The organism is Stenotrophomonas sp. YJH_SMC_79 (assembly GCF_059367995.1).
In genome coordinates this window covers 114839-229649 of the sequence record NZ_JCAFRK010000006.1, presented here as the reverse complement: position 1 = coordinate 229649, position 114811 = coordinate 114839, and the positions used below count along the sequence as shown (strand labels likewise).

Here is a 114811-nt window from a genome sequence, read left to right as displayed (position 1 = left end):
CCGACCACCACCAGGCGCGGTACACCGGCCTTGCGCGCGGCGACGGCCAGCTGCGCGGCCACTTCGCCGACGCGGCCGATGTCATCGCCCGGACGCGGGCCATAGGCGCTGGCCAGCACGTCGTGGCCGGCGATGGCGGCGACCAGGGCATCCTGGTCATCCAGCGAGGCGATCACCGGATGGGCACCGGCCAGTTCGGCCGGAAGATCCTGCGCGCTGCGCACGATGACGGTGAGTTCGTGGCCGTTGGCCAGCGCGTGGCGGGCGATCTGGCGGCCGATGTTGCCGGTGGAACCAACGAGGGCGATCTTCATGGCAGGACTCCGTGGGGTGGTATGGGGTGGGAATGGGGCCACTCTAGGCCGCTGCAGTCGCTCGAAAAACAGCGTATAACGCGCTTGTTTGTTGCATGGATCGAGCATATGGACCGATTGACCGCCATGACCGTGTTCGTCGAGGTTGCCGAGCGCGGCAGCCTCACCGCCGCCGCCGAGGTGCTGGACATGTCACGGGCGATGGTCACCCGCTACCTGGCCGAGGTCGAGGGTTGGCTGGGCGCGCGCCTGCTGCACCGGACCACGCGCCGGGTCAGCCTGACCGGCCCCGGCGAGGCGGCGCTGGTGCGCTTCCGGCAGATGCTGGCCATCGGCGAGGAACTGCACGGTGAGCTGGCCAGCGACGATCCCGAACCGCACGGCACGTTGCGGGTGACCGCCAGCGTGTCGTTCGGGCAGAGCCACCTGGCGCGGGCGGTGGCCGCTTTCGTCGCACGCCACCCGGCGGCGCGCATCGAACTGCTGCTGGTCGACCGCACCGTGAACCTGGTGGAGGAGCGCGTGGACCTTGCGGTGCGCATCGCCCGCCAGATCGATCCCAGCCTGATTGCACGACGGTTGGCCACCTGCCGCTCGGTGTTATGCGCGACGCCGTCCTACCTGCAGGCACGCGGTACGCCTACCGCACCGGAACACCTGGCCGCGCACAACTGCCTGACCCATCACTACGTGGGCAAGAGCTTGTGGCAGCTGCACCGCGGTGGCCGTTCACTGTCGGTGGCGGTGGGCGGCAACATCAGCGCCAACGAAGCCTCGCTGTTGCTGGAAGCGGTGCGTGCCGGCGCCGGCATCGCCATGCTGCCGACCTACCAGGTGGCGCCGCTGCTGCGCAGTGGCGAGCTGATCGAACTGCTGCCCGAATTCAGTCTGGACGAACTCGGCATTCATGCCGTGTACGCATCACGGCGCCAGCAGCCCGCTATCATGCGGCGATTCCTGGATTTCCTGGGCGAGTGTTTCGCCAGCCCGGCCTTCCAGGATCTGGATTGGCGCCCACCGGGCAAGGAGAACACATGAACCATGGACAGGCCTTGATCGACCACAACCGTGCTGCCTGGGACCGCCAGGCCAGCGAAGTGCGCGAATGGTCGCGCCCGGTGGAAAGCTCAACGATTGCCGCCGCGCGCGATGGCCGCTGGCAGGTGCACCTGACCCCGCGCGCGCTGCCGCTGGACTGGCTGGGTGATGTGCGCGGCCGCCGCATCCTCTGCCTGGCCTCGGGCGGTGGCCAGCAGGCCCCGGTGCTGGCGGCGGCCGGGGCGGAGGTGACCGTGTTCGATCTGTCCGATGGCCAGCTCGAGCAGGATCGTCAGGTGGCGGCGCGTGATGGCCTGCAACTGCGCACGGTGCAGGGCGACATGCGCGATCTGCACGCCTTCGCCAACGACAGCTTCGATGTGGTGTTCCACCCGATCTCCAACCTGTACGTGCCCGACGTCCGGCCGGTGTGGACCGAATGCCGCCGCGTGCTGGCGCGCGATGGCATGCTGATGGCCAGCTTCTACAACCCGGTGCTGTTCGTCGGTGCGCGCGATCCGCAGCTGGATGCACAGGGCCTGATCCGGCCGCAGTACGCCATTCCCTATTCGGATCTGGAAGACCTGCCACCGGCCGAGCGCGAGGCGAAACTGGCACGGGGCGACGCACTGACCTTCGGCCACAGCCTGACCGAACTGATCGGTGGCCAGCTCGATGCCGGCTTCATCATCGATCGCTTCATGGAAGACTGGCAGCCGCAGCCGCGTTTCCTGATCGACCGTTACCTGCCCACCTTCCTGGCTACCCGCGCGCGCCGGATCGGCTGAGGCGGATCGGCGCAAAAAACAGCGGCGTACAATGGACGGCCCCACGTCATGCAGGTGCCGTCCCTTGTCGTATCCGTATCCGCTGGTCGTGTTCGACCTCGATGGCACGCTGGTCGACAGCGCTGCCGATATTGCCGAAGCGCTGAACCGCACGCTGGAGGACATCGGCGTGGCGCGTGTGCCGGAAGCCACCGTGCTGGGCTGGATCGGTGACGGTGTGGGCCGTCTGGTCGAACAGGCGGTGCAGGCCGCCGGCCGCGAGGTGGACTTGGCCGAGGTGATGCCGGTGTTCATGGTGCACTACCGTGAGTGCCTGCTGCGCAGCCCGCGGCTGTTCGATGGCGTGGGCGAAGCGCTGGCGCAACTGCGTGCGCGCAACGTGCCACTGGCGATCTGCACCAACAAGCCTGAAGCACTGGTGCCGCCGCTGCTGCAGCACCTGGGTATCGGTGATGTATTCGCGCTGGTACTGGGGGGAGATTCGCTGCCGCAGCGCAAGCCCAGCGGTGAGCCATTGCGGTACATCGCCGCGCACTTCGGGCTGCCGGTGGAGTCCTGCCTGATGGTGGGTGATTCGTTGACCGACTACCGCGCCGCCGAAGATGCCGGCATGCCGATCGCACTGGTGCGCTACGGCTATCCGCGCGGCCTGGACCTGGCCACCGCGCATGCGGTGGCGGTGATCGACGACCTGCGTGAACTGCCGGGGTTGCAGGACTGCTGCAACGGATGACCCCGGGTCGATGCAAGGGGTAGTGCCGGCCGCTGGCCGGCAACCTGGAATGCGTTGCCGAAGATCACGATGTTGCCGGCCAGCGGCCGGCACCACCATGACCATCGCGGTCATTTCGTCTGGCAACGCATGCTCTGCCTGGCGCCGGGCGATGCCCGGCGCGCTCCTTCATTTCGGCTGGTAACGCACGCTCAACTGGTACTCACGGCCGGGCTGGTTGAACCACGCCACGGTCTCATACCTGCGGTCGAACACATTGGCGGCACGTGCCAGCAGCGACCACGACGGCGTCAGCGCGTACTCGGCGCGCAGATCCAGCGTGCCGTAACCTCCCACCTTCACCATGTTGGCGGCATCGTCGTAGCGCTTGCCGGCACCCTGTACGGTCAGGCCGGCGCGGAAGTTGCCGAAGCGACGGTCGATGTCCAGGCGCGCGGTCTGCTGCGCGCGGCGTGGCAGCCAGTTGTCGAACTGGGTGCTGCCGCCGGTGCGGTTGCGCGGGTCGGTGTAGCTGAGCTGTGCGTTGATGTCGAAGCCGGCCAGCAGCACGCCGCCGGTCAGTTCGGCACCGCGGATGCGGGACTTCTCCACCTGCTGCATCTTGAAGGTCGCCGCATCGTAGGTGATCAGATCATCGATGCGGGTTTCATACACATCCAGACCCCAGTGCCAGCCCTGGCCCTGCTGCGAAACGCCCAGGTTGGCACTCTTGGATTTCTCCGGGTTCAACGTAGGCACGCCGCTCCACGGGTCGTACAGATCGCTGAAGGTCGGTGCCTTGAACGCCGTGCCATAGCTGGCGTTGACGCGCAGGCCGTGGCCCAGTTCCACGGCCCAGCCAACGCTGCCGGTAGCGTGGTTGCCGAACTGCTGGTTGTCGTCGTTGCGTGCGCTGGCCTGCAGCTGGTGGCGTCCGAAGCGGCCCTGGTACTGCACGAACACGCCGGTGTTGCGGCGACTGTCGACGAGGTAACCCGCGCTGCTGCCATCCAGGTTGTCTTTGCTCCAGTCCACGCCTGCGCTCAGCAGCTGGCCCTCCGCCACGCCGAAATCGCCCTGCAGCGAGGCGCTGTCGCGATGGGTCTGTGCGCTGCCACGTGCACCGAAGTCGCCGAAGTTGTCCGACTCGTTGTCACTGCGGCCGACGTTGGCGGTGAATGCCAAGCGCTCGGACGGGGTGTAGCGCACCTTGCCGGCCAGCACCTGCTGGCGGGTTTCCGAATAGTTGTAGTAGCCGTCGTAGTGGTTCTTGCCGTCGGCGCGCAATGCGCTGCCTTCCACGTTCCACTGGTCGTTGAAGCTGTAGCCACCGCGCAGACTCTTGGACAGGTTGCGGTAGCCGTCGCGATCGGGCTCGTCGGCGAAACAGCCGGTGAACAGCGTGGCCGAGCCGCGGCAGGCATCGATGCCATCGGAATGCTGGTAGGCGATGTCGGCACCGAACCAGCCGCGTTCGCTGCCACCACCAATGCCGCCGCTGGCTTCGCGCAGCCCGTTGCTGCCGCCGCCGAGCTGGAAGTGCGGGGCGAAATCGCCCTGGTTGCGACGGGTGAAGATCTGGATCACGCCACCGATGGCGTCGGCACCGTACAGGCTCGACTGCGGGCCGCGAACGATTTCGACGCGTTCGATCTGCGCCAGCGGCAGGTCCTGGTACATGGCCAGGCCGAGGTCGGCGCTGTTGATGCGCACGCCATCCACCAGCACCACGGTGTGGCCGGAATTGGTACCGCGCAGGAACAGCGAGCTCTGCTTGCCGAGGCCGCCGGAGTTGGTCAGGTTGATACCGGCGCGGCCACGCAGCAGTTCCTGCAGCGAAGTGGCCTGGCTGGATTCGATCTGCGCGCGGTCGATCACCTGTGCCGGCGCGATGCTGTCCTGCAGGGCGATCGGGGTGCGGGTGGCGGTGACCAGGATCTGGTCGAGCGCGGTGGTGGCCTCGCTGGCCTGGGCCAGCGCGGGCAGGGCGGCCAGCACGGCCAGGGACAGCATTCGGGACTGCAGCTTCATGGGGGGACTCCAGGTGCCACGCACGCCCGCGTGGCGAAGGGGAGGAGCCGCGAAGGCAGGCACGCGCCGACGCCGCAGCGCGCGCCACGGTCATCCAGCGCCATGCCCACCGCATCGCGACCTGAGGCTTCCGGGCCGGTCTCCGGGCTCGCCGCCGGGTGGCGCGAGGCCACCGTCCAGGCGCCTTCCCATGCCTGTGGCACAGTGGCGTTGTTGCCTGGAACTGACGTGCTTACCGTTGCGGGGGCAGCGCCGGCCTGGCGTGGAATCACGCGTCACCGGCTTCCCGTTTCAACCTGCCGGCCGGGGCCGCAGGTCACCTGGAAGTGCGCGCAGTCTACGGCATCGCAGGCAGTGCCGTTGCGTCGCGCCTGCACGACTGCCTTTGCTGTGCCTTTAGAATGGTTGCTCGATCCCGTGGTGCCGTTGCCGATGTCCGCCCGTTTTCCGCTGTACCTGCGTTGCCCGTCCGGGACGCGCGCATGATCCTCGACCTGGTCCGCCATGCCGGCAACGGCCGTGATGAATACCTCGATGGCCGCAGCGACCCACCGCAGCTGGCCGGCCTGCCGAAGGAGCTGGTCGAGGCCTATGCCGGGCAGCGCTGGGAGCGGGTGGTCAGTTCGCCGCGGCTGCGTTCGCTGCATACGGCCATGGCGCTGGCCACCCCGCGCGGGCTGGACGTCGAAGCGGACGAGGAATGGGAAGAGCTGGATTTTGGCGACTGGGACGGGCAATCGCTGTTCGACCTGCCGGAAGATGCGCTGGCCGCCTTCCACGCCGATCCGCATGCGTTCCCACCGCCGAACGGCGAGAGCTGGGGGCATTTCGAGCGGCGCATCGCGCGCGCGCTGGATCGCCTGCTGGATGACGATGACCCGGTGCCGACGCTGGTGGTCAGCCACGGTGGCCCGTTGCGCATGGTGCTGTCGCAGGTCTGCGGCCTGCCGATGTCGCTGTGCTGGGCCCTGCGTATCGACCACGGCACCCGCCTGCGGGTGTGGCTGGAGCGTGGCGAGGTCGGGCTGGTGGGTGAGCTGCTGGAGCTGCAGCAGCCTTGATCGCACTCGCCGGGCATGGCCCGGCGCTACCGATCCCGCATCACAGCGGTAGTGCCGGCCGCTGGCCGGCAGCTTCAGGACCGATGAAAAGACCATGCAGTTGCCGGCCAGCGGCCGGCACTACCGGTGCAGTCAATCCTCGTCCGCGTCCTCGGTCACGCTGTCCTCAGCGTCATCGTCGGCATCGAAGCGCTGCTCATGCACCGGGCCCGAGGCCGGGCCGGCTGCCTTCAGCGGATGCGCAGCGATGCGCGCTTCGTAATCCTGCACCAGTGCTTCACGCTGTGGCTCGCTCAGCTCCTGCCAATGGCAGTCCAGCAACGCGCCTTCCAGCGAGTACAGCAGGTTCAGGCTGGGCTTGAAGCCGGCGCGCTTGACCTTGACGAAGGCGCCGACGGCTCCGATCGCGACCAGGTCGTCGCGGCTGCGCAGGCCGACCTGGCGCAGCCACGCCGCACTTTTCGGGCCGATGTTGCGCAGCTTCGGCGTGCTCATCCCAACGCCTCGACGAACACGCGGGCGATGGCTTCCAGGCCGGCCTGATCTTCTGCGTCGAAGCGGCCGACCTTCGGGCTGTCGATATCGAACACGCCGATCAGTTCATCGCCGCGCAGCAGCGGCACCACCAGTTCCGAGCGCGAGGCCGAATCGCAGGCGATATGGCCGGGGAAGGCGTCGACGTCCTCCACGCGCTGGGTCACGCGCTGGCTGGCGGCGGCTCCGCACACGCCCTTGTCCAGCGGGATGCGCACGCAGGCCGGCAGGCCCTGGAACGGGCCGACCACCAGTTCCTTGCCGTCGTACAGATAGAAGCCCACCCAGTTCAGGTCGGGCAGGGCATGGTAGACCAGCGCAGAGAGGTTGGCCGCGTTGGCGATGCGGTCGGACTCGCCGTAGACCAGGCCACGGGCCTGTTCCAGCAGCTGGGCGTATTGTTCCGGCTTGCTGCCGGTGAGCGAGGCATTGGCGAACATGCCAGCAGTCTAGCAAGCGCGCCGGGCCGGTGATAATGCACGCACTGTTGCCCTGCTGGAGCCCTTGATGCCGTTGCCCACCCCGCTGCCGCCAGCCCTCTTCGTTACCGGCACCGATACCGAGATCGGCAAGACCGCGGCAAGCACCGCGCTGCTGCATGCGCTGCGCCGGCGTGGCCTGCGCGCGGTTGGCATGAAGCCGGTGGCCAGCGGCAGCGAGGATCTGGGACAGGGCCTGCGCAACGAGGACGCGCTGGCGCTGCAGGCAGCCAGCTGGCCGGTGCCGGACTACGCCGATCTGAATCCGTATGCGCTGCGGCAGCCGCTGGCACCGGAGCTGGCCGCTGCCGAGGACGGCGTGCAGGTGGAGCTGGCGCCGATCGTGGCCGCGTTCGAACGCCTGCGCGCGCAGGCCGACATCGTGGTAGTGGAGGGCGTCGGTGGTTGGCTGGCGCCGGTCTCGGCCACGCTGGACCAGCTCGACCTGGTGCGCGCACTGCGGTTGCCGGTGCTGCTGGTGGTGGGCATGCGGCTGGGCTGCGTCAACCATGCGCGGCTGACCGCGCAGTCGCTGCAGGCCAGTGGCGTGGAGTGCCTGGGCTGGATCGGCAACCACATCGACCCGGCCATGCAGCGCCAGGACGAGAACTTCGCCACGCTGCAGCAGCGCCTGCCGATGCCGTGCTGGGGCCGGCTGCCACATCTGCCGGGTGCGGGCGGTGCACAGCTCGCAGTGCACCTTGGCGATGGCTGAGGGTAGTGCCGGGCGCTGGCCGGCAACTGCTTCGATCCGGTGATCCCGATGTTGCCGGCCAGCGGCCGGCACTACCGTGCTGCAGACGCCAGCTCCCGCGCGATCGCGCCCAGCCGCTCCACCGCCCCAATGAAGCGCGCATCCAGCGTCTGGCAGCACGACAGCCGCAGGCAATGGCGATACCGCGCGCCACGTGAATACACCTGGCCGGGCATGAACACGATGTCCTCCTGCAGCGCACGCTCAAACAGTTCGCGCGTATCGATGCCCGGCAGTTCCAGCCACAGCAGGAAGCCGCCCTGCGGTTCAGTGGCGCGGGTGCCCGCCGGGAAATGCTCGGCCACAAGCTGGCGCAGCCGTCCGACCTGTTCGCGATACAGGCGACGCATGCGATGCAGGTGGTGCTCGTAGCTGCCCGCTTCCAGATAGGCCGCTACCGCGTCACCCAGCAGCTGCGGCTCACCACCGGTGGACTGGAACTTCAGCAGTGCGATGCGTTCGGCGAAGCGGCCACCATCGAGCCAGCCGATGCGATAGTCCGGCGCCAGCGTCTTGGAAAAGCCGCCGACCACCATCACCCAACCGTCGCGATCAAACGCCTTCAGCAGCGGCGCCGGCGGCTCGCAGAACTGCAGCTCGGCGTACACCGCATCCTCGATCAACGGCAGTTGGCGTGCATTGACCAGCTCGGCGAGGCGTTGCTTGGCGTCCATCGGCATGGTGCAGCCCAGCGGGTTGTGCACGGTCGGCATCACCACCAGCGCGGCCAGCGATGTGTGCTCCAGCAGCGTGTCCAGCGCATCGACATCTAGGCCCTGCTGCGGATGGGTGGGCAGTTCGATGGCCTGCAGGCCGAGGTTGGCCAGCAACGGGTACAGATTGAAGTAGGACGGTGCCTCGATGCCGACCGCGTCGCCGGGTTGGGTCACCGCACGCAATGCCAGCTGCAGCGCTTCCATTGCACCGTGGGTCAGCAGCAGGCGCCCGGCGTGGGTGTGCAGGCCCATGCGCGGACCGCGGCGCACGATCTGCGCCAGCAGCCGCGGCGAACCATTCGGGCGCGCGTAGGTCTCCACCGTCTGCTGGCCATGGCGTAGTACCTGCGCGGTGTGCTTGGCCAGCTGCGCGCCGGGATAGAACTGGCGACCGCGCGGGCCGGCGAAGGCCAGATCGATCACGCCCGGGCGGCGCTGCGCCTCAAGCACGCGCGCCATCAACACCTGCTGCAGCGGTGCAGTGGGTGCCGAGGGCACATCGCGCAACGAGCGTTCCGGCACCGACAGTCGTGGCGCGACCTCGAAGCCGGCCTTGGGCCGAGGAATCACCAGACCAGCGTCTTCCAGCTGGCGATAGGCGGCAATCACCGTGTTGAGGCTGAGCCTGCGTTGTGAGGCCATCTGCCGCAGCGAGGGCAGGCGGCTGCCAACCGGAAGGCGACCGCCGTGAATGGCCTCGGCCAGTTCGTCGGACAGCCGTTGGTAGCGGGGCGGGATCATCGCGCTCTGGTCATCTGTATCCATCGAATTTCCCGCCATCTGGTGCTGTACCCATGATGATGGCGAGCCTAGCATGTCGTTGTCGGCCGGGCCTGATCGGGGCGTGGCCGGTACTTTCCAAGCGCACGGCTGGATGGCCGTGCGTTTTTTTTTTGCAGGTAGTGCCGGCCGCTGGCCGGCAATCCCTGGATCCCCAGGAGCCGGCCAGCGGCCGGCACTACCCGGGTCGTTACCGCATCGGCACCAGCGCCGCATCGCGCCGGTACAACGCCGGGAACTGCCTGCCCAGCGTGGCCAGCTTCGGTGCGTCGTAGTAGCGGATGTAGGCCGCCTGCGGGTAGTTCGTCATGTAGTTCTGGTGGTAGCTCTCGGCCGGGTAGAAGCGCTGGCCGCTGACCAGCTGGGTGACGATCGGCGCGCGGTAGCTGCCGGCCTGGCCGAGCTGGGCGATGTAGGCGCGGCTGGCCGCCTGCTGGCGGGCGTCGTCAGTGAAGATCGCCGACCGGTACTGGCTGCCGTGGTCCGGCCCCTGGCGGTTGAGCTGGGTCGGGTCGTGTGCCACCGAGAAGAACACCTGCAGCAACTGCCCGTAGCTGACCTGGCGCGGGTCATAGTCGATCTTCACCGCCTCGGCATGGCCGGTCTGGCCGCTGCTGACCCGTTCGTAACGCGCGTTGGCGGCGCTGCCGCCGATATAACCGGAGACGGCATTGCTCACGCCCTTGACGTGCTGGAACACGCCCTGCACCCCCCAGAAGCAGCCACCGGCAAACACCACGCTGGCGTGGGTGGCGTCATCGCGGAACGCGGCATCGCCGCTGGGTGCTGGCAGCGCGCCGGTCTGTGCGCTGGCTTCGACCGGTGCCGCGATGGCGCCGTGGTCAACCAGCAGCACACCGGCGATCAATGCCGTGGCCACCAGGCCTGCAACACCGGCAGCAACGCCCTGTTCAAAGGAGAGTTTCATCATGTCCTCCCGTTTCAACCAAAGGTGAAGGCATAGGCCTGCACGCCCGCATCGAGGAACTCGATCTCGAAGCGGTGCGGGCCGACCGTGCCGCGCTGGCGGATCAGCTGGTACAGGCGGTGCTCGTCGACCACGCCGCTGCCATCGGCTCCGACATCGCTGCCGGCATCGGCGGCGGGCAGCGGCTTGCCGTCCAGCCAGACCCGGAAACGCACCGGCGTGCCGTCGTGGGCCGGTGCCAGCACCAGGTGCAGGTCGCGCGCATGGAACTGGAAGGCGATGCGGCCACCAGCCTGCTGCAGCTGTGCCGCTTCATCGGTGACGGTCCAGTGCCCGGACAGCCCCCACTGGTTCAACGCCAGGGTGGCCGGCAACGTGTAGTCGAACGCAGCGTCGCTGCGCTGCCCGCCGGGCGAGGCGAACTGCTCGGCGCGGGCGTGGCCCAGATAGGTTTCCGGCGAGCGCAGATTGCCCATGTCGGCCTGCGCGGCCACGCCCTTCAGGTCGGCGGCAGCGGGATCGGCCGGTGGCGGCAGATGGGTCTGGCCGGCTTCGGTCAGCAGGCGGCGGATCATCTGTTCCGAGCGCGCATAGTTGCCTTCGCCGAACTGGTGGCCGCGGATGTTGCCCTGTGCATCGACGAAGTACTGCGCCGGCCAGTAGCGGTTGTTGAACGCGCGCCAGATCGTGTACTGGTTGTCGAGCGCCACCGGGTACTCGACCTTCAGCTGCTGCACCGCCTTCATGACGTTGCGCGGGTCACGCTCGAAGGCGAATTCCGGGGTGTGCACGCCGACCACCACCAGGCCGTGGTCGCGGTAGCGGCGTTCCCATTCGTGCACGAACGGCATCGCGCGCAGGCAGTTGATGCACGAGTACGTCCAGAAATCGACCAGTACCACCTTGCCGCGCAGCTGCTGGGCCGTCAGCGGCGGGCTGTTGAGCCAGCCGGTGGCGCCGTCCAGCGCGGGCAGGGTGCCTTCCACCGGCAACGGTGCATCGGCCGCGGCGTTGGCACCGGCCATCATCATCATCGGCGGTGCCGCCGGCTGCGCGCCGGGCACCGCATCCAGCAGGCCCTGCTCGATACGCGCGGTGCTGACCGTTGAAAGACGGGTGAGCAGGCCGGTATCCCAGCCCATGCCGATCGCCACCACCGCCAGCAGCGCGGCCACGCCCAGCACCTTGCGCAGCACATCGCCGAGGCCAAGCCGCGCCTGCAGTGCACGGAACACGCGGCCGCCCACCCACACCGCCAGCGCCAGTGCGGTGATCGCACCCAGTGCATAGGCCAGCAGCAGCGCACTGGTACCGACGCTGGCGCCATGCAGGGCCGCACCGGTCAGCACCAGGCCGAGGATCGGCCCGGCGCATGGTGCCCACAGCAGGCCGGTGGCGATGCCGATCAACAGCGAGGTCCATGCGCCGCCATGCCCAGCAGCATCAGCGGCATCGGCACGCGCGCTCAGGCGTGCACCCACACGCTGGAACGGCGCCAGCAGATGGTCGGCCAGTCGTGGCCATAGCAGTGCCACCGCGAACAGCGCCATCAGCAGCAGGGCGATCCAGCGTCCGACCTGGTTGGCCTGCGCCACCCATTGGCTGCCCACCGCGGCCAGGCTGGCGACCACGGTGAAAGTGAGCGCCATGCCCAGCAGCAGCGGCAGCGTGCTGCGCAGGAACGGACGGTCGGCACGCGCGAACACGAACGGCAGCACCGGCAGGATGCAGGGACTGAGCAGGGTCAGCGCGCCCCCGAGGTAGGCAAGCAGCAACAGCAGCATCGTCAGGCTCCGGAAGCAGGGGAAGAACCGACCGGCACCCGCCAGCCATCGGCAGTGCCGCCCTCGGCGGCACCTGGAACGAACACCATCGCCGCACCATTCATGCAGTAGCGCAGCCCGGTCGGGCGCGGGCCGTCGTTGAACACATGGCCGAGGTGGCCACCGCAGCGGCGGCAGTGCACCTCCACCCGCAGCATCCCGAAGGTGACATCGCGGTCTTCGCCGATGGCGTTGTGCAGCGGCGCCCAGAAGCTGGGCCAGCCGGTGCCGCTCTCGAACTTGGTGGAGGAGGAGAACAGCGGCAGCGCACAGCCTGCGCAGGCGAAGGTGCCCTGCCGGTGTTCCTGGTTGAGCGGGCTGCTGTACGGGCGCTCGGTGGCCTGCTGGCGCAGCACCGCGTACTGCGCCGGGGTCAGCTGCTGGCGCCACTGCGCATCGCTGTGCATGACCTCGAACTGTCGCGACGGGCGCGCTTCGGCGGCCGCCGGCGCGGCGCGGCTGCAGGCCCCCAGGCCGAACAGGCCGGCGGCGGTGGCAACACCGCCCAGGCCCAGCAGATGGCGGCGGGACAGGGACATGGCGGACTCCGGGAAGGGGCGACGGGGCCATGCTGCGCCCGCCCGGGTCAACGAATCCTCACGCAGGATTCAATTTTTCGTGAGGTATCGGCGGCAATCCCGCGCCACAATGCAGCCAGCCTCCCCACTGGCCCCGAGCTGCCGATGTCGACCAAACGCGTGCTGATCGTTGAAGACGATGCCCACATCGCCGACCTGCTGCGCATGCATCTGGGCGATGAGGGTTACGACGTCGCCCATGCCGCCAGTGGCGATGCCGGCCTGCGCCTGCTTGAGCAGGACGGCCCGTGGGATGCGCTGGTGCTGGACGTGATGCTGCCCGGCGTGGACGGCCTGCAGGTCTGCCAGCGTGCACGCGCGATGGCGCGCTATGTGCCGATCATCATCATCAGCGCGCGCGGCAGCGAAACCCAGCGCATCGTCGGCCTGGAACTGGGTGCGGATGACTACCTGGCCAAGCCCTTCTCGATGCCGGAACTGGTGGCACGGGTGCGCGCATTGCTGCGCCGCGCCGAGGCGATGGCGCAGAGCGCACGCATCGATGCCGGCGCGATCGAGCTGGGTGGGCTGCAGCTGGACCCGGTTGCACGCACCGTCTCGGTGGATGGCAACCCATTGGAGCTGACCCCGCGCGAGTTCGACCTGCTGCTGTTCTTCGCCCGCCATCCAGACCAGGTGTTCGCACGCATGGAACTGCTCAACCAGGTCTGGGGCTACCAGCACGACGGTTACGAGCACACAGTCAACACCCACATCAATCGGCTGCGCAGCAAGATCGAGCCGGACCCGGCCAACCCGCGGCGCCTGCTGACGGTGTGGGGACGCGGCTACAAGCTGGTCGATCCGGCCGGGGCGGCGGCATGATCAAGCCGAACCTGTGGCAGAAGCTGGCGGCGGTGATCGCCGCGCTGATGCTGATGTGCTGCATGGCGTTGCTGGCGCTGCAGATGCGTGCCAATACCCGCCACGAGCAGGAAGTGGTGCAGCGGTTGTCGCTGGGCCTGGCCGAGCACATCGCCCAGCGCAGCGAGCTGATGGATACCAGCGGCATGCGTGATGCCGCGGTGCGCGCGCTGTTCGGCCAGCTGATGGCGGTCAACCCCAGCGTCGAGGTCTACCTGCTGGACGACCAGGGTCGCATCCTTGGCCACGATGCACCCAGTGGGCATCTGGTGCGCAACCGGGTGGACGTGGCACCGCTGCGCCGGCTGCTGGCCGGTGCACCGTTGCCGATCCTCGGCGATGACCCGCGCAGCGCGGATGGCCGCAAGGTGTTCAGTGCAGCGCCGCTGATCGTGCAGGGTCGCCAGGCTGGCTATGTGTACGTGGTGCTGGTCGGCGAACACCGCCAGATGTTGTCCGACGACCTTGCCGCCGGCAGCCAGTGGAACACCACGCTGTGGTCGGTGATGCTGGTCGGCAGCCTGGGCCTGCTGGCCGGGCTGGTAGCGTTCTACTGGGTGACCCGTCCGCTGCGGCGGCTGACCCGGCGCATCCAGGCCTTCGACATGGATGCACCCACGCCGTTGCCGGCGCCGGAGCCGCTGCGCCCCGGTGAGCGCGACGAGCTGGTGATCCTGGAACACGCGCACGCGCAGATGGCACAGCGGCTGGGCGAGCAATGGCAGCAGCTGCGCCAGCAGGACCTGCAGCGGCGCGAGCTGGTCGCCAATATTTCGCACGACCTGCGCACGCCGCTGTCGTCGCTGCACGGCTACCTGGAAACGCTGGCGTTGAAGGATGCCACGCTGTCACCGGACGAGCGCCGCCGCTATCTTGGCATCGCCCTGGCGCAGAGTGCCAAGGTCGGTCGGCTGGCACGCGCGCTGTTCGAGCTGGCGCGGCTGGAGCACGGCGAAGTGCGGCTGGAGTGGGAAGTGTTCGCGCTGCCGGAGCTGCTGCAGGACGTGCTGCAGAAGTTCGAGCTGGCGGCGCAGGCGCGCAACCAGCGCCTGCTCGCGGAGTTCCCGCCAGGCCTGCCGCTGGTGCGCGCCGATCTGGGCCTGGTCGAGCGGGTGCTGACCAACCTGCTCGACAACGCGCTGCGGCATGCGCCCGACGATGGCCGGATCGAGGTGCGTCTGCGCGCGACGCCGGACAGCGTGGAAGTGAGCGTGGCCGATGATGGTCCTGGTGTTGCCCCTGCACTGCGCACACAGCTGTTCCAGGCACCGGCCGCGCTGGGCGCGCGACGTGGCGAGAACGGCGGGTTGGGCCTGCTGATCGTGCAGCGCATCGTGCAGCTGCACGGCCGTCGCATCGAACTGCGTGACAGCGAGCGCGGCGCGCTGTTCGTGTTTGCGTTGCCGCGCGCGGAACCGGCAGCCTAGCAGGCCGCCTCGCACTCCACCACGCCGCCGCTTTCCAGCGGCAGGTGCAGGCGGATGCAGGCACCGCCCAGCTCCGAATCGGTCACTTCAACGTGGCCGCCATGCTTGTCGGCCACTACCTGCACCAGCGCCAGGCCGAGGCCGAACCCGGGGCTGCCCGGATCCAGCCGCACATAGGGTTGAAGCACCTGGCCGCGCAGTTCGGGTGCGATGCCGGGGCCGTCGTCCTCCACCTGCAGGCATAGCCAGCCGTCGTTGACGGTGCTGGCGATACGGATCTGCCGCCGTGCGTAGCGCAGGGCATTGCCGAGCAGGTTGCGCAATGCCAGTTCCAGCATGTGCCGGTTGACGTTGACCAGGCCGACCGGCGACAGCGCCTGCTGCACGGGCATCGGCAACGGCGCGAACTGGGCCACTACCCCGCGTACCAGTGCCGCCAGTTGCAGGCGCTGCCGGGTCAGCTGATGGCAGCGACCGAGTGCGGCGTACTCGACGCCGGCATCGGTGAGGTGCTGCAGCCGATCAATGTCGGTGCGCAGGCCGCCCAGGGCATCACGCTGGATCTCGTCCAGCGCGGTGTCCTCCAGGTCAGCCAGGCCGAAGCGCATCCGTGCCAGTGGGGTGCGCACTTCATGTGCCACTGCCTGCGCCAGAACGCGCTGGCTTTCCAGCAGCTGCTGCAGCTGCTCGGCCATATGGTTGAAGGCATTGGCCAGCGGCCGCACCAGCGCGGTGCCCGCGCGTGGCGCACGCGTGTCCAGCTGTCCGTCGCGCATCTGCCGCGCCGCCTGTGCCAACTGCGAGACGTCACGCCACAGGCGGTAGACCATCACGTACATCGGCAGTGCCACGGCCACCATCAGGATCAGCAGCAGGATGGCCACGCCGGACACTTCGCTGTCCTGCCAGCCCTCGTCGGGCAGCGCTTCGTCCAACGGCCCCAGCATCACCGCGTAGTCGCTGTCGCCGATCCGCTGAAGGCTGCGCATGTGCTCCAGGTCGATCTGCACGCGGCCGTTGTTGAAGGGGGGACGCTGGCTGGCCGGCAGCTCCTTCATCGCCTCGGCCAACGGCACCATGCGCAGGGCATAGGCGAAATCAGCGTCCAGTTGGCGCGCCAGCGTCGGCCACTGCTCGCGCGGGGTTTCGGCGAAGCGGTGCTGCAGCAGGGCATGGGTGCCACGCATTTCGGCCTGGAGCCCGGCTTCGGTGCGGTCTTCCAGCAGCGCGTCCCAGGCCCACAGGCCGAGCACGATCAGCAGCAGATGGGCGACCAGGAAGCCGATGCCGTAGCGCAGGAAGTGGAAGGCGTGGCCGCGCATCGCCGAGGGCGTGCGCTTCATCCCCATGCCGAGCGGCTGAACAGGTAGCCGCGTCCACGGACGGTCTTGATCCGCTCCGGTTGTTCAGGGTTGTCGCCCAGCTTGCGGCGCAGGCGTGAGATGCGTGCATCGATCGAACGGTCCAGGCCGTCAAAGGCGATGCCACGCAGGCCGCGCAGCAGCGCGTCGCGGTCGAGGATCTGCCCCGCGTTGCTGGCCAGCAGGAACAGCAGGTCGAACTCGGCGGTGGTCAGTTCCAGCAGGGCGCCCTGCAGGTGCACATTGCGGGTGGACGGGTCGATGTTCAGCTCGCCGAAGCGCAGGCTGCCGTCGCGTGGTTCGACCCGGCGATGGCGGCGCAGGTGCGCACGCAGGCGGGCCAGCAGCACCCGCGGTTCGATGGGTTTGCCGATGTAATCGTCGGCGCCCAGCTCCAGTCCCAGCACCTGGTCGATGTTGTCGGTGCGGGCGGTCAGCACGCAGATGATGCCGTCATAGTGGGGTCGGATCTGCCGACACACTTCGAAACCATCCTGATCGGGCAGGCCGACGTCGAGCAGGACCAGGGCCGGCTTCTCGGTCAGGATCCGGGTCACCGCACGCTCACCGCTGCGCTCGTGGGCCACCTGGTAGCCATGCCGGCGCAGATAGTCGCTGACCATCGTACCCAGGCGGGCATCGTCTTCGACCAGTACGATATCCAGCATTTTCAAGGCCTCCGTGGGCGCAAACGTACCGCCACGGCACGAGCGCGGCGATGCTATCCCAGCCTGCGGGCCGCCCGGGTCCCGGGGGCGGGCGCCATTCAGCCGGGGTTGCTGGCGCTCGGGCCGGGCCTCAGGCCTGGCAACAACTTGGCGTCCAGCATAGCGTGTTGCTGTTACAAAACGTTACCTTCGTGATACGTCTGGTGACCATCGCTGACAGCAAAGCGACTGACGCGGGGCAGGTGGGGCGCCGAGCATGGAGTCTCCTCCGCTCCGCGTGCCGTTCCCATGTCGCCCGCCGCCCTCTGTCTGCTGAACCCGTCCCGCCGCTGCCGCTGCGGAGGTGCCCGATGAGCGGCGTGGTCGGGGCCTGGCTGCCGCCCGCCGCGGACGAGCACCTGCTGCAGCAGCTGGCGCCGATGCTGCGCGCCCTGCAGCAGCGGGGCCGGGGCCGCATCGGCTACTGGACCGACGCCGAGGCCGGCCTGGCGCTGGGCCATTGCCGGGCACCAACCGATACGCCGTTGCAGCCCCTGAGTTCGGACTGTGGTCGCTACGTGCTGTGCCTGGATGGCCGGTTGTACAACCGGGCCGACCTGCAGTCGCAGCTGCGCGATCTGCCGCGCAGCTGCAGCGATGCGCGGCTGCTGCTGCAGGCGATCGTCGAATGGGGCGTGGAGCGGGCGCTGTCGCGTATCGAAGGCGCGTTCGGCTTCAGCGTCTGGGACCGTGAGTCGCGTGCGTTGTGGCTGGCCCGCGACCCGGTCGGCGAGCGGCCGCTGTACTACGGCTGGTACCAGGGCCAGTTCCTGTTTGCCTCGGAAATGAAGGCGCTTCAGGCCTTCGCCGGCTTTGCCCCGAGCATCGACCAGGATGCGCTGAGCCTGCTGCTGCGCCATGACTACGTGCCGGCACCACACACCATCTACCGCGGCATCCACAAGCTGGTGGCAGGCGCGATGCTGCGCATCGATCTGAATGACCATGCGGCTGGCGGTTCCAGCCAGGCCGCACAGGGCGGCTCACGCTACTGGTGCGCACGCGATGCGATGCAGAGTGCACTGCAGGAACCCCTGCAGCCGGCACCCAGCCTGGAGCAGGCCACCGACCAGCTGGAAGCGGTACTGCAGAAGGCCATTGCCGCACGGATGCACTCGCCGCTGGCCTGCGGCGCGTTCCTGTCCGGTGGCACCGATTCTTCATTGGTAACCGCAATGATGCAGGCGCAGTCGACCCTGCCGATCGAGGCGTGGACGGTCGGCTTCGACGATCCCGGCCATGATGAGAGCGACTGGGCCTCGCAGGTCGCGCGCCACCTGGGCGTGCAGCATCACCTGCACCGCATGGACGCGCGCCAGGGGCTGGACCTGCTGCAGCGCCTGCCGCAGGTCTGGTGCGAGCCGTTCGCCGACGCCTCGCAGTTGCCGACCCTGCTGGCCAGTGAACTGCTGGGCGCGCGCAAGCCGGTGGCGCTCACCGGCGACGGTGGCGATGAACTGTTCTTCGGCCACCCCAGCTATGGCCGCGCACTGCGCAATGCGCGCCTGTGCGGTGGCCTGCCGGACTGGGTGCGCGACCTGGCGCGGCGCAGTGGCAACCGCATGAACGTCGAGCGTGGCCGCCTGGGTGGCTGGCGTGCGCTGGTGGCCGAGGTTGCCGCCAACGACGTGGAAGGGCATTACCTGCAGCGTGTGACCCGCTGGCGGCAGCCGGCGCAGGTGGTGCTGGGCGCGCGCGAGCCGATGACGATCTTCCAGCAGCAGGACACCGCGCTGCCGGCCGAGGCGCGCATCCAGCTGCTGGATTTCCGCATGGACCTGGCTGAGGGCATCCTCGCCAAGGTCGATCGTGCGGGCATGGCGGCCGGTGTGGAAACGCGTGCACCGCTGCTGGACATGGAGGTGGTGCGGTTGGCCTGGCGCCTGCCCCAGCACCTGAAGTACCACGATGGCGAGCACAAGCTGATCCTGAAGCACCTGCTGGCGCGCTACCTGCCCGAACCGCTGGTGTATCGCCCCAAGCGCGGCTTCGGGCCGCCGATGGCGCGCTGGTTGGCCGGCCCGCTGCGCGATTGGGCGGAGGCGCTGCTGGACCCGCAGCTGCTGCGCGACCAGGGCTGCTTCGATGCGGCGCGCGTGCGCGGTATCTGGGAGGCGTTCCTGCGCGGTGAGCGCAAGTGGCACACCCACCTGTGGAACGTGTTGATGTTCCAGGCGTGGCACCAGCACTGGCACGTCAATCGCGGGCGTTGAGATTCCTTCGCGGTTTGTTCTGCGTGGCGCAGGGCGGATGCCCTTGCGTACGAATGTCCTCCGGCGCCGGCCGTTGGCCGTCACCTCCCCTTTACTTCGTACGCAAGGGCATCCGCCCTGCGTTCGGAGTTCGTCGGCGCCTCATTGAAGGCAGATTGTTCGCAGCCTTACCCACCGCAAGCCGAGCCTCGTCGGGGCGGGCAGGGGTCTGGGCAAAGTAAAGGAGGAGGTGGCGGCCAACGGCCGGCACCGGGGGACATTTGCCCAGGCCCCTGCCTGTCCCGGCGGGGCCCTTCAGTTCGCGGCGAATCCAGACGAGGGAGCGCTCTTCAATGCAGACGCCAGGCAAAAAAAGACCCGGCAGAGGGAGGGATCTGCCGGGTCCGGATTGCATGGGGGGAGGGACCCATGCAATGAGCGTTGCGTCGCGTCAGTGACTGTTCGCGTCCGCCGTTGATTGGTTGTAGCCCTGCACCAGTTCGGACCAGGCCTTGCTGGCCTGCAGGCCGAGGCCGACCATGTCCTGCTGGGCCTGGCCCAGCCGTTGCAGGTTGTCCTGCCACAGCTGCGTGCCCTTGTTGAGCGTCCCGGCCGCGTCTTCACCGCGGGCCAGTTCACCCAGCCAGCCGCCGGTCGCGGTCAGGTTGCGCTCCATCACCTTCAGCTGCACGCCGAACATGCTTTCCGCGTTCTCCAATGCCAACCGGTTCGCGCGCGTTGCCGCGGCGGCGAGCTGGCGGGTGGCATCACTGAAGCGATCGCTGAAGGCGGCGGCCATGGGCATCAGGAAGTGGCTTGATGCATTGCAGCATACGCCCTTGATGCCGCATTGCAACAAAAATAACAAAGGCGCCCAGGGCGCCTTTGAAACACCTTTCAGATCAATGGGTTGATCAGGCCGCCGGGCCGCGGTAACGGCAGCCCGAGGTGCAGGTTTCATGCACGGTGATCTCGCTCAGCGCCGGCAGGCTGGGCTTGAGTTCGTTCCAGATCCACACCGCCAGGTTCTCGCTGGTCGGGTTCTCCAGGCCGGGGATGTCATTGAGGTAGTGATGGTCCAGGCGGTCGTAGATCGGCTGGAAGGCCGCCTTCACGTCGCCGAAGTCCATGATCCAGCCGGTCTGCGCACCCGGCTCGCCCTCGACCTTCAGTTCCACCCGGAACGAGTGGCCGTGCAGGCGCGCGCACTTGTGCCCCGGCGGCACGTTGGGGAGGCGGTGCGCCGCCTCGAGCATGAAGACTTTGAAGATTTCCATGGCGCAATTGTACGCCGCAGGTGGCCGGCCATCCTGAGCGGATGTTGGGCTTTCGTGAAGTAACTCTTTCCATCCGGATGAAGAGATGATAGTTTCTCTTATATCCGTATGAAGAGATGTTATTGGCCGGACCCCGGCCAGGCATGGACTACTGCGGAACTACGTCGCCCTTTCCACCTTCCCCACATCGTCATGCCCAAGCACACCCTGCTCGTGGCGGCCCTGGCCGTCGCTCTGGCCGCGCCTTTGTCCGCCGCCGCCGAAACCTCCGCCGACGCCAGTGGCGAAGCCAGCACCCTGGCCGCCGTGCGCGTCACCGGTTCCAACATCAAGCGCACCGATACCGAGGCCTCCAACCCGGTGCAGGTGATCGGCCGCCAGCAGCTGGAACAGACCGGCAAGGCCACCGTGGCCGATGTGCTGCGCTCGATCTCGGCCAACACCGGCAACGCCAGCAACGAAACCACCAACAACGGCTGGGCCTCCGGCTCGGCCGGCATCGGCCTGCGTGGCCTGTCGCAGAAAAACACGCTGGTGCTGCTCAACGGCCGCCGCCTGGCCAACTACGGATTCCCGGCCGGTGGCCTGTCCGACACCTTCGTCGACCTCAACGCGCTGCCGCTGGTCGCGGTCGAGCGCATTGAAGTGCTCAAGGACGGCGCCTCGGCGGTGTACGGCTCCGATGCCGTGGCCGGCGTGGTCAACATCATCACCCGGCAGAACTTCGAAGGCGCCGAGATCGGCGGCAGCTTCGGCGGTGCCGACCAGGGTGGCCTGCACGAGCAGAACCTGAAGTTCGTCGGCGGCCTCGGTGATCTCGACACCGATGGCTACAACATCCTCTTCAGCCTGCAGGGCTACAACCGCGAGCGCCTGGACCAGGACGAGCGCAACCTGACCAAGAGCGGCATCTACACCGATGCGCCGGGTGGCCGCTGGAACGGCTGGTCGGCCAAGGGCGCGCGCTACCTGGTCAACGGCGTGTCGGTGCCGATGCTCGATGCCAACGGCAACTGCCCGACCGGTACCACCCGCGTTGCCAGCGCACCGATCGACGGCCTCGCCGGTGACACCTGCGGTTTCAACCAGGCACCGTTCACCACGCTGATTCCTTCGACCAAGCGCTACCAGGCCTACGCCAACGGTACTTTCCGCCTGAACGACAACGTCGAAGCCTTCGGCGAAGTGCTGTACAGCCAGATCAAGAGCGCCGCGTGGTTCGGTAGCAGCCCGTTCTTCACCCTGGAGAGCGGCCGCTTCGCACTGAACGCGAACAGCGGCCTCGCCGAGCCGGTGTCGTCGCTGCTGCCGGCCAACAATCCGTACAACCCGTATGGCCGTGCGATTCCGATCGAATACACCTTCTTCGACCTCGGCGGCACGATCAAGACCAACCGCTCAACCGCCTATCGCGGTGTGTTCGGTCTGCGTGGCACCACCGCCAACTGGGACTGGGAAGTGGCTGCATTCGGTGCGCGCAGCAGCGAGCGCGAGAGCGTGTCCGGCGGCTTCGCCAATCGCTGGGCGCTGGCCGATGCGCTGGCCACCGGCAGCTACAACCTGCTGAACCCGGCGGCCACGCCGCAGTCGGTGCGCGATTCCATCAACATCGCCACGCTGCGCCCGGCCGAGTCCAAGCTACAGGGGATCGACGCCAAGATCTCCGGCAGCCTGGGCCACACCTGGGCCGGCGAGATCGGCTTTGCTGCCGGTGCCGAATGGCGCCGCGAGAAGCTCGACTCCAACAACCCGTGGCAGATCGATGCCGGCCTGCAGGTGCGCCCGGCCATTGCCGAAGTGCATGGCCAGCGCCAGGTCAGTGCCGCCTACGCCGAAGTAAACGTGCCGCTGGCCTCGACGCTGGAGCTGTCCGCCGCTGCGCGCGCCGATCACTACGATGACTTCGGCGATGCGTTCTCGCCGAAGATCGGCCTGCGCTGGCAGCCGCTGGATTTCCTGCTGGTGCGTGCGTCGGCGTCGAAGGGCTTCCGTGCACCATCGCTGTCGGAGAACTCCAACAGCACCAGCATCGCCTACGGCAGCGTGGTCGATCCGCGTGATCCGGACGTGCCGGGCTCGCGCCAGAACCCGACCTTCTTCACCGTCGGCAACAACGAACTGAAGCCCGAGCGTACCAGGAGCGTGAACTTCGGCGTGGTGCTGTCGCCGTGGGCCAACACCAACGTGAGCGTGGACTACTACCGCATCCAGCTGGACAACCTGGTCGGCACCAACAACACCCAGACCCTGGTCAACGACAACGTGGCCGGCGCGGTGCAGCGCGATGAGCGTGGCAAGCTGCAGGCGGTCTACAACCGCTACCAGAACCTGAGCGAGCTGAAGACCTCGGGCATCGATGTCGAGCTGCGCCAGCGCATCCCGACCGCGGCACTGGGTGACTTCACCGTGTCCTCGGCCTACACCCACGTGCGTGACTACCGTCGCCCGACCGTGGTCGGTGGCCCGCTGGTGGACTACGCCGGCAGCAACCTGGGCGCGACCCTGCCCAAGGACAAGGCCACCACCACGCTGGACTGGAAGTACGGCGACTTCAACGCGGCGGTGACCTGGTACTACACGAGCAGCTATCGCCAGGAAGCGAGCACCGCCGCCAAGGCCGTGCAGCAGCAGGTCGGCAGCTACAGCCAGTACGACCTCTACCTGGCCTACACCGGCGTCGACAAGCTGACCGTGTACGCCAAGGTGCAGAACCTGGCCGACAAGACGCCGCCGTATGACGCCTCGTTCCCCGGCATCCGCGCGCCGTACGACTTCAGCCAGTACGACCTGCGCGGCCGCTACTTCACGCTGGGCTTCGATTACCGCTTCTGATCCATCCGCCGCGGCCGGTCACCTGAAGGGCCCGGCCGCGCGACTGTCTGCCGTTGTGTTCCAGGGGAGTCACCGTGTCCTTGCATCGCCGTGCCGTTCTTCCGTTGCTGCTTGCCGTCGCAGCCGTACTGTCCTCGCCGCATCCGGCGCAGGCACAGAGCGCGTACTTCTTCCCGCAGGTCACCGACGCAGCGGCGTTCGATGCAGCGGTGCCCACGCCGGAGCAGTTCCTCGGCTACCCGATCGGCAGCCGTTACACCCGGCACGACCAGCTGGTGGCGTACTTCCAGGAACTGGCCAAGCGCTCGGACAAGATCAGCGTGCGCGAGATCGGCCGCAGTTATGAAGGCCGCCCGCTGTTGATCGCCACCGTCACCGCTGCAGGCAATCATGCGCGGCTGGAACAGATCCGCCAGCAGCACGCGACCCTGGCCGATCCGGCGCAGCCGCGCAGCGCCGCCGGTGACAGCCCGGTGGTGGTGTGGCTGGGCTACAGCGTGCATGGCAACGAGACCTCCAGTGCCGAGGCGGCGATGCTGACGGCGTACTACCTGGTGGCCAACCGCAGTGCCGAAACCCAGCAGTGGCTGCAGCAGGCGGTGGTGCTGTTCGATCCAGCGCAGAATCCGGACGGCCGTGACCGTGCCGCCAACTGGCACAACGCGTGGGCCTCCGATCCGGCCTCGGCCGACCCGGCCGACAAGGAGCACGTCGAGCCGTTCCCGCAGGGCCGCACCAACCACTATTTCACCGACCTCAACCGCGACTGGCTTGCCCTGACCCAGCAGGACTCGCGGCCGAAGGTGGAGGTGTTCCACCAGTGGTACCCGAACGTGCAGATCGACTTCCACGAAATGGGCAAGGACAGCACCTACTACTTCGAGCCCTCGCCGAAGAGCATGCACAGCCCGCTGATTCCGGCGGCGTCGTACGAGTTCAACAAGACCCTGGCCAAGTACCACGCGCAGGCGCTGGATGCGCTGGGGTCGCTGTACTACACCGGCGAGAACTTCGATAACTTCTCGCCGGTGTACGGCTCTACCTACCCGGACTTCCATGGCGCCGTCGGCGTTACCGTCGAGCAGGCCAGCTCTCGCGGCCGCGTGCAGGAATCGGTGAATGGCCTGCTGACCTTCCCGTTCACCATCCGCAACCAGGTCGCCACCGGGCTGGGCACGGTGCGTGGCGCAGTGACCGAGCGCAGCGGCCTGTTCGACCTGCAGAAGCAGTTCTTCCAGAGCGCGCTGAAGCAGGCCGCGCAGCAGCCGGTAGAGAGCTTCGTGTTCGGTGATGCGCATGACCCGGCACTGACCCGTCGCCTGTTGGAACTGTTGCTGCTGCACCGGATCGAGGTGCGCGCGCTGGATCGTGCCGTCACTGTCGATGGGCAGCGCTTCGATGCCGGCAGCGCCTACGTGGTACCGGTGCAGCAGGCGCAGTTCCGCCTGGTGCATTCCATCTTTGCCGAGACGCCGCCGATCAAGGGTGATGTGTTCTACGGCAGCACCAGCTATGCAATCGCACCGGCCTACGGCGTGGCCTTCGCGGGCAGCCGCAGCCGTATCGAAGGCGGCGCACGCGTGGCCGCGCTGCCGGCGGACCAGGGCGCGGTGCTGGGCGGCCAGGCCGGGTTCGCGTACGCGATCGACTGGCGCGACTACAACGCCGGGCGTGCGCTGGCCGCGCTGCAGAGCAAGGGCGTGAGCGCACGTGCGGCGTTCCAGCCGTTCACCACCGCGACCGCGCAGGGTGACGTCAGCTTCGCCGCCGGCAGCCTGGTCATTCCGGTTGCCGGGCAGTCACTGCAGGGGGCGGCGCTGCTCGAGGCAGTGACGTCGGCCGCGGGCGAGGCAGGTGTGCAGGTGCACGCGCTGTCCAGCGGCCGCAGCCGCGAAGGCATCGACCTCGGCAGTGACGGTGTCAAAGCGCTGCGCAAGCCTGCGGTGGCACTGGTGATGGGCGAGGGCGTGGCCGCCACCGAAATCGGATCGGCGTGGTTCCTGCTCGACCAGCAGCTGCAACTGCCGGCCAGCAAACTGGACCCGCAGCAGCTGGGCAAGGTGCCGCTGGACCGCTACACCACGATCGTGTTGTCCGGTGGTACCTATACCGGCGTCGACGCCACGGCGGTGGCTGCACTGAAGCGCTGGGTGCAGACCGGTGGTTCACTGGTGACCTATGGCAGCGCCTCGAAGTGGGCGATCGAACAGAAGCTGGCCGACGGCGAAAAGCTCGGCAAGGAAGAAGACGCTGCTGACGAAAGCCGCCGCGCGTTCGGCGATCAGCGCGACATTGCCGCGATCGAGCGGGTGAGCGGCAACATCCTCAGTGCCGATGTCGATACCAGCCATCCGCTGGCATTCGGTGTGCCGCGCCGGCAGCTGGCGATCAACAAGGAGAACACGGTGACGCTGCAGCCGAGCACGAACCCGTTCTCGACGGTGGTACGCATCGACACCCCGCCGCGGGTGAATGGCTACCTGTCCGAGCGCAACCGCGCGAGGGTGGCAGGCAGCGCGTGGCTGCTGGTGTCGGCGCAGGGGCAGGGCAACGTGGTGCTGTTTGCCGATGATCCGGCGCACCGCAAGTACTGGCACGGGACGGATCGACTGCTGATCAACGCGATCTTCTTCGGGAATCTGGTGAATCCGAGTAAAGCGCGGGGTTGAGGCTGCACGCGCTTCAGTTGATATATGGGTAGGGAGGCGGGGCGGGCTGCGCAGGACACGCTGTAAATACGTCCATGTAAGCTCGATCGGCGCATCCATGCGCCTCACGGTCCTGCGCAGCCCGCCCGGCCTCCCCTCGACAGTTTCCTGCGGGCGCGGATGCATCGAACCCCAAGGCGGGAGCAAGGGCAAAAGCAAAAGCAAAGCCAGGAATTGCGACTTCGGCTTTTGCCTTTGAATTTGAATTTGAATTTGAATTTGATCTTTCTTCTCCCGGCTACCCGGCGGGAGAAGAAGGCGCAGGCAATGCTTGAAGCGGATGGGCATGGGGGCAGCGCAGAACCGTTGGCGCCATGGATGGCGCCATCGAGCTTACATGGACGTATTTACAGCGTGTTCTGCGCTGCCCCCATGCCCATTCGCCCTCGGTACTGCCACCGCGTGCTTTATCACCCGGTAGCCCGCAACAAAAAAGGACGGCGCGCCAGCGCCGTCCCCCGATAGCCCCCGCGCAGCGGGAAGCACCATCCATGTCAGCTGGGATCAGCCGGCGCGACCGCCGCCGTTGCCACCCTGGCCACGACCACGGCCGCCACCATTGCCGCCACCGCCACGACGCTGGCCCTGACCGGCACCCGCACCTGCACGCTGCTGGCCATTGCCACCGCCCTCGCGACGGCCGCCACCGGCCTTCTTCGGGCCGGCATGTGCGTGGCGCGGCGCATCACCGTGCGGACGACGTGCGTGGCTCTTGCGCGGTGCGCGCTCGCCGGTATCGTGCTCGGCCTTGCCCGGTGCACTGTTGCCCCAGCGGATCGGCGTCTGCAGCTCGAAGCCCGGCACGTCGCGGATGTCCATGTCACGGCCAAGCAGGCGGGTGATCGCACGCAGCAGCTTCACTTCGTCCTGCGCCACCAGCGAAATCGCCTGGCCGGTGGCACCGTTGCGGCCGGTACGACCGATGCGGTGCACGTAGTCCTCGGCCACCATCGGCAGGTCGAAGTTGATCACCTTCGGCAGCTCGTTGATGTCGATGCCGCGCGCGGCGATATCGGTGGCCACCAGCACGGTCACGCGGCCGGCCTTGAAGTCACCCAGTGCACGCAGGCGCTGGCCCTGGCTCTTGTTGCCGTGGATCGCCGCGGTCTTGATGCCGGACTTTTCCAGGAACGTGGCCAGCTTGTCGCTGCCGTGCTTGGTGCGGGCGAAGACCAGGGTCTGCTCGCGGCTGTCCTGCGCCAGCAGGTGCAGCAGCAGGTCACGCTTGCGGCTGCCATCGACCGGGTGCACGCGGTGGGTGATGGTCTCGGCCACGGTGTTCTTCGGCGTCACCTGGATCTGTTCCGGGTTGCGCATGAACTCCAGCGCCAGCTGGCGGATGTTGTCCTCGAAGGTGGCCGAGAACAGCAGGGTCTGGCGGTTCTGCTTCGGCAGCTTGGCCAGGATGCGCTTGATCGACGGCAGGAAGCCCATGTCGAGCATGCGGTCGGCTTCGTCCAGGACCAGCAGTTCAATGCCGGACAGGTCGATGCTGCGACGTTCCAGGTGATCGATCAGGCGGCCCGGGCAGGCCACCAGCAGGTCCACGCCACGGCGCAGGATGTCCAGCTGGTTGCCCATGCCGACGCCACCGTAGATGCAGGCGCTGGGGATGCGCAGGTACTTGCTGTAGCCGCGCAGGCTGTCATGCACCTGGGTGGCCAGTTCACGGGTCGGGGCCAGGATCAGCGCACGCGGCTTGCGCGGGCCGCTGCGCACTTCCTGCGAGGCGGTGCCCAGGTGCTGCAGCAGCGGCAGGCCGAAGGCGGCGGTCTTGCCGGTGCCGGTCTGTGCACCGGCCAGCAGGTCGCGACCGGCCAGTGCCAGCGGGATCGCCTGCTGCTGGATCGGGGTCGGGTTTTCGTAGCCCTGCTCGGCAAGCGCACGCAGCAGGAAGGGCGCCAGGCCCAGCGATTCAAAAGACATTGAGTTTGCTCCAAGTACAAGAAACGCCTGTCCGAACGGACAGACGGGGGCAGATCAAACTGATCGGCTGACTCGGAGCGTTCCCGTGAACCGCGCTGCGAGAATTGGGTGCAGCCGGCACGGAGCGCAGGCTGGAATGCGTGACGAACGGCGTCGGAGTGGGGGCGGGCGAAGAGGGCGGACCCTGGTCGCCGGCGATCCCGGAGGGAAACGGACGGCCGCTGCAGACTCCACAAGTCTAAACGATGTTTGAGACTTCACGCAAAAAGGCCTGTTCAGGTAAGGGGTTCTCTCTGCAGGGCTGCGCCCTGCACCCGCAGAGGCCGAAGCAACGGCAAAGGCCGGATTCCTGTGGGTAGGCGGGGTGGGTCCGGTGGCAGGGGACGCTGCAAGTACGTCCATGTAAGCTCGGTCGCCGCATCCATGCGGCTCACGCCCCTGCCACCGGACCCACCCCGCCTTCGACAGTTTTCCGCGATCTGTCAGATCTCATCCGATTTATCTCGATATCTGATGGATTTCGACGATGAATGACGTGGATGTTCGATCCGTCATCGGGAAATTGTCTGGGGGTGGGGCGGTGTGGGTGGGCAGGACCGTTGGCGCCATGGATGGCGCCATCGAGCCCCCATGGATGGGTTCACGGCGTGTCCTGCCCACTCACACCGCCCCGCCCAACCAGCAGAAAACCAGAGCCGTTTTTGACGTTGCCGTTGCATTGAGCAGGTGCAGGGCTGCAAGCCCTGCCGAACCCCCCACTACGGTAGGGTGGGCCGATGCCGCGCTGCAGCTTGGCGTCGCCGCAGATTTGATTACACTTGAAACTTGTTTGCCCACGACTCCGGACACCCACCCATGAAGCTTGGTTCTTTGAAGGAAGGCGGCCGCGACGGCACCCTGATCGTCGTCTCGCGTGACCTGCGCCACGGCGTGCGCGCCACCGGCATTGCCGCCACCCTGCAGCAGGCCCTGGAAGACTGGAGCCATATCGCGCCGCGCCTGAACGCCTTGTACGAATCGCTCAACGCCGGCGACGCCGATGGCGTGTTCGACCTCGACCCGCAGGCACTGGCCGCGCCGATGCCGCGCGCCTATGAATTCGTCGATGGCAGCGCCTACCTGCCGCACGTCGAGCGTGTGCGCCGCGCGCGTGGCGCCGAGGTGCCGGAGAGCTTCTACACCGATCCGCTGATGTACCAGGCCACCAGCGCAGGTTTCTACGGCCCGCGTGATGCGGTCAAGGTGGTCAGCGAGGAGTACGGCATCGACCTGGAAGCCGAGATCGTGGTCATCACCGACGACGTGCCGATGGCCGCCACGCCGGAACAGGCGGCGGGCCACATCCAGCTGGTCGGCCTGGTCAACGATGTCTCGCTGCGCAACCTGATCCCGGGCGAGCTGGCCAAGGGCTTCGGCTTCCTGCAGTCCAAGCCGCGTTCGGCGCTGTCGCCGGTGTTCGTCACCCCCGATGAGCTGGGCGCTGCGTGGCAGGACAGCAAGGTGCACCTGCCGCTGCTGACCCACATCAACGGTCAGTGGCTCGGCGCACCGGAAGCCGGCGTGGACATGCAGTTCAACTTCGCCCAGCTGGTCGCGCATGCGGCCAAGACCCGCCCGCTGGGTGCTGGCACCATCGTCGGCTCCGGCACCATCGCCAACGAAGACACCAGCAAGGGTGCGTCGTGCTTCGCCGAGCAGCGCGTGGTCGAAACCCTGCGTGACGGCAAGCCGAGCACGCCGTTCATGTCCTTCGGCGACGTAGTCCGCATCGAGATGCTCGATGCCGCCGGCAACAGCATCTTCGGTGCGATCGAGCAGCGCATCGAACAGGCGGCCAAGCCCTGAGCATGGAGGCGGCGATGGAGATCCTGGTCGACGACGGTATCGTGCTGTACACCTACTGGCGATCCAGCGCCGCCTACCGCGTGCGCATCGGCCTGGAGCTGAAGGGCCTGGCCTGGGAAGCGCGCCCGGTGCACCTGGTGCGCGAGGGCGGCGAGCAGCATCTGGACGCCTATCGCGCGCTCAATCCGCAGCAGCTGGTGCCCACCCTGCTGCACGACGGGCATACGCTGACCCAGTCATTGGCGATCGTCGAGTACCTGGAAGAGCGCTTCCCGCAGGTACCGCTGCTGCCGGCCGACGCCGCCGGCCGCGCGCGGGTGCGGGCGCTGGCTCAGCTGGTGGCCTGCGATATCCATCCGATCAACAACCTGCGGGTGATGCAGTACCTGGAACGCGACCTGGAGCTGCCGGCGGATGCCCGCACGCAGTGGACCCTGCACTGGATCGCCGAGGGCTTCCAGGCAATGGAAGCACTGCTGGCCAACAGCAGCGCTACGGGCACGTTCTGCCACGGCGACCGCCCCGGGCTGGCTGACCTCTGCCTGCTGCCGCAGCTGTACAACGCACACCGCTTCGGTCTGGACCTGGGGCCGTACCCGACCCTGCGCCGCATCGAGGCCGCCTGCCAGGCACTGGACGCCTTCGACCGCGCGCGCCCGGAAAACCAGGCCGACGCCGCCTGAACGAAAAAGGGGACGGAGGGGATTAAGTCGTTTGTGCACTTACGACTTAATCCCCTCCGTCCCCTTTTTCGTGCGGTCAGAAGCCGTGGGTGATGCTGGGGGCGCCGGCCGAGAAATCGGCGTAGGGGTCGTGCTCGCCGCTGCTGCCTTCGGACAGGCGGAACTTCAGCGCCAAGCCATCGCGTGAATCGGCCGCACGCAAGGCTTCCTCCTGCTCGATGGTGCCGGCCTTGGCCAGCCGGAACAGGCACTGGTCGAAACTCTCCATGCCTTCTTCCAGTGAGCCCTCCATCGCCGCCTTGATCTCGTGCACCTGGCCGCGGCGCAGCAGGTCGCGGATCATCGGCGTGTTGAGCAGCACCTCGGTGGCCGGCAGGCGACGGCCGTCCTTGTTCTTTACCAGGCGCTGGCTGATCACCGCACGCAGGTTCAGCGCCAGGTTCATCAGCACGTTCTTGTGCGCGCTTTCCGGGAAGAAGTTGAGGATGCGCTCGATGGTCTGGTCGGCGTTGTTGGAGTGCAGGGTGGCCAGGCACAGGTGGCCGGTCTCGGCGAAGGCGATCGCCGCCTCCATCGTTTCCGCGTCCAGGATCTCGCCGATCAGGATCACGTCCGGTGCTTCACGCATCGCGTTCTTCAGCGCGTTGTGGAAGGCATGGGTGTCCAGCCCGACCTCGCGCTGGTTGACGATCGACATCTTGTGCTTGTGCAGGTACTCGATCGGGTCCTCGATGGTGAGGATGTGACCGGTGGTGGTGCTGTTGCGGTGATCGATCATCGACGCCAGCGAGGTGGACTTGCCGGAGCCGGTGGACCCCACCACCAGCACCAGCCCGCGCGGGGTCATGATGACGTCCTTCAGCACCTGCGGCAGGTTCAGCTCTTCGATGCTCGGAATCCGGCTGCGGATGGCACGGATGACCATGCCGACTTCGCCGCGCTGCTTGAACACATTGACGCGGAAGCGACCGGCGTCGGGCAGGGCGATGGCCATGTTGAGTTCCAGCTCGCGCTCGAACTGCGGCACCTGGCCTTCGTCCATCAGCGAGTAGGCGATCTTCTTGACCATGCCCGGCGGCAGGCCGGTATTGCCCAGCGGATAGAGCTTCCCCTCGATCTTGATGTAGACCGGTGCCCCGGTGGTCAGAAACATGTCCGAAGCGTTCTTTTCGGTCATCAGCTTCAGGAAGTAGCCGATATCCATTGCGAATTTTCCCCAACGAAACGGCCGACGCCCGTTGCCAGCACGGTGTCGGCTTGACGACAATGGCCGTGAACCGACAACCGGTACGGCCTCCCCAATGAAACGACTTAGCTTCGCACGAATGCGCCACAGCCTGTATGTGATGGCGTTTGCATTCGCACTGTCTGCCCCCGCCTGGGCGCAGGATGGCGCGATGGAACTGGCCCAGGCCCGGCAGGCGGTCGACAAGGCCACCCAGGCCGATGCCGACCAGTACGCCCCGGACCTGATCGGGCTGGCCCGGCAGGGGCTGGAGCAGGCCCAGCGCGCCGCCGGCGACCGCCGTGAGCGCAAGAACGCCCCGGCAATGGCCCTGCGTGCCGCCGCCGACGCCGACCTTGCCCGCGTGCGCAGCGAGGAAGCCACCGTGACCGCCCAGCTGCAGCTGCGCCGCAACGAGGTCAACCAGCTGCAACGCCAGCTGTCGACCGGGGAGGACCGCCGGTGAAGCCGATGACTGCCGCAACCCTGGCCGCGCTGCTGGCGCTGCCGACCCTGGCCGTGGCCGCCGACAACCCGATGGTGGCGCAGCTGAGCCAGCGCCTGATGGCCATCCAGGCCAACCCGGATACCGCTGAGCTGGGCGCCTTCGAGCGCATGCAGGCCCAGCAGGCCATCGCCACCCTGGACAAGGCCAAGCGCCGCGACCAGGAACTGGCCACCTACCTGGCCGAGCGCCGGGTGGAGATCGCCGAGACGGCCGTGCGTACCGCGCTGGCCGCCCGCGAGGTCGACCGCCTGGAGCGGACCCGCAGCGACCTGCTGATCGAGGCCAGCCGCCGCGACGCCGCGCGCGCCCGCCAGGAAGCCGAACAGCTGCGCATGCAGGCACAGATGCAGGCCGAGGAGGCTGAACGCCTGCGCCAGGCTGCCGAGGCCGAGACCCTGGCCCGCCAGGACGCCGAGAACGCCCTGACCAGCGTAGCCGGCAAGCAGCAGCAGCGCCTCAGCGCCGCCCAGCAGAACGCCGCCAAGCTGGCCCGCGAGGAAGCCGAGCTGGTGTCCGGTCAGAAGCTGCCGGGCTCGAAGTTCGATGGCCGCGGCGAGGTCTTCACCTTCCGTGGCGATGCGTTTGCCGCCGGCGCCTCCAGCCTGTCCGGCGGTGCCCGCAACCAGGCCAAGGCGTTGGCCGAATACCTGAACATCGGCAAGAAGGGCCGCCTGCGCATCGAGGCCTACGACAGTGCCAACGGCGTAGGCCAGAAGCGTGCCGAGGCCCTGCGTGACGCGCTGGTTGCTGCGGGTGTCGCGAGCAACCGGATCCAGCTCGCCGGCAAGAAGGCAGCCTCCACCCAGGCACGTTCGGCCGAGGTCATCATCGCCCCGTAATTGCTTGATATCGTTTGTTTTTCGTTGTGATGAGCATTCAGCCTGAACCCCGCCCCGGCGGGGTTCGGTCTTTTTGACGCAGGGGTCTTGTACCCCGCCTTGAGCAGGCGTAGGGTCAATCGTCCGGGACGCAATGCCGCGGACCGGACGATGGGAGGGCCGGGCCGATGCAAGCAGGGCGCGAACCGCAGCAGATCGACGTGCGCAGGCCAGTGCCGCAGGTCGTTGCAGGCGTCCAGGTGGCCATCGACCGGCGCTCCTCCATGAACAACGCCCCGTGCCTTGCGGCCGGGGCGTTCGTGTATCTGTCGAAGGAGGTCCATCATGTTTGAAGATCAGCCCCAGAGCGAGATCGACGCCCGTCGCGCGCGTGATCCGGAGTTCAGGGCACTCCATGACCAGCACCGCAAGTTGAACAAGAAGTGCATGGACGCGGAGTTGGGTGTACTCCCGATCGATGATGTCACCCTGGGTCGCATGAAGCGCGAGAAGCTGCTGGCCAAGCAACGACTTCTGCGAATGTACGAAACACCGCTCCCAACGACGTCCCCCACGCTTTGACGCACCCCGTCACGCCCGGAACGGCGTGACCCGGCCATCGATGGCCCCGCCGGGCGCTCCTGCCCCGGCATCGCGGCACCGCCGATGAGGCGGCCGCGCCAAGGCACCACAGGCGGTGGTGCCTTGGCCTGCAGGCAAAACTCACCGATGCGGGCGGTACCGGTCTCCTCGTCGATCCGGGGCCGTCCGCATCTCTTTTTGCGGGCTTGTGGGCCGTCGCCGCGCCGACCTGACATTCATCGCCATCCGACGGATAATCACCGGTCCGGCCCTCTGCGGCGCGAACCGAAAGTCCTCCGAATGCCCATTCATTCTTCCGTCCTCGAACTCATCGGCCAGACCCCGATCGTCAAGGCCCAGCGCCTGGACACCGGCGTCTGCGAGCTCTACCTGAAGCTCGAAAGCGCCAACCCGGGCGGATCGATCAAGGATCGCATCGGCCTGTCGATGATCGAGGCGGCGGAGCAGCGCGGCGACCTGAAGCCGGGTGCGACCCTGGTGGAAGGTACCGCCGGCAACACCGGCCTGGGCCTGGCCCTGGTCGCGCAGCAGAAGGGCTACAAGCTGATCCTGGTCGTTCCCGACAAGATGAGCCGCGAGAAGATCTTCAACCTGAAGGCGATGGGCGCCGAAGTACGCTTGACCCGCTCGGACGTGGCCAAGGGCCATCCGGAGTACTACCAGGACCTGGCCAAGACCATCGCCGAGCAGACCCCGGGCGCCTACTTCATCAACCAGTTCGGCAACCCGGACAACCCGGCCGCGCATGAATTCGGTACCGGCCCGGAAATCCTGGAGCAGATGGGCGGCGATCTGGACGCCATCGTGTTCGGCTGCGGCAGCTCCGGCACCATGACCGGCCTGTCGCGCGCGTTCGCCAAGCTGTCGCCGAAGACCGAGCTGGTGCTGGCCGATCCGGTCGGCTCGATCCTGGCCGAGTACATCAACGACGGCAATCTGAACGACAAGTCGGGCAGCTGGCTGGTGGAAGGCATCGGCGAGGACTTCCTGCCGTCGATCTCCGATTTCAGCCGCGTCAGGAAGGCTTATGCCATCAGCGACGCCGAGAGCTTCCACACCGCACGCGAGCTGCTCGGTAAGGAAGGCATCCTGGGTGGCTCGTCCACCGGCACCCTGCTGGCCGCCGGCCTGAAGTACTGCAAGGAGCAGACCACGCCAAAGAAGGTGCTGGTGCTGGTGCCGGATACCGGCAACAAGTACCTGTCGAAGATGTACAACGACTACTGGATGCTGGACAACGGTTTCCTGCAGCGCCCGCAGCACGGCGACCTGCGCGACCTGATCCTGCGCCCGTACGGCCAGCGCGACACCGTGGTGATCGGACCGAACGACCTGCTGACCACCGCCTACCAGCGCATGAAGCTGTACGACGTGTCGCAGCTGCCGGTGATGGACGGTGACCAGCTGGTCGGCATCGTCGACGAAAGCGACGTGCTGCTGCACGTCTATGGCGATGAAGCCCGCTTCCGCGACACCGTCGCCACGGCGATGGTCAGCAAGCTGGACCGGCTGGACGTGAAGTCGCCGATCGAGGCGCTGCTGCCGGTGTTCGACCGTGGCCAGGTGGCGATCGTGATGGACGGCGACACGTTCCTGGGCCTGATCACCCGTATCGACCTGCTGAACTATCTGCGCCGTCGCGTGCAGTAAGCCGCTGATCGCAGACGTTCGCTACTGAATCCCGGTTTATCTGCGTCAAAGGTCGTTAAGGCCGCGCTGGTAGACTTCCGCACCTTCGACGGCGCCGAGCTTCGGCGCCCCTCAGGAAAGAACATGTCCAACGCTACTTCCCAGGATCGCGCCCTGGCCCTGGCCACGCTGGCCATCCACGGCGGCCAGTCGCCAGACCCCAGCACCGGCGCGGTGATGCCGCCGATCTACGCCACCTCGACCTATGCGCAGTCCAGCCCGGGCGAGCACCAGGGCTTCGAGTACTCGCGTACCCACAACCCGACCCGCTTCGCCTACGAGCGTTGCGTGGCGTCGCTGGAAGGCGGCACCCGCGGCTTCGCCTTCGCCTCGGGCATGGCGGCCAGCTCGACCGTGATCGAACTGCTGGACGCCGGCAGCCACGTGGTGGCGATGGATGACATCTACGGCGGCAGCTTCCGCCTGTTCGAGCGCGTGCGTCGCCGCACCGCCGGGCTGGATTTCAGCTTCGTCGACCTGACCGATCTGGCGGCCTTTGAAGCGTCCATCACGCCGAAGACGAAGATGGTGTGGATCGAGACCCCGACCAACCCGATGCTGAAGATCGTGGACATCGCCGCGGTCGCCGCCATCGCCAAGCGCCATGGGCTGATCGTGGTGGTCGACAACACCTTCGCCTCGCCGATGCTGCAGCGTCCGCTGGAGATGGGGGCGGACCTGGTGCTGCATTCGGCCACCAAGTACCTCAACGGCCACTCGGACATGGTCGGTGGCATGGTGGTGGTCGGCGACAACGCCGAACTGGCCGAGCAGATGGCCTTCCTGCAGAACTCGGTGGGTGGCGTGCAGGGGCCGTTCGACAGCTTCCTGGCCCTGCGTGGCCTGAAGACCCTGCCGCTGCGCATGAAGGCGCATTGCGCCAACGCGCTGGCCCTGGCCCAGTGGCTGGAAAAGCACCCGGCGGTGGAGAAGGTGATCTACCCGGGCCTGCCGTCGCACCCGCAGCATGAGCTGGCGGGCAGGCAGATGGCCGGCTACGGCGGCATCGTCTCGATCGTGCTGAAGGGCGGTTTCGAGGCGGCCAAGCGCTTCTGCGAGAAGACCGAGCTGTTCACCCTGGCCGAGTCGCTGGGCGGCGTGGAAAGCCTGGTCAACCACCCGGCGGTGATGACGCATGCGTCGATCCCGGTGGCGCGCCGCGAACAGCTGGGCATCAGCGATGCGCTGGTGCGGCTGAGCGTGGGCGTGGAGGATCTGGGGGATCTGCAGGTGGATCTGGAGAGGGCGCTGGGCGCGTGACACAGCGGCCAGCCCCGGAGTACACACATCGATGAAAGACGTTGTCGTCCATACACCGAACTCGATTTCCGAGCGTACCAACCTTTTCAATGCGCCCAGGAAGCTGGCGCGGAGCATCTGGATCCATCGCAGCCTGATCGTGCAGATGACCCGGCGTGAAGTGACCGGGCGTTACAAGGGGTCGTTGCTCGGCCTGGCGTGGTCGTTCTTCAACCCGTTGCTGATGCTGGTCATCTATACGTTCTTCTTCTCGGTGATCTTCAACGCCCGCTGGGGCACTGATGCCCCGGGCGGCAAGGCTGCATTCGCGATCATCCTGTTCTCCGGCCTGATCATGCATACCTTCCTGGCCGAATGCATCAACCGTGCTCCCGGTCTGATCGTGGGCAATGTGAACTATGTCAAGCGCGTCGTGTTTCCATTGGAGATTCTTACGCTGATCTCGATGGGCTCGGCGCTGTTCCACGCGGCGATCAGTCTCCTGGCGTTGTTTGCCGCGCAGCTGGCCTTCATGCAGGAGATGCACTGGACGGTGGTGTTCCTGCCGTTGGTGATGTTGCCCCTGGTCCTTGCGGCCATGGGCCTGTCATGGATCTTGGCCTCACTGGGCGTGTTCGTCCGTGACGTGGGGCAGATGACCGGTACGGTGATGACGATCCTGCTGTTCCTGTCACCGGTGTTCTATCCCATCAGTGCGCTTCCCGAGAAATACCGTGGCTGGCTGATGCTCAATCCGCTGACCTTCATCATCGAGAATGCGCGCAAGGTGATCGTGTTTGGAACCTATCCTGACTTCCGACAGCTGCTGGTGGGTACGGTGATCGCCGGTGTTGTTGCCATATTCGGCTTCTGGTGGTTCCAGAAGACCAGGAAGGGGTTTGCCGATGTCCTCTGATGAAGTAGCAATCAGTGTCCGTGGCGTCAGCAAGCGCTATGAGATGTATGACACTCCGCGTCAGCGGCTCAAGCAGTTCTTCGTGCCGGCACTTAACCGTGTCTCGCCGGGCCTTTGCCGCGACCAGTTCCGTGAGTTCTGGGCGCTGCGCGACATCGATTTCGAGGTCAAGCGCGGTGAGGCGGTTGGCATCGTTGGTCGCAACGGCAGCGGCAAGAGCACGCTGTTGCAGATCATCACAGGTACGTTGTCGCCGACCACTGGTGAAGTTCGCACCAGCGGGCGCATCGCGGCGCTGCTGGAGCTCGGGTCGGGCTTCAATCACGAGTACTCCGGACGTGAGAACGTTTATCTCAACGGCGCACTGCTGGGCCTGACACCGGCCGAGATCGACGAGAAGTTTGATGCCATCGCCGGGTTCGCCGATATCGGCGACCACCTGGAACAACCCGTCAAGACCTACTCCAGCGGCATGCTGGTGCGCCTGGCGTTCGCCGTGCAGGTGCAGCTGCGGCCGGACATCCTGATCGTTGACGAAGCCCTGGCCGTGGGTGACGCGCTGTTCCAGAAGCGCTGCTTCCAGCAGATCGAGCGCCTCGTCAGTGACGGCGTATCGTTGCTGTTCGTTTCCCACGATCAGGAATCGGTGCGCACCTTGACCAATCGGGCGCTGCTGTTGCGCGATGGCCGGCAGATCGGCTGGGGAACGTCTTCGGAAGTGATCGTGAGCTACCGGCGACTGCTGCATGAGGAGGAGTCGCGCTACTTCTCGTCATTGACCGAGAAGATCGCGGCGTCGGCAGCCCTCCACAAGCAGGAATCGGAGCCCTCGCTTCCCGTGCTGCCCCTCGACACGCAGGCCGATGCGGCTTCGTCGCCGCCGGTCAGAGAGGAAGAGGTGGCCCAGGGCGCACGCTCGGGCAACATGTCCTTCGGCGACCAGCAGGCCTTCGTGGTGAAGGTGGAGACGCTGGACGAGGCGGGTGACAACGTATCCGTGTACTACCCCTCGCAGCGCATCACCATTCGTGTCGAATGCGAGAGTCGTGTCGCGATCAGCAATTTGAATGTCGGAATCCGCATTCGAAACAAGGAAGGCTTCAAGATCTATTCGTGGGGCACCCTGAATCAGGACATGAAGCGCCTGGCAGGCCTGGCAGAGGGCGAGGTCTTCTGGAACCGCCAGTTCGCCGCGGGGGAGAGGTTCAGCGTCACGTTCACCTGCGATTGTGATCTCGGTGTCAATCTGTATGAAATCCAGGCCGCCGTGTCGTTTGAAGAGCGGCCGGACTACACCAGCCAGCGCATACTGCACTGGATGGATGAAGCGGCGTTCTTCCAGGTGCTGATGCGCAGGGACGAGCATTTCTTTGGCGGTGTCATCGACCTGAGGATGCAGGCCGATTGGGATCGTTAGCGATGGGTGTGTGGACATGGGTGAGAACGAGAGCGTAGCGGTCTACCAGCTGCGTTGGGACCGGTGCTGGAGTGCCGGAGTGGAGGATGACCATCCGGCAATTGCTGCGTTCGCGCAGACCATCCTGGCCACTGCCGGTGCAGGCAGGGTGCTGGATGTTGGCTGTGGCCGCGGCGGGCTGGTCACCGAGCTGCTCAAGCAGGGCCTGGACGCCCATGGTGTCGACGTATCACAGGTCGCGATCACTGCTGCGCAGCAACGTGCGCCGGATCGCTTCATCTGCGCCGCAGCAACGTCACTGCCCTATCCCGATGGTCATTTCGATTGTGTCGTGGCCAACGGCCTCATCGAGTATCTGGATGAAGTGGATGTGCCGAGCGTGCTCTCCGAGCTGCGGCGGATCTGCCGAGGGCCGCTGCTGGTGCGCGTGCAGGTGTCGGCGGTCGTGGCGGAGGGCGATGGCCGGCAGGTCATTCAGGGGCGCAGCTGGTGGGAGCAGAAGTGCTTCGACGCAGGCTTCCGCAAGCACCCCGGCTACTTCGACCTGATCAACTTCGAGTCGCTGAATTTCGACGATGGTGTGATTCTGCTGGCGCTGGAGGCGATGCCCACCGTGGTGGGCGATGCAATGCACGACTCCTGCTGCAGCACGGGTATCGCGGCAGACGCTGAACTCTACAAGTACCACTGGGCGGCCGGTTATGTACGGCCGGGTGACCGGGTGCTGGACCTGGCGGCAGCGACTGGAGCAGGCAGCTATCTGCTGTCGCGCCGCTCCGAAGCGGACACGCTGTACTGCGTGATCGATCCCGCCGCACGCATGTTCTTTGAAGCGGCCTACGCCGCGGTGGAGCCCCGTCTTCGCCCGACGCTGGCCGGCGCAGCGCCTGAAGTCGATTTTGTCGCGGCGCTTGGTGAACCGGTGACGCGCGGGACGCTGGAGGGCCTGCTGGGCTCCCTGCAGGATGGGGTCTCGCCTGGAGGTCGCGTACTGCTGTCGCTGCTGGCTGACGGAGGCGACGCTGCCGAGTCATGGCCCGAGCTGCAGGATCTGCTCCCGCCCGGCTGGTACCTGGAACAGGCCTTCAGCCTGCTCGGTGGCATTCCCCGGGGCAGGGGCGGTGCGGTCCGTGCATTTTCTCCCTGCGGGCTGGAGTCCGCGGTCACGGTGCCGAAGGATGCCGAGTTGTTGCTGGTCGTGATGCGGGATCCGCTGGCGACAGGGTTCATCTACCGCGAATCAGTGTATGGATCCAGTGACAGGCCGGCTGAAGTACTGGAATTCGCCCGCGACTATCGAAATCCCTGGCTGCTGCGTGCGCTGGTGGAGTTCCCGTTCCGCGCACGCAATCCGCAGGTACTCGCCGATATTGCCCGGCGCGTGCTGGGGGAGCCTGCGAACGAGGGTGCCCCGGACGTGGCGGCTGCATTGGCGGTGCTCGGCTACCAGATGCTTGAGCGTCAGGAGCTGGCAGCCACGGAGGTCAGTGCCCTCGTCACGCGGATGGCGGAGCACCTGGACCGCGCCATCCCGTCGCCACACGCGGTGCGCTGGTCGATCTCGCTGCGCTATCTGTGCGCGTCCCTGCTGCGTCGTATCGGTGACCTGGAGGGGGCGCTGGAAGCGCTTGATGTGGTTGTCGCCGTTGACTGGCGCTCGTTCAGCCCGACCATCGGTACCAAGATTGTCGATGCTGCCTACGAGGCCGGACAGCTGCTGGCCGCGGCCGGTAGGCTGGAGCAGGCCCGGGCCCGTTGGCGCATGGCCAGTGAAGTCGCGTTCGAGATGCTTGCGTGTGGGCATGAGGCCTACCTGGGTGATTCGCAGCAGCCACAGCAGTTCGCGTCGATCGTCGGCGTGGAACTTCTGGACTCGGCAACGCGCAGCATCAAGGCGCTGCGCTGGTCCTCTCCGGCGCGGCAACTGCCCCAGGAGCGGCTGCTCGAGCAGAGCCGGCAATGCTGGAAATGGATGATCCGCGAGCGTACCGACGCGATCGCATCCCAGGCGCGCCTGCTGGACCAGCGTTGGCAGATCCAGCAGTCGCTGGACCAGATGGTGTCCGAACGGGACGTTGCCATTCGGGCGCTGGAGCGGATGGTGTCCGAGCGGGATGAGGCCATCACCTCGCTCGACCGGATGGTTTCCGAACGTGACGAGGTGATTCAATCCCAGGGACACCTGATCGATGTCCGCGATGAATCGATCCGTTCGATGACTGCCTTGATCGACGCGCGCGATGAGGCCCTGCAGGGGCAGACCGACCTCCTGGAAGCGCGCTGGAAGGTGATGACCCATATGGATACCGAAATCGCGGCGCGTGACCAGATCATTGCGAGCCTCAACCAGAAGCTCGGCAAGTAGTCCATCCCAACGGCAAGTACGAAGAAATAAGGAAGAACAAGGATGAAGATCCTGGTAACTGGCGGCACCGGCTACATCGGCTCGCACACGTGCGTGAAGCTGGTCGAGCAGGGTTACGATGTCTGCCTGGTGGACAATCTCTGCAACTCGTCGGCACGTGTGGTAGACCAGCTGGCCAGGATCATCGGCTTCACTCCCGAATTCCATCAGATGGACATCCGCGAGCCGGCGTTCGCCGAGCTGCTGCGCAGCAGCGGTGCCGAGGCGGTGATCCATTTCGCCGCGCTCAAGTCGGTGGCCCAGTCGGTCGCCGATCCGCTTTCCTACTTCGACAACAACATCACCGGCACCCTGTGCCTGCTGCGGGCCATGAAGGACGCAGGTGTCGGCAAACTCGTGTTCAGTTCATCGGCCACGGTCTATGGCGATGGCAACACCTCGCCGATCACCGAGTCGGCTGGCCTTGGTGCGGTCAATCCCTATGGCCGTACCAAGCTGGTGATGGAACAGATGATCGGCGATCTGACCGCCTCCATGCCGGAGTTCGGGGCAGCGCTGCTGCGCTACTTCAACCCGGTCGGTGCCCACGAGAGCGGATTGATCGGCGAGGATCCCAACGGCCCGCCGAACAATCTGATGCCCTACATCTCGCAGGTTGCGATTGGCCGTCGTGCCGCATTGAACGTGTTCGGCAATGACTATCCCACCAGTGACGGTACGGGAGTGCGCGACTACGTGCATGTGGTCGACCTGGCCGAGGCCCATGTACGTGCCATCGATGCCCTGCAGAAACACCCGCGGGGCTTCACCGTGAACCTGGGAACGGGGCGCGGCTATAGCGTGCTTGAGGTGGTGCATGCATTCGAGCGGGCGTCGGGCCAGAGCATCGCGGTGGACTTCGCGCCGCGCCGGGAAGGTGACGTGGCCGAGTGCTTTGCTGATACGGGCCTGGCCGAGCAGTTGCTGGGCTGGAAGGCGCAGTTCGACCTGCAGCGCATGTGTGAGGACAGCTGGCGCTGGCAGACGCAGTATCCGAGAGGCTACCAGGACGCTTGATCAGCGTCCTGGGTGGTGGGCTGGTTCAGAACCAGCCCTCGCCGATGTAGCGGCACCACTGACGGAAGTCGTGGATGGCGCGGATGCGGTACAGGCGCGCGCCCACGCGCTTGCGCAGGCTGACATGTTGCGGGATGTGCTTGAGACGCTCGTTCTCGTCGGCAACATAGCGCGCCCAGAAGTGCTCGTTACGTTCGCGCAGTTCGATGCGGTCGACCGCGGGCATCGTGTGCATCTGGCGAAGCACTGCCTCGAACTGGGTCGAGGAGGTATCCCAATCGGGCCAGGCCTCGGCTGTGGCAATCGCGTTGTGCTTCAGTCGCTGGAGTTCGTCCGGAGAGTCCTTCAGCAGATTCAGCGCATTGACCACGCCGGCCTCGTCGTCACGCTGCAGGACCAGGGCGTTCTCGCCATTGCGGATGTACTCGTCGTGGCCGGTGACGTTGTAGACGATCGCGGTGCCGCCGCAGTGGAACATCTCCAGAGGCGGCCCGAACATGCCCTCGACATAGCTCAGCTTGACGATCACATCGCACGAGCGGTAGATCGCGGGAACCTGGTCAATCGGAACCCTTGAGAACAGGCGGTCGACTCCCGGGTACCAGCGCAACTGGCTGGACGTCAGCAGCCAGGTCTGATCGGCACGGCTGGTCCTGGCCAGTTTCAGGCTGCGGCCGACGTTCTTGAAGAACACGCCGAAGGGTCCTTCGACCAGCACGCGCAGATCGCGACCACGCGGTGCGTGGGTCGGGCCGTCCAGGCGGTAGAGGTCCTTGCGGATGCCATTGCGCACCAGGCGGGCATCGTTGCCGTGGCGTTCCTGCAGGTGCTCCTGGATCCAGGTCGCCTCGGTGACGACCGGCAGCCCCAGATCGTAGGTGCTGTCGACCAGCGACTGCAGCGGTCGTTCCGCGTCCGGGTAGAAGCGCGATTCGATGGACTGCACGAAGTAGGCATACTGGTCGGCATTGATCTTGTGCAGTTCGGTGGCGGTACGCCACCAGGTGGCGATCGCCAGGTCGAAGTGCTCTTCACCCAGGTCCCAGATCTGCACGATCCGCAGGACATCAAGCGCGGGGTGCCATTTGCGCTGGCTCGCGACATAGGGGTACTGCAGGACCAGGGTGACGTCATGCCCTTCCTGGATCGCATGCAGTGCATGCTGGAACACCACGTAAGTACCACCGCTGATGTCGGCAGAGCCGACAAAGAACGCAATTTTCATTCATGCTTCCCGGTGATCAATCTTCAATGCCGCGCAGTCGACCTGATGCGTAGCGCGAGGCAACCCAGCGGCCGCCGCGCTGCAGGCAGGTCAACAGGGGCCAGAAGCCAAGGTTGTCCACGCCATTGCGGCGCAATGACAGGTAGAAACGAAGCTTGTCGATGAACGAAGGTTGATGTGCGCCGACATCGAAGGTGGAATGATTGAACACGCCGAAATTCTCGACGTGGTAAACGTTCTCGAACCACTCGATTGCGGCCTGGTCCGGCTGCAGCAGCATGCGTGCATGCGCGTGCGTAGCCAGGCGTTCCAGCTCGCGGGCAGGGATGTTGTGGTGGCGGAAGACGCGGTCCAGCTCGACGAACAGGTCCCACAACTGGGCTTGCAACGGTGCGACCTTGCTGCGGAACAGCGATTCCTCGCTGAATTCCTGGTGGCTGACCACGGGCAGGCCGCTGGCATCGAAGCCGTAGCGCAATGCGGAGCCATGGTCGGCCGCGAGCACGACTTCAAACAGGGCTCGATTCTCGTTGAAGATGGCGAAGTTGCGGCTGGTGCCGCCGATGCAGGAGAACAGCAGACCATCCTTCCGGTTCCGGTCCGAAGCCGAGCCGCTGGCGACCAGGCCGATGTAGTGGCCCTGTACGGCTGTCAGGCCGGTATCCGCGCCGATCACGATGGCCGAAATGTTGTCCTGGATGGTGCCCTTCCAGCCCACATCGACCAGGTGCAGGGTCGGGGACGCGGGGTCGGCACCGAACGCGTCCAGATAGGCGAGGAACGCAGAGCGGCGCGCAAGGCGTTCCTGCTCATAGGTCTGCTCGAACAGCGCGTCGGTGCGCAGGCGGGCGAAGACTTCGCTGGACGGCAGGTCTTCCTGGATGGCATCGGCATCAACGCCAAGGCGCTCGGCCAGTTCGGCAGACATCGAATGCAGGCCAAGGCTGGACAGGAAGTCGTTGAGCGAGATGCGCCGGTACTGGCGGAACAGCGTCTCGAAGGTCTCCTGTGCCAGTGGCTGTAGTGACGGCAGCAGGGTGGCGCGGCGCGAGACCTCAAGATAATGGCTGCGGATGCGGACTGCGCCCTGAAGCTGCCGGGTGTTCTGGTAATGGTCGAACAGGCGCTTCAGGAACTGGCCTTCACGGGCCAGGAAAAACACATCGCGGGCGCCCTCGCGGACCAGGCGCGCATGCAGGCGGTCGATGAAAAGGTGGAGCGTGAGCGCAAGCTCGCGGAACACGCCGGGACCGCCGTCGAGCAGGCGATTGATGTCGGTACGGGTGCGGGCAAGGTCGGCGGCGCGCTCTGCCAGTACCTGGTAGTGGGCATGGCGTTGGCTGCGATCCAGGTGAATGGCGTGCAGGCCTGCGGCCCTGGCGTTGTTGAAATCTGCGTGTTCGTTGTCGCCGATCATCACCACCTGGCCGGGAGCGATGCCCGTTTCCGCCAGCACGCGGGCATACATTCCACTGCCGCGCTTGGTCGTGAACGAATCGCATGATACGAACATGCGCTTGAACGCCGAATCCAGCCCATGATGGGCAAGGAACTGCCGGAAGACGTCGGTTTCAAGATAGAAGTCGCTGACCAGCCAGCATTCGACGCCCTTCGCCGAAAGCTCCCGCACCAGGCCGACGACCTGCTCGTCCAGTTGCTGGGTAGACAATTCCAGCGACACTTCCAGATCCAGCGCCACCGTAGTGAACGCGGCACGAGGCATCGACCGCAGCCCTGCATTGGCGTCCCAGAGTTCGGCATAGACCTCGCTGGCGCGGAATTCGCTGTCCAGTCCGGGGCCACGATCAATGGCGCAGTGGGCGGCCTCGCGTGCGTTGCGCTGGCGATACAACTCGGGGCCGTCCGGGCCGCCGGGAAACACGCGGGCAATCCCCTCGGCCCACAGCCGCTTTACATCCTCCGGGTGGATGCCCCGGGATACCAGGGTATCGAAGTAGTCGAAGCAGACCACCGAAGGCTGAATGCGTTCAATTTCACTCATGACCCCCTTCGGGTCGATATCGGTGTAATGCTCTTGGGTCATGGACTGTCGTGAATGGCCGGTAACGGGGGGAACGGACTACATTAGAGGGAGCGGGATGGTATCAGCGTCGCTGGGGACCGCGGTAGCGCAAAGGGGACGCACGTCGAATATCATGACCAGTCGAATGCGACAAGGCCTGAACCGCCAATTTGTCGCCCATCCGAAGGATCTGGACGCGGGGCATTGAATGAGCATCAGCTGTTCGAGTGGCAGGTTGTTGTCTATCGTTGTGCCTTGTTACAACGAAGAAGCAGTGCTGGCCGAAACCTTTCGCAGGCTTTCCGGGACAGCACGGGCGCTTGAGGCCCGTGGCCTACAGGTAGAGCTGGTGTTTGTCGACGATGGCAGCCGTGACCGTACCCGCGAGCTGCTGCGGCATTATGCCACCGCCGACCGCCGGGTCCGCATGCTGGGCTTTGCACGCAATTTCGGCCATCAGCTGGCGGTAACCGCTGGCATTGACGCGGCGCGCGGCGATGCAGTGGTGCTGATCGACGCCGACCTGCAGGATCCGCCGGAAGTCATCGCGGAAATGGTCGATCGCTGGGAAGAGGGGTTCGACGTTGTCTATGGAACCCGCACGGACCGCCCGGGTGAATCGCGGTTCAAGCTGGCTACCGCGCGGGTCTTCTATCGCGTGCTCAACCGCCTGTCCGATGTGTCGATCCCGCTGGATACGGGTGACTTTCGCTTGATGAGCCGCAATGTCGTCGAGGTGCTGAAGTCGATGCCGGAGCAGGATCGCTTCGTTCGTGGGATGGTCAGCTGGGTGGGTTTCAACCAGATCGCGTTGCCCTATCGCCGCGACAAGCGCTTTGCCGGCGAAAGCAAATATCCGTTGCGGAAGATGGTGCGCTTCGCGACCGACGGAATCCTGTCTTTCTCGGCCAAACCACTGCAGCTTTCGGTGACGCTGGGCGTGCTGAGCTCGTTGCTCGCGATGCTGGTCATCATCTATTCGTTGGTCATGCGCCTGTTTACTCAGGAATGGGTGCCGGGTTGGACCGCACTGATGATCGCGGTGCTGTTCCTGGGGGGCGTGCAGCTGATCTGCGTTGGCATCCTGGGCGAGTACATCGGCCGCATCTACCGTGAGGTCAAGCGTCGCCCGTTGTACATCGTGCAGGAATCAAGGGATGGCACCACGCTCGTCAGGCAGGCGGAGGCTGGCGAATGAGCGGGACCCGAAAGGTCCTGCGACTGCTGGTCGGGGTGGGGGTGGCAGGCTTGTTCGGCTGGCTGGTGTTGCGCCAGGTCAGCTACGGGCAGCTGAGGAATGCATTTGCCAACGTCGGCTGGGGCTGGCTGGGACTGGCCCTGCTGTGTTTCCTGCTGGGCTATTCGGCACGCATCGAGCGCTGGCGCAGGATGCTGGCGCGCGACAATGCCGCCCTGCGCTGGCGCGACTGTGCGGGACCATTCATGGGCAGTTTCGCCATGAACAACGTATTGCCGATGCGCGCTGGCGACATCCTCCGTGCCTTTGCGTTCAATGACCGTCTTGGCGTTACCTCCGGTGTTGTGGTGGCGACCCTGTTCGTCGAGCGCCTGCTGGATCTGCTGATGGTCGTGCTGCTGCTTGGCATTGCGTTGTGGGTCAGTGGCGCCAGTGATTCGCTGGCCGGCGGTGTCGGGATCTGGACGCTGGCGGCGGCAGGGCTGGTGATTGCCCTGGTGCTGTTGTTCCCAGGCGCGTTCTCGCCGTTGCTGGCCTGGGGCGGTCGCCTGCTCTCGCGCATTTCGCCCCGCATCGGAGCCCGCGTGCAGGGTGAGCTGTTGAAGGGGGTCGATACCCTCGGCCATCTTTCCGGCAAGGGCACCATGGCCGGCCTGATGCTGTGGTCGGTGCTGGCCTGGACCGGTGAGGGGCTGGTGTTCTACCTGTGCGCCAAGGCGCTGGCCAGCCTCGCGGTTGCCGCAGCAGCCTGGCTGGCTTTGCCGCTGGGAACCCTGGCCACGCTGCTCCCCGGTACACCTGGTTACGTGGGTACTTTCGATTACTTCGTGGTCAGGGCGATGAAGGCGATGGGCAACGGTGTTGCCGAATCGACTGTCTATGCCCTGCTGGTCCATTTCATGTTGTGGCTGCCGCCGACAGTGATCGGCGGTCTGTTCCTGATGACCCGCTCGATGCGGGGCAAGCCGTCTTCCGAGGATAGGAAATGAAGAACAAGAGCGTTGCCATCATCGGTGGCGGATTCACCGGTCTTACCGCCGCCTATGAACTAGCGCGCAATGGCGTGCAGGTGACGGTGCTGGAGGCAGAAACCGATGTTGCCGGCCTGGCAGCGGCATTCGACGTCGGTGGGGAGAAACTGGATTGCTTCTATCACCACTGGTTCACCAACGACCTGGAGGTCATGCAGCTCATCGACGAGCTGGGCCTGAACGATCGGGTTGAAGTGAATCCGACGAATACCGGCATGTACTACGCCAACAACTTCTTCCGCCTGTCCACGCCCTGGGACCTGCTCAACTTCACACCGCTTTCGTTCGTCGATCGCATCCGCCTGGGCCTGCTCGCCCTGCGCGCGCGCAGGGTCAAGCATTGGATGGAGCTGGAGGGCCTGACCGCGTCCCAGTGGCTGAAGAGCCTGGGCGGCGAGAAGGTCTATGAGGTGGTGTGGGAGCCGCTGCTGAAGGGCAAGTTCGGCCCTTACGCCGACACGGTTTCCGCCGTATGGTTCTGGAACAAGCTGAAGTTGCGTGGCGGTAGCCGTGGCAAGGGCGGCGAAGAGCGCCTGGCCTATTTCCGCGGTGGCTTTGCGAGCCTTGCCGAGGCGTTGGCGGCCCGCATCGTGGCGTTGGGGGGCAAGGTCATCACCGGTACCCGTGTCGACAGCTTCGCCCCCAAGGGGGACGGCTGGCAGTTGCAGACGAGTGCCGGCCCGATCGATGCCGACAAGGTGCTGGCCACCACCGCGCTGCCGCTGGTGGCCGACATGGTCTCCGGCTGGGCGTCGCCGGAGTATGTGCAGTCGTTGCAGCGCATCCAGTACATCGGCAATGTCTGCCTGGTGCTGGAGATGGACCGCAAGCTGTCTGATACCTATTGGTTGAACGTCAACGATCCCAGTTTCCCGTTCGTCGGCGTCATCGAACACACCAATTTCGAGCGTGCCGAGACCTATGGTGGCAGCCATATCGTCTACCTGTCCAAGTACCTGCCGCATACGGATGCGCTGTACTCGATGGACTGTGATCAGTTCCTCGACTTCGCGTTGCCCTATCTGCAGAAGATGTTCCCTGCACTGCGCCGAGAGTGGATCACCAAGCACCACCTCTGGCGCGCGCGCTGGTCCCAGCCGGTTGTCGAGAAGTTCTACAGTCGCCTGATTCCGGAAGTGCGCGGGCCGGAACGGGGCTTCTACCTGTGTTCGATGGCACAGATCTACCCGGAAGACCGTGGTACCAACTATGCGATCCGCGAGGGGCGCAAGGTGGCCCGCCAGATGCTGGAGGCTTGAATCATGGCCATCGTGGCGCGGATTCTGTTGACGCTGCTGCTGGCATACCTGTGCCTGGTGAGCGCACGTGCGCTTCTGGCCTACCAGCACAATACCTGGGGCAAGAGCTATTACGTCCTGGTGGCCGATGCCGAAAGAAGGGTCGTCGATCAGCGCGCGCGTCATGTTTCCGAAGCGGCCCTGGATAGGCAGGGAGTGCGCTGGGAAGGTGATGTGCTGACCAGGAACGGACAGGCCTTGGCCTCCTACTCCGATGGCGAGGTCCGGGTATTCCGTGCGAGTGATGGTGGCCTGCTGCAGTCGACCACGATCCGCTGGTTCGGCCTTGCTGCGGTGCTGGCGGTGACGGCAATGATATGGCGACGGCGGGTTGCAGAGCGCTGGCTTGCCTGTGCACGAAGCTCTTTCCAATGGCTGCGGCCGCCCGATCTGCTGCTGGTCATTGCCCTGCTGATGTTCTCCGTGCTCAAGATCGGCATCATCGACATGGTGGCCTTGGGGAGTGCTGTCGAGGGTCTGCAGTTCGGCCTGAATTACTACGTTCATGACGTGTTGATCGGCGCCAGCGGAAAGCTGACGATCTATCCGTACAACCCGGCGAGCCTGATCTGGATGCAGGCACTGTCGGGTATGCACGGTGATCTGCAGTTGATCGGAGTGAATCTTCGCCCCTATGGGCTGGTCAGCCTGTCGATCGCAGCCGCTTACATCTGGCTGTGCCTGGAACTGACGGTGCTGCTCAATGAGCGTTGGCGTGGAAGCACGCGCATGCTGTTCTTCGTGTTGCTGCTCAATCCGTTCGGTCTCTACTATTCACTGTTCCTTGGACAAGTGGATGTGATCGTCGTGGCCCTGCTGGTAGCGGGCGCCCGACGGGTTTTCGTGCCGGGAAGGCTGTTCGTCGCTTTGGGCATGATCGTGCTGGGCCTGGTGTTCGCCAAGCCCCAGCATATGCTGGTGCTGCCGGCCCTGGCCATTGCAATGATGGCGGCTCGCACACAGGCGCTGAAGGGACGCGTCATTCTGATCACGATCACAGTGACCTTGATCAGCCTGGTGATCTACTGGCTCTACACGCGGGTTCCGGCGTTTGTTCTTTCCTTGGCGACGAACCCGCAGTCGCAGCGCATAGGTTGGGCGACCTGGTTCCAGTTGCTTGGAGATTCGCTGGTAGTCAACCGACCCTTGGCATTCCTGGCTATCACCTTCCTGGTACTCGCGTATCGGGTCAAGCATGTGGCGGATGGCATTGGCGTCTGGCAGGTCGCTGCCCTAGCAACTGCTGCGTTGACCGCCTGGTTCCAGGCGTCCTACGCACACACCTTCGGCATGGCCATGCTGATGTTCCCGGCCCTGATGCTGCTTGTGTTGGATACCCAAGACCGATGGCGTGCCGCAGGCGTCTGGCTGGCACCCATTCTGCTGCTGCTGGGCTGGGGAACCGGAGAGATGGGGGATGTGGCGGCCATTTTCGGGGGAACACTGTTCAGTCCTGAACGCGTCAATCACATCATGGTGCTGGGCATGAGCTATCCCTCGCTGCTGGCTACGCTTGAAGCTTCTGCCTATATGGCATTCGGGGTCATGCTAGTGATGCGCCTGCTGGGCGGACCTGAGCCGGAGCTCTCTGCCGGAGTCGGACCGGGACGATGAGTACGGCATGAAAAAGGCCGGCCCTGTCCGGGCCGGCCTTAAGTTGCTGCAGGTCAAAGCGCCTTTTCCAGCTCCGGCAGGATCGCGAACAGATCCCCCACCAGGCCGATATCGGCAATCTCGAAGATCGGCGCGTCGCCGTCCTTGTTGATCGCCACGATCGTGCCAGCGTCCTTGATGCCGGTCAGGTGCTGGATGGCACCGCTGATGCCGACGGCCACATACAGTTCCGGCGCGATGATCTTGCCGGTCTGGCCGACCTGCAGGTCGCTGGGCACGTAACCGGCGTCGACCGCGGCGCGCGAAGCACCGACGGCGGCACCGAGCTTGTCGGCCAGCTGGAAGATGACCTTGAAGTTCTCTTCCGAGCCGACGCCACGGCCGCCGGAGACCACGCGCTTGGCGCTCTGCAGATCCGGGCGGTCGCTGGCACCAGCGGCCAGGCCGATGAAGCGGGTGTGGGTCGGCAGCGCCGCATCGGCACTGGCCGCTTCAATGGCCGCATTGCCGCCCTGGGCGGCTTCCGGCCACGAGGCGGCACGCACGGTGGCGACCACGATCTGGTCGGCGGGTGCTTCCACGGTGATGATCGCGTTGCCGGCGTAGATCGGGCGCTTGAAGGTGTGGCTGCCTTCGACGCTCATCAGGTCGGAGACCTGGTTGACGCCGAGCAGGGCGGCCACGCACGGCATCAGGTCCTTGCCGAAGGTGGTCGACGGGCCGAATACGTGGGTGTAGCCCTGGGCCAGCTGTGCGATCTGCGGCGCCAGCACCTGGGCGATGGCCTGCGCATTGGCGGCATTGGCCACGGTCAGGACCTTGGCGACGCCAGCGATCTTCGCGGCCTCGGCGGCGACAGCGGCCGGGTCGGCGGCCAGCACCAGCACGTCGATGCTGGCACCGCTGATGGCGGCGGCGGCGCTGACGGTCTTGGCGGTGGCGGCGTTGAGCTTGCCGTCGTGGTGCTCTGCGATGACGAGAATCTTGCTCATTACAGCAGCCCCTTCTGCTTGAGTGCGGCAACCAGTTCGGCCGCGTCCTTGACCATCACACCCTTGCTGCGCTTGGACGGCGCGGCGTAATGGGTGGTCTTGAAGGTGTCGGCGGCTTCAACGCCGAGGTCGGCCAGCTGCAGGGTATCCAGCGGCTTGGCCTTGGCCTTCATGATGTCCGGCAGCTTGATGAAGCGCGGTTCGTTCAGGCGCAGGTCGGTGGTGACCACCGCCGGCAGGTCCACTTCCAGCGTTTCCAGGCCGGCGTCGACTTCACGGGTCACCGTGGCCTTGCCATCGGCAATTTCGAGCTTGCTGGCGAAGGTCGCCTGCGGGCGGCCCCACAGCGTGGCCAGCATCTGGCCAGTCTGGTTGGCGTCGTCGTCGATGGCCTGCTTGCCGAGGATCACCAGGTCCGGCTGTTCCTTCTCGATCAGCTTGAGCAGGGTGCGCGAAGCGGTCAGCGGCTGGATGGCCTGGTCGGTGACGACGTGAATGGCACGGTTTGCGCCCATGGCCAGTCCGTTGCGCAGGTGCGCCTGAGCATCGGCCGGAGCGATGGTGGCAACCACCACTTCGCTGGCGATGCCCTTGTCGCGCAGGCGCAGGGCCTCTTCCAGAGCGATTTCATCGAAGGGGTTGGGGGACAGCTTGACGCCATCGGTGACCACGCCGGAACCGTCCGGCTTGACCTGAATGCGGACGTTGTAGTCCACCACGCGCTTGTACGCGACGAGGATTTTCATCTGGTACGGGGTCCTTCACTAAACAGGGAGAACATCCGGTCCGGGAACAGCAACCGGTTCGGGGGTGGGACCCCGATTCTAGCTGGCTTGGGGTGACCATGCGAATGCGTATGGTTTTGCTGCGGCGCCGCAAAAATGCGCTTCGACATTGGGTTGTTCAGCTGATGAGGGCATCCTTGAGCGCAGCCCCGATGTATCCTGCAGAGCTGCATTCAGCCCTGCTGTGCGCTGATGCACCATGATCGACAGGAGAAAGGCTGTGCCCACTTGGCTCGTCACCGGCGGCGCCGGATTCATTGGCGGAAACTTCGTTCTCGAAGCCGTCGCCCGCGGCATCAAGGTCGTCAACCTCGATGTGCTCACCTATGCCGGCAACCTGAAGACCTTGTCCAGCGTGGAGGGGGATCCCAACCATCTGTTCGTGCAGGGCGATATCGGCGATCGGGCACTGGTCGCTGGTCTGCTGGCCGAACACCAACCGGACGCGGTGCTGAACTTCGCCGCCGAGAGCCATGTCGACCGCTCCATCGACGGCCCGGGGGCGTTCATCCAGACCAATGTGGTCGGCACCCTGGGCCTGCTGGAAGCCGTGCGCGATTACTGGAAGGCGCTGCCGGCCGAGCAGGGCGCGGCGTTCCGCTTCCTGCACGTGTCCACCGACGAGGTGTACGGCACCCTGGGCGAGACCGGCAAGTTCAGCGAAACCACGCCGTACGCCCCGAATTCGCCGTACTCGGCGTCCAAGGCTGCCTCGGACCACTTGGTGCGCGCGTTCCATCACACGTACGGGTTGCCGGTGCTGACCACCAACTGCTCGAACAATTACGGCCCGTACCACTTCCCCGAGAAGCTGATCCCGCTGGTGATCGCCAAGGCGCTGGCTGGCGAGCCGTTGCCCGTGTACGGCGATGGCAGGCAGGTGCGTGACTGGCTGTTCGTGTCCGACCACTGTGAAGCGATCCGCACCGTGCTGGCCAAGGGCCAGGTCGGCGAGACCTACAACGTGGGCGGCAACTCGGAAAAGCAGAACATCGAAGTGGTACAGGCCATCTGCGCACTGCTGGACCAGCGCCGCCCGCGCGCGGACGGCCAGCCGCGCAGCAGCCAGATCACCTACGTCACCGACCGCCCCGGCCATGACCGCCGCTATGCGATCGATGCCTCCAAGCTGAAGAACGACCTGGGCTGGGAACCGGCCTACACCTTCGAGCAGGGCATCACCTTTACCGTGGACTGGTACCTGGGCAACCAGGAATGGGTCAACGGTGTGCTCGACGGCAGCTACAGGCTGCAGCGCATCGGCACGGCGGCCTGAACCCAGGAGATCTTATGTCCCAGCGCAAGGGCATCATCCTCGCCGGTGGCTCCGGCACCCGGCTGTATCCGATCACCAAGGGCGTCAGCAAGCAGCTGCTGCCGGTATACGACAAGCCGATGATCTATTACCCGCTCAGCGTGCTGATGCTGTCGGGTATCCGTGAAGTGCTCATCATCAATACCCCGCACGAGCAGGCCCTGTTCCAGCAGCTGCTGGGCGACGGTTCGCAGTGGGGGATGGACATCCAGTACGCGGTGCAGCCGAGCCCGGATGGGCTGGCGCAGGCCTACCTGATCGGTCGCGATTTCGTGGCCGGCAAGCCGAGCTGCCTGGTGCTGGGTGACAACATCTTCCACGGTCATGGGCTGAGTGAAATGCTGCGGCGCGCTGATGCCCGGGATCAGGGCGCCACGGTGTTCGGCTATTGGGTCAACGATCCCGAGCGCTATGGCGTGGCCGAGTTCGACGGCGATGGCAAGGTCATTGACCTCGTCGAGAAACCGACCAATCCGCGTTCGAACTATGCGGTGACCGGCCTGTACTTCTATGACGGCAACGCCAGCGATTACGCTGCCGAGCTGAAGCCCTCTGCGCGGGGCGAGCTGGAAATCACCGATCTCAACCGCAGATACCTGCAGCAGGGCAGCCTGCACCTTGAACCCTTGGGGCGCGGCTACGCATGGCTTGATACCGGCACCCACCAATCGTTGCTGGAAGCCTCCAACTTCATCGAGACCATCCAGACCCGCCAGGGCCTGCAGGTCTGCTGTCCGGAAGAAATCGCCTTCGGCAAGGGCTGGATCACTGCCGAGCAGCTGGAAGCCCTGGCTGCACCACTGATCAAGAATGGCTACGGCCAGTACCTGCACAAGCTCGCCCTGCGTGGAGTTGTTCCGTGAAAGTGATTGAAACCAGGTTGCCCGGCTGCGTGGTGATCGAACCGGCCGTGTTCGGCGATGCCCGCGGTTACTTCTTCGAAACCTGGAACGCCGAGCGCTTCGCCGCGCTGGGCCTGCCGGACCGTTTCGTGCAGAGCAACGTGTCGACGTCCGCGCAGGCCGTGCTGCGTGGCCTGCATTACCAGTGGCCGCGTCCGCAGGGCAAGCTGGTGTCGGTGCTGGAGGGCGAGGTCTACGACGTCGCCGTGGACATTCGTCGCGGCTCGCCGACTTTCGGCCAGTGGGAAGCGGTGGTGCTGAGTGCGGAGAACAAGAAGCAGTTCTGGATTCCGGAAGGCTTTGCGCACGGCTTTGCGGTGTTGTCCGAGCGGGCGGTGTTCAGCTACCTGTGCACCGAGGTCTACCTGAAGGACTTCGACGCCGGCGTGCGCTGGAACGATGCCGACATTGCCGTGGACTGGCCGGTCAGTGCACCGACGCTGTCGGCCAAGGACGAGAACGCTCCTTTCCTGAAGGACATTGCCGAAGACCACCTGCCGGTCTACATGCCATGACGGTACTGGTGTTTGGCGGCAACGGCCAGGTCGGTCAGGAACTGCTGCGCGCGTTGACACCGCTGGGTACGGTGGTGGCGACTACGCGAAGTGGCCAGTTGCCTGACGGCAGCGCCTGCGAAGTGGCCGACTTCGGCCAGCCTGACAGCCTGCCGGCGCTGCTGGACCGGCTGCAGCCGTCGGTTGTGGTGAATGCTGCTGCCTACACTGCGGTCGACCGTGCCGAACAGGAGGTCGATGCGGCCTTTGCCGCCAATGCGCAGGCTCCGGGTGTGATCGCGCGCTGGTGCGCGGCACAAGGCGTGCCATTCGTGCATTACTCCACAGACTACGTGTTCGATGGCCAGGGCACCGCGCCCTACCGCGAGGACGAGCCGACCGCACCGCTGGGTGTATATGGCACCAGCAAGCGAGATGGCGAGGAGGCCGTACGCGCGGCCGGTGGTCGCCACCTGATCTTCCGCACGGCCTGGGTCTATGCCTCGCACGGCGCGAATTTCCTGCGCACCATGCTGCGCGTGGGTGCCGAGCGCGATGCGTTGCGGGTGGTGGCCGACCAGATCGGCACACCAACGCCGGCCGCGCTGATCGCGGACGTCACCGCAATGGCGCTGCAGCGATCACCGTCCTTGTCGGGCACTTGGCACCTGACGGCGAACGGCCAGACCAGTTGGTACGGATTCGCGGAAGCGATCTTTGCCGAAGCACTGGCGCTGGGCGTGCTGGAACGGGTGCCGGCTGTCGAGGAGATCACCTCTGCCGATTACCCCACGCCAGCCCGGCGACCGGCGTGGTCGGTGCTCGACAACCGTGGCCTGCAGGACGCGCTGGGGATCCGGCTGCCTGACTGGCGCCAGGGGTTGCACGCGGTGATGCGGCAACTGCGACCACTGCAGCGCTGAATCTCAATACACGCAGTGGTGGCCGCCGGGCTTGATCCGCCGGTACAGCGTGCCGCCAAAGATGCCGTAGTGCTTGGCCGGATCAGCTGGAAGAACGCCGATCCGCTCGTACAACGAAGACATCGCGACGGCCTGCTCGAGCTCCGGAGCCCCAGGCCAGTCTGTGCGCGTGGTGGTCAACACCAGGTCGGGAGAGCAGGTCACGAGCTCCTTCGCGAGCCGTACCGGATCCAGATCGAGCTGGATGATCCGCGCGCTGAGGTTGCTCAGTTCACCCGACGGTGGCAGGCGCCCGGACAGCGGATACACGCTGAACATGAAGCCGCTGATGCTGGCAGAGGCGCCAGGCGGTGCGGCATCACGCAGCATGCGTGCGGCCAGCAGGTAGTTGGACTGCTCGACCTGGTCGGCAGGCCAACTGTGCCGGACCAGTTGACGAACCTCGGCCACCGCTTGGCGGCTTTCCTTTACCTGCGCGATCACCGGTGGTCCCAACAGGATTGCTTCGCCGGCGGCAAGCACGCCGATGGTCAGCCAGGTGCGCTTCGGGCCGGCTGGCAGCAAGGCCCGCCATGCCAGTGCGCAGAGCATCGCCATGGCCGGCAGCATCACTGCAAAGTGATAGGGGAAACCGGCCTTCGTGGCAGGTTCGATCAGCGGCAGCAGCGCGCATGCGAACCAGAACAGTGACCGTGACAACAGCTGGCGATCCCTGCGTGTGACCACCACAGCCAGCAGTACAACCGTAGCCATGACTGACAGTGCACATGGGACAGGCACCGCCGCGACGCTGCGGCGGGCTGCCAGCATGAACAGGTCCAGCGTCTGCGGCTGGGCCGAATAGACCGCGCCGGAGCCCCGATAAGCGTCCAGCAGGCTGGTCGGATCTCCACGTAGTGCGACGTCAAGCGCCAGCAGGGGGAGCGCCAATGCTGCGCCGCCGGCACACATGGCCCAGGCCTGGCGGTGGCCGTGACCGATCCAGGCCGCGGCGACTGCGAGCACGGCGAACGGCGCCAGCGTCTCGCGCAGCAGCACGCCCAGCGCGAGCAGCGTTCCCATCAGCAACCATCTGCGGGAGGACGCGGTGTCCATGCGCTGCCACAGCAATATGGCGGCGAACAGCGGTATGAAGGCGGCCTGATAGCTGTTCTTGAAACCATACTGGATGAACTCGGTATGGTTCATGCCGATCAGGAACGGCATGCCCAGCAGCAACGGTCCCCAGCCGCGGCTTCCGGATTCGCGGGCGATCATGGCCAGCAGCAACAGGCCGGCCACGCAGGCGACCAGCAGATCGGCCAGGCGGAGCATCAGCAATGATTCGCCCGGCAGGGCATTGATCCACGACAGCAGGATGGGATAGAGCATCAGCGGCCCATCTTCGGGAAGCTGCCCTGGGCCCCCCAGCAGCAGGTGCGCCTTCATCGCGAAATAGGCCATGTAGCCTTCGTCGGTGGCCGGTGGTGAACGCAGCAGCAGCAGACGCGGCAGGGCGATGGTCAGCGCCACGATCACCAGCCAGGACAGCCCGACAGGGAGGCGGAAGGAGGGACGTGCGTGTTCCATCAGTGCAGGCTCGCGAGGACGACACCGGCGCAGACCAGACTCGCGCCCAACCAGAAGCGCGGGGTCAAACGTTCGTTGAAGAGGGAGGCACACAGCACGGGAACCGTGAGGTAGGCCAGGGCGGCGAACACCACCAGCATCGATAGCGGCAGTGTACGCAGCAGTACGATCACCAGCAGGACAGAAGCCAGCTGCAATCCGACAGCGAACATCAGAAGCAGGCACTTTCCTCCTCGCCTGTGGGTGCGGGCAGCGGCCTTCATTGCCAGCTGTGACAGGGTGCTGGCGCAGACGGAGGTTAGTCCGAGGGAGAGCTCAGCGGGTGTCATGTTTGCCATTGACCCCGTTGATGATGAACAGGCCGATCACGATCAGTGCAACCCCGAGCAGGAAGCCTGGTGGCAGGACTTCGCCGAAAAGGCCAGCGGCGGCCAGTGGCGTAAGCAGGTAGATCAGCGCCGTCCACGGATAGGCGGCTGAAAGAGGCATCGCACGCAGCGTGATGAACCAGCAGACAAACCCCAGCGCAGAAGCAGCAAGACCAGCGTGCAGCCAGGGATTGAGCAGCGTATGCACGGTGATTCCGCTTTCGCCTGAGGAACGCAGGCCGGCGTACTTGAACGCGACCTGGGCGGCGGTCATGAACAGGATCATGGCCGCCAGGGCAGAGCGATTGCGTGCCGCATGGCTCATCGCTGCGCCAGCATCACGTTCTGGCCGCAGGCGATGTCACGGGCGAAAGGCAGGTGCTCGACCAGAGGCTCCAGGACGCGCAGGCCACGCGCGGCTGCGTCGGGGCAGAAGAAGGGTACGAGGTTGATCGTGGAGGTGCTGATCCTGTTGAAACCAGCGGCACGCAGCCAACCGCGGATCGCCCAGGGGGTGAACGAGCGCTCTTCATGCTCGATGTGATAGCGGGAGAAGCGTTCCAGCAGCTTCAGCACCGGATTGAGCCCGTTCGGCTCCACCACCACGATGCTTCCCTTGAAGCCCGCCAGGCCGGCGATGGCACCGGCGGGATCGGGGAGGTGATGCAGTACGCCCCGCAGCACGATGCAGTCGAAGCGTCCTTCCTCGAGCACTGCACCGATGTCATAGATGTTGCCGACGGCAAATTCGACCCGGGAGGCAAGTCCATGCGTGGCCGCGCGCGCCTGGGCAGCCTCGATCGCGACGGCAGCGGGATCGACTCCCAGTGCATGGGCTGCACCCATGCCCGGGAACTCCAGCGTATAGGAGCCATCGCCACATCCCAGGTCGAGTACACGCTTGCCCTGGAACGGGAAAGCGGCAGCAACCGCGCTGCTGATGCGCGCGTTGGCCAGGTTGGAGGACAGGCGATCGGTGGTATAGCGGTAGGAGCCGGTCGCACGGACGTCGTCATCGAACTGGGCGACGTTTTTCTTCACCCGCGGGTGTTGGGAGGATTTCATGCAGGAGTACTCGCAGGTTTGGTGCCGACAGCCATGATGTTGCCGACTCTGAGCGGAATCATCATCCCGGCCAGGCCGATACGCTCAAGGCACCTGAGCAGAAGTGACTTCACGCCACCGGGTAGCGGCGTCAGGCGGACCCAGTAACGCAGCGGATAGGCATTGCGGATCGAGTCCACGCGCACCAGCTGGAAGCCGTTGGATTCAAGCAGCGCGGCAACCGAGCGGTCGCTGAACAACTGCAGATGCTCGACATCGATGATGGGAGAACGCAGCCCCAGTAGACGGTTCAGCGGCGCGCGCCAGTTGTGGACGACCACCGCCAGTTTGCCGCCCGGTTGCAGGAGGGTGTGCGCCGAGCGAACCAAGTCCCCCGGTTCGGCGACATGCTCCAGGGTCATGAACGAACACACCAGCGAAATGGACTGGTCGGCCAGAAGGTCCGGATCGAACATGGCTTCGACCAGCATGGGCCTTACAGCTGCCGGTGCGGCATCAATTGCTGCACGTGACGGCTCGACGCCGATGACAGGAGAGAAGCCAGCGTGCTGGAGATAGGGCAGCAGCGGGCCGCTGCCGGCACCTACGTCAACCGCGCCGCGCCGGTGCGAAAGCTGTTGCAGGTGCGGCGCCAGGGCGCGCGCGTAACTGGCCGCCGCGGCTGCAGCTTCCGGAGTGGAATCGTAGGCGGCATCCGCATAGGCCTGCGACAGGAAGTCATGGCTGGGCGGGCGCGGAGCGAATACCAGGTCGCAGCGCAGGCAGCGCACCAGCCACAGGCACATGAACTCCGGATCCTTGCGCGATGCGTATGTGAAATCGTTGACCCGCGCCGGATCCAGTTTTTCGTCGGCGAAGGGAACCGCGTCGCGGGCGCCGCAGCCGGGGCACGGGCGGTCCCGTACGTGGTCGAAATCAATGGGTGTGCTCATGATTCATTTCCGGGGGTCAGCACCCTGACTTCACCATGGACGATCAGGTTGCGGCGGATGAAGGCCGGACGTGCCTTGGTTTCCTCGAAGATCTTGCCGATGTACTCGCCGAGCAGGCCGATGCCAAGGATGCTGGCCGAGCCGAAGAACATCACCAGCAATGCCACGAATGTCACCCCGCGCGGAGCCAGCTCCGGGTGCAGTACGCGTACGCCGATACTGAACACGGCAAGCAGTATGGTGAGCACGCAGGCGATGCCGCCGAACGCAGTCAGCAGGTGCAACGGAATGCGCGAGAACGAGAAGATGCCCTTCTTGGCCCAGCCGATATTACGGATCCAGTTGTTGGTGCTGGTGCCGAACATCCGGTCAGGGCGTACGTAGTCAACACCGACCTGGCGGAATCCGACGAAGGCGCGTAGGCCACGCAGGAATGCGTCACGCTCTTTGCACTGCAGCATCCAGTACACCACCGAACGGTCCAGCAGCGAGAAATCGCCGGCATCCTTCGGAATGGGGACCTCGCTCATCGCTGCGAACACGCGGTAGAACGCGCGGTAACAGGCTTCGAGCATCACCGGCATATCACGCTTCACGCGCCTGCCGTAGACAACTTCCGCACCGGCACGCCATTCGCGGACAAAGTCCTCGATCAGCTCCGGTGGGTCCTGCAGGTCGCCATCCAGCAGGACACATGATTCCTTGCTGGCATACTCCATGCCGCTGCGGAATGCAGCCTGCGAGCCGAAGTTGCGCGAATGGGTAATGCCGATGACATGGGGGTCCTCGGCACTGATGCGCCGGATGACGTCAGCCGAATCGTCCGGCGAGCAGTCATTGACGAAGATGATCTCGTAGTCGACGGCCAGGCGCTGGAAAACCTCGGTCAGTCGCTGGTGCATCACCGGAATGGCCTGGGCATCCCGGTAGCAGGCGATCACCGCCGATACCGAATTGCGTTCGGCCTGCCGGGGGGCCTTCTTGGTCAGTTCGCCAAAAATGCTGTGGCCCAGTTGATCACGCCACCAGTCCACGCTGCGGCGCAACCCATCTTCGAGGGTGATCCGGGCCTGCCAGCCGAGTATGCGGGCTGCCTTTGACGGGTTGGCATACCAATCGCTGAGATCCCAGGCTCGCCCTGCCGAAGTGCTGAACTCCGGCGTTGCGGCCAGGCCGAACTGGGAGACTGCCTGGGCGGCCAGCGCGTCCAGCCGAGTCGGGTTTCCAGTGCCGATGTTGAAGGACTCGCCGGCGATTGCTGGCGACATCCGGGCCGCCGCCGTCACGAAGGCGGCGACGACGTCGTCGACGTGGATGAAGTCGCGCGATACGTCGGGGCGGGCAAACATCGGCAGCTCGCCACGGGCGATGTGTGCGCACAGGTTGGGTATCAGACGCGAACTGTCTTCATAGGGGCCATAGACCGAATACAGACGCAGGTTGACGATCGGTTGGTGAAGGACCTTGCCGTAGTAACTGACGGCCTGGCTGCAGGCGGCCTTGCTCACCGCATAGTGGCTGTTGGGCAGCAGGGGCGCGTCCTCGGCCGGACCGGATGCATTGAGTCCGTATTCCGAGGACGAGCCGGCGCGGATATAGGCGGCCAGTGGCAGGGACCTGGCTTGTTCCAGCAGACTGATGAAGCTGCTGTAGTTGGTAGCATGGATGCGCTGTGCATCATCCTCGAAGGCGTAGGCGCCGAACGAAGAGCAGTCGAAGATGGTTCGTGGCGCGACCTTGCGCAGCACCGTGGCGACCGAGGCTGGATCGTTGAGGTTGAGGAAAGCCAGGTTGGCTGCTGGTATGCCCTGCAGGCGCCAGGAGTCACCGGAAAACACGGTGCCCACCACGTCGCTGCGCTGCGCAAGGCAGCTGCGCAGCAGATTGGCACCGATGAATCCGCTGGCACCGATCACCAGGACCGGTCCTTCCAGCGCGGCGATCATTCTTTCCAGACTCATGCGGTCTGCTCCCTCACCATCGCGTGCAGCGATTCAGCATCCAGGCCACACTCGTGGCGATGGAACTGCTGTGAACCGAATCGGCCGGATGGATAGCGCAGGGCATGGCGATGGATGAACGGGCCGACGGCATGGCCGCCGGTCAGCACGGCAGCAGCCAGCGACATGCCGAGACCTCCCTCGCGCACGTGCTCTTCGACGACATACAGTGGCCCGCCGCGCAGCTGGGCGATCATCGCATCCGGCAGCTGCCGTACGTCTGGTTCGGCCACCGCCCATACCGCTGGCCGGGCGGCCATCGGCAGCTCCGCCAATGCCGACCAGGCAACCCCGGCCATCGGCCCAAGTGCAGCCATTACCCCGCGCTCGCCGGGCAGCAGCTGGCGCCATGGGGCGTAGGCAGGTACCGGGTGTCCCGAAGGACGGGCGTCATAGCCCAGCCGCAGGTAGGTAGGGCGGTGCAGGTCTTGCAGCAGGGCTGGTAGATCCTCGTCGAAAACGGGCACCTTGACGTCCATGCCCAGCGCCATCATCGCCGCGCAGTCCTCCAGTGCATGATGGGTCGGCCCCATGTGCCCATAGGCGAACCCACCGCCGTTGCCCACGAGGCAGACAGGCAGACCGGGCAGGCATACATCGTTGCGGATCTGCTCGAACGGCCGCGCGTAGCAGAAGGGGGCGATGCTGTAGGCGAAAACCGTGTTGCCTTCGCGGGCAAGACCGGCGGCAACACCGATCATGTTCTGCTCGGCAACGCCAGCATTGATGAAACGGTTGCCGAACACGGCCTGGACCTCTTCCAGTGCCATGAACCCGAGGTCACCGGTGAGGAAGAAATGCTGTGGGGTTGCGCAGTGGGCAATGACTGCGGCGGCAAAGGCCTTTCTCATCGTGCTGCATCGCTCCCGAATGCAATTGCCTGTTCGTACTCGGCTTCCGCCAACGGCAGGTAATGGGATTCCAGCAGGCCGGCATAATGGGTGCCAAGGCCCTTCACCGTATCCAGCACCAGCACAGTGGGGGCACCGGCGGCCGGTTGGTGGAGGATCTGTGCCAGGGCATCGGGATCATGGCCGTTGGCGCGCTGCACCTGGGCACCGAACGCCTGCAGACGGGGGCCCAGGTCCGGGCAGGAAACGACATCCTGCGTGCTGCCGAACCCCTGAAGGCCGTTCTGGTCAATCAGCAGGGTCAGGTTGTCCAGGCGATGGTGAACGGCGAACGACAGTGCTTCCCAGCAGCTGCCTTCCTGCCATTCCCCGTCCGAGCACAGGCAGTACACCCGCCGCGACGACCCCTGGTGGCGTGCAGCCAGGGCCAGGCCGGCCGCAAGCGAGGGGCCGTGGCCAAGCGAGCCCGTGGAGAACATCAGGCCGGGAATGCCACTACCGCTGGGGTGGCCAGGCAGCAGGCTGTCATCCTGGCTGAACGTGTCCAGATCCGCGTCGCTCAGTCGACCCAGGCTCCAAAGTGTGACGTACAGCGCGCCTGCGGAATGGCCCTTGGAAAGGACAAACCGATCATCTTCCTGCATCACGCCGTGATGCAGCGCGATCAGCGCATCCAGACAGGAAAGGTTGCCACCCACATGACCGGACCGGGTCTGGAAGTGCATCTTCAGCAGGCGTGCGCGAGCCTGGGCCGCAAGGGCAGGTAGCCTGTTCACTGTAGTCCCACATTGCTTCAATTGGGCAAGTATAGGGGCGGCAGCCCACACAGCGACCCTGTTGATCGTTCGTCGTGGCGGACCGGACGGGGCCGCCATGGAATTTCCAACTCAGTTCCCGGTGCGCCCGTACGTATCCTCGAACCGCACGATGTCATCCTCGCCCAGATAACTGCCTGACTGCACTTCGATCAGTTCCAGCGGCAGCTTGCCGGGATTGCGCAGGCGATGGGTCACGCCCAGCGGGATGTAGGTGCTCTGGTTCTCGCTGAGCAGGATCACCTCGTTGCCGCGGGTCACTTCAGCCGTACCGCTGACCACGATCCAGTGCTCGGCGCGGTGGTGATGCATCTGCAGGCTGAGCGTGCCGCCGGGCTTGACCGTGATCCGCTTGACCTGGAAGCGCTCGCCGTTGTCGATCGAGTCGTAGGCACCCCACGGGCGATACACCTTGCGGTGCCAGGTCGCCTCGCTGCGGCCTTCGGCCTTCAGCTTGGCCACCACGGTCTTGACCTCCTGCATGCGGTCAGCCTTGCCGACCAGCACCGCATCGTCGGTCTCGACCACGATCACATCATCCAGCCCGACCAGTGCGACCAGGCGCTGGGCATAGGCATAGGTGTTGCGGCAATCGATGGCGATCACATCACCCTGGTGGGCATTGCCGTCGCCGTCCTGCTGCGAGACATCGCGCAGTGCGGTCCACGAGCCGACATCGTTCCAGCCGGCATCGAGCGGGATCACCACTGCATCGGCGGTCTTTTCCATCACCGCGTAGTCGATCGAGTCCGAGGGCACGGCGGTGAAGGCGTCCTTGTCCAGGCGGGTGAAGTCGGCATCGCGGCGAGCCTGCTGCCAGGCCTGGCGGCTGCTGGCCAGCATTTCCGGCTGGAAACGTTCCAGCTCCTGCAGGTAGCGCGACGCCTTGAACAGGAACATGCCGCTGTTCCAGTAGTACTGGCCGCTGGCGACATAGCCCGAGGCCGTCTCCAGATCGGGTTTCTCGACGAAGCGCTCGACGGCGCGCAGGCCCTGCCCATCGGCCGCCTTGATGTAGCCGTATCCGGTTTCCGGGCCGGTCGGCACGATGCCGAAGGTCACCAGCTTGCCGGCCTCGGCGGCACCGGCAGCGGCCTGTACCGCACTGCGGAACGCCGCCTCGTCGGTGATTACATGGTCGGAGGGCAGCACCAGCAGCAGCGCGTCGGCACCGTCACGGGTGGCTTCCAACGCGGCTACGGCAATCGCCGGTGCAGTGTTGCGGCCCACCGGTTCCAGGATGATCGCGGCCGGCTCGGCCCCGACCTGCTGCAACTGCTCGGCAGCGACGAAACGGTGCTCTTCGTTGGCGATCACCAGCGGGCCACGCGCCGCAAGCGGGGCGACGCGCTGCCAGGTGGCCTGCAGCATCGTCAGCTCGCCGGCCAGCGGCAGGAACTGCTTCGGATACGCCTCGCGCGACAGCGGCCACAGGCGGGTTCCGGAGCCGCCGGAAAGGATGACGGGCTGGATGCTGCTCATGCGGGCCTCGGTTACGACTGGATCAGGCGGGAGATGTCGTCGGTGCGCGCCTGCATCAGTGCAGCGTCACCACGCGATTCGACGTTCAGGCGCAGCAGCGGTTCGGTGTTGGAGCTGCGCAGGTTGAAGCGCCAGTTGCCGAAATCCGCGCTGATGCCATCGGTATGGTCCAGTGCCGGCGACTGTGCCGCGAAATGCTCCATCACCCGCGCCACTGCGGCCTTGGCATCGTCCACCTTGAAGTTGATCTCGCCGCTGCACGGATAGGCGGCCATCCGGTCTTCCACCCAGTCGGCCAGCGAACGGCCACTTTCGGAGACCAGCTGGGCGATCAGCAGCCACGGAATCATCCCGGAGTCGGCGTAGGCGAATTCGCGGAAGTAGTGATGGGCGCTCATCTCGCCGCCATACACGGCATCCTCGGCCCGCATCTTTTCCTTGATGAACGCATGCCCGCTCTTGCACTGCACCGCAACACCGCCGGCCTGCTCGACCATGTCCACCGTGTTCCAGACCAGGCGCGGGTCGTGCACGATCTTGCCGCCCGGATTGCGCGCCAGGATCGCCTTGGCCAGAAGGCCGACCAGGTAGTAGCCCTCGATGAAGCGGCCGGAATGATCGAAGAAGAAGCAGCGGTCGAAGTCGCCGTCCCATGCAATGCCGAAGTCGGCGCCATGCTCGCGCACCGCATCGGCCGTGGCGGCACGGTTCTCCGGCAGCAGCGGGTTGGGAATGCCGTTGGGGAAGCTGCCGTCCGGCGCGTGGCAGATGCGGATGAACTCGAACGGCAGGTGCGGTGCCAGCAGGTCGACGATGGCGCCTGCGCCGCCGTTGCCGGCATTGACCACCAGCTTCAGCGGCTTCAGCTTGCCGGCATCGACATAGCTCAGCAGGTGCTGGATGTAGGCGCTCTTGTCATGCTGGGCGACCTGGCCGGCACGCGGCGGCTGGGCCTTGGCGGTGTCGGCGGCGACCGCATCGGAGATCGCGAACAGGCCGGTGTCGGAACTGATCGGCCGTGCGTTCTCCTTGACCAGCTTCATGCCGTTGTAATCCATCGGGTTGTGGCTGGCGGTGACCATCACGCCGCCGGCCGCACCCAGGTGGTCGGTCTGGAAATAGACCTCCTCGGTGCCGCACAGGCCGATGTCGATCACTTCCCGGCCGGTGCCGCGCAGGCCTGCCGCCAGCGCGTCCTGCAGCGCCGGGCTGGTCAGGCGCACGTCATGGCCCAGCACCACCGGGCCCGGTGCGAGCTGGGCGGCCAGTGCCACACCGATGCGGCGGGCCAGGTCTTCGTTCAGTTCCTCGGGCACGCGGCCACGGATGTCATAGGCCTTGAAGGCGGGCAGGGGCATCGAACCAGTCCATCCGGATAGAGAAACCCGATTATAGCGGGAGGGTCTGCAAACGGCCGGTGAGCCAGGGGCGCCCGGCCAGTAGCGTTGGCATGGGAGTGGGGCCGGCCGATTCCCCGTCGATGGGCCATGGCCAGCAGGCAGTTCGCATACAATTGCGCGCTGACGACCGAGGACATGGCCCGAGTGGCCATCGCCGATTGGCCTGCTGTTCCAGAAGGATCGAGGTTTGCTTTGAAATTCACTCACGATCAGAAACGCGTGCTGGTGACCGGTGGCGCGGGCTTCCTCGGGTCGCATCTGTGCGATCGGCTCATCGCGGGCGGCCATGACGTCCTCTGCGTGGACAACTTCTACACCGGCAGCAAGGCGAACGTGGATGGGCTGCTGGGCCACCCACGGTTCGAGCTCATGCGCCATGACGTGACGTTCCCGCTCTATGTGGAAGTGGACCGGATCTTCAACCTGGCCTGCCCGGCGTCACCGATCCACTACCAGCAGGACCCGGTGCAGACCACCAAGACCAGCGTGCATGGCGCAATCAACATGCTCGGCCTGGCCAAGCGCCTGCGCGCGCGTATCCTGCAGGCCAGCACCAGCGAGGTGTATGGCGATCCGGAAATCCACCCGCAGGTGGAAGGCTACTGGGGCCGGGTCAACCCGATCGGCATCCGCAGCTGCTATGACGAGGGCAAGCGTTGCGCCGAAACGCTGTTCTTCGACTACTGGCGCCAGCACCAGCTGGAAATCAAGGTCATGCGCATCTTCAACACGTATGGCCCGCGCATGCATCCCAATGACGGCCGGGTGGTCAGCAACTTCATCGTGCAGGCGCTGAAGGGCGAGCCGATCACCATTTATGGCGATGGCAGCCAGACGCGCAGCTTCTGCTATGTCGATGACCTGATCGAAGGCATGTTGCGGCTGATGGACTCGCCGGCTGATCTCACCGGTCCGATCAATATCGGCAATCCGTCCGAGTACACCATGTTGGAACTGGCCGAGACCGTGCTCCGCCTGGTCGGCGGCGCGTCGAAGATCGAGTACCGCCCGCTGCCCTCGGATGATCCACGCCAACGCCAGCCGGATATCAGCCTGGCCAAAGCGGATCTGGGCTGGGAGCCCAAGGTCGGCCTGGAGGACGGCCTGAAGGAGACCATCGCCTATTTCCGCCATCGCTTGCAGGCCTGAGGTGGCGACGATGCGCAAGATCGTGGTGATGCCGGTCTACGAGGACCTGGAAGCCTCCTCGAAGCTGTTCGTCGAGCTCGCCCGCACCCAGGGTCCGGACACCTATGTGATGGCCGTGGACGACGGCTCGGTGCGGCAGCCATTGCCGATCAGCGCCATTGAGGCTTCGGGGCTGGAGGGCGTGGTGATCCGCCTGCGTCGCAATGTCGGGCATCAGCGTGCGATCGCCATCGGTCTGGGCTATGTGGCCGAGCACTTCGATGGCAATGACATTGTCGTGGTGATGGATTCCGATGGCGAGGATACGCCGGAGAGCATCACCGAGCTGGTGGCGGGCCTGGATTCGGCCGATGTCGACGTGGTGGTGGCCAGCCGTCGCAGCCGGGTCGAATCGCTGAAGTTCAAGTCGTTCTACATCGTCTACAAGCTGCTGTTCTCGCTGCTCAGCGGGCGCCAGATCAGCTTCGGCAACTTCATGGCGGCGAAGATGCCGGCGGTGCGCCGGTTGGCATCGATGCAGGAGCTGTGGATCCACGTTGCCGCCTGCGTGCTGGGCTCGAAGCTGCGCGTGCAGACCTGTGCGCTGGATCGTGGTCCGCGCTATGCCGGCCGCAGCAAGATGAACTTCGTCGGCCTGGCCCTGCACGGATTCCGTGCACTGATGGTGTTTGCCGAGGATGTGCTGGTACGCGTGGGCATCGCCTGCACCCTGGTGGCGGCACTGTCGATCATCGGCGGCATCGTCGCCACCGGGCTGAAGATGCTGGGCTTTGCATCACAGGGCTGGTTCTCGCTGGCATTCGGCATTCTGGTGCTGGTGTTCCTGCAGACTGCGGCACTGACGCTGATCATCCTGATGTTGTCGGGGATGATGCGCGGCGGTGGCGTCATGAGCGTGGGCAGCTATCGCGAATTCGTCGACGAGGTCCTGCATGCCGGCCGCCGCAGTGGCTAAGGATGCGCTGGGCGGACAGGCAGTCCGCTACGTGATCAATGGCCTGGTCGCCACCGCAGTGCACTATGGAGTGCTGCACTTCAACATCGAGGTGTTGCACGTCCCGCTGGCCGCGATGGCCAACGCGATTGCAGCGGTCTTTGGCATCACCGTGTCGTTCCTCGGCAGCCGCTACTTCGTTTTCCATGGCAGGCAGGGCAGCCTGGCACGGCAGGGTTCGCTGTTCCTGCTGATCTACGCCGCGATCGCCGTCCTGCATGCGCTGGTGATGTACGTCTGGGCCGATCGATGGGGCCTGGACTACCGCGCAGGGTTCGTGCTGGCGACCGGAATGCAGATGGCCGTCAGCTTCGTCGCCAACAAGTTCCTGGTGTTCAAATGAACAAGTATCTGCGTGCCGCGCTGGCAACCCTTGCATTCATTGCCGCCCTGCTGCTGGTCTACTACGTCCACATGCGCCAGTTCCGCGTGAACGTGGTGCTGTATGCCAGCATCCTCGACGCGGTGATCGCAGCGGTGGTGGTGTTTGCTGGCCTGTACATGTTGAAGTGGTTCAGGGATTTCAGCCGCCTCGAGCTGATCCAGCTGGCCGCCATCTGGTTGCTGGGAGGCTATGTGTTCGCGATCTCGGTCCCGACCGTCATCGACCGCTCGCTGTCCTTCTACATCCTGGAGAAGCTGCAACAGCGTGGTGGTGGGATACGCGAAGACGCGTTCCGCCAGGTGTTCACTGAAGAGTACGTCCGCGAGCATCACCTGGTGGAAGTGCGCCTGACCGAGCAGCTGCAGTCCGGAACCGTGCAGATCCATGATGGTTGTGTGCGGTTGACCGCGCGCGGCGAGCGCCTCGCATCGTTCGGCCGCTTCTACCGGCAGAACCTGCTGCCGACCCACCGCCTGCTGATGGGGCAGTACACCGATGCGCTCACTGATCCTTTCCGCGACAGCCGGATGCCGTCCGACTACCGTTGCCAGTAGCCCGGGTGCTGCTGGCGCATTGGTTTTTCCGTTGGTTCCCTGAAACGTTTCATGGATGACATGACCTCCACCTCTTCCCCCCTGCGCACTACGCGCCGGGACCTGGCGATTGCCGGGATCCTGGTGCTGCTGTTGGCCGCTTCCCTCGTATCGGTCGCCAAGCGATCGGACTATCAGACGTCGCTGCTGCGCCAGGCCTTCGCTGAGGACGCGGGATTCGACGCATCCGTACCACGTGAGGTGGTGGATGCACGCGATCTGGTACGCGCGCAGCCGATCGCGCCTTCGCTGCTTTCGCTCGGGCAGGGGCTGAAGGACGATCCCTTGATCCAGCAACGCATGTGGGAGGCGCTGTATCCGGTCCGGTTCAGCGATACCGATACCCCGCAGCGCCTGCTTAGGGCCGGTGATCCGCTGGTTGACCAGTGCCACGTCCAGGGGAGGAGCGGAGATGTCGTTCTTGCTGACTGCCGCTGAACCAGGGCGCCGTGCGGCGCTGGCCATGCTGGTCTCCATTCTTTTCTGCTACGGCCTGGCCGCCGTGGGCCTGATGGGCTGGCCGGTACAGGTGGCATTCGGCGCGGTCGTGCTCAGCGCGCTGCTCGCCCTGCCAGCCGTGCGTGACCTGCGTACCGCACCTCTGGTCCTGGCCGTTCTGGTGCTGGTGTTGATCGCACTGGGAAGCCCCAGCGATGGCTGGGACCCGCGTTCAATCTGGCTCTTCCATGCCAAGCGGATCTACCTGGAGGGCACGTTGTACGCCCAGCTGGATGATTACGCGCCGTGGAGCCACAACGACTATCCCGCGCTGGTTCCGTTGTTGATGGCCTGTGCAGCAGGTTTGGCCGGGCACTGGAACGAACTGCTGCCCAAGGCGGTGGCACCGCTGCTGCTGCTGCCGGCGCTGCTGCTGATCGTCCCGAGTTTCCGATGGCGCTGGTGCGGAGTGCTGTTCGCAGTGCTGCTGCTGCGCCTGGGGCGCGACATGCTGATCAACGGCTACATGGATCCGCTGGTGGCGGTCTACGCCGTCGCTGCCGTGGCGACAGCGATGCGTCACCGCATGTCCGGGGAGCATGGTGGTGGTCGTGAGCTGGTCGCATTCACCTTGCTGGTGGCCGTGCTGTCGATGTTGAAGAACGAGGGCGCCGTGCTTGCGGCTCTGTTGACGGCCGTGGTGCTGGGCGAAGGCGTGCTGCGTGAGCGCCGTCTGGGCTGGCGCATCCTCCTGGCCGCGGTTGTGGCCCTGCTGCCATTGCTGGCATGGAAGCTGGCCGTCGGGCAGGCAGGGGTGGGCAATGACCTGGCGGGAAGTGACATGAAGGCGCAGCTGTTGGCGCGGCTTGGCAGCGAGGGCGGTACCCTGCCGATCGTCGGTCGCCTGCTGCTGGATGTGTGGGTGCTGGTGCCGTTGCTGGTGCTGGCGGTGCTCTGGCGCCCGGTGCTGCGGGTTCCGGCGGCATCGGCCGCCGCGCTGGTGGCGCTGGCGTACGCAGCGGTGCTGTTCCTGGTCTACCTCGGAACACCGCATGACCTGGACTGGCACCTGCGCACCAGTGTCGACCGTGTCCGCATGCCGGTAACACTGTTGCTCGGGTTTGCGGTGCTGCTGGCGCTGGAACATCGCGTCGCGGCGAAGATGCAGCGCACCCGCTGAGTCGGAACGCGCCGTGGCGCCATGCTGCGGCGCATCCCAGCGGTAGGCAGGTGTAGCGCTAGAATGCGCTCATTCTTCCCGTGTGGGGCTGTAGAAATGGAACACGTGACTTCCACCGGCAAGCGCAACAAGCGCTTCGCCAGCGCGGCGGAGGCCCTTCAGGGCGTCATCGCCGATGGCCAGACCCTGGCTGTCGGAGGCTTCGGCCTGTGCGGCATTCCCGAGGCGCTGATCGCCGCGCTGCGCGACAGCGGGGCAAAGGGCCTGACCGTGATCTCCAACAACGCGGGGGTCGATGGCTTCGGCCTGGGCCAGCTGCTGGAGACGCGGCAGATCAGGAAGATGATTTCGTCCTACGTGGGCGAGAACAAGGAGTTCGAGCGGCAGTTCCTGGCCGGCGAACTGGAACTCGAATTCAATCCGCAGGGCACCCTGGCCGAGCGCCTGCGCGCCGGTGGCGCAGGCATCCCGGCATTCTTCACCGCCACCGGCTACGGCACGGTGGTGGCCGAAGGCAAGGAAACCCGCGAGTTCGACGGCAAGCACTACGTGATGGAAACCGCACTGCGCGCCGACGTGGCGCTGGTCAAGGCGTGGAAGGCCGACGAAGCCGGCAACCTGGTGTTCCGCAAGACCGCGCGCAACTTCAACCCGGCCTGCGCGATGGCCGGCAAGGTCTGCATCGTGGAGGTGGAGGAGGTGGTGCCGGTCGGCGACATCGATCCGGACCAGGTGCACCTGCCGGGCATCTACGTGCACCGCATCGTGCACAACGCGAACCCTGAAAAACGCATCGAACAGCGCACCATCCGTGCGGAGGGCAACTGACATGGCGTGGACCCGTGACGAGATGGCAGCGCGCGCTGCTCTGGAACTGACTGACGGCGCCTACGTGAACCTGGGCATCGGCCTGCCGACCCTGGTCGCCAACCACATCCCCGAGGGCGTGGACGTGTGGCTGCAGTCGGAAAATGGCCTGCTTGGCATCGGCCCGTTCCCGACCGAAGCCGAAGTCGACGCGGACCTGATCAATGCCGGCAAGCAGACCGTCACCGCGCGTGCCGGTGCCAGCTATTTCGGCAGCCATGACAGCTTCGCGATGATCCGAGGCGGCCACGTCAACCTGGCCATCCTCGGCGCCATGCAGGTCACCGACAAGGGCGACCTGGCCAACTGGATGGTGCCCGGCAAGATGGTCAAGGGCATGGGCGGCGCGATGGACCTGGTGGCCGGCGTGCAGCGCGTGGTGGTGCTGATGGAACACACCGCGAAGAACGGCGAGCACAAGATCCTGGCCGAATGCACGCTGCCGCTGACCGGCGTCGGCGTGGTCGACCGCATCATCACCGACCTGGCCGTGTTCGACGTCACCGATGCCGGTCTGGTCCTGGTGGAAGCGGCGCCGGGTGTGGGCGACGAGGAGCTGAAGGAGAAGACCGGCGTGGCGTTTGCGCGCAGCTGAGGCCGCGGCCTCAGCGTCCTCGGGCGTAAGCATATTCCGAGGAGGAAGCACGCGGGGGAGCGCCTTCCACCTCGGAGGTGTCGGCCACGGTGAACCCGGCAGCGGACACGACGGCTCCGGTCGCACGTTCGATGGCATGCGCAAGCGTGCCATCGATCTGCCCGGCTTCGGTGTCGAACATGCTCGGCAGTAGATGGGCATCGAGCAGGGGGCGCAGCGCCGGGAGGCGTACCCAGAACATGCTGCCGGACGCGAACTGTCCATCGCCGGGTGCGCTGTCCAGGCCCAGCAATGCCCAGAGCCGCTCCATGCGCAGTGCATTGCCGCCGATGTAGTCGGCCACGTTCAGCAGGTGGCCTGCTGGAGCCATCAGGCCGATACGTGGATCGGCCTGCAGATGTGCCAGGTTCGCAGCAGCCTGGGCAGTGCCCAGCAGCGCTTGGACCATCTCGCGCCGCCACTGATCGCCGTTGTCGCGATGGCTGGAGCGCTTGGTATGCAGCTTCAGCACCAGTGATTCGTTCTGCTGCAGCAACCGGTCGGCTGCGTGCAGGAACGGCAGGATGTCACGGCCGTGGTTGTCGTAGACCCAGATTTCAGCGGTCAGGCCCTGCGCGTCGATGATCGACTGCACCTGCGCCTGGCGCTCCCCTGTGGTGGTGATGACCAGGCGTGCCTGTAGCCCGCTGTCCTTCACCGCCTGCAACAGCTCCGGCAGCGCATCCAGGTACCACGCGTGGATGACGATGCAGGGACGCGACGGAGCGGCCTGCGAGGGGACCAACGCGCGCCGGGTGGCCTGCAGCCAGGCATGGCCGAGACGGGCATCCGGTTCAAGAACCGCGCTTTCCGCCCATTCGTTCCAGGCATTGATGAACACCAGACGCCGAGCGGGCGCTACATCACGCAGGCGCTGGTGCACCGTGTCGTGCAACCAGTCGCTGTAGCCACGCGGCGAAGCATGCAGCAGCACGCGGCCGCGTCCCGGGCGGCGTGCTTCGTTGTCCCAGCCCGGGTTGACGCCTGGATACAACGGATAGTCCGCCAGTGGTGCACGGCGCATCTGTGCCGCCAGTTCACGCCAGTCGCGCACGTCGCCTTCGTACTCGGGATTGAGCAGGAACTGCGTGGTGTTCAGCTGGCGCGGGGCGGCAATGTTCGGTGGGAATTCCACCGCGGCATCGAAGCCGATATCGCGCGGATCCGGGCGTTCGAAACTCTGCACGTAGGCCAGATGAATCTCGCCGATGCCGTTGTCGCGGCACCAGCCACGCCAGCGCGCCGCCGTGGCCTTGGGATCGGGCAGCAACTGCGGCCGGTACAGCAACAGCACCGGTCGTCCCTCGACCTTCAATGCACGGGGGTCGCGCAGGTAATCGGCAACGTGGGCGATGAACGCCAGGTCATCCCCGGCACTGTGCTGTTGGCCGATCAGTACATCCTGGTTGCGCCCATCCCAGCGTCGGGTCCAGTTCTCGTTGGCCCAGCACAGGCAGAACGGCAGTTCAATCGTGCTGTCGGCCAGCCACTGGCGCAGGGGCTGCTCCATCAGCGTGTGGCCACTGAACCAGTAGAAATAGAAGCAGAATGCGCCGATGCCATGGTCGGCCGCCAACCGCGCCTGCGCGCGCAGCGTCTCGCCAACACGAAGGTCGTAGAAGCCCAGATCACCGGGCAGGCGCGGCTGCACATGTCCCTCGAACTGCGGCAGGGCACGGCTGACGTTGCGCCATTCGGTGAAGCCCTTGCCCCACCAGGCATCGTTCTCTTCGAACGGATGGAACTGCGGCAGGTAGAAGGCCACCAATGTCGCCGGCAGTGCTGCCGGCAGGGGCGCCTCTTCCGCAGCGGCGTAGCCGATCGCACGTTCATCGGCGCGCTGCAGTGGACGGATGCCGTCGGCAGTGGCGCCGATGCGACCACGCGGCGGAGGCGGACTCCAGCTGCCAATACGGTCCAGGCCCCGGTTGCGCAGCCGATCACGCAGCGACGCCGGCATCGGCAGGGCGCGGAACAGTGTGCGCAGGACCGAGAAGGTGAGCTGCCGGACTCCGGACGCCGCACCGCTCATCGATGAAGCCTGGCAAGGGAAAGAGTGCGCATTGTTCGGGGCCAGCAGCGGGACTGTCCTCATTTTCCGGCAATCGCCGCTGCAACAGCAAATCCACCAGGTGCTACTGTGCCGCCATGCTGTTCCCCCACGACCTTCCCGATGCCGACGTCCAGCACCGCCAGGCCTGGCTGTGTCCCGCCGAGGCCGATGCCTTGCAGCGCGATCTGCAGGCCGGCGTGCCGTGGGAGGTGCATCGCATCCGCATGTTCGGCAACTGGGTGGATTCGCCACGGTTGAGCTGCTGGATTGGCGACCCGCAGGCGCGTTATCGCTACTCGGGGGCGGAATTCGTGCCGCAGCCGTGGCCGCGGTCACTGCTGGGCATGCGCGAGCGCCTGCAGGACGATGGCCTCGGCCGCTTCAACAGCGTGCTGCTGAACCGCTATCGCGGCGGCGGCGACTACATGGGCTGGCACAGTGACGACGAGCCCGAACTGGGGCCGGCCCCGGTGATCGCCTCGTTGAGCCTGGGCGCGCCGCGGCGTTTCCTGCTGCGCCGGCGCGATGATCCGGCGCGCAAGGCGGAGTATCTGCTTGGCCATGGCGACCTGTTGGTGATGGCCGGGCAGACCCAGCGTTATTACCAGCACGCACTGCCGAAGATGGCGCGCGTGCAGGGCGAGCGGATCAACCTGACGTTCCGCTGGATCACGCCGCGTTGATACGGACGGGGGTCAGCGCTTGGCCGCCGTGGTGTCGTTCTGCCCGCTGACCAGCGTCCAGCCCACCATGTCCTGCGCCAGCTGCTGCAGGCCGCGCTCGAACGCGGCGGTCACGGCCGGCACATCGGTGCTGCCGACCGGCTGTGCCTGGCGGAAGGTGCGGTCGGCCACCACGCGCTGGTCGGCGACGTGGATCAGCTTGGCGTTGACCTCGATCACCACCGTCGGCGTCGCCTGGCCCCGGTAGTCCGATTCGAAGCGGCGTACGTCGGTGGACAGCTTGTAGTCGGCGCGGATGCCGGCGGTACTGCGGGCCACGCCGCGGATGCGGCCGGAGTCCTCGAAGCCACGCAGCAGGGTGTCCTCGATCATGTCGGTGGCCGGCTGTGCCCAGCTGGCGCCCTTGTAGATCTCCAGCTGCGACGGGGTCGGCCGCACGTTGATGCGCGGGCTGTCGACCATGCGTGCGGCGCTGGGCTTGGCCAGTACCAGCTGCCAGCTTGCCTGCGGCCACGCCGGATCGGCCTTCACCTGCACGGCGGGCGAGTACAGCGTCACTGCGGTTTTCTCGCTGCTGCCAAGGATGGAGCAGCCGCCCAGCAGGGTGACCAGCGAAGCGGCCAGCAGCAGGCGCGGAAGGGGCATCGGGCTCATTTGGGTTCGAACTCCTTCGGTGCGTCGCGGCCCAGCAGATAGCGCGCGGGGTTGTTCTCGAGGCGGTCGCTGACCCGGCGCAGGTCGCGGATCAGGCCGCGCAGTTCGGTCAGCGTCGGGCCGAGCTGGCCGAGGCCATCGTTGGCGAAGCTGTTGATCGCGGCGCGGTTCTCGCCAAGGATCGAATCTGCATTGCCGGCGGCCGAGTCAAGCTTGGCCAGGGTGCCGTCCAGCTTGTCGATGATGCCCGGCAGCTGCTGCACCAGGTTCTTGTCCAGGCGCTCGATGGTGCCGTTGGTGGTCTTCAGCGTGGTGTCCAGGCTGCGTGCGGCATCGCGCGCGCTGAGCAGCAGCGCCTGGGTGCCCTGGTCGCGGTCGGCCAGGCCGCCGCTGATGGTCTCCAGGTTGGCCAGCGTGGCGTTGATCGAGGCCACGTTGCGGTCGCTGAGGATCTGGTCCATGCGCTCGACGATGCGGTTGGCGACGTCGGTGATGTTCTGCAGCGCCGATGGCGTGGTCGGGATGATCGGGGCCGGATCCTTGTTGACCGTGGTCAGCGCCGGCGACTGCGGCGTGCCGCCGCTGAGCTGGATGATCGATGGCCCGGTCAGGCTGGTGATCGCCAGCTTGGCACGGGTATCGGTCTTGACCGGGGTGGTCGAGTTCAGGCGGATGCGCGCGACCACCTGGCGCGGGTCGTCCGGCACCAGGTTCAGTTCGATGATCGAACCGACCGCGATGCCGTTGTACTGCACCGGGCTGCCCACCGACAGGCCGGTCACCGCCTCGCGGAACACCACGCGGTATTCCTGCCAGGTGCGGTCGGAGGAGTACTTGGCCGCCCACAGGCCGAAGGCCAGCAGGGCCAGGCCGGTGATCAGGGTGAACGCGCCGATCAGCACGTAGTTGGCTTTGGTTTCCATGGCTCAGGCACTCTCGATCTGTTCGCCGCGCGCGGCACGCGCACGCGGTCCGTGGAAGTATTCCTGGATCCACGGATGGTCCAGTTTCTCGATCTCCGGCAGCGGCGCATTGGCCACCACCTTGCGGTCGGCAATCACCGCCACCCGGTCGCAGATCGCGTACAGCGTGTCCAGGTCGTGGGTGATCAGGAACACGGTCAGCCCCAGCGCTTCCTGCAGGGTCTTGATCAGGCGGTCAAATGCCGCCGCACCAATCGGGTCGAGGCCGGCAGTGGGTTCATCCAGGAACAGCAGGGGTGGGTCCAGCGCCAGCGCCCGGGCCAGGCCCGCACGCTTGCGCATGCCGCCGGACAGCTGCGAGGGCAGCTTGTTGATCGCATCGGCGGGCAGGCCGGCCAGCTTCACTTTCAGCAGCGCCAGTTCGTAGTGCCAGCGCTCGGGCAGTTCGCGGTGGTGTTCCTTCAGCGGCACCTGTACGTTCTCGCCCACGGTCAGCGACGAGAACAGGGCGCCGTCCTGGAACAGCACGCCGGTATTGCGCTCGATGTGCAGGCGGCTCTCGGCATCGTCGGCACGCGCATCGCGGCCGAGCACTTCGATCTGGCCGGCATCGGGCGTGCGCAGGCCGAGGATCGAACGCATCAGCACCGACTTGCCGGTGCCCGAGCCACCGACCACGCCCAGGATCTCGCCGCGGCGCACGTCCAGGTCCAGGTCTTCATGCACGGTCTGGCTGCCGAAGCGGTTGACCAGCCCGCGCACGCGGATGGCCAGCTCGTGTCCTTCGCCGTCCTGCATGGGGATTTCTTCGGGAGTCGTATGCGTGCTCATGTCACCAGTCCATGTGCATGAACCACAACGCCGCGAAGGCGTCGATGATGATCACCAGCGAGATGGTCTGCACCACGCTGGAGGTGGTGCGTTCACCGACCGACTGCGCCGTGCCCTCCACCTTCAGGCCTTCCAGGCAGCCGATCAGGCCGATCACCAGTGCGAACACCGGCGCCTTCGACAGGCCGACCAGCATGTGCCGCACTTCCATGGTCTCGTGCATGCGCGCGATGTACATCTGCGGCGGGATGTCGAGGTCGAACGCGCCGACAGTGATACCGCCGGCCAGGCCAGCGACCATCGCGATGAAGGTCAGCAGGGGCAGGGTGACCAGCAGCGCCATCAAGCGTGGCAGCACCAGCAGGTCGATCGGGTCCAGGCCCAGCGTGCGCATCGCATCGATTTCCTCACGCGCCTTCATGGCGCCGATCTGCGCGGTGAAGGCACTGGCGGTGCGGCCGGCCAGCACGATCGCGGTCAGCAGCACGGCGAACTCGCGCAGGAAGGCGATGTTGACCAGCTCGACCACGTAGATCTCGGCGCCGAAGTCGCGCAGGATGGTCGAACCGAGGAAGGCGATCACCGCACCGACCAGATACGACAGCAGCGCCACCAGTGGTACTGCGTCCAGCCCGACCTGCTCCATCTGGTGCACGGTCGCGGTCAGGCGGAAGCGACGGGGTTCCTTGACCAGCCGGGCCGCCTTGACCAGGTTTTCGCCGAGGAAACTGCACAGCGCCTTGATGTTGTGGCCAGTGGCATGGACGCTGACACCGAGCCGTTCCAGCGCGGCCAGCACGCCGAAATCGCGCTTGGGTCGGGGCCGGTCGTCGGCCACTTCCTCGATGGTGCACACCAGCGCCTGGTGATCCGGGCGGAACTGCAGTGCGTCCTCGCCAAGGTCGGCGCGATGGGCCACGCGCAGTACCTGCAGCACGCCGGCCGAATCCATCTTCTCGATGCCGGTGGCATCGATGCCGGTCAGCGTGTCGGGAACGCCGCGCAGGACTTCGGCCGCGGCCAGCGCGGTCTTCAAGGTCCAGGTGCCGGACAGGCGGATCAGGCCCGGGTCATGGGCATCCTGTTCGAGCTGGGGGGCGTGGTTCGGGGTCACTTGGGCCATTCGGGTCGCAGCATAACCGTTCTGTATCGGGCTTCGCGTCGAACTCGGATGAATTTCTCCGGTAAGGCCCAGCCTAGGTAATACTACGGCGCATGTCCGCAGACGCTCACACGATCCCCACGCCCCAGGCCACCTACGCGCAGCGCGTGGCCTTCGTTTCCGAGATCGCCGGACGCCTGCACAGCTATGGCACAACGGCCCAGCGCCTGGAAACGGCGGTGGTGGCACTGGCCCGCCAGCTCGATCTGGATTGTGAACCGTGGTCGAATCCCACCGGTATCATCCTCAGCTTCAGCGACCCGGCGCAGGCGATCGGCTCCAGCGACATCACCCGCGTGATCCGCCTGGCACCCGGTGAGAATGACCTGCACAAGCTCAGTGTCGCCGACCACATCGCCGAGGAAGTGGCCAACGGGCGGATGAGCATTGCCCAGGGCCACACCGCGCTGCGCCAGCTGGACAAGGATCCGGGCCGGCGCGGCAAGCTGCGCACCATTCTTTCGTTCACCCTCGGCGCGGCCGGCGTGGCCGGCATGTGGAAGCTGCCGTGGCTGGACATCGCGACCGCCGGAGTCATCGGCCTGATGATCGGCCTGCTCGGCATGGTCACCGACCGTCGCCCGGCCACCCGCGAAGCGGCCGAGGCGCTGGCGGCGCTGCTGGCTGGCATGGTCGCAACCCTGGTCGCGTCCTTTGTCGGCGCACTCAACCTCAACACGGTGATCATCGCCTCGCTGGTGGTGCTGCTGCCCGGCATGTCGCTGACCAATGCGGTCAATGAACTGGCCAGTCAGCACTGGGTATCGGGGACCGCGCGCTTCGCCGGTGCGCTGACCACCATCATGAAGCTCAGCGTCGGCGCGATGATCGCGGTGACCCTGGCCGATGTGCTCGGCCTTGATCCGGTGATTCGTGCCACGCGGCCGCAGGGGCCGTGGGTGGAGTGGGGTTCACTGCTGACCGCGGCGTTTGCCTTCGCGATGCTGTTCAAGGCCAACCGCCGCGATTATCCGTGGGTGATCGCGGCCTCGGTGGCTGGTTATGCGATCTCCAAGTTCGGTGGCCACGCCTGGGGGGCGCCGGCCGGCATTTTCCTGTCGGCGATGCTGCTGACCGCCGGTGGCAATCTGTTTGGCCGCCTCGTTGGCCGCCCGGGTGCGATCATCCGCCTGCCCGGCATCATCATGATGGTGCCCGGCAGCACCAGCCTGCGCGGCGTACTGACCCTGGTCCAGCAGCAGGACGTGGGTGCCGGCCAGAGCGTGTTCCTCACCGTACTCAACGTGGTGATGGCGCTGGTGGCCGGCCTGCTGTTCGGCAACCTGCTGATGCCGGCCCGCAAGACGTTGTGATCGAAGGACGGTAGCGCCGGGCCGTGCCCGGCGGATCGGGAAACCAACCGCTGCGCTCGCCGGGCATGGCCCGGCGCTATCCAAGGAAAACGCCGGCTTTCGCCGGCGTTTTTCATTCCAACCCGATCCGCCCTCAGGCCTTCTTGATCAGGAAATCTTCCGGCTTCTTGTTGCCCTTGGCGGTCAGCTCGGCCATCCAGCGCGGCTGCTTGCCACGGCCGGTCCAGGTTTCCTTCGGGTTGGCCGGGTTGCGGTACTTCGGTGCAACCTTGCCCAGTTTGCGGCCGGCGGTCTTGGACGGTGCCTTGGCTGCCGGGGCGGCCTTGCGCGCGCGCGGGGCCGGGGCGCCGCCGAACAGCTCTTCGATGGTGTAACCCTCGGTCTTGGCCAGCTTGGACAGCTGGGCCCGGACCTTGGTGATCGGCCGGCGCTTGGCGACGATGGTCTGCTGCTTCTTGGCGGTGCGGATCAGGGCGCCCAGTTCGCGTGCCGACAGGCCGGTCAGGTCAATGCTCATTTACGGTTACTCCGGAAACTAATGTGTGGACGGGACGAGCCAGTCCATGGCGTCGCAGCACAGAATAGAGATGAATTATTCCAAGCACAAATGCAGACGGGACAGGGCTTGGCGGCATGCCGGCTGCATCGCGTCGATTTTGACCGGATTATGTCCGCTGCAATATCGGTGACGTGGCGGGAATGCAAAAAAAGACCGGGGCATGCCCCGGTCTTTCTACGATCAGCCCTGCAGTCGCTGCAGCAGGGTGGCCTTGTCCAGGCTTTCCGCTTCGCTGGCGCGGCGCGAGCGGTACTCGTAGGTGCCGGCGGCCAGGCCGCGCTCGCTCACCACCACGCGGTGCGGGATGCCGATCAGTTCCATGTCGGCGAACATCGCGCCCGGGCGCAGGCCACGGTCGTCCAGCGCGGCGTCGAGGCCGGCGTCGCGAAGTTCCTGCAGCAGATTGGCAGCGGCGTCGGCCACGGCAGCGTCGCCCTTCGGGTTGATCACGCACACCACCACCTGCCACGGCGCCATCGCGTCCGGCCAGATGATGCCGGCATCGTCATGGTTCTGTTCGATCGCGGCAGCCACCACGCGCGAGATACCGATGCCATAGCAGCCCATCGCCATCACCGCGGCCTTGCCGTTCTCGTCCAGCACGGTGGCATCCAGCGCTTCGGCGTACTTGCGGCCGAGCTGGAATACGTGGCCGACTTCGATGCCGCGGGCGATCTTCAGTTCGCCGCCGTCCAGCGCGCGGTCACCGGCACGCACGTTGCGGATGTCCGCCACTTCCGGTTCCGGCAGGTCACGGCCCCAGTTGACGCCGGCCAGATGGAAACCGGCCTCGTTGGCGCCGACGACGAAGTCGGACATCGCTGCCACTTCGCGGTCGGCCACCACGCGGATGGCCTTGGCCGGTGCGACCGGGCCGAGGAAGCCCGGCACGCTGCCCAGGTGATCGGCGATCTCCGCTTCGCTGGCGAAGCGCTGCTCGTCCAGGCCAGCAACCTTGGCCAGCTTGATCTCGTTGACCTCGTGGTCGCCGCGCACCAGCACCAGCACGAACTGCTGTGCTTCGCCTTCGCCGGCGATCAGCGCCACCGACTTCACCGTGCGCTGCAGGTCGATGCCGAGCAGGGCGGCGACGTCCTCGCAGGTCTTCTGGGTGGGCGTGTCGACCTTGCGCATTGCTTCGCTGGCGGCCGCACGGGGAGCCGGATCGGCCGCAATCGCCGCCTCCATGTTTGCTGCGTAGTCCGAGCCGGTGGAGAACACCAGCGCGTCTTCACCGGAATCGGCGATCACGTGGAATTCCTGCGAAGCATCACCGCCGATCGCACCGGAGTCGGCCTGCACCATGCGGAAATCCAGGCCGAGGCGGGTGAAGATGCGGCTGTAGGCCGATTTCATGTTCTCGTACTCGCGTACCAGGCATTCATCGTGCAGGTGGAACGAATAGGCGTCCTTCATCAGGAACTCGCGCGAACGCATCACACCGAAGCGCGGGCGGATCTCGTCGCGGAACTTGGTCTGCACCTGGTAGAAGTTCACCGGCAGCTGCTTGTAGCTGGACAGCTCGCTGCGCGCGAAATCGCAGGCGGCTTCTTCGGCGGTCGGGCTGTAGCAGAACACCTGGTCCTTGCGGTCCTTGATCTTCAGCAGCTGCGGGCCAAACTTCTGCCAGCGACCGGTCTGCTCCCACAGTTCCTTCGGCTGGATGGTCGGGATCTGGAATTCCACGGCACCGGCACGGTCCATTTCCTCGCGCACGATGCGCTCGACCTTGCGCAGCACGCGCAGGCCCAGCGGCGACCAGGTGTAGAGGCCCGATGCCAGCTTGCGGATCATGCCCGCGCGCAGCATCAGCCGGTGGCTGGTGAGCTCGGCGTCGCTGGGGGTTTCCTTGGTGGTGTGCAGGTGGAACTGGGAGAGGCGCATCGTCGGCTTCGGATAACGGCAGAGACGCCTATTCTGCCAGCCCGGCCGGGGGGAGGGGTATCGGCAGGGCTGCGCCCTGCACCCGCCTCAAGCAACGTCAGCTGCAACAGCAACAGCAACAGCGGGCTTCCCGTGGGATGGCGGGGTGGGTCCGGTTGCGGGAGACGCCGTAAACCCGTCCATGGGGGCTTGGCCGCGGCATCCATGCCGCGGACACTCCCGCAACCGGACCCACCCTGCCTTTGACAGGCCCCGCGATCTGTTGGACATGCCGATGGGGGTCGGATCCGTTTTCCGCAGGAAAACGGATCTGACCCCGGATTCAATTCGAGATCTGACAGATTTCATCCACGCATGGCGTGGATCTACCGGCCACCGGCCAACTGTCGAAGGCAGGGCACTGTGGGTTTGCGGGGTGTGAGCCGCATGGATGCGGCGACCAAGCCCCCATGGATGGGTTCACGGCGGCCCCGCAAACCCACAGTGCCCTGCCATCCCACGGAATGCCGCGTTTGACGTTGACGTTGCTTCGGCAGGTGCAGGGCTGCAAGCCCTGCCGATACCCTCACTCCGCCGGGCAGTACGCCTTGATGGCCGCTTCAGCCAATCCCTTCTGCGCGCTGCGCTGTTCCGGGGTCAACGCGGTATCGGCCTTGCCGTCGCCATTGGTGTCCTGCATCACCTGGCCGGAGCCTTCCAGCAGGGCCAGGTTGGCACGGGCGGTGCTGCACTGCTCCGGCACGGGTGTGGCCGGGGTCTCGGCACTGGCCGCGGCCTGCGGGCTGCGGGCCTGCTCGCGGGTCTCGAACTTCTTGCCGGCCGGCGGGGTCTCCGAGTACTGGGTCACGCCATTGGCGTCCTTCCATTTGTAGACCGGGCCGGCCACGGCGTTGGCACTGGCCAACAGCAGCAGGCATCCAAGGCAGGACAGGGCACGCATGGCAAACTCCATGGAATGGGCGTAGAACGCCGATTGCAGCATTGGCGCCGAGCACTGGCAAGTCGATTAAACTGGATTCCATGGACCCGATCACACCGCCGCCGCGTTCGCGCACGATTTACCTGCTGCCCAACCTGTTCACCACCGCTGGCCTGTTCGCCGGCTTCTACGCGATCATCGCCGCGGCCAACGGGGATTTCGTCAATGCCAGCATCGCCGTGTTCGTGGCGGCGGTGATGGACGGCCTGGACGGGCGCGTGGCGCGCCTGACCGGCACCAGCAGCGAATTCGGCGTGCAGTACGACTCCCTGGCCGACCTGGTCAGCTTCGGCATGGCCCCGGCACTGGTGATGTACCACTGGTCGCTGTCGTGGCTGAAGTTCGATGACCCGCTGCTCGGGCGGGTCGGCTGGGCGGTGGCGTTCCTGTATGCCGCCTGCGCGGCACTGCGCCTGGCCCGTTTCAACACCCAGGTGGCGGTGGTCGACAAGCGCTGGTTCGTCGGCCTGGCCAGCCCGGCTGCGGCAGGCCTGATGATGTCCTTCGTCTGGGCCTTTGCCGATGGCAACCTGGGCTGGGACGGCAACCAGCTGCGCTACGTGGCGCTGGCGGTGACGATCGTCGCGGCGTTGCTGATGGTCAGCCGCATCCGCTTCTGGAGCTTCAAGGGCGGTGCCGCCAAGGGCAGCCGTTCCGACCGTGTGCCATTCCTGGTGCTGGCCCTGGTGCCGGTGGCGATCGCCATCGCGGTCATTGATCTGCCGCGTGTGCTGTTCGTGGTGGGCATCCTGTACGCCTTGTCCGGCCCGGTGATGTGGGCCGTGCAGCGCCTGCGCAAGAAGCCCGAGGCCGCGTGAGCCAGGACCTGCCCGTGCTGTGGTCACCGGCCCAGCAGGCCTGGCTGCAGGCCATGGGCTACACCGTGTATCACGACGGCCAGCTGGCCGCCGAACTGGACGCCGCGCTGCAATTGAGCGTGGCCGAAGCCGATGCGGCCGCAGCGGCTTCGGTGGAGCCGGTGCGGGCGGGTTCGGCCTCCATGCGGGAACACCCTGCCGAAGCCGCACCCGCTCCTCGCCAGGAACGCCCGGCACCGCCGCGTCGCGAGACCCCCGTCACCGCACCGGATACCGCGCCGGCACCGGTCCGTCCGCTGCCGGGAGGCAATGCACGGCAACCGGTGGTGCGGCTCCCGGATCGCCTGCAGATCGCACTGCTGCGTGCCTCCGGCTGCAATCCCAGCGATCCCGCCACGCAGGCGCTGATGGACAGTTGGCCGCTGGACCAGCTGCGCCGGGATCCGGCCGCCAAGCGTGCGTTGTGGCCGCAGTTGCGTGCCCTGCGCAAGCGGGGCAGTGCATGAGCGCGGTCAGCCAGCCCGGCCCGGTCAGCCTGCGCGCATTGCGCGAGAGCGACCTCAATGCGGTGATGGCGATCGAAGTGCGTGGCTATCCGTTTCCATGGACCCGCGGCATCTTCGTTGATTGCCTGCGTGCCGGTTATCCCGGCCTGGCGATGGAGCGCGATGGCCAGCTGATCGGCTACGGCGTGCTCAGCATTGCCGCCGACGAGGCACATGTGTTGAACATCTGCATCGATCCGCTGGCGCAGTCGCGTGGGCTGGGTCGCCAACTGCTGCGCGCACTGGTGCAGCTGGCGGGCAACCGGGGTGCCCACCGCGTGTTCCTGGAAGTGCGTCCGTCCAATACATCTGCGCTGGCCCTGTACCACAGCGAAGGTTTCAACGAGATCGGCCGCCGTCCACGCTACTACCCGGCGGCACAGGGCCGCGAGGATGCGGTGGTGATGGCGATCGAGCTGGTCGACGGCGACCTGCAGGCGATGCCGCCGTTGTAGTGGAGAAGGGTTGCCGGCCAGCGGCCGGCACAGCCTCTACGCCAGCCGCAAGGCCAATACGCCGCCGACGATGAGCGACGCCGCCAGCCAGCGCGCACGCGGGATCCGCTCGCCCAGCAGGAACACCGAGATCAGCAGCGCGAACAGGATCGACGATTCACGCAGTGCCGAGACCATCGCCACCGGGGCCTGGGTCATCGCCCACAAGGCCATCGCATAGGACGCCGTGGTGCCGATGCCGCCGGCCAGGCCCAGTGGCCAATGCTGGCGTGCATAGACCAACACCGCACCACGCCGGGTGTACAACGCCCACAGTGGCAGCGGAATGCCGGACAGCAGGAACAGCCACAGCGTGTAACTGAGCGCGCTGCCGGACTGGCGCGCACCCTGCGCATCGACCAGGGTGTAGGTGGCGATCATTGCCGCGGTCAGCAGTGGCAGGCGCAGCTGGCCGCCCCGTGCACCCAGTGCCATGCACAGGATGCCGGTGCTCACCAGTACCACGCCCAGCCACGCGGCAGGTGGCAGTTGCTCGCCCAGCAGGGTGCCGGCCAGCGCAACCAGGATCGGCGCGCTGCCACGCATCAGCGGATAGGCCAGGCTCATGTCGACCTGCTGGTAGCAGCGTGCCACCAGGCCGTAATAGGTCACCTGCAGCAGCACGGATGCAGCCAGCCAGGGCCAGCTGTGCGCGGCCGGGAACGGCAGGAAGGGCAGGGCGGCCGCCGACAGCAGCGCGGCGCTGCCGGTGACCAGCACGGTGCCGAGGAACTTGTCCGGCCCGCGTTTGACGATCGCATTCCAGCTGGCGTGCAGGGCCGCCGCCGCGAGGACCAGCAGGAAGATGGAAAGAGGCATCGGGCGATGATGCCATGCGGGGGAAATGGAAACGCCGGGCATTGCCCGGCGTTTCCGATTCCGCTTCGATGGGTGCCAACGTTTTCCACTGTGGTAGGTGCCAACCTTGGTTGGCACGCACCAGGGTGCGACGTTACAGCTTCGCGCGCTGCTCGCGCAGGCCGGCCAGCTGGGTGTTCCAGTCGGCCAGCCGCACGCGCTCCTGCTCGACCACGGCCGGCGGCACCTTGTCGGTGAACTTGGCCAGCTTGGTCTCGCTCTTTTCCTTTTCGGCTTCGACGCGGGCGATTTCCTTGTCCAGGCGCACGCGCTCTGCATCGAGATCGACCAGGCCTTCCAGCGGCACCAGCAGCTTCAGTTCACCGACGATCGCGGCGGCGGCCGGCGGTGCGCTTTCGCCTTCGGCCAGCCACTGGATGCTGTCCAGCTTGAGCAGGAACGACAGCGAGGCGCTGAAGCGTTCGATGCGCACGCGGTCCTGTTCCAGCCCGGCCTGCAGGCGCAGCGGCACCAGCTTGGACGGGGCGACGTTCAGTTCGCTGCGCACGCGGCGCACGGCACTGATCACCGCCTTCAGCCATTCCACGTCGGCCTCGGCCTGGGCGAAATCGCCTTCGAACTCGGCCGCGGTCGGGTACGGGCGCAGCGACAGCGTGGTTTCGGCCAGGCCCAGGCGCGGGGCCAGCTGCTGCCACAGCTGTTCGGTAATGAACGGGGTCAGCGGGTGCAGCAGGCGCAGCAGCGCTTCCAGTACGTACAGCAGGGTGTGGCGGGTGCTTTCGGCATCGGCGGCGTCGGCACCGTTCAGGGCCGGCTTGCTCAGTTCCAGGAACCAGTCGCAGAACGCGTTCCAGGCGAACTCGTACAGGCACTGCGCCAGCAGGTCGAAGCGGTAGTTGGCGTAGTGGCCCTGCGCTTCGGCGGTGGTGGCGGCCAGGCGCGAGAGGATCCAGCGCTCGGCATCGGTACGCGGCCTGGGAACGCCGGTGAACGCCGCGCCCTCGGTGTTCATCAGCGCGAAGCGGCTGGCGTTCCACAGCTTGTTGCAGAAGTTCTTGTAGCCTTCCGCGCGGTTCATGTCGAACTTGATGTCGCGGCCGTGGGTGGCCAGCGCAGCGATGGTGAAGCGCAGCGCATCGGCACCATGGGCAGCAATGCCGTCCGGGAATTCCTTGCGGGTGGCCTTCTCGATCTTCTCCACCATCTTCGGCTGCATCAGACCGCCGGTGCGCTTGGCGACCAGGTCGTCGATGGTGATGCCGTCGATGATGTCCAGCGGGTCGAGCACGTTGCCCTTGCTCTTGGACATCTTCTGGCCCTGGCCGTCGCGGATCAGGCCGGTGAAGTAGACGTCCTTGAACGGGATCTTCCCGACCAGGTTGTCGGTGGCCATGATCATGCGCGCCACCCAGAAGAAGATGATGTCGAAGCCGGTGATCAGCACCGACGACGGCAGGTAGCGATCAAAGCCACGCTCGGCCATGGCCTGCTCGTTCGGCCAGCCCAGGGTGGAGAACGGCCACAGCTGCGAGGAGAACCAGGTCTCCAGCACGTCGCTTTCCTGGTTCAGCACCACCTCGCTGCCCAGGTTGTGCTTTGCCCGCACTTCCTCTTCGCTGCGACCGACGTAGCAGCTGCCGGTGGCTTCGTCGAACCACGCCGGGATGCGGTGGCCCCACCACAGCTGGCGGCTGATGCACCAGTCCTGGATGTTGTTCATCCAGTGGCGGTAGGTGTTGATCCAGTTCGGCGGCACGAACGAGATCGAACCGTCTTCGACCAGTTCCAGGCCACGCTTGGCCAGGTCGTCCATCTTCACGAACCACTGGTCGGTCAGGTAGGGCTCGATCACCTGGCCGGTACGGTCGCCACGCGGCACCTGCAGCTTGTGCGCCTTGGTCTCGACCAGGATGCCCAGGTCTTCCAGCTCGGCCAGCACGGCCTTGCGTGCTTCGTAGCGGTCCAGCCCCTGGAAGCGCTCAGGTGCGTTTTCGTTCAGCGCTGCCACCGGGGTGAACAGGTTGATCATCGGCAGGCTGTGGCGCACGCCCACTTCATAGTCGTTGAAATCGTGCGCCGGGGTGACCTTGACCACGCCGGTGCCGAACGCGCGGTCCACGTAGTCGTCGGCGATCACCGGCACGCGACGGCCGGTCAGCGGCAGCACCACGCTCTTGCCGATCAGGTGCGCGTAACGCTCGTCTTCCGGGTGCACCATCACCGCGGTATCGCCCAGCAGGGTTTCCGGGCGGGTGGTGGCAACGACCAGGTAGTCGCGGGTTTCGCGCAGGGTTTCCACGCCGTCGGCATCGCGCTCGACGTGCTCGTAGCTCAGGCCGTCATCCAGCGTGTAGGCGATCGACCACAGGAAGCCGTCTTCCTCGGCGCTCTCCACTTCCAGGTCGGAAATGGCGGTCTTCAGCACCGGGTCCCAGTTGACCAGGCGCTGGCCACGGTAGATCAGGCCCTGTTCGTACCAGCGCACGAAGGCTTCGTTCACTGCCGCCGACGGCTGCGGGTCCATGGTGAAGGTGCTGCGCGACCAGTCGGCCGACGTGCCCAGGCGGCGCATCTGGCGTTCGATGGTGTCGCCGGACTGCTGCTTCCACTCCCAGACCTTGCCGATGAAGCCTTCGCGGCCCAGCGAATCGCGGGTCTCGCCCTTGCCTTCCAGCGCCAGGTTGCGGCTGACCACCATTTCGGTGGCGATGCCGGCGTGGTCGGTACCGACCTGCCACAGCGTGTCGTAGCCGCGCATGCGGTGGTAGCGCACCAGCGCGTCCATCAGGGTCTGCTGGAAGGCGTGGCCCATGTGCAGGGTGCCGGTCACGTTCGGCGGCGGCAGCAGGATGGTGTACGGCTCGCCCGTGCCGGACGGCTTGAAGTGGCCGGCCTTCTCCCAGGCCTCGTAGAGGTCGGTCTCGAAGGACTTCGGGTCGTAGCTGGAGGCGAGTTGGGTCATGCGGGGGAACCGGTAATCAAGGCGGAAGGGAGATCAGCGCGACCCGAGGGCGCGCCGGATCTTCTGGTCGGTGTGGTACTGGCTGACCGCGTAGGCGGCCCAGATGGCGGCGGGCAACCAGCCGATCAGGGTGATCTGCAGGATCAGGCAGACGATCCCGGCCAGCGGCCGGCCGATGGTGAAAAAGGACAGCCAGGGAAGAATCAGGGCGATCAGCAGGCGCATCAAGGGGTCCTCGCGGGACTTACATGTCGTGCTTGTTCAGGTCGTAACCGGCGGCCTTGTACTGGCGCCAGCGCTCGCGCAGCGGTTCGCGCGCTTCCGGATCGGCCGGAACCACTTCCAGCACGCGCTCGCACTGGCCCAGCCAGGGCTCGTCGCGCAGGTTGATCACCAGCGGGCGCGCCGGTGCCTCGGTGCCGGGCACGGCGATCAGCACCAGGGCTTCTTCCTCGTCCATGTCCTCGCCGGCGATCTGGTGCGGGATGTAAGCGTCGTTGTCGAACGCCCACAACAGCTCGTCCAGCTCTTCGGCCTGGGCCTGGTCGCGGGCCAGCACCAGGGTGAACAGCCCGGCGTCGTTGGCCTTGCGTGCCAGCTCGCAGACCAGGCGCAACGGCTCGGTCAGGAAGCGGGGCTTGGCGATCAGATAGAAGTCGGCGCGGGGCATGGCAGGGTCCGGGTCAGGCAGGGTTCCGGCGGTGCCGGGCGAGGCCCCGGCCGGCGGGAGCCGGCCAGGGTCGGGTACGGCATCAGGCGCGGGCGGCCTGGTCCAGCAGCCACTGGCTCAGCAGGCCGACCGGGCGGCCGGTGGCCATGCCACGCTTGCCTTCATCGCTGGCCACGCCGGCGATGTCCAGGTGGGCCCAGCGCTGGCCTTCGGCGAAGCGCGACAGGAAGCAGCCAGCGGTGATCGCACCGGCCCAGCGGCCGCCGATGTTGTAGACGTCGGCGAAGGTCGAATCCAGCATCGGCTGGTACTCGTCCCACAGCGGCAGGCGCCAGGCGCGGTCGAACACGTGCTCGCCGGCGGCCAGCAGTTCGTTGGCCAGATCGTCGTGCTTGCTCATCAGGCCGGCGGTCTGGTGACCCAGGGCCACCATGCAGGCACCGGTCAGGGTGGCGACGTCGACCAGCGCGGCCGGTTCGAAGCGCTGCGCGTAGGTCAGTGCGTCGCACAGGATCAGGCGGCCTTCGGCGTCGGTGTTGCCGACTTCGATGGTCTTGCCCGACATCGAGGTGATCACGTCGGACGGGCGGTAGGCGTTGCCGTCGATGGCGTTTTCCACCGCCGGCACCACCACGACGAGGTTCAGCGGCAGCTTGGCCTTGACCGCGGCGACGAAGGTGCCGATGACGTTGGCGCCACCGCACATGTCGTACTTCATTTCCTCGATGCCGCCCTGGGTCTTCAGGTTGACGCCACCGGTATCGAAGGTGATGCCCTTGCCGACCAGCACATAGGGCTTGGCGTCGCCGGCACCGGTCCACTTCAGCACCACCAGGCGCGGGCGGTTGGCCGAACCACGGGCCACGGCCAGCAGCGAGCCCATGCCCAGTGCTTCCATCTGGTGCTCGTCGAGGATCTCGGCCTCGGCACCGTCGTGCTCGCCGGCGAACTTCACGCCCACTTCGGCCAGGTAGGCCGGGGTGCAGTAGTTCGGCGGCAGGTTGCCCAGCTCGCGGGCGAACTCGACACCGGCGGCGATGGCCTGGCCCTGGGCCAGGGCCTGGGCGTCGTCACCGGCGATGGCCAGCTGGGCCAGGCCGGCGTCGTCGGCCTTCTTCTTGCCCAGGGTGGCGGTGTAGCGGTAGGCGGCATGATCGGCGGCGATCACCGCCTGGCGGATCGCCCAGGCCGCGTCGCGGTCCTTGATGGCCACTTCGGACAGGGTGAACAGTGCGCTGCGGGCAGCGCCGGCCTTCAGCGCGCGCACGGCGTCGCCAACGGCCTTCAGGTACTGCGGCACACCGAAGCGGGCGGCGTCGCCGAGGCCGACCACCAGCACGCGCGGGGCGGACACGCCCGGCAGGTCGTGCAGCAGGGTGGTGGCGCCGGTCTTGCCGGACAGGTCGCCGCGCTGGGCCAGCGAGGCCAGTCGGCCGCCGCTGGCAGCGTCCAGGGCCTGTGCGGCCGGGGTCAGGGTATGGTCGGCATACGCGCCGACCACCAGGCAATCAACGGTGGCGGCGGCCGGAGCAACGTGGTTCAGGGTGAATTCGAGGGCCATTGAGCAGATTCCATTGGCAAGTCCGTACAATCGCGGACCGTTTACGCCCAGACAGTAGACTGGGCGGCACCGCGAACGAACCCCAGAGTTTAAACCACCGCCCCATGTTGAAGCTCGACCGATACCTGCTGGGCGATTTCGTCCAGAGTTTCCTGGCTACCCTGATCGTCCTGCTGGTGGTCAGCGTGGGCGGCGTGCTGGTGGACATCCTCGGCAACATCGCCGACGGGCGCCTGCCGGCCAAGCTGCTGTTTTCGCAGCTGGGCCTGCAGTTCATCGCCTACCTGCCACTGATCCTGCCGCTGGCGCTGATGCTGGGCCTGCTGCTGGCGGTGGCCCGCCTCTACCGCGACTCGGAAATGGCCGTCATCACTGCCATTGGCGTGGGTCCCAGGCGCCTGCTGCGGCCGCTGCTGATGCTGGTGGTGCCGGTGGTGCTGCTGGTCGGCGCCTGCTCCTTGTGGCTGGGCCCATGGGCCGGCCGGGTGGCCGAGCAGATGATCATCGAGGCCAATCGAAGCGTGCTGATGGCGGGCCTGGAGCCGGGCCGATTCACCCAGCTGCCCAATGGCGGCGTGGTCTACCTGTCTTCGATCTCGCCCGATGGTACCCAGCTGGGTCGGGTCTTCCTGCAGCGGCAGAAGGACGGCCGCCTGGAAGTGGTGTCCGCCGCAGGGGGGCGCATGTTCTTCGAAGGCGCGCGCCAGCGCTTCCTGGAGCTGGATGATGGCCACCAGGTGGAAGGCCCGGTGGCCGGGGGGCTGGATTACCGTCTGGCCACCTTCGCCCGCAACGATGTGGCCCTGCCCGACGGTGCGCAGACCCGTACCGGGGATGATCCGGAACTGATGCCGACCACGCAGCTGTTCGGCGATGACCGGCCCGAGGCGCAGGCACAGCTGCATCGCCGCCTTGCTCCGCCGTTGATCGCACTGGCATTTGCGCTGCTGACCGTGCCGCTGGGCCGCAGTTCGCCGCGCCAGCAGCGCTACGGGCGGATGATGCTGGCGCTGATGGCCTACATGGTCGGTACCAACCTGATGTTCATCGGCAGTGGCTGGATCGCCAACGGCAAGATTCCGCCTGCGCTCGGCCTCTGGTGGCTGACCCTGCCGCTGCTGGCGCTGGCGATCTGGATGTATGCACGTGATGGCCGCCTGGGCCGCCCGAAGGGAGCCCGCGCATGAGGCTGCGCCCGATGCGTTTCGACCTGTATCTTGGCCAGTCGGTGTTCACCACGGTGCTGCTGACCTGGGCCGTGCTGGTGGGCCTGGACGTAGTGATGGCGTTCTCCGGCGAGTTCAAGGACATCGGCAAGAACGGCTACACCCTGGGGCATGCTGCCGCCTGGGTGCTGTACACGGTGCCACGCCGTGCCTACACCATGTTCCCCACCGCTGCGGTGATTGGTGCGCTGATGGGGCTGGGCCAGCTGGCCGCGACCTCTGAGCTGACCGCGCTGCGTGCGCTGGGCCTGTCGCGCAAGCGCCTGAGCGTATCGGTGGCCATCGCCCTGTCGCTGCTGACCGCCGTGATGGTGCTCAGCGCCGAGACGCTGGGCCCCTGGGGCCAGGACCGGGCCGACGCGCTGAAGTCCAGTGCCAAGTGGGGGCGCGACATCTCCACCACCCGCTATTCCGGCCTGTGGGCGCGCGAGGGCGATACCTTCCTCAGCGCTGCCGGTGGCGAAGAGCAGCTGGTGGGAGACAAGGGCACGCGGCTGATCCTGCGTGACGTGCGCCTGTATCGCATCGCCGAGGATGGTCGGATCGCCTCGCTGACCCATGCGGACACGGCCGAGCATGACCGTGACGGCTGGGTGCTGACCGGCGTGCGCCGCGATACCTTCGGTGAACGTTCGGCCACGCGCGAGGAAGTGGCGCGCGAGCCATGGAACTCCAAGCTGGACGCCGGGGCGCTGGCGACCGGCATCGCCAAGCCGCGCAACCTCAGCGTGGCCGAACTGCGCACCAGCATCGAATACCGCGAGCGCAACGGTCTGGATGCGCGCGACTACGAGGATGTGTACTGGAGCCGCTGGTTCTACCCGGTGAACGTGCTGGCGCTGTGCCTGGCCGCGGTGCCGTTCGCGTTCGGCTCGCTGCGCAGTGGTGGCATGGGCAAGCGCCTGTTCCTCGGCATCCTGTTCGCGCTGGGCTTCTGGCTGCTGCAGCTGTTCTTCGGCCGCATGGCCGGCGCGTTGAAGTTCGATTACCGCATCGCCTACGCGTTGCCACCGATCGTGATGCTGGCAGTATCGGGATTGCTGTTCCGGCGGAAATCAGGCTGATTCTGGTAGCGCGGGGCCATGCCCGGCGCTACCGGGGCAATCCAGCGCTTCGGCATCCGCGCCAGCACCACCAGCATCCCGGCCCAGCGTGCTTGATTCTGTAGAGCCGAGCCCATGCTCGGCTGCTTTTTGCGCACCGCCTGCCAGCCGAGCATGGGCTCGGCTCTACAGATCGTGCATCAACGCTTCGGCATCCGCACCAGCCGCGTACCGCTGGCGCGGTCGTGCCAGGTCAGATGCTGGCGATCGACCCACGCCCACCAGAATCCCAGTCCGCCCAGCAGCAGCGACAGCGTGCCGACGGCGAAACGCAGCCAAAGCTGTGCGCGGCGCAGGGGCGCGCCATCGCTCGATTCCAGCTTCAGCCGCCACGGCCGCATGCCGAGCGTCTGCCCGCCGCGGCGCCAGCTGGCCGTGGCATACCACCCCGTGATCAGCCAGCACACCGCCCACAGCAGCCACTGCCAGGCACTGAACGGTGCGATGTTCTCGCGCTGGGCGTGGCCGCTGAGGGTGTAGGCAAGGGTGAACAGGGTGCCGGCCAGCATCCACAGCGCCAGCACCGGCAGCGCGTCGTAGACCATCGCCAGCACGCGCCACAGCAGCAATGCGCGCGGGCGGGGCAGCTCGGTCGCGGCCGCAGGGGCCGAATCAATGGCAGGGCGGGACATGCGCCGAGCATACGCAATGCTGGCCGCATCCGCAGTCGCCCTCGTATCCTGCACGCATGGCCTCTGTTTCCACCCCCGCCGAACGCCGCCAGCTGGTGCAGCAACTGCCGGAACTGCGCGCCGATGACAGCGTGCGCATCCAGCGTTTCCTCGATGCGATCTGGGCCGAGAATGGTCTGGCCCGCGCCACCCTCGACAGCTACCGGCGCGATCTGGAAGGCCTGGCACGCTGGATGGACGGGCGCGATGGCGGCCTGGCCGGCATCGAACGTCCGGGATTGTTCGACTACCTGGCCTGGCGTACCCGTCATGGCTGGTCGCCGCGCAGCAATGCCCGCCTGTTGTCGGCGTTGCGCGCGTTCTTCGCCGATGGCGTGCGCCGGGGTGAACGCAGTGAAGACCCCAGCGCGCTGCTGGATCCCCCCAAGCTGCCTCGGCTGCTACCCAAGGCGCTGGCTGAGAGCCAGATCGACGCGCTGCTGGCGGCGCCGGATGTCGAGAGCCCGCTGGGCCTGCGCGATCGCGCCATGCTGGAGCTGATGTACGCCGCAGGCCTGCGCGTGAGCGAACTGGTGCTGCTGCCGGCCACCGCCGTCAACCTGCGCCAGGGTGTGCTGCGGGTCACCGGCAAGGGCAGCAAGGAACGGCTGGTGCCGCTGGGCGAGGAATCGCAGCACTGGCTGGAGCGCTACCTGCAGCAGTCGCGGCCGCAACTGGTCGGCAAGGGCAGGGTGCAGGCATTGGCGGATGGGCAGACGCCACTGTTCGTCGAGCCGACGCTGCATGCGCTGACCCGGCAGGCGTTCTGGCACCTGGTCAAGCGCCATGCGCAGGTGGCCGGCATCGACCCGGTGCGGATCAGCCCGCATGGCCTGCGCCACAGCTTCGCCACCCACCTGCTCAATCGTGGCGCCGATCTGCGCGCGCTGCAGATGCTGCTTGGCCACAGCTCGTTGTCGACCACCCAGATCTACACCCTGGTGGCGCGCGAGCACCTGCAGAAACTGCACGCCCGGCATCATCCGCGCGGTTGAGCCGCGGCCTGAACCCTGGCCCCGGGCGGTGCGCGGCGTCGCGGCCCGGTGCCGGTGGCTGTGTCAGAATCCGGGGTCTTCTTCTGTCGCGGACTGCTCCATGCTCCGATTTGCCATCGCCGCCGTGTTCGGTGCGCTCAGCCTGACCGCCTGCGCCCAGCCGGCCCCGCCGGCCGCCAAGGCACCCGCCGCTGCTGCGGCCAAGGCCAGCCCGGCCGCGAATGCGCCCGCCGACCAGGCGGTACGCGCCGCGCTGACCGCGCTGAACCCCGGTTTCCAGGTGGATTACATCGGCGCCGCGCCGTTCCCCGGCTTCCGCGAGGTCGTCGTTTCCGGTCAGCTGCTGTACGTCTCCGACGACGGCCGCTACCTGTTCCAGTCGCAGCCGTACGACACCCGTGCCAAGGGCCCGGCCAACAGCGAAGGCCTGCTCGGCTACCGCCGTGATCTGCTGGCCAAGGCCAACCATGGCGACCGCATCGTGTTCGCCGCGCCGAACGCCAAGTACACCATCAGCGTGTTCACCGATATCGAGTGCGGTTACTGCCGCAAGCTGCACCAGGACATCGCCGAGCTCAACCGCAACGGCATCACCGTCGAGTACCTGGCGTTTCCGCGCATGGGGCTGGGCAGCAAGGACTACACCGACATGATCTCGGTCTGGTGTGCGGCCGATCGTCGCCAGGCACTGACCAACGCCAAGCGCGGTGGCAGCGTGCCGGCCAAGAACTGCACCAACCCGGTGGCGATGCAGTACGCACTGGGCCAGCAGCTGGGCGTGAACGGCACGCCGGCGATCTTCGCGCCGGATGGCACCCAGCTGGGTGGTTACCTGCCGCCAGCGCAGCTGCGCGCGGCGCTGGACAAGCTGTCCGGGAAGCGCTGACGCGGAACGGCAGCGTCGAGCCACGCTCGACTGCGGTTCCACATGTGGCAGCCGAGCAGGGCTCGGCTCCACGGATTCGAGGCCGGGGATGCGTGTCGCATCCCCGGCTTTTTTTTACTTCAGGCCATCACTGACCGCCTTGGTCAGCGTGCCCTGTGCATCGTCACCACTGAACTCCCAGACGAACGCGCCGCCCAGGCCCTGGGTCTTCACGTAGCCCATCTTGCGGGTGATGTTGGCCGGGGTGTCGAAGCTCCACAGCGTGCTGCCGTTGTAGATCCACGTGGCGCCGGCGGTGTTGTCGGTGTAGCCCGGCCACGCCAGGTTCTTCAGCACCTTCCAGTCTTCGATGCCGGCCTCGTAGGTGCCCGGCGCGGCGCCGGTCGCGGTCTGGTACAGGCCGTTGTTGGCGTTGGCCACACCGGTCCAGCCGCGCCCGTAGTAGCCGATTCCCAGGTTGAGCTTGGCCGCAGGCACGCCTCGGCTGATGAAGGCCTCGATGGCGTCGTTGCTGTTGTACAGCTTCTGGTCGCCGGTGGACGGATCATTCGGCGAATCAAACAACGCCGACTGGTGATTGGTCTTCGCATCCCACGCGCCGTGGAAGTCGTAGGTCATCACGTTGATGTAGTCCAGGTACGGGTGATACGCGGCCGGATCGGTGACGCGGATCTTGTCGATGCCGGCACCCACCGCCACCGTCAGCAACAGGCCTGGACGCACCGCATCGAGCTGGCGGCGGAACTCGGCCATCAGCGCGGTGAAGTTGGCGTTGTCTTCCGGCTTGCCGCATTCGATGCCGCACGCCACCGGGTATTCCCAGTCGACGTCGATGCCGTCGAACACACCCAGTGCGGCACCGGCACCACCGGCACCGTCGGTTACCGGCAGGTTGCCCTTGATGTAGGCGTCGATGCACGAGGCGACGAAGGCCTGGCGGTTTTCCGGGCGCGCCGCGCTGGAGAAGCCACGCGACCAGGTCCAGCCGCCCAGCGAGATCAGCACCTTCATGCCCGGGTATTTGGCCTTGAGCTGCTTGAGCTGGTTCCAGTTGCCGCGCAGCGGCTGGTCCCAGGTATCGGCGCTGCCGCTGACACTCTCGGCGGCACTGAAGGCCTTGGTGTAATCGGCGAAGGCATCGCCACCGGCACCGCTGTTCGGATCCGACGGCTGGGTGATGCCCACTTCGCAGCGATTGTTGCGAACGTTGCCGAACGCATAGTTGATGTGGGTCAGGCGCGCGGCCGAACCGCTGCTGTCGATGTTCTTGACCCGGTAGTTGCGGCCGTAGATGCCCCACTGGGTGAAGTAGCCGATGACCCGCTTGCCGGTGGTGCCGCCGTCGCCGGCCAGCGTGGTGGCGCTGATCTCGGTGCCCTGGGCGGACGCGTTGCCGGCGTTGTCGCGGGCACGCACACGGTAGCGGTAGGTGGTGGATGCAGTCAGCCCGCCATCGACGTAGCTGGCACTGGACGGCGAGCCGACCAGGCTGCCGTTGCGGTACACGTCGTAGCCGGCCACGCCGCTGCCCCCGGTGTTGTCGGTGGACGGGCTCCAGCTGAGCGCGATGCTGTTTGCGGTGCGGGTGCCGACCGCCAGCCCGCCCGGCACGCTCGGTGCGGTGGTATCGCCGCCGGCGGCGTTGACGGTGATGGTGATGGTCGCGGTGCTGCTGGTGGCGTTGTTGTTGTCGGTGGCTACCGCGCGCAGGGTGTGGCTGCCGGCGCTGGCATTGGCCCAGCTGGCCGCATACGGCGCACTGGTGGCCACGCCCAGCGTGCTGCCATCGCGGAAGAACTCGACCTTGGCGACGCTGCCGTCCGGATCACTGGCGGTGGCGGTCACGTTGACCGTGCTGCCGGCACTGAAGGTGGCGCCGTTGGCCGGCGAGGTCAGGCTGACCACCGGCGGCTGGTTGGCGCCGCTGCCATCACAGGCGCCGAGGTTGGTGTAGTAGGGCGCACCGGCCGGATGGTCCGGCGGCGCGTTCCAGATGTCCTGGTTCGCCCGATAGAGGACGCCTCCTTTCTGCAGGGTATCGCCGGCCCGGTAGATCTTGGCCTGGTCCCACTGGGCCACCCCGGCACAGCTGGCGGCCTGCGCCAGGCCGGGCAGGGCGGCGGTACCGGCGGCCAGGGCAAGCAGCCAGGCCAGGCGGCGGGGACGACAGCATCGGGTCGAACGTTCGGCACTGCGCACAATCGGGTCGTACATGGGTAAGTCTCCGATCAAAGGGCGCGCGGGCCCCGATGGCGCCGCGCGTGACGCAGGTCCGGGCGTCGCCCGGGAAGGCGACGGAGGGGGGCGGACGGAGGTACCTGGGAGGCCGGGGAGAGAGTCCGGCACCAGGTGGGGACAACGTTGTCATCAATCGTGTGGTCAATCCGTGAGCAAGCGCATGGTTCCGGGATTCGGGCGGAGAGCGGCGCTGCGCGCGGTCGGCGGCCATCGGCGGAGCCCCCTCGTGGCTGGGATGGGTCGCTTACAGCGGGGTTCTGGGGGTGGCCGGGCGGGTGGGCTGCGCAGGGGACGCTGCAAGTACGTCCATGTAAGCTCGGTCGCCGCATCCATGCGGCTCACGCCCCTGCGCAGCCCACCCGCCCGGCCACGGACAGGTTCCTGCGCGGCCAGCCACGAAAGACAGAACAAAAAATCAAAAGCAGAAGCCGGTCGCTTCGCTCTCCAATGCCTGACTTCTGAGATTTCCCTGGTTGCCGGCCAGCGGCCGGCACAACCGGGGAGCATCCACACATGGTGTGGATCTACCGCAGATCGCGGAAATCTGTCGAAGGCGGGGTGGGTCCGGTTGCGGGGGTGTCAGCCGCATGGATGCGGCTGCCAAGCCCCCAGGGACGGGTTTACGGCGTCCCCCGCAACCGGACCCCCCCCGCCATCCCACGGGAACCCAGCTTTTGCTTTGGCCGTTGCCGTTGCCGTTGCCTTGGCCTCGGCGGGTGCCGGGCGCCGCCCGGCCAAAGCCCATCCCCCGCTTCCGGTACAATGTCGGGCCCGTTTCCCAACTACGGTTCCCCGGACATGATGGTCCTCGAGGGCGCGCCCGCCCTGTCGCCGTTCCGCCGCGAACGTCTTGAATCCCGCCTGCAGTCCATCGCTCCCTCCCTGCGCATCAGTGGTGCCTGGCACGTCTACTTCGTGCAGCCCGAAGGCAGCGCCACTCCCGACCTCGCCACCCTGTGCCGCATCCTCGAAGCTGCGCCGCAGGCCGAGGCCGTGGCCGAAGGCGCGGTCAGCCGAATCGTGGTGCCGCGCCTGGGTACGCTGTCGCCGTGGTCGAGCAAGGCCACCGAACTGGTCCGCGGTGCCGGCCAGCCGGTGAGCCGGGTCGAGCGAGGCCTGCGCATCGACGTGCAGGGCTGGCCGGCCGATGCCGACGTGCAGCAGGCGCTGGTCAAGGCGCTGCACGACCCGATGACGCAGTCGGTGCTGGAGACCGTGCAGCAGGGCCAGGCGCTGTTCTCGGCGCCCGCCCGTGGCGAACTGGAACGCGTGCCGGTGGACCAGCTGGAGGCCGCCAACGAGCGCCTCGGCCTGGCCATGGCCCAGGACGAGATCGATTACCTGCGCGAACGCTTCACCGCGCTGGGCCGCTCGCCGTCGGACGTCGAACTGATGATGTTCGCGCAGGCCAATTCCGAGCACTGCCGCCACAAGATCTTCAACGCCAGCTGGACCATCGACGGCCAGGAGCAGGACCGCTCGCTGTTCCGGATGATCAAGAACACCCACCAGCAGACCCCGCAGCACACGCTCAGCGCGTACAGCGACAACGCCGCGGTGATCGAAGGCCATCCGGCCTCGCGCTACCGCCCGGATCCGGCCAGCGGCGAGTACCGTCGTGAACCGCAGGTGCCCAGCGCGTTCCAGATCAAGGTGGAGACCCACAACCACCCGACCGCCATCGCACCGTTCCCGGGCGCCTCGACCGGCGCCGGCGGTGAAATCCGCGATGAAGGCGCGACCGGCCGCGGCGGCAAGCCGAAGGCGGGCCTGACCGGGTTCTCGGTCTCGCACCTGCGCATTCCCGAGCTGCCGCAGCCGTGGGAGGCGCCGCGCGCGCTGAACCCGCGCATGGCGCCGGCGCTGGAAATCATGACCGATGGCCCGCTCGGCGGCGCCGCGTTCAACAACGAGTTCGGTCGCCCGAACCTGCTCGGCTACTTCCGCAGCTTCGAGCTGCCTGAAGGCGCCGACCTGGTCCGCGCCTACGACAAGCCGATCATGCTGGCCGGTGGCCTCGGCGCCATCGACCGCGTGCAGGTCGACAAGATCCAGCTGCAGGCCGGTGATGCGGTGATCGTGCTGGGTGGCCCGGCGATGCTGATCGGCCTGGGCGGCGGTGCCGCCAGTTCGGTGGCCTCCGGCGAGAGCGCCGAGGACCTGGACTTCGCCAGCGTGCAGCGCGACAACCCGGAAATGGAACGCCGCTGCCAGGAGGTCATCGACCGCTGCGTGGCGATGGGCGCCAACAACCCGATCAAGTTCTTCCACGACGTCGGTGCCGGTGGCCTGTCCAATGCCATCCCCGAACTGCTGCACGACTCCAAGGTCGGCGGCGTGATCGATCTGGGCAAGGTGCCCACCGATGATCCGTCGCTGTCGCCGATGCAGCTGTGGTGCAACGAATCGCAGGAACGCTACGTGCTGGGCGTGGCCCAGGAGCGCCTGGCCGAGTTCGCCGCGCTGTGCGCCCGCGAGCGCTGCCCGTTCGCTGCGGTCGGCGTGGCCACCGCCGAGGAACACCTGGTGGTGGCTTACGGTGCCGTGCCGGGCCACACGCCGGCCGATGCGCCGATTGACCTGCCGATGGACGTGCTGTTCGGCAAGCCGCCGAAGATGCACCGCGACACCGCACACCCGCCGGCACCGCGCTGGCCGGCGCTGAAGACCGGCGGCCTGGATCTGCAGGAAGCCGGCCTGCGCGTGCTCGCGCACCCGACGGTCGCCTCGAAGAACTTCCTGGTCACCATCGGTGACCGCAGCGTCGGTGGCCTGACCGCACGCGAACAGATGGTCGGCCCGTGGCAGCTGCCGGTGGCCGACGTGGCGATCACCCTGGCCGACTTCGACGGCGTTGCCGGCGAAGCGATGTCGATCGGCGAGCGCACCCCGCTGGCCCTGCTCGATGCGGCAGCGTCGGCACGCATGGCGGTGGGTGAAGCGCTGACCAACCTGTGCGCGGCCCCGGTCGATGCGCTGGATGAGATCAAGCTGTCGGCGAACTGGATGGCCGCTGCCGGCCACCCGGGCGAAGACGCGCTGCTGTACGACGCGGTGAAGGCGGTGGGCATGGAACTGTGCCCGCAGCTGGACATCAGCATCCCGGTGGGCAAGGACTCGCTGTCGATGCAGGCGCAGTGGCACGACCAGGGCGAAGCGCACAAGAGCGTGTCGCCGGTGTCGCTGGTGATCTCCGCGTTCGCGCCGGTGGCCGACGTGCGCCAGCAGCTGACCCCGCTGCTCGACCGCGACGTCGAAAGCGAGCTGTGGCTGATCGGCCTCGGCGCTGGCAAGCAGCGCCTGGGCGGTTCGATCCTGGCCCAGGTGCATGCCGACCACGGTGACCTGCCGGCGTTCGCCGGTGCTGCCCCGGATCTGGACGACCCGCAGCGCCTGCGCGGTTTCTTCGAACTGATCCGCGATGCGCGCCAGGCCGGCCTGCTGCTGGCCTACCACGACCGCAGCGACGGCGGTGCCTTCGCCGCGCTGTGCGAAATGGCCTTCACTTCACGCCTGGGGCTGGATATCACCCTCGACGCCTGGGGCGACGATCCGTTCCGCAGCCTGTTCAACGAAGAACTGGGCGCGGTGGTGCAGATCGCGCGCGAAGACCGCGCGGCATTTGCCGACCTGGTCGAGCGCCATGCACTGACCGAGTGCGCGCAGCGCATCGCCAAGCCGACCACCGCACCGGTGGTGCGCGTGTCGCTGGCTGGCGAGAACCTGGCCGAATGGCGCTGGGAAACGCTGTTCGACGCCTGGTGGTCGGTCACCCACGCCATGCAGAAGCGCCGCGACAACCCGGCCAACGCCGATGCCGAGCGTGAGATCGCCCGTGCCTTCAACGCACCGGGCCTGAAGCCCAGGCTCAGCTTCGACATCAATGAAGACGTGGCCGCCCCGTTCATCAGCACCGGTGCGCGTCCGCGCGTGGCCGTGCTGCGCGAGCAGGGCGTCAACGGCCAGATCGAAATGGCGAACATCTTCGAACGTGCCGGCTTCCGCCCCTTCGATGTGCACATGAGCGACCTGATCGAAGGCCGCGTCGCCCTGCAGGACTTCACCGGCCTGGTCGCCTGCGGCGGCTTCAGTTACGGCGACGTGCTTGGCGCTGGCCGTGGCTGGGCCACTTCGATCCTGGAGCGCAGTGCGCTGCGTGATGCCTTCGCCGCGTTCTTCGCGCGCGAGGACAGCTTTGCCCTGGGCGTGTGCAACGGCTGCCAGATGATGAGCCAGCTGAAGGACATCATTCCCGGTGCCGAACACTGGCCGCAGTTCCGCCGCAACGCCAGCGAGCAGTTCGAAGCCCGTACCGCGCTGCTGGAAGTGGTGGAATCTCCATCGATCCTGCTGCGTGGCATGGCCGGTTCGCGCCTGCAGGTGGCAGTGGCGCATGGTGAAGGCCAGGCGGTGTTCGACAACGCGGTCGACCAGGCCGCGGCCCGTGTTTCGCTGCGCTACATCAATGGCCACGGCAACGTTGCCAGCCAGTACCCGCTGAATCCGAACGGTTCGCCGGACGGCATCACCGGCCTGACCAGCAGCGACGGCCGCGTGACCATCATGATGCCGCACCCGGAACGCACTCCGCGCGCGCTCAACATGAGCTGGGCCCCGGCCGAGTGGCAGGGTGATTCGCCGTGGATGCGCATGTTCCGCAACGCGCGGGTGTGGTGCGGCTGATCGCACCACATCGCGCAGGCATCAATGCCGCCGCGTATGGAAAAGCCCGCCGTTGATCGGCGGGTTTTTTCTTTGCGCGCGTGAAAATCCTGATGTGCCCGCTAGTTACATGGATTTTCAGGCGACAAAGTATCGTCACGCGTCGCTAACAAAATCATTTTATAAACAGGCGAAAGAGTGAACTGCTTCACGGCAATAGGATTTGTCGTGTCAAAGTCTTGACGATCTGCAAAGTTGCCGTTAACACTTGAACCCCGTTTCAGAATCATTCATTTCGCAGTAACCGGTTGGCGCACGCGCTCGGTTTTCTGTCGCTGCGCGCCGTTCGGCAATACCCCGCAGTAAATCACGCGAATAAACGCCCCCAGGGGACGTTGGGCCGGAAAGCCCAGCGGTGGCGTTGCTTTGCCCAAAACCAGTCCAATCAGGAGCCGTACCGATGAATCGGATTTATCGCAAGGTCTGGAACAAAGCATTGGGTCAGTTGGTGGTGGCCTCGGAACTGGCTTCCTCCGACAGCAGCAGCGGTGGGGTCGTCGACCAGCGCCGCGATGCGACACAGGCCACGCCCGCACTGCTGGCGGTGGCACTGGGCCTGGTATTGGGATTGGGCATGAGTGGCTCTGCCACTGCACAGTCGGTGCAGATCGGCGGTAGCGCCACCTGCGTGGCATTCAGCGGCAAGCTGCTCGAAAAGTGCCTGATCGAAGGTTCGGCCACGGCCAAGGGCAGCAATGCGGTGGCGATCGGCAGCAACAGCAGTGCCAGTGCGGCCAACAGCGTGGCGCTGGGCGCGGGATCCAAGGCCACGCGTGCCAACACCGTCTCTGTCGGTGATGCCGGCAAGGAACGGCAGGTCACCAATGTCGCCGCAGGCACGCAGGCGACCGACGCAGTGAACAAGGCGCAGCTGGATGCGCAGGCGCGCGCCACGCAGGCCGCGCTGGCCAACGTTGCCGCAGACGGGAACCGCTATTTCAAGGCCGACGGCGCAGGCGATGACAGCGACGCGGCGAAGATCCAGGGCGAGGGCGCACTGGCCGCCGGTGCCGGTGCGCAGTCGCTGGCCAACGCCACCACCGCCATCGGTACCCAGGCCATTGCCGCAGGCATCGGCGCCAGCGCGTTCGGCCAGGGCGCGTTGGCGATCGGTGATGCCAGCGTAGTGGTCGGGCAGAGCGCAGCAGCCTTCGGCCTTGGCGATACCGCCGTCGGTGCCAGCGCGTATGCCGCCAGCGAAAACGGTGCAGCAACGGCACTGGGTGCACTCTCCGAAGCCACCGCTGATGGTGCGACCGCCGTCGGTGGCGGTGCTGTGGCGATGGGCCCTGGCAGTACCGCATTGGGCCGCGGCGCCACCGCGGCCAACGAAGCCTCGATTGCAGTCGGTGCGTTCAGCACGGCCGTCGGTGAATACAGCACCGCGCTGGGCTCCAATTCGGCCGCGGTGGCCACCGGCAGCGTGGCGCTGGGCGCCGGGTCGCTGGCCGACCGTGTCGATACCGTGTCCGTCGGTGCCGCCGAATACGGCCTGACCCGCCAGATCACCAGCGTTGCCGCCGGCACCGAGGATACCGATGCGGTCAATGTTGGCCAGTTGAAGGGCGTTGCAGCGGTGGCCGATGCCACCGCCAAGCGCTTCCAGGCCACCGGCAGCAGCAACAGCGATGCCGGTGCTCTGGCAGAGGGTGATGACGCATTGGCGGCCGGCGAGGCCGCCAACGCCATCGGCACCGGCACCACGGCGGTCGGTGCCGGTGCCACCGCCGTTGCGCAGAACGCGACCGCGGTGGGCAACAACGCGCTGGCCTCGGGCCAGAACAGCGCAGCGTTCGGCAACAACGCGCAGGCCAATGGCCCGGGTAGCGTGGCCGTCGGTGGCGCTGCGGTGGACGCCAACGGCAACCCGCTGATCACCAGTGGTGGCGTGCCGGTGGTCACCGGCGCCACCAGCGCCGGCGTGGGTGGCACGGCGGTCGGCGCAAGTGCCGATGCCAGTGGCTTTGCCGCATCGTCCTATGGCGTGGGGGCCTATGCGTCCGGCGCGCAGGCGTCGGCGTTCGGCGCGGTCTCCAATGCCATCGGCGATTACTCCACGGCACTGGGTACGCAGAGCAATGCCACGGGCACCAGCAGCGTCGCCATCGGTGGCCCGGCCGATCTGGTTCCGGGCATGGGCTTCTTCGTGCAGACCCAGGCCAGCGGCGAAGCCGCGATTGCGGTGGGTGCCGGCGCCATCGCCAGCGGCGACCGCGCGGTGGCCAACGGCACCCTCAGCGAAGCCTCCGGCATCGAAGCCACCGCAGTGGGCTACTTCGCCTATGCACCGGGCGAGAACGCCAGCGCGCTGGGTGCGCAGACCTGGGCTGTCGGCAAGGACAGCACCGCCATCGGCTACTACGCTACCGCTGGCGCCGAGAACAGTGTTGCACTGGGTGCCTACTCCGGGTCCAACCGCGCCAACACGGTTGCCGTGGGTACCAATGGCAACGAGCGGCAGATCGTCAGCGTGGCCGCGGGCACCCAGGCCACCGATGCGGTGAACAAGGCGCAGCTGGATGCGGTGGCCAGCACCGCCGACAGCACCGCGCGCTTCTTCCAGGCCCAGCCGGAAGCCGGCAGCGATGCCGGTGCGCTGGCCGAGGGCGAGGGTGCCATCGCCGCTGGTTCGTCGAGCAATGCGATCGGTGCCGGTGCGGTCGCGCATGGCGCGGCCGCCTCGGCAATCGGCGATGACAGCGTGGCGGTGGGCCGCAACAGCACGGCCACCGGCAATGGCGGTGTCGCCATTGGTGGCCTGGGCCAGGCCTACGACGAGTTCAACCAGCCCATCATCGGTGCCGATGGCAAGGCGCAGCAGGTGGGCACCACGGCCGTGGCCGATGCCACGGCGGTCGGCAGCGCTGCGCAGGCCACCGGCGCTGCCAGCAGCGCCTTCGGCAATGCGGCCAAGGCCAGCGGTGACAACAGCTTCGCCGCCGGCGGCAAGTCACGCGCGACCGGCGCGTATGCGGTGGCGGTGGGTGACAGTGCGTTCGCCAGCAGCGATGACAGCACCGCAGTAGGCGGCTACAGCTGGGCCACCGCCAGCGGCGCCAGCGCCTTTGGTTCCGGTGCGTGGGCCACCGCCACCAACGCCTCGGCGTTCGGCAACGCGGCGTGGGCCAGCGGGGCTGGCGCCACGTCGATCGGCTACAACAGCTGGGCCAACGGAACCAGCGCCACCGCAGTTGGCCGCGGCGCCTTCGGCTATGGCGACAACAGCGTGGCGCTCGGCTTCCAGGCGCTGGGCAACAGCATCAACAGCATCGCCATCGGCACCAACACGGTGGCCGGCGGCGAAAGTGCGATCGCGCTGGGTGCGGGCAGCAATGCCAGTGCCAGCAATGCCGTCGCACTCGGCGCGGGCTCGGTCGCCAACCGCGCACGCACGGTGTCGGTGGGCAGCAGCGGCAACGAGCGCCAGGTCACCAACGTCACCGCCGGTACCCAGGCCAACGATGCGGTGAACAAGGCACAGCTGGATGCGGTGGCAAGCACCGCCACAACCACCAGCCGCTTCTTCCAGGCCAGCGGCAACGGCGACGATGTGGCGGGTGCGCTGGTGGAGGGCGACAACGCGCTGGCCGCCGGTGATGCGGCCAACGCCATCGGCGATGGCGCCACCGCGCTCGGCAGCGGTGCCAATGCGCTGGCCGGAAACGCGCAGGCGATCGGCTTCAACGCGCTGGCGACCGCCGCCAATGCCAGTGCCGTAGGCGCCAACGCACAGGCCACCGCCGAGTACGCCACCGCGCAGGGTGCGGAAAGCGAAGCCAGCGGTGAGCAGAGTGCGGCATTCGGCGCGGCCAGCATCGCCAGCGGCGCGGGCAGCACCGCCAGCGGTGCCCTGTCCGAAGCGTCCGGCGAAGAAGCCGTAGCCGTGGGCTACTTCAGCAACGCCAGTGGCAGCGGCGCCACCGCGGTCGGCAGCGAGAGCGTGGCCAGCGGCACGGCCGCGGCAGCGTTCGGTATCGGTGCCGAAGCCACCGGTGGCTACAGCACCGCCATCGGCGGCTATGCACAGGCCTCGGCCTTCAATGCCACCGCCTTTGGCAACTTCGCCAACGCCTCGGGTTCCAACAGCGTGGCGCTGGGCGGTGATTCGCAAGCGTCCGGTGCTTACAGTACCGCCACCGGCCAGGGCAGCCTGGCCACCGGCACCAACAGCGTCGCCGTCGGTGGTTCGCTGTTCGGCACCTTGGCCACCGAGGCCTCGGGCAACTACTCCACGGCGGTGGGTGGTGGCGCCTGGTCGGGAGGTATCAACAGCACCGCGCTGGGCAACGCGGCGGAATCGCGCGCGGCCAACAGCGTGGCGCTCGGTGCGGATTCGATTGCGGACCGCGACAATACCGTGTCGGTGGGCGGCGGCGGCAACACCCGCCAGATCACCAACGTGGCCGATGGCACGCAGGGCAACGATGCGGTCAACAAGAACCAGCTCGATGCCGTAGCCGCCGCCGCGGAAAAGACCAGCAGGCAGTTCCAGGCCAGCGGCAATGCCGATGGTGAAACCGGAGCGCTGGTGGAGGGCGACAATGCGCTGGCCGCCGGTGATGCGGCCAACGCGATCGGCAACGGTGCCACCGCGCTGGGCAGTGGTGCCAATGCGCTGGCCGCGAACGCCACCGCAGTCGGCATCGATGCGCTGGCGACCGGTAACAACGCGGCGGCACTGGGCAGCACGGCACAGGCCACCGGCGAGGACAGCCTGGCCCTGGGCAGCGGCGCCAGCGCCAGCGAAGTGGGGACAAGCGCGGTGGGCGCGCGCGCACAGGCAAGCGGTGTCTACAGCACCGCCAACGGTACTGAATCCAACGCCAGTGGCGCACAGTCCGTTGCCAGCGGCTTCCGCAGCGCGGCCTCCGCCGATGGCACCACTGCGGTGGGTGGCTATGCCGAAGCGACCGGTCGCCTCGGCACCGCACTGGGCTACGGCTCGGCTGCCAGCGGCGCCAACACCACGGCGGTGGGCTTCGGGGCAGCAGCGGCGGGCACCGGCGCGGTTGCGGTGGGTCAGTCGAGTGAAGCCAGCGGCGCGGAAAGCGTAGCGATCGGCGGCAGCACCTTCTTCGGCCTGATCCCGTCGCGCGCCAGTGGCACCGGTGCGGCAGCATTCGGTGCCGGTGCGTGGGCCACCGAGGACTACGCGACGGCCATCGGCTGGAATGCCTGGTCGGCAGGTACCAACGCCACGGCGCTGGGTGCCAACGCCACCGCCAATGGCAGCAACAGCGTTGCGCTCGGTGCCGGTTCCAAGGCTGACCGCGACAACACGGTGGCCGTTGGCAAGGCCGGCAGCGAACGCCAGGTCACGAACGTTGCCGCCGGTACCGAAGCCACCGATGCGGTGAACAAGGGCCAGCTCGACGCCGTTGCCAGTGTCGCCGACAAGACCAGCCGCCAGTTCCAGGCCAGCGGCAATGCCGATGGCGAGGCCGGTGCACTGGTCGATGGTGAAAATGCGCTGGCGGCGGGCAATGCGGCCAATGCGATCGGCAACGGTGCGACCGCGCTGGGCAGCGGCGCCAACGCCATGGCCGCCAATGCCACGGCGGTCGGCTTCGATGCGCTGGCCACCGGCAGCAACGCTGCCGCACTGGGCAATGCTGCGCAGGCCAGTGGTGTCGACAGCGTGGCGCTGGGCAGCGGTGCCAGCGCCAGCGAAACCGGCGCCAGCGCCACCGGTGCCGGGGCCCAGGCGAAGGGCCCCTACAGCACCGCCAACGGTGCGCAGGCCGCGGCCACCGGCACGCAGGCGCAGGCCAGTGGTTTCCGCGCCAGTGCTTCGGCTGACGGCGCTTCGGCCATCGGCAGCTACGCCGATGCCAGCGGTCGCCTCGGCACTGCGGTGGGCTACGGCAGCAAGGCCACCGCCGCCAACGCCACGGCAGTGGGTGTCAGTGCCACCGCCAGTGCTGCGGGCAGCGTGGCATTGGGTTCGGGCTCGGTGGCTGATCGTGCCAACACCGTCTCGGTGGGCAGCACCACCAGCGATCGCCAGATCACCCGTGTCGCCGCCGGTACCGAGCGCACCGATGCGGTCAACCGCGGCCAGCTTGACGCGGTGGCTGCAACCGCCGATGGCACGGCGCGCTACGTCAAGGCCAGCGGTACCGGCACCGCCAGTGCCAGCGGCAGTGACGCGGCAGCGCTGGGTTCGGGAGCCAGCGCCAGTGGTGCACGCAGCAACGCACTGGGTGCCAATGCGGCAGCCATCGGCAACGGTGCGCTGGCACTGGGCAGCAGCGCCGGTGCGTCCGGTGCCAACTCGGTGGCACTGGGTGCAGGTTCGCGCGCACTCGATGCCAACGTGGTGTCGGTCGGCGGTGGCAACGGCAGCGATGGCCCGGCCACGCGCCGCATCGTCAACGTGGCTGATGGCCGCATCGCGGTCGGCAGCAGTGACGCGGTCACCGGTTCCCAGCTCAATGTCACCAACCAGCGCGTGGGCGCAGTGGAAACCCGCGTCGGTGATTTCGATTCGCGCATCGCCACGGTGGAGACCACGGCGGCCAGTGCGGTCGGCTACGACGACGCCAGCCGTGACCGCCTGACCCTGTCCGGCTTCCAGGGCACCACCATCGACAACGTCGGTGCCGGCAGCATCGCCGCCGGCAGCCGCCAGGCGATCAATGGCGGCCAGCTGTTCCAGTCGCTCAGCGATGCGGCCAGTTTCCTGGGTGGCGGCGCCAGCGTCGGCATGCAGGGCGTGTTCGTGGCGCCGAACTACGTGATCCAGGGTGCCACCTACAGCAACGTCGGTGATGCGCTGGGTGCGTTGGACCGCAAGGTCAGCGAGATCGACCGCCGCACCGCCGGTGGTACGCGTTCGGGAACGGCCAGCCTGCGCTCGATGAGTGCCTCGCTGGATGAAAGCGCACTGGCCAGCGTTGCCGAAGCACCGACGGCGGCCGATGCAGCACCGGCCAGCACCGCGCGCGTGCAGGGCACGCCGACCGCGGCGGCGGCGGGTGCGGGCATCCCGGTGGGCACCCCAGCATCGGGGCTCAACGCGGTCGCCATGGGTGACGGCGCAGTGGCCAGCGGTGCCGCGTCCACCGCCGTCGGCCAGGGCGCAAGTGCCACCGCTGCCAACGCTGTGGCACTGGGCCAGGGCTCGGTTGCCGATCGTGCCAATACGGTGTCGGTGGGCAGCGAAGGCAACGAGCGCCAGGTCACCAACGTGGCAGCCGGTACCACTGCCACCGATGCGGTCAACAAGGGCCAGCTCGATCGTGGCATGGCCACCGCCAACAGCTACACCGACAGCCGCGTCCAGGCCGTCGCCGACAGCTTCGATGTGTTCAAGGGCGAGGTCGACGGGCGCCTGCGGCACATGGATCGCCGCATCGACCGCCAGGGCGCGATGAGCGCGGCGATGCTCAACATGGCCACCAGTGCTGCCGGCATCCGTACCCAGAACCGGGTCGGCGTCGGCATCGGTTTCCAGGGCGGTGAATCGGCACTGTCGCTGGGTTACCAGCGTGCGATCAGCGACCGCGCCACGGTGACGGTCGGCGGTGCCTTCAGCAGCGACGACAGCTCGGTCGGCGTCGGTGCCGGCTTCGGCTGGTAAGCCACTCCATCGCGCCGGCGGCCACCCACGCCGGCGCAGCACCTGCAACGAGGGCCTGGGGGGAGGTCACGGCAATCCCGGCTGGGCCGGCCGGGAGTCGTCAAGGAATGATGGCCGCAGTGTTGGTTCGATCCATGACCCAGAAGAGGAATTCGACGTGATCAAGAAGCAGAACCTTCGCATCAATGTGTTGGCAGCCGCCGTGCTGTCGCTGACCGGTGTTGGCCTGGCACAGGCCGCCGACCTGAAAGCAAATGCGCCGTTGTCCGGCCCGAAGACGCAGCAGGTTGATGGCATCATCGTGAAGTACCGCGCTGGCAGCGCCGCAGCTGCCGATGCAAACGCCAAGCTGGCGGTGGTCAACTCGGCCATCGCGCGCGCCGTGCCGGCAGGCACCAACGCGGCTGCGCGCAGTGCCGCGTTGCGCCCGCAGGTGGCCCGCAAGCTCGGCATCGGCGCCGACCTGATCCGCCTGCAGGGCGGCATCGCGCGCGCTGATCTGGACAAGGTGCTGGGCGAACTGAAGGCTGACCCGACCGTCGAATATGCGGTGGCCGACGCCGTCATGTATCCGATCGATGCCGCGTCGTCGCCGCGTGCGGCCGCTGTCGCGAAGTCCGATGCGTCGCCCAGCTTCGTGCCCAACGATCCGTACTACCAGAGCCATAACTGGCACTTCCACAACCCGGTCGGCGGCGTCAACGCACCGGCCGCATGGGACGTCTCGCAGGGCGAGGGCATCGTGGTGGCGGTGCTCGATACCGGCATCCTGCCCGAGCACCCGGATTTCGCCGCCGGCACCCTGCTGGAGGGCTACGACTTCATCAGCCAGGCCAGCCGCTCGCGTCGTGCCGCCGATGGCCGCGTGCCGGGTGCACTCGACTACGGTGACTGGATGCCCACCGCCAATGCCTGCTACGACGGTTCGCCGGTACGTGACAGCAGCTGGCACGGTACCCATGTGACCGGCACCATCGCCGAGGCCACCAACAACGGCCTGCATACCGCCGGCCTGGCCTACAAGGCCAAGGTGCTGCCGGTGCGCGTGCTCGGCTACTGCGGTGGCACCCTGTCGGACATCACCGACGCCATCACCTGGGCATCGGGCGGTACCGTGGCCGGCATCCCTGCCAACCAGAATCCGGCCGAGATCATCAATATGAGCCTGGGCGGCTCCGGCAGCTGTGATCCGGCCTACCAGGCGGCCATCACCGGTGCCACCAACCGCGGTACCCTGGTGGTGGTGGCAGCCGGCAACGACTCGATGAATGTCGCCAACGCCCGCCCGGCCAACTGCGATGGCGTGGTCTCGGTCGGCGCGACCGGCATCACCGGCGCCATGGCCTACTACTCCAACTTCGGTACCCGCATCGATCTGTCCGGCCCGGGCGGTGGCGTCACCGACGGCAATCCGAACGGCTATGTCTGGCAGGCGGTGTCCAGCAGCAAGACGTCGCCGCCGGCAGCCGGTTCCACCGAGGGGTACACCCTTGGCGGCAAGGCCGGCACCTCGATGGCGGCACCGCATGTGGCGGCCGTCGCCGCGCTGGTGCAGAGCGCACTGATCGCCGCCAACCGCGACCCGCTCGCACCGGCAGGCATGCGTACCCTGCTGAAGGAAACGGCACGCCCGTTCCCGGTCAGCATTCCGTCCGCCACGCCGATCGGTACCGGCATCGTCGACGCCAAGGCCGCGCTGGACAAGGCCCTGGAAGAGCCGTGCACCGAGAACTGCGGGCCGGTGGCCAAGCCGCTGACCAACAAGGTGGCCATCGGCGGGTTGAGTGGTGCCGCCGGCAGCAGCGTGCTTTACAGCTTCGAGGCTGCGGCAGGCAAGCAGCTCAGCGTCATCACCTACGGTGGCACCGGCAACGTCTCGGTCTACCTGGCCAAGGGCCGCGAGCCGAGTGCCACCGACAACGATGCGCGCTCGACCCGCCCGGGCACCTCGGAAACGGTGCGCGTGACTGCAGCAACCGCCGGCACCTACTACATCAAGGTGGTGGGTGAGGCGGCTTACAGCGGTGTGAGCATTCTCGCCACGCAGTAAGCGCGCAGTGCGGTAGTTGAATGGCCGAAGCCCGTCACCTGATGTGACGGGCTTCGGCTTTTTACGAAAGCGGGCGGCAGGGCGACGGAAATCACGGCGTAACTGCTAAAGTCGAGCCGATTGACAGGAGAGTCACGTGAACGCGCTTGCTGCAACCGCCGCCGACGACGCCGAAGGTCGCATCCTGGATGCGTTGCTGGCGCGTGGCCGCCTCAAGGAGAGCGATCTTGCACGGGCACGGCCGCTGCACGCGGAGGCGGGCGGCAGCCTGCTTGGCCTGCTGGTGCGGCTGGGGCTGGTGTCCGAACGTGACCAGGCGCAGGCCAGCGCCGAGGTGCTGGGTCTGCCGCTGCTGGATGGCAAGCAGCTGCCGGATTCACCGCCCCAGGGCCTGGCCGAGGGCCTGCCGCTGTCCCTGCGTTTCCTCAAGCAGTTCCATGTATGCCCGCTGGCGCTGGATGAACAGGGTGTACGGCTGTGGCTGGCTGACGCCCACGATCCCTATCCGCAGCAGGCGGTGCAGCTGGCGCTGGGCGTACCGGTGACGCCGGTGCTGGGCATGCGTGCGGAGATCGATGACCTGGTCGAGCGCTGGTTCGGCCAGGGCCGCAGCGCGATGGGCGCGATCGTTGAAACCGCAGACGGCGAGGGCGGCGCGGTCGACGATATCGAGCACCTGCGCGACCTGGCCTCGGAAGCGCCGGTGATCCGCCTGGTCAACCTGGTGATCCAGCGTGCGGTGGAACTGCGCGCTTCGGACATCCATGTCGAGCCGTTCGAGAGCCGGTTGAAGGTGCGTTACCGCGTGGATGGCGTGCTGGTGGAGGGCGAAAGCCCGCCGGCCAACCTCACCGCAGCGGTGATCAGCCGCATCAAGATCATGGCCCGCCTCAACATCGCCGAGCGCCGCCTGCCGCAGGATGGCCGCATCATGCTGCGCGTGCAGGGCAAGGAGCTGGACCTGCGCGTGAGCACGGTGCCGACCGCGCACGGCGAGAGCGTGGTGATGCGCCTGCTCGACCGCGAAACGGTGGTGTTCGATTTCCATCGGCTCGGCTTTACCGATGCGTTCCTGCCGCAGTTCCGCAAAGTGCTGGAACAACCGCATGGCATCCTGCTGGTCACAGGCCCGACCGGTTCGGGCAAGACCACCACGCTGTACACCGCGCTGAGCCAGCTCAACACCGCCGACGTCAAGATCATCACGGTGGAAGATCCGGTCGAGTACCAGATCGAAGGCATCAACCAGATCCAGGCCAAGCCGCAGATCGGGCTGGACTTCGCCAACGCACTGCGCAGCATCGTCCGCCAGGACCCGGACATCATCATGATCGGCGAAATGCGCGACCTGGAAACCGCGCGCATCGCGATCCAGTCGGCGCTGACCGGCCACCTGGTGCTGTCCACCCTGCACACCAACAATGCGGCCGGCGGCATCACCCGCCTGCTCGACATGGGCGTGGAGGACTATCTGCTCACGTCCACCATCAACGGCATCCTGGCCCAGCGCCTGGTGCGCCGGCTGGAGCCGACCCACGCCGAGCGCTATGAAGCCTCGCCGGAGGAGATCGAGCGCTTCGAGCTGCGCCGTCTGCAACCGGAAGGGCCGATCCATCTATACCGCCCGAAGCCTTCGGCACTGGCGCCGACCGGTTACCTGGGCCGCACCACCATCATGGAATTCCTGGTGATGAACGACGCGCTGCGCCGCG

General features: G+C 66.6%; 92 protein-coding genes and 1 riboswitch (2 of these 93 cut by a window edge). Of the genes, 50 read left to right on the top strand and 42 right to left on the bottom strand.

All coding sequences use genetic code 11. From position 1 onward, the window contains the following. Positions 1-314 carry the 5' portion of an NAD(P)-dependent oxidoreductase gene (locus AC5P57_RS20455; RefSeq protein ID WP_262235256.1) on the bottom strand. Its footprint begins 325 nt before the window's first position, so the window shows 314 of its 639 coding nt (coding positions 1-314); it begins with the start codon at positions 312-314; its stop codon lies off the left edge, out of view. Positions 315-422: 108 nt separating this feature from the next. On the opposite strand from AC5P57_RS20455, the gene AC5P57_RS20450 reads away from it, so the two are divergent. The 3 genes from AC5P57_RS20450 (at position 423) to gph (ending at position 2873) form a co-directional block, all read left to right on the top strand. Continuing rightward, positions 423-1352 (top strand): LysR family transcriptional regulator, encoded by a 930-nt coding sequence (locus AC5P57_RS20450; protein ID WP_262235257.1) that lies wholly within the window; start codon positions 423-425, stop codon positions 1350-1352. Continuing rightward, complete coding sequence (locus AC5P57_RS20445; protein ID WP_099552581.1) at positions 1349-2140, top strand: class I SAM-dependent methyltransferase; 792 nt, start codon at positions 1349-1351, stop codon at positions 2138-2140. The genes AC5P57_RS20450 and AC5P57_RS20445 overlap by 4 nt, the downstream gene beginning before the upstream one ends. A gap of 64 nt (positions 2141-2204) precedes the next feature. Further along, positions 2205-2873, top strand: a complete 669-nt coding sequence (gph, locus tag AC5P57_RS20440; RefSeq protein WP_262235258.1) for a phosphoglycolate phosphatase — start codon at positions 2205-2207, stop codon at positions 2871-2873. 168 nt (positions 2874-3041) lie between these two features. Here gph and btuB read toward each other — a convergent pair whose 3' ends face one another. Continuing rightward, entirely contained in the window at positions 3042-4883 is a 1842-nt protein-coding gene (gene btuB / locus AC5P57_RS20435; protein WP_262235259.1) for a TonB-dependent vitamin B12 receptor, read from the bottom strand. Positions 4884-4999: 116 nt separating this feature from the next. Beyond that, a riboswitch (cobalamin riboswitch) is annotated at positions 5000-5222 on the bottom strand. 143 nt (positions 5223-5365) lie between these two features. Between btuB and AC5P57_RS20430 the strand changes: the two genes are divergently transcribed. After that, positions 5366-5944, top strand: coding sequence for a histidine phosphatase family protein (locus tag AC5P57_RS20430; RefSeq protein WP_099552584.1), 579 nt, complete (start codon positions 5366-5368; stop codon positions 5942-5944). 132 nt (positions 5945-6076) lie between these two features. Here AC5P57_RS20430 and AC5P57_RS20425 read toward each other — a convergent pair whose 3' ends face one another. Both AC5P57_RS20425 and AC5P57_RS20420 read right to left on the bottom strand, forming a co-directional pair. After that, on the bottom strand, positions 6077-6439 hold the full coding sequence (locus tag AC5P57_RS20425) for a TfoX/Sxy family protein (protein ID WP_142807180.1): 363 nt from the start codon (positions 6437-6439) through the stop codon (positions 6077-6079). After that, entirely contained in the window at positions 6436-6918 is a 483-nt protein-coding gene (locus AC5P57_RS20420; RefSeq protein WP_099552586.1) for a GAF domain-containing protein, read from the bottom strand. Before AC5P57_RS20420 ends, AC5P57_RS20425 begins: the two co-directional genes overlap by 4 nt. Positions 6919-6985: 67 nt before the next feature. On the opposite strand from AC5P57_RS20420, the gene bioD reads away from it, so the two are divergent. Then, positions 6986-7672 (top strand): dethiobiotin synthase, encoded by a 687-nt coding sequence (bioD, locus tag AC5P57_RS20415; RefSeq protein ID WP_262235260.1) that lies wholly within the window; start codon positions 6986-6988, stop codon positions 7670-7672. Between the two features lie 71 nt (positions 7673-7743). On the opposite strand, the gene AC5P57_RS20410 is transcribed toward bioD, so the two are convergent. The 4 genes from AC5P57_RS20410 to msrB form a co-directional block, all read right to left on the bottom strand. Then, on the bottom strand, positions 7744-9192 hold the full coding sequence (locus AC5P57_RS20410; protein ID WP_099552588.1) for an aminotransferase-like domain-containing protein: 1449 nt from the start codon (positions 9190-9192) through the stop codon (positions 7744-7746). A 205-nt stretch (positions 9193-9397) separates the two neighbouring features. After that, complete coding sequence (gene msrA, locus AC5P57_RS20405; protein WP_495219768.1) at positions 9398-10135, bottom strand: peptide-methionine (S)-S-oxide reductase MsrA; 738 nt, start codon at positions 10133-10135, stop codon at positions 9398-9400. Positions 10136-10149: 14 nt separating this feature from the next. Further along, complete coding sequence (locus AC5P57_RS20400; protein WP_262235262.1) at positions 10150-11919, bottom strand: cytochrome c biogenesis protein DipZ; 1770 nt, start codon at positions 11917-11919, stop codon at positions 10150-10152. Between the two features lie 2 nt (positions 11920-11921). Beyond that, a complete protein-coding gene (gene msrB, locus AC5P57_RS20395; RefSeq protein ID WP_099552590.1) occupies positions 11922-12497 on the bottom strand; it encodes a peptide-methionine (R)-S-oxide reductase MsrB in 576 nt (191 codons plus the stop codon). Positions 12498-12641: 144 nt separating this feature from the next. Between msrB and AC5P57_RS20390 the strand changes: the two genes are divergently transcribed. Further along, a complete protein-coding gene (locus AC5P57_RS20390; RefSeq protein WP_262235263.1) occupies positions 12642-13361 on the top strand; it encodes a response regulator transcription factor in 720 nt (239 codons plus the stop codon). After that, entirely contained in the window at positions 13358-14827 is a 1470-nt protein-coding gene (locus AC5P57_RS20385; RefSeq protein WP_262235264.1) for a sensor histidine kinase, read from the top strand. Before AC5P57_RS20390 ends, AC5P57_RS20385 begins: the two co-directional genes overlap by 4 nt. Here the strand turns inward: AC5P57_RS20385 and AC5P57_RS20380 are convergent. Both AC5P57_RS20380 and AC5P57_RS20375 read right to left on the bottom strand, forming a co-directional pair. Next, entirely contained in the window at positions 14824-16170 is a 1347-nt protein-coding gene (locus AC5P57_RS20380) for an ATP-binding protein (protein ID WP_262235265.1), read from the bottom strand. The genes AC5P57_RS20385 and AC5P57_RS20380 overlap by 4 nt on opposite strands. Further along, on the bottom strand, positions 16167-16856 hold the full coding sequence (locus tag AC5P57_RS20375; RefSeq protein WP_495219767.1) for a winged helix-turn-helix domain-containing protein: 690 nt from the start codon (positions 16854-16856) through the stop codon (positions 16167-16169). The genes AC5P57_RS20380 and AC5P57_RS20375 overlap by 4 nt, the downstream gene beginning before the upstream one ends. Positions 16857-17206: 350 nt before the next feature. Here AC5P57_RS20375 and asnB point away from each other — a divergent pair, with 350 nt between their 5' ends. Further along, a complete protein-coding gene (gene asnB, locus AC5P57_RS20370; protein WP_262235266.1) occupies positions 17207-19108 on the top strand; it encodes an asparagine synthase (glutamine-hydrolyzing) in 1902 nt (633 codons plus the stop codon). 430 nt (positions 19109-19538) lie between these two features. Here asnB and AC5P57_RS20365 read toward each other — a convergent pair whose 3' ends face one another. Both AC5P57_RS20365 and queD read right to left on the bottom strand, forming a co-directional pair. Next, positions 19539-19886 (bottom strand): phasin family protein, encoded by a 348-nt coding sequence (locus AC5P57_RS20365; protein WP_099552595.1) that lies wholly within the window; start codon positions 19884-19886, stop codon positions 19539-19541. 115 nt (positions 19887-20001) lie between these two features. Further along, on the bottom strand, positions 20002-20364 hold the full coding sequence (queD, locus tag AC5P57_RS20360) for a 6-carboxytetrahydropterin synthase QueD (RefSeq protein WP_049444904.1): 363 nt from the start codon (positions 20362-20364) through the stop codon (positions 20002-20004). 192 nt (positions 20365-20556) lie between these two features. Here queD and AC5P57_RS20355 point away from each other — a divergent pair, with 192 nt between their 5' ends. Next, entirely contained in the window at positions 20557-23196 is a 2640-nt protein-coding gene (locus AC5P57_RS20355) for a TonB-dependent receptor plug domain-containing protein (protein WP_142807185.1), read from the top strand. A 74-nt stretch (positions 23197-23270) separates the two neighbouring features. Continuing rightward, the gene (locus tag AC5P57_RS20350) at positions 23271-25865 is read left to right on the top strand and encodes a M14 family zinc carboxypeptidase (protein WP_262235267.1); all 2595 of its coding nucleotides are present in this window, start codon (positions 23271-23273) and stop codon (positions 25863-25865) included. A 543-nt stretch (positions 25866-26408) separates the two neighbouring features. Here AC5P57_RS20350 and AC5P57_RS20345 read toward each other — a convergent pair. Next, positions 26409-27830: a DEAD/DEAH box helicase gene (locus AC5P57_RS20345; protein ID WP_099552598.1), complete on the bottom strand. Its 1422-nt coding sequence runs from the start codon at positions 27828-27830 to the stop codon at positions 26409-26411. A gap of 855 nt (positions 27831-28685) precedes the next feature. Between AC5P57_RS20345 and AC5P57_RS20340 the strand changes: the two genes are divergently transcribed. After that, the gene (locus AC5P57_RS20340) at positions 28686-29675 is read left to right on the top strand and encodes a fumarylacetoacetate hydrolase family protein (protein ID WP_262235268.1); all 990 of its coding nucleotides are present in this window, start codon (positions 28686-28688) and stop codon (positions 29673-29675) included. A 14-nt stretch (positions 29676-29689) separates the two neighbouring features. Next, positions 29690-30358 carry a maleylacetoacetate isomerase gene (gene maiA / locus AC5P57_RS20335; protein ID WP_262235269.1) on the top strand — a complete coding sequence of 223 codons (669 nt, stop codon included), beginning with the start codon at positions 29690-29692 and terminating at the stop codon, positions 30356-30358. 76 nt (positions 30359-30434) lie between these two features. Here maiA and AC5P57_RS20330 read toward each other — a convergent pair whose 3' ends face one another. After that, positions 30435-31562 carry a PilT/PilU family type 4a pilus ATPase gene (locus AC5P57_RS20330; protein ID WP_099551436.1) on the bottom strand — a complete coding sequence of 376 codons (1128 nt, stop codon included), beginning with the start codon at positions 31560-31562 and terminating at the stop codon, positions 30435-30437. 121 nt (positions 31563-31683) lie between these two features. On the opposite strand from AC5P57_RS20330, the gene AC5P57_RS20325 reads away from it, so the two are divergent. The 9 genes from AC5P57_RS20325 (at position 31684) to galE (ending at position 42194) form a co-directional block, all read left to right on the top strand. After that, positions 31684-32049, top strand: a complete 366-nt coding sequence (locus AC5P57_RS20325) for a DUF4398 domain-containing protein (RefSeq protein WP_005407961.1) — start codon at positions 31684-31686, stop codon at positions 32047-32049. Next, positions 32046-32930: an OmpA family protein gene (locus AC5P57_RS20320; protein ID WP_005407962.1), complete on the top strand. Its 885-nt coding sequence runs from the start codon at positions 32046-32048 to the stop codon at positions 32928-32930. Before AC5P57_RS20325 ends, AC5P57_RS20320 begins: the two co-directional genes overlap by 4 nt. Before the next feature lie 324 nt (positions 32931-33254). Continuing rightward, a complete protein-coding gene (locus tag AC5P57_RS20315; RefSeq protein ID WP_005407964.1) occupies positions 33255-33491 on the top strand; it encodes an HP1242/YdcH family protein in 237 nt (78 codons plus the stop codon). Positions 33492-33791: 300 nt separating this feature from the next. Beyond that, a complete protein-coding gene (locus AC5P57_RS20310) occupies positions 33792-35162 on the top strand; it encodes a pyridoxal-phosphate dependent enzyme (RefSeq protein ID WP_262235270.1) in 1371 nt (456 codons plus the stop codon). A gap of 123 nt (positions 35163-35285) precedes the next feature. Next, positions 35286-36461: a cystathionine gamma-synthase gene (locus AC5P57_RS20305; protein ID WP_099551434.1), complete on the top strand. Its 1176-nt coding sequence runs from the start codon at positions 35286-35288 to the stop codon at positions 36459-36461. A 31-nt stretch (positions 36462-36492) separates the two neighbouring features. Next, positions 36493-37356, top strand: a complete 864-nt coding sequence (locus AC5P57_RS20300) for an ABC transporter permease (RefSeq protein ID WP_097048414.1) — start codon at positions 36493-36495, stop codon at positions 37354-37356. After that, on the top strand, positions 37346-38773 hold the full coding sequence (locus AC5P57_RS20295) for an ABC transporter ATP-binding protein (RefSeq protein WP_099551433.1): 1428 nt from the start codon (positions 37346-37348) through the stop codon (positions 38771-38773). The genes AC5P57_RS20300 and AC5P57_RS20295 overlap by 11 nt, the downstream gene beginning before the upstream one ends. A gap of 16 nt (positions 38774-38789) precedes the next feature. After that, on the top strand, positions 38790-41138 hold the full coding sequence (locus tag AC5P57_RS20290) for a class I SAM-dependent methyltransferase (RefSeq protein ID WP_099604027.1): 2349 nt from the start codon (positions 38790-38792) through the stop codon (positions 41136-41138). Between the two features lie 42 nt (positions 41139-41180). Then, the gene (gene galE / locus AC5P57_RS20285; protein ID WP_099551431.1) at positions 41181-42194 is read left to right on the top strand and encodes a UDP-glucose 4-epimerase GalE; all 1014 of its coding nucleotides are present in this window, start codon (positions 41181-41183) and stop codon (positions 42192-42194) included. Positions 42195-42219: 25 nt separating this feature from the next. Here galE and AC5P57_RS20280 read toward each other — a convergent pair whose 3' ends face one another. Beyond that, a complete protein-coding gene (locus AC5P57_RS20280) occupies positions 42220-43419 on the bottom strand; it encodes a glycosyltransferase family 4 protein (RefSeq protein ID WP_099551430.1) in 1200 nt (399 codons plus the stop codon). A gap of 16 nt (positions 43420-43435) precedes the next feature. Then, entirely contained in the window at positions 43436-45421 is a 1986-nt protein-coding gene (locus AC5P57_RS20275) for an HAD family hydrolase (RefSeq protein WP_262235271.1), read from the bottom strand. Positions 45422-45650: 229 nt separating this feature from the next. Here AC5P57_RS20275 and AC5P57_RS20270 point away from each other — a divergent pair, with 229 nt between their 5' ends. Genes AC5P57_RS20270 through AC5P57_RS20255 form a run of 4 tightly spaced genes read left to right on the top strand, consistent with a single transcriptional unit; the run spans position 45651 to position 50583 of the window. Beyond that, on the top strand, positions 45651-46640 hold the full coding sequence (locus AC5P57_RS20270) for a glycosyltransferase family 2 protein (RefSeq protein ID WP_099551428.1): 990 nt from the start codon (positions 45651-45653) through the stop codon (positions 46638-46640). Further along, positions 46637-47629, top strand: coding sequence for a lysylphosphatidylglycerol synthase transmembrane domain-containing protein (locus tag AC5P57_RS20265; protein WP_495219766.1), 993 nt, complete (start codon positions 46637-46639; stop codon positions 47627-47629). The genes AC5P57_RS20270 and AC5P57_RS20265 overlap by 4 nt, the downstream gene beginning before the upstream one ends. After that, entirely contained in the window at positions 47626-48930 is a 1305-nt protein-coding gene (locus AC5P57_RS20260) for an NAD(P)/FAD-dependent oxidoreductase (protein ID WP_099551426.1), read from the top strand. The genes AC5P57_RS20265 and AC5P57_RS20260 overlap by 4 nt, the downstream gene beginning before the upstream one ends. Positions 48931-48933: 3 nt before the next feature. Continuing rightward, positions 48934-50583 (top strand): putative hexosyltransferase, encoded by a 1650-nt coding sequence (locus AC5P57_RS20255; protein WP_099551425.1) that lies wholly within the window; start codon positions 48934-48936, stop codon positions 50581-50583. Positions 50584-50636: 53 nt separating this feature from the next. Here AC5P57_RS20255 and AC5P57_RS20250 read toward each other — a convergent pair whose 3' ends face one another. Both AC5P57_RS20250 and AC5P57_RS20245 read right to left on the bottom strand, forming a co-directional pair. Then, the gene (locus tag AC5P57_RS20250; RefSeq protein ID WP_262235272.1) at positions 50637-51575 is read right to left on the bottom strand and encodes an electron transfer flavoprotein subunit alpha/FixB family protein; all 939 of its coding nucleotides are present in this window, start codon (positions 51573-51575) and stop codon (positions 50637-50639) included. Further along, positions 51575-52321 carry an electron transfer flavoprotein subunit beta/FixA family protein gene (locus AC5P57_RS20245; protein ID WP_134528918.1) on the bottom strand — a complete coding sequence of 249 codons (747 nt, stop codon included), beginning with the start codon at positions 52319-52321 and terminating at the stop codon, positions 51575-51577. The genes AC5P57_RS20250 and AC5P57_RS20245 overlap by 1 nt, the downstream gene beginning before the upstream one ends. Before the next feature lie 259 nt (positions 52322-52580). On the opposite strand from AC5P57_RS20245, the gene rfbB reads away from it, so the two are divergent. Genes rfbB through rfbD form a run of 4 tightly spaced genes read left to right on the top strand, consistent with a single transcriptional unit; the run spans position 52581 to position 55994 of the window. Next, positions 52581-53636, top strand: coding sequence for a dTDP-glucose 4,6-dehydratase (gene rfbB, locus AC5P57_RS20240; RefSeq protein ID WP_262235273.1), 1056 nt, complete (start codon positions 52581-52583; stop codon positions 53634-53636). 14 nt (positions 53637-53650) lie between these two features. Then, positions 53651-54538, top strand: coding sequence for a glucose-1-phosphate thymidylyltransferase RfbA (gene rfbA / locus AC5P57_RS20235; protein WP_099551422.1), 888 nt, complete (start codon positions 53651-53653; stop codon positions 54536-54538). Beyond that, on the top strand, positions 54535-55092 hold the full coding sequence (gene rfbC / locus AC5P57_RS20230) for a dTDP-4-dehydrorhamnose 3,5-epimerase (RefSeq protein ID WP_262235274.1): 558 nt from the start codon (positions 54535-54537) through the stop codon (positions 55090-55092). The genes rfbA and rfbC overlap by 4 nt, the downstream gene beginning before the upstream one ends. Further along, positions 55089-55994: a dTDP-4-dehydrorhamnose reductase gene (rfbD, locus tag AC5P57_RS20225; protein WP_262235275.1), complete on the top strand. Its 906-nt coding sequence runs from the start codon at positions 55089-55091 to the stop codon at positions 55992-55994. The genes rfbC and rfbD overlap by 4 nt, the downstream gene beginning before the upstream one ends. A gap of 3 nt (positions 55995-55997) precedes the next feature. Here rfbD and AC5P57_RS20220 read toward each other — a convergent pair whose 3' ends face one another. The 9 genes from AC5P57_RS20220 to AC5P57_RS20180 all read right to left on the bottom strand — a co-directional run bounded on the left by AC5P57_RS20220 (position 55998) and on the right by AC5P57_RS20180 (position 66434). Beyond that, a complete protein-coding gene (locus tag AC5P57_RS20220; protein WP_262235276.1) occupies positions 55998-57788 on the bottom strand; it encodes a hypothetical protein in 1791 nt (596 codons plus the stop codon). 90 nt (positions 57789-57878) lie between these two features. Next, positions 57879-58256, bottom strand: coding sequence for a DMT family transporter (locus AC5P57_RS20215; RefSeq protein WP_099551417.1), 378 nt, complete (start codon positions 58254-58256; stop codon positions 57879-57881). Further along, positions 58253-58996: a class I SAM-dependent methyltransferase gene (locus AC5P57_RS20210; RefSeq protein ID WP_099551416.1), complete on the bottom strand. Its 744-nt coding sequence runs from the start codon at positions 58994-58996 to the stop codon at positions 58253-58255. The genes AC5P57_RS20215 and AC5P57_RS20210 overlap by 4 nt, the downstream gene beginning before the upstream one ends. After that, entirely contained in the window at positions 58993-59928 is a 936-nt protein-coding gene (locus AC5P57_RS20205; protein WP_262235277.1) for a class I SAM-dependent methyltransferase, read from the bottom strand. Before AC5P57_RS20205 ends, AC5P57_RS20210 begins: the two co-directional genes overlap by 4 nt. Further along, entirely contained in the window at positions 59925-61889 is a 1965-nt protein-coding gene (locus tag AC5P57_RS20200) for an NAD-dependent epimerase/dehydratase family protein (protein ID WP_099551414.1), read from the bottom strand. Before AC5P57_RS20200 ends, AC5P57_RS20205 begins: the two co-directional genes overlap by 4 nt. Then, the gene (locus AC5P57_RS20195) at positions 61886-62779 is read right to left on the bottom strand and encodes a transketolase family protein (protein WP_099551413.1); all 894 of its coding nucleotides are present in this window, start codon (positions 62777-62779) and stop codon (positions 61886-61888) included. Before AC5P57_RS20195 ends, AC5P57_RS20200 begins: the two co-directional genes overlap by 4 nt. Next, complete coding sequence (locus AC5P57_RS20190) at positions 62776-63654, bottom strand: thiamine pyrophosphate-binding protein (protein WP_099551412.1); 879 nt, start codon at positions 63652-63654, stop codon at positions 62776-62778. The genes AC5P57_RS20195 and AC5P57_RS20190 overlap by 4 nt, the downstream gene beginning before the upstream one ends. 12 nt (positions 63655-63666) lie before the next feature. Next, positions 63667-65076 (bottom strand): mannose-1-phosphate guanylyltransferase/mannose-6-phosphate isomerase, encoded by a 1410-nt coding sequence (locus tag AC5P57_RS20185; protein ID WP_262235278.1) that lies wholly within the window; start codon positions 65074-65076, stop codon positions 63667-63669. An 11-nt stretch (positions 65077-65087) separates the two neighbouring features. Continuing rightward, a complete protein-coding gene (locus AC5P57_RS20180) occupies positions 65088-66434 on the bottom strand; it encodes a phosphohexomutase domain-containing protein (RefSeq protein WP_262235279.1) in 1347 nt (448 codons plus the stop codon). 234 nt (positions 66435-66668) lie between these two features. On the opposite strand from AC5P57_RS20180, the gene AC5P57_RS20175 reads away from it, so the two are divergent. The 8 genes from AC5P57_RS20175 (at position 66669) to AC5P57_RS20140 (ending at position 72677) form a co-directional block, all read left to right on the top strand. Continuing rightward, complete coding sequence (locus AC5P57_RS20175; protein ID WP_099527084.1) at positions 66669-67625, top strand: UDP-glucuronic acid decarboxylase family protein; 957 nt, start codon at positions 66669-66671, stop codon at positions 67623-67625. 10 nt (positions 67626-67635) lie between these two features. Next, positions 67636-68580 (top strand): glycosyltransferase, encoded by a 945-nt coding sequence (locus AC5P57_RS20170; protein WP_495219765.1) that lies wholly within the window; start codon positions 67636-67638, stop codon positions 68578-68580. Continuing rightward, a complete protein-coding gene (locus tag AC5P57_RS20165; RefSeq protein WP_134528229.1) occupies positions 68558-68962 on the top strand; it encodes a GtrA family protein in 405 nt (134 codons plus the stop codon). The genes AC5P57_RS20170 and AC5P57_RS20165 overlap by 23 nt, the downstream gene beginning before the upstream one ends. Beyond that, positions 68959-69558 carry a hypothetical protein gene (locus tag AC5P57_RS20160; RefSeq protein WP_099551407.1) on the top strand — a complete coding sequence of 200 codons (600 nt, stop codon included), beginning with the start codon at positions 68959-68961 and terminating at the stop codon, positions 69556-69558. Before AC5P57_RS20165 ends, AC5P57_RS20160 begins: the two co-directional genes overlap by 4 nt. Positions 69559-69609: 51 nt before the next feature. Continuing rightward, positions 69610-70035: a hypothetical protein gene (locus AC5P57_RS20155; protein WP_262235280.1), complete on the top strand. Its 426-nt coding sequence runs from the start codon at positions 69610-69612 to the stop codon at positions 70033-70035. Further along, positions 70010-71215, top strand: a complete 1206-nt coding sequence (locus AC5P57_RS20150; RefSeq protein WP_262235281.1) for a hypothetical protein — start codon at positions 70010-70012, stop codon at positions 71213-71215. Before AC5P57_RS20155 ends, AC5P57_RS20150 begins: the two co-directional genes overlap by 26 nt. Positions 71216-71311: 96 nt before the next feature. After that, complete coding sequence (locus tag AC5P57_RS20145; protein ID WP_099551404.1) at positions 71312-72043, top strand: CoA transferase subunit A; 732 nt, start codon at positions 71312-71314, stop codon at positions 72041-72043. A gap of 1 nt (position 72044) precedes the next feature. Further along, positions 72045-72677, top strand: coding sequence for a CoA transferase subunit B (locus AC5P57_RS20140; RefSeq protein ID WP_099551403.1), 633 nt, complete (start codon positions 72045-72047; stop codon positions 72675-72677). Between the two features lie 10 nt (positions 72678-72687). Here the strand turns inward: AC5P57_RS20140 and AC5P57_RS20135 are convergent, their stop codons facing one another. After that, positions 72688-74748: a glycoside hydrolase family 99-like domain-containing protein gene (locus AC5P57_RS20135; RefSeq protein ID WP_142807207.1), complete on the bottom strand. Its 2061-nt coding sequence runs from the start codon at positions 74746-74748 to the stop codon at positions 72688-72690. A gap of 116 nt (positions 74749-74864) precedes the next feature. Here AC5P57_RS20135 and AC5P57_RS20130 point away from each other — a divergent pair, with 116 nt between their 5' ends. Continuing rightward, complete coding sequence (locus AC5P57_RS20130; RefSeq protein WP_262235282.1) at positions 74865-75452, top strand: alpha-ketoglutarate-dependent dioxygenase AlkB family protein; 588 nt, start codon at positions 74865-74867, stop codon at positions 75450-75452. A 12-nt stretch (positions 75453-75464) separates the two neighbouring features. On the opposite strand, the gene AC5P57_RS20125 is transcribed toward AC5P57_RS20130, so the two are convergent. From AC5P57_RS20125 to AC5P57_RS20110, 4 genes are read right to left on the bottom strand one after another with little or no spacing between them, the layout of a single operon-like run. Beyond that, the gene (locus AC5P57_RS20125; protein ID WP_262235283.1) at positions 75465-76106 is read right to left on the bottom strand and encodes an ABC-type transport auxiliary lipoprotein family protein; all 642 of its coding nucleotides are present in this window, start codon (positions 76104-76106) and stop codon (positions 75465-75467) included. After that, on the bottom strand, positions 76103-77029 hold the full coding sequence (locus tag AC5P57_RS20120) for an MlaD family protein (RefSeq protein WP_033835489.1): 927 nt from the start codon (positions 77027-77029) through the stop codon (positions 76103-76105). The genes AC5P57_RS20125 and AC5P57_RS20120 overlap by 4 nt, the downstream gene beginning before the upstream one ends. A 3-nt stretch (positions 77030-77032) precedes the next feature. Further along, on the bottom strand, positions 77033-77860 hold the full coding sequence (locus tag AC5P57_RS20115; protein WP_262235284.1) for an ABC transporter ATP-binding protein: 828 nt from the start codon (positions 77858-77860) through the stop codon (positions 77033-77035). Between the two features lies 1 nt (position 77861). Next, the gene (locus tag AC5P57_RS20110; RefSeq protein ID WP_049427915.1) at positions 77862-78983 is read right to left on the bottom strand and encodes an ABC transporter permease; all 1122 of its coding nucleotides are present in this window, start codon (positions 78981-78983) and stop codon (positions 77862-77864) included. Between the two features lie 92 nt (positions 78984-79075). On the opposite strand from AC5P57_RS20110, the gene AC5P57_RS20105 reads away from it, so the two are divergent. Continuing rightward, entirely contained in the window at positions 79076-80335 is a 1260-nt protein-coding gene (locus AC5P57_RS20105; protein ID WP_005408003.1) for a threonine/serine exporter family protein, read from the top strand. A gap of 133 nt (positions 80336-80468) precedes the next feature. Here the strand turns inward: AC5P57_RS20105 and AC5P57_RS20100 are convergent, their stop codons facing one another. From AC5P57_RS20100 to AC5P57_RS20090, 3 genes are all read right to left on the bottom strand, one after another. Next, entirely contained in the window at positions 80469-80852 is a 384-nt protein-coding gene (locus tag AC5P57_RS20100) for an H-NS histone family protein (protein WP_099551398.1), read from the bottom strand. Between the two features lie 222 nt (positions 80853-81074). After that, positions 81075-82778, bottom strand: coding sequence for a proline--tRNA ligase (locus tag AC5P57_RS20095; RefSeq protein ID WP_099551397.1), 1704 nt, complete (start codon positions 82776-82778; stop codon positions 81075-81077). 565 nt (positions 82779-83343) lie between these two features. Next, positions 83344-83718 carry a DUF4124 domain-containing protein gene (locus tag AC5P57_RS20090; RefSeq protein WP_099551437.1) on the bottom strand — a complete coding sequence of 125 codons (375 nt, stop codon included), beginning with the start codon at positions 83716-83718 and terminating at the stop codon, positions 83344-83346. Positions 83719-83798: 80 nt separating this feature from the next. Here AC5P57_RS20090 and pssA point away from each other — a divergent pair, with 80 nt between their 5' ends. The 3 genes from pssA to rimI are packed head-to-tail and all read left to right on the top strand — an operon-like array spanning position 83799 to position 85575. Next, positions 83799-84575, top strand: coding sequence for a CDP-diacylglycerol--serine O-phosphatidyltransferase (pssA, locus tag AC5P57_RS20085; protein ID WP_099551396.1), 777 nt, complete (start codon positions 83799-83801; stop codon positions 84573-84575). Continuing rightward, positions 84572-85081 (top strand): hypothetical protein, encoded by a 510-nt coding sequence (locus tag AC5P57_RS20080; protein WP_099551395.1) that lies wholly within the window; start codon positions 84572-84574, stop codon positions 85079-85081. The genes pssA and AC5P57_RS20080 overlap by 4 nt, the downstream gene beginning before the upstream one ends. Beyond that, positions 85078-85575 (top strand): ribosomal protein S18-alanine N-acetyltransferase, encoded by a 498-nt coding sequence (gene rimI, locus AC5P57_RS20075; RefSeq protein WP_262235285.1) that lies wholly within the window; start codon positions 85078-85080, stop codon positions 85573-85575. Before AC5P57_RS20080 ends, rimI begins: the two co-directional genes overlap by 4 nt. Positions 85576-85611: 36 nt before the next feature. Here rimI and AC5P57_RS20070 read toward each other — a convergent pair whose 3' ends face one another. From AC5P57_RS20070 to AC5P57_RS20050, 5 genes are all read right to left on the bottom strand, one after another. Beyond that, entirely contained in the window at positions 85612-86433 is an 822-nt protein-coding gene (locus AC5P57_RS20070; RefSeq protein WP_099551393.1) for an EamA family transporter, read from the bottom strand. Positions 86434-86566: 133 nt separating this feature from the next. Continuing rightward, on the bottom strand, positions 86567-89395 hold the full coding sequence (locus AC5P57_RS20065) for a valine--tRNA ligase (RefSeq protein WP_099551392.1): 2829 nt from the start codon (positions 89393-89395) through the stop codon (positions 86567-86569). A gap of 33 nt (positions 89396-89428) precedes the next feature. Next, positions 89429-89620 carry a YqaE/Pmp3 family membrane protein gene (locus AC5P57_RS20060; protein ID WP_014035920.1) on the bottom strand — a complete coding sequence of 64 codons (192 nt, stop codon included), beginning with the start codon at positions 89618-89620 and terminating at the stop codon, positions 89429-89431. 19 nt (positions 89621-89639) lie between these two features. Next, positions 89640-90065: a DNA polymerase III subunit chi gene (locus tag AC5P57_RS20055; protein WP_005415211.1), complete on the bottom strand. Its 426-nt coding sequence runs from the start codon at positions 90063-90065 to the stop codon at positions 89640-89642. An 82-nt stretch (positions 90066-90147) separates the two neighbouring features. Next, positions 90148-91626 (bottom strand): leucyl aminopeptidase, encoded by a 1479-nt coding sequence (locus AC5P57_RS20050; protein WP_099551391.1) that lies wholly within the window; start codon positions 91624-91626, stop codon positions 90148-90150. Between the two features lie 104 nt (positions 91627-91730). Between AC5P57_RS20050 and lptF the strand changes: the two genes are divergently transcribed. Together lptF and lptG are read left to right on the top strand one after the other, a co-directional pair. After that, positions 91731-92813 carry an LPS export ABC transporter permease LptF gene (lptF, locus tag AC5P57_RS20045; protein ID WP_495219764.1) on the top strand — a complete coding sequence of 361 codons (1083 nt, stop codon included), beginning with the start codon at positions 91731-91733 and terminating at the stop codon, positions 92811-92813. Next, positions 92810-93916 carry an LPS export ABC transporter permease LptG gene (gene lptG, locus AC5P57_RS20040; protein ID WP_099551389.1) on the top strand — a complete coding sequence of 369 codons (1107 nt, stop codon included), beginning with the start codon at positions 92810-92812 and terminating at the stop codon, positions 93914-93916. The genes lptF and lptG overlap by 4 nt, the downstream gene beginning before the upstream one ends. A gap of 179 nt (positions 93917-94095) precedes the next feature. Here lptG and AC5P57_RS20035 read toward each other — a convergent pair whose 3' ends face one another. Further along, the gene (locus AC5P57_RS20035; RefSeq protein WP_099551388.1) at positions 94096-94587 is read right to left on the bottom strand and encodes an RDD family protein; all 492 of its coding nucleotides are present in this window, start codon (positions 94585-94587) and stop codon (positions 94096-94098) included. A gap of 56 nt (positions 94588-94643) precedes the next feature. On the opposite strand from AC5P57_RS20035, the gene xerD reads away from it, so the two are divergent. Beyond that, positions 94644-95621, top strand: coding sequence for a site-specific tyrosine recombinase XerD (xerD, locus tag AC5P57_RS20030; RefSeq protein ID WP_262235286.1), 978 nt, complete (start codon positions 94644-94646; stop codon positions 95619-95621). A gap of 100 nt (positions 95622-95721) precedes the next feature. Further along, positions 95722-96507 (top strand): thioredoxin fold domain-containing protein, encoded by a 786-nt coding sequence (locus AC5P57_RS20025; RefSeq protein WP_099551386.1) that lies wholly within the window; start codon positions 95722-95724, stop codon positions 96505-96507. Between the two features lie 114 nt (positions 96508-96621). On the opposite strand, the gene AC5P57_RS20020 is transcribed toward AC5P57_RS20025, so the two are convergent. Then, the gene (locus tag AC5P57_RS20020) at positions 96622-98721 is read right to left on the bottom strand and encodes a glycosyl hydrolase family 18 protein (RefSeq protein WP_099551385.1); all 2100 of its coding nucleotides are present in this window, start codon (positions 98719-98721) and stop codon (positions 96622-96624) included. Positions 98722-99543: 822 nt separating this feature from the next. Here AC5P57_RS20020 and purL point away from each other — a divergent pair. The 4 genes from purL to gspE all read left to right on the top strand — a co-directional run. Next, on the top strand, positions 99544-103428 hold the full coding sequence (gene purL / locus AC5P57_RS20015) for a phosphoribosylformylglycinamidine synthase (RefSeq protein WP_262234518.1): 3885 nt from the start codon (positions 99544-99546) through the stop codon (positions 103426-103428). A 439-nt stretch (positions 103429-103867) separates the two neighbouring features. Then, complete coding sequence (locus tag AC5P57_RS20010) at positions 103868-111049, top strand: ESPR-type extended signal peptide-containing protein (RefSeq protein WP_495219763.1); 7182 nt, start codon at positions 103868-103870, stop codon at positions 111047-111049. A 157-nt stretch (positions 111050-111206) separates the two neighbouring features. Continuing rightward, positions 111207-113099, top strand: coding sequence for a S8 family serine peptidase (locus tag AC5P57_RS20005; RefSeq protein ID WP_099553797.1), 1893 nt, complete (start codon positions 111207-111209; stop codon positions 113097-113099). A 136-nt stretch (positions 113100-113235) separates the two neighbouring features. Then, positions 113236-114811 carry the 5' portion of a type II secretion system ATPase GspE gene (gene gspE, locus AC5P57_RS20000; RefSeq protein ID WP_005408024.1) on the top strand. It continues 146 nt past the right edge of the window, so the window shows 1576 of its 1722 coding nt (coding positions 1-1576); its start codon is at positions 113236-113238; the stop codon falls past the right edge of the window.

What these genes read in the sequence shown, in the direction of transcription:
- AC5P57_RS20340 (WP_262235268.1), top strand. Translation starts at nt 28,686, where the DNA reads ATGAAGCTTGGTTCTTTGAAGGAAGGCGGCCGCGACGGCACCCTGATC.
- AC5P57_RS20170 (WP_495219765.1), top strand. Translation starts at nt 67,636, where the DNA reads ATGCGCAAGATCGTGGTGATGCCGGTCTACGAGGACCTGGAAGCCTCC.
- AC5P57_RS20195 (WP_099551413.1), bottom strand. Translation starts at nt 62,779, where the DNA reads ATGAGAAAGGCCTTTGCCGCCGCAGTCATTGCCCACTGCGCAACCCCA.
- AC5P57_RS20210 (WP_099551416.1), bottom strand. Translation starts at nt 58,996, where the DNA reads ATGAAATCCTCCCAACACCCGCGGGTGAAGAAAAACGTCGCCCAGTTC.
- AC5P57_RS20065 (WP_099551392.1), bottom strand. Translation starts at nt 89,395, where the DNA reads ATGACCCAACTCGCCTCCAGCTACGACCCGAAGTCCTTCGAGACCGAC.
- AC5P57_RS20450 (WP_262235257.1), top strand. Translation starts at nt 423, where the DNA reads ATGGACCGATTGACCGCCATGACCGTGTTCGTCGAGGTTGCCGAGCGC.
- AC5P57_RS20250 (WP_262235272.1), bottom strand. Translation starts at nt 51,575, where the DNA reads ATGAGCAAGATTCTCGTCATCGCAGAGCACCACGACGGCAAGCTCAAC.
- lptG (WP_099551389.1), top strand. Translation starts at nt 92,810, where the DNA reads ATGAGGCTGCGCCCGATGCGTTTCGACCTGTATCTTGGCCAGTCGGTG.
- AC5P57_RS20020 (WP_099551385.1), bottom strand. Translation starts at nt 98,721, where the DNA reads ATGTACGACCCGATTGTGCGCAGTGCCGAACGTTCGACCCGATGCTGT.
- AC5P57_RS20265 (WP_495219766.1), top strand. Translation starts at nt 46,637, where the DNA reads ATGAGCGGGACCCGAAAGGTCCTGCGACTGCTGGTCGGGGTGGGGGTG.
- AC5P57_RS20390 (WP_262235263.1), top strand. Translation starts at nt 12,642, where the DNA reads ATGTCGACCAAACGCGTGCTGATCGTTGAAGACGATGCCCACATCGCC.
- AC5P57_RS20115 (WP_262235284.1), bottom strand. Translation starts at nt 77,860, where the DNA reads ATGAGCACGCATACGACTCCCGAAGAAATCCCCATGCAGGACGGCGAA.
- AC5P57_RS20420 (WP_099552586.1), bottom strand. Translation starts at nt 6,918, where the DNA reads ATGTTCGCCAATGCCTCGCTCACCGGCAGCAAGCCGGAACAATACGCC.
- msrB (WP_099552590.1), bottom strand. Translation starts at nt 12,497, where the DNA reads ATGTCCCTGTCCCGCCGCCATCTGCTGGGCCTGGGCGGTGTTGCCACC.
- AC5P57_RS20385 (WP_262235264.1), top strand. Translation starts at nt 13,358, where the DNA reads ATGATCAAGCCGAACCTGTGGCAGAAGCTGGCGGCGGTGATCGCCGCG.
- AC5P57_RS20155 (WP_262235280.1), top strand. Translation starts at nt 69,610, where the DNA reads ATGGATGACATGACCTCCACCTCTTCCCCCCTGCGCACTACGCGCCGG.
- AC5P57_RS20035 (WP_099551388.1), bottom strand. Translation starts at nt 94,587, where the DNA reads ATGTCCCGCCCTGCCATTGATTCGGCCCCTGCGGCCGCGACCGAGCTG.
- AC5P57_RS20025 (WP_099551386.1), top strand. Translation starts at nt 95,722, where the DNA reads ATGCTCCGATTTGCCATCGCCGCCGTGTTCGGTGCGCTCAGCCTGACC.
- AC5P57_RS20430 (WP_099552584.1), top strand. Translation starts at nt 5,366, where the DNA reads ATGATCCTCGACCTGGTCCGCCATGCCGGCAACGGCCGTGATGAATAC.
- AC5P57_RS20205 (WP_262235277.1), bottom strand. Translation starts at nt 59,928, where the DNA reads ATGAGCACACCCATTGATTTCGACCACGTACGGGACCGCCCGTGCCCC.
- purL (WP_262234518.1), top strand. Translation starts at nt 99,544, where the DNA reads ATGATGGTCCTCGAGGGCGCGCCCGCCCTGTCGCCGTTCCGCCGCGAA.
- AC5P57_RS20050 (WP_099551391.1), bottom strand. Translation starts at nt 91,626, where the DNA reads ATGGCCCTCGAATTCACCCTGAACCACGTTGCTCCGGCCGCCGCCACC.
- maiA (WP_262235269.1), top strand. Translation starts at nt 29,690, where the DNA reads ATGGAGATCCTGGTCGACGACGGTATCGTGCTGTACACCTACTGGCGA.
- AC5P57_RS20280 (WP_099551430.1), bottom strand. Translation starts at nt 43,419, where the DNA reads ATGAAAATTGCGTTCTTTGTCGGCTCTGCCGACATCAGCGGTGGTACT.
- AC5P57_RS20355 (WP_142807185.1), top strand. Translation starts at nt 20,557, where the DNA reads ATGCCCAAGCACACCCTGCTCGTGGCGGCCCTGGCCGTCGCTCTGGCC.
- AC5P57_RS20055 (WP_005415211.1), bottom strand. Translation starts at nt 90,065, where the DNA reads ATGCCCCGCGCCGACTTCTATCTGATCGCCAAGCCCCGCTTCCTGACC.
- asnB (WP_262235266.1), top strand. Translation starts at nt 17,207, where the DNA reads ATGAGCGGCGTGGTCGGGGCCTGGCTGCCGCCCGCCGCGGACGAGCAC.
- AC5P57_RS20130 (WP_262235282.1), top strand. Translation starts at nt 74,865, where the DNA reads ATGCTGTTCCCCCACGACCTTCCCGATGCCGACGTCCAGCACCGCCAG.
- AC5P57_RS20310 (WP_262235270.1), top strand. Translation starts at nt 33,792, where the DNA reads ATGCCCATTCATTCTTCCGTCCTCGAACTCATCGGCCAGACCCCGATC.
- btuB (WP_262235259.1), bottom strand. Translation starts at nt 4,883, where the DNA reads ATGAAGCTGCAGTCCCGAATGCTGTCCCTGGCCGTGCTGGCCGCCCTG.
- AC5P57_RS20150 (WP_262235281.1), top strand. Translation starts at nt 70,010, where the DNA reads ATGTCGTTCTTGCTGACTGCCGCTGAACCAGGGCGCCGTGCGGCGCTG.
- AC5P57_RS20445 (WP_099552581.1), top strand. Translation starts at nt 1,349, where the DNA reads ATGAACCATGGACAGGCCTTGATCGACCACAACCGTGCTGCCTGGGAC.
- AC5P57_RS20190 (WP_099551412.1), bottom strand. Translation starts at nt 63,654, where the DNA reads ATGGCGGCCCCGTCCGGTCCGCCACGACGAACGATCAACAGGGTCGCT.
- AC5P57_RS20300 (WP_097048414.1), top strand. Translation starts at nt 36,493, where the DNA reads ATGAAAGACGTTGTCGTCCATACACCGAACTCGATTTCCGAGCGTACC.
- AC5P57_RS20145 (WP_099551404.1), top strand. Translation starts at nt 71,312, where the DNA reads ATGGAACACGTGACTTCCACCGGCAAGCGCAACAAGCGCTTCGCCAGC.
- AC5P57_RS20315 (WP_005407964.1), top strand. Translation starts at nt 33,255, where the DNA reads ATGTTTGAAGATCAGCCCCAGAGCGAGATCGACGCCCGTCGCGCGCGT.
- AC5P57_RS20290 (WP_099604027.1), top strand. Translation starts at nt 38,790, where the DNA reads ATGGGTGAGAACGAGAGCGTAGCGGTCTACCAGCTGCGTTGGGACCGG.
- AC5P57_RS20200 (WP_099551414.1), bottom strand. Translation starts at nt 61,889, where the DNA reads ATGAGTCTGGAAAGAATGATCGCCGCGCTGGAAGGACCGGTCCTGGTG.
- AC5P57_RS20090 (WP_099551437.1), bottom strand. Translation starts at nt 83,718, where the DNA reads ATGCGTGCCCTGTCCTGCCTTGGATGCCTGCTGCTGTTGGCCAGTGCC.
- bioD (WP_262235260.1), top strand. Translation starts at nt 6,986, where the DNA reads ATGCCGTTGCCCACCCCGCTGCCGCCAGCCCTCTTCGTTACCGGCACC.
- AC5P57_RS20365 (WP_099552595.1), bottom strand. Translation starts at nt 19,886, where the DNA reads ATGGCCGCCGCCTTCAGCGATCGCTTCAGTGATGCCACCCGCCAGCTC.
- rfbD (WP_262235275.1), top strand. Translation starts at nt 55,089, where the DNA reads ATGACGGTACTGGTGTTTGGCGGCAACGGCCAGGTCGGTCAGGAACTG.
- AC5P57_RS20260 (WP_099551426.1), top strand. Translation starts at nt 47,626, where the DNA reads ATGAAGAACAAGAGCGTTGCCATCATCGGTGGCGGATTCACCGGTCTT.
- AC5P57_RS20245 (WP_134528918.1), bottom strand. Translation starts at nt 52,321, where the DNA reads ATGAAAATCCTCGTCGCGTACAAGCGCGTGGTGGACTACAACGTCCGC.
- xerD (WP_262235286.1), top strand. Translation starts at nt 94,644, where the DNA reads ATGGCCTCTGTTTCCACCCCCGCCGAACGCCGCCAGCTGGTGCAGCAA.
- AC5P57_RS20100 (WP_099551398.1), bottom strand. Translation starts at nt 80,852, where the DNA reads ATGAGCATTGACCTGACCGGCCTGTCGGCACGCGAACTGGGCGCCCTG.
- AC5P57_RS20165 (WP_134528229.1), top strand. Translation starts at nt 68,558, where the DNA reads ATGCCGGCCGCCGCAGTGGCTAAGGATGCGCTGGGCGGACAGGCAGTC.
- msrA (WP_495219768.1), bottom strand. Translation starts at nt 10,135, where the DNA reads ATGAAACTCTCCTTTGAACAGGGCGTTGCTGCCGGTGTTGCAGGCCTG.
- AC5P57_RS20185 (WP_262235278.1), bottom strand. Translation starts at nt 65,076, where the DNA reads ATGAGCAGCATCCAGCCCGTCATCCTTTCCGGCGGCTCCGGAACCCGC.
- AC5P57_RS20060 (WP_014035920.1), bottom strand. Translation starts at nt 89,620, where the DNA reads ATGCGCCTGCTGATCGCCCTGATTCTTCCCTGGCTGTCCTTTTTCACC.
- AC5P57_RS20330 (WP_099551436.1), bottom strand. Translation starts at nt 31,562, where the DNA reads ATGGATATCGGCTACTTCCTGAAGCTGATGACCGAAAAGAACGCTTCG.
- AC5P57_RS20180 (WP_262235279.1), bottom strand. Translation starts at nt 66,434, where the DNA reads ATGCCCCTGCCCGCCTTCAAGGCCTATGACATCCGTGGCCGCGTGCCC.
- pssA (WP_099551396.1), top strand. Translation starts at nt 83,799, where the DNA reads ATGGACCCGATCACACCGCCGCCGCGTTCGCGCACGATTTACCTGCTG.
- rimI (WP_262235285.1), top strand. Translation starts at nt 85,078, where the DNA reads ATGAGCGCGGTCAGCCAGCCCGGCCCGGTCAGCCTGCGCGCATTGCGC.
- AC5P57_RS20410 (WP_099552588.1), bottom strand. Translation starts at nt 9,192, where the DNA reads ATGGATACAGATGACCAGAGCGCGATGATCCCGCCCCGCTACCAACGG.
- AC5P57_RS20105 (WP_005408003.1), top strand. Translation starts at nt 79,076, where the DNA reads ATGTCCGCAGACGCTCACACGATCCCCACGCCCCAGGCCACCTACGCG.
- galE (WP_099551431.1), top strand. Translation starts at nt 41,181, where the DNA reads ATGAAGATCCTGGTAACTGGCGGCACCGGCTACATCGGCTCGCACACG.
- AC5P57_RS20140 (WP_099551403.1), top strand. Translation starts at nt 72,045, where the DNA reads ATGGCGTGGACCCGTGACGAGATGGCAGCGCGCGCTGCTCTGGAACTG.
- AC5P57_RS20110 (WP_049427915.1), bottom strand. Translation starts at nt 78,983, where the DNA reads ATGGCCCAAGTGACCCCGAACCACGCCCCCCAGCTCGAACAGGATGCC.
- lptF (WP_495219764.1), top strand. Translation starts at nt 91,731, where the DNA reads ATGTTGAAGCTCGACCGATACCTGCTGGGCGATTTCGTCCAGAGTTTC.
- AC5P57_RS20270 (WP_099551428.1), top strand. Translation starts at nt 45,651, where the DNA reads ATGAGCATCAGCTGTTCGAGTGGCAGGTTGTTGTCTATCGTTGTGCCT.
- AC5P57_RS20120 (WP_033835489.1), bottom strand. Translation starts at nt 77,029, where the DNA reads ATGGAAACCAAAGCCAACTACGTGCTGATCGGCGCGTTCACCCTGATC.
- AC5P57_RS20275 (WP_262235271.1), bottom strand. Translation starts at nt 45,421, where the DNA reads ATGAGTGAAATTGAACGCATTCAGCCTTCGGTGGTCTGCTTCGACTAC.
- AC5P57_RS20380 (WP_262235265.1), bottom strand. Translation starts at nt 16,170, where the DNA reads ATGAAGCGCACGCCCTCGGCGATGCGCGGCCACGCCTTCCACTTCCTG.
- AC5P57_RS20345 (WP_099552598.1), bottom strand. Translation starts at nt 27,830, where the DNA reads ATGTCTTTTGAATCGCTGGGCCTGGCGCCCTTCCTGCTGCGTGCGCTT.
- AC5P57_RS20010 (WP_495219763.1), top strand. Translation starts at nt 103,868, where the DNA reads ATGAATCGGATTTATCGCAAGGTCTGGAACAAAGCATTGGGTCAGTTG.
- rfbA (WP_099551422.1), top strand. Translation starts at nt 53,651, where the DNA reads ATGTCCCAGCGCAAGGGCATCATCCTCGCCGGTGGCTCCGGCACCCGG.
- AC5P57_RS20215 (WP_099551417.1), bottom strand. Translation starts at nt 58,256, where the DNA reads ATGAGCCATGCGGCACGCAATCGCTCTGCCCTGGCGGCCATGATCCTG.
- AC5P57_RS20095 (WP_099551397.1), bottom strand. Translation starts at nt 82,778, where the DNA reads ATGCGCCTCTCCCAGTTCCACCTGCACACCACCAAGGAAACCCCCAGC.
- AC5P57_RS20070 (WP_099551393.1), bottom strand. Translation starts at nt 86,433, where the DNA reads ATGCCTCTTTCCATCTTCCTGCTGGTCCTCGCGGCGGCGGCCCTGCAC.
- AC5P57_RS20255 (WP_099551425.1), top strand. Translation starts at nt 48,934, where the DNA reads ATGGCCATCGTGGCGCGGATTCTGTTGACGCTGCTGCTGGCATACCTG.
- AC5P57_RS20160 (WP_099551407.1), top strand. Translation starts at nt 68,959, where the DNA reads ATGAACAAGTATCTGCGTGCCGCGCTGGCAACCCTTGCATTCATTGCC.
- AC5P57_RS20325 (WP_005407961.1), top strand. Translation starts at nt 31,684, where the DNA reads ATGCGCCACAGCCTGTATGTGATGGCGTTTGCATTCGCACTGTCTGCC.
- queD (WP_049444904.1), bottom strand. Translation starts at nt 20,364, where the DNA reads ATGGAAATCTTCAAAGTCTTCATGCTCGAGGCGGCGCACCGCCTCCCC.
- AC5P57_RS20425 (WP_142807180.1), bottom strand. Translation starts at nt 6,439, where the DNA reads ATGAGCACGCCGAAGCTGCGCAACATCGGCCCGAAAAGTGCGGCGTGG.
- AC5P57_RS20375 (WP_495219767.1), bottom strand. Translation starts at nt 16,856, where the DNA reads ATGCTGGATATCGTACTGGTCGAAGACGATGCCCGCCTGGGTACGATG.
- AC5P57_RS20305 (WP_099551434.1), top strand. Translation starts at nt 35,286, where the DNA reads ATGTCCAACGCTACTTCCCAGGATCGCGCCCTGGCCCTGGCCACGCTG.
- AC5P57_RS20295 (WP_099551433.1), top strand. Translation starts at nt 37,346, where the DNA reads ATGTCCTCTGATGAAGTAGCAATCAGTGTCCGTGGCGTCAGCAAGCGC.
- AC5P57_RS20400 (WP_262235262.1), bottom strand. Translation starts at nt 11,919, where the DNA reads ATGCTGCTGTTGCTGCTTGCCTACCTCGGGGGCGCGCTGACCCTGCTC.
- AC5P57_RS20125 (WP_262235283.1), bottom strand. Translation starts at nt 76,106, where the DNA reads ATGAGCCCGATGCCCCTTCCGCGCCTGCTGCTGGCCGCTTCGCTGGTC.
- AC5P57_RS20135 (WP_142807207.1), bottom strand. Translation starts at nt 74,748, where the DNA reads ATGAGCGGTGCGGCGTCCGGAGTCCGGCAGCTCACCTTCTCGGTCCTG.